This is a genomic window from Marinobacter sediminum (assembly GCF_016820575.1).
GTDB classification, from domain to species: domain Bacteria; phylum Pseudomonadota; class Gammaproteobacteria; order Pseudomonadales; family Oleiphilaceae; genus Marinobacter; species Marinobacter sediminum.
The window spans coordinates 399,350-514,692 of the sequence record NZ_JAEMQH010000002.1 but is presented as its reverse complement, the minus strand read 5'-3'; the positions used below and the strand labels follow the sequence as shown (position 1 = coordinate 514,692).

Below are 115,343 nucleotides of genomic sequence, written 5' to 3'. Positions count from 1 at the left end.
GAAGGAAATTTCCAAAGAATACTTCAAGAAATCGCCGGGCCAGATCGAAGGCAAGGTCAACATCAAGGACGTGGTCGCCGAAGGCCAGGAAGTGATCGTCCAGGTTGATAAAGAAGAGCGCGGCAACAAAGGCGCGGCCCTGACCACCTTCATCTCGCTCGCAGGTCGCTACCTCGTTCTGATGCCCAACAACGCCCGCGCCGGTGGTATTTCCCGTCGCATCGAAGGCGAAGAGCGAGCTCAGCTCAAGGAAGCCATGAACGACGTTCAGGTGCCCAAGTCCATGGGCATCATCGTGCGTACCGCCGGTATTGGCCGCAATTCCGAAGAACTCCAGTGGGATCTGGACTACCTGGTGCAGTTCTGGGAAGCCATTACCCAGGCCGCCGGCGAGCGTAAAGCGCCCTTCCTGATCCACCAGGAAAGCAACGTAATCATCCGCGCCGTGCGCGATTACCTCCGCCAGGACATCGGCGAGGTGCTGATCGACTCCAACGGTGTCTACGAGGACGTCCTGAATTTCGTCCGCGCCGTGATGCCCACGTTCGAGAACAAGATCAAGCTGTACAAGGATGAAATCCCACTGTTCAGCCGTTACCAGATCGAAGGCCAGATCGAGACCGCTTTCCAGCGTGAAGTGAAGCTGCCATCCGGCGGTTCTATCGTCATTGATCCGACCGAAGCCCTGGTATCCATCGACATCAACTCCTCCCGTGCCACCAAGGGTCACGACATTGAGGAGACCGCACTGCAGACCAACCTGGAAGCGGCCGAAGAAATCGCCCGCCAGCTGCGCCTGCGTGACATGGGCGGCCTGATCGTTATCGACTTCATCGACATGACGCCGGCCAAGCACCAGCGTGAAGTGGAACAGAAGATCCGCGAAGCACTGGAAATTGACCGCGCCCGAGTTCAGGTCGGCAAGATCTCCCGCTTCGGACTGCTCGAGATGTCCCGTCAGCGCCTGCGCCCCTCTCTGGGCGAGACCCGCAGCGAAGTCTGCCCGCGCTGTGAAGGCCAGGGCACTATTCGTGGCATCGAGTCGTTGGCACTGAGCATCATGCGCCTGATCTACGAAGAGTCCTCCAAGGAGAAGACCGGCGAAGTTCGTGCCGTTGTTCCTGTCTCCGTGGCGACCTTCCTGCTGAACGAGAAGCGCAAGCAGCTGGCCGACATCGAAGCAGGCCAGGAAGTGAGCGTGGTTGTGGTACCGGTTCCGCACATGGAAACACCGCATTTTGAAATTCTGAGAATGCGTCAGGACGAAACCACGCCCGAGCACGTTGCCAGCCACCAGGTGGCCCAGGAATACAGCGTGCGTGAGGAAGAAGTGTTTGAAGCACCGACTCCCGAGCGCCCGGCTCGCGAACAGGCTGCTGTTAAGGCCATCCGCCCGAGCGCGCCGGCCCCGGCACCTACAGAGAAGGCCGCCGAGACGTCAGAGCAGGAAGAAGGCCTGTTCCGCCGTCTGGGTCGCAAGATCGCTGGCTTCTTCAGTGATGAAGAAACTCAGACCGAAGAGAGCCGCGACAAGAACAAGGCTGCCCGTGAAGATCGCCGGAACCAGGGTCGTCAAGACCGTCGCAAATCCCGCGTAGCCCGTGACGACCAGCGCTCCGGTGGTAACAACCGCAGCGGCAGTGATCGTCGCCAGGGCGGCCAGCAAGGCCGTGGTGACGACAACCGTGGCCGTGGACGCAACCGCGGCGACGACCAGAACCGCAACGCCCAGAAACGCCCTGCAGCCGACAAGAGCGGTGAAAGCAAAGGCGCTGATAACCGCGGCGGCGACAACAAAGGTGGCGATGGCCGTCGGGACAATCAAAACCGTGGTCGTGGCCAGGGTCGCAACAAGCCCCAGCGCGAGCAGAAAGAAGCGCAGGAGCAGAAGGACCAGAAAGCTCAGCAGGATAATGGCAAGAAACCAGCCAACGCTGACAAAGGCGCCTCTGCCGACAAAGGTGGTTCAGCAGAGAAAGGCCGCAAGCCTCGTCGTCAGCGTGGCCGCGATGGTTCACCGTCTGAAACTCCGGCTTCTACTCCAGTCGACCGCAAGGCGTCACGCAGCGAGAAGCACCAGAAGGACACTCAGCCTGAGCAAGCCGCCGATAATGGCAAGCAGGATATGAAAGCTGACGAAGGTCGCCAGAAGCCGCGCGATAAGGCCACACCGGAGAAGGCGGCCGAAAGCCAGCCAGCTCAGGATACCGGCGCACCGAAGCAAGCCAAAGCTGAGCCTAAGGCAGAAACCAAGGCAGAGGCTAAGTCAGAGACTAAGCCAGAAGCCAAGGCCGACACCGCGAAGCCTGCAGCTAAAGCTGAAAACGCCCAGCCGGCCAAGGCTGAAAGCACTCAAGAGCCGAAGGCTGCAGACAAGCCCGAGACCAAGGCGGAAGCCAAGGCCGAGGCAGCCCAGGAAGCTCCGGTGAAGCAGGCCAAGGCAGCCAAGGCAGCCAAGGCTGACGAGCAAACCAGCCCTGCCGCAGACCGCAAAGAAGCGGACAAGCCCGCGGCGAAGGCTGACACAGCCAAGCCGGCGCAAAGTCCGGAAGCCAAACCTGCGGCAGAACAGAAGCCGGCAGCAGAGGCCAAGACCACTGAGCAGAAACCTGCCCCGCAGAAAGCCGCCCAGGAAAAAGGTGCGGACCAGAAAGCGGCAGAGCAGAAGACTTCTGAACAGAAGGCTCCGGAGCAGAAATCGCCCCAGCAAAAAGCGGCCGAAGAGAAAAAGCCTGAGCAAGAGGCCGCCAAGGCAGCCCCGGCAGAGCCAAAGGCGCCCGCTCAGAAGGAAGCAGCTGCCAAGGCACCCGAGCAAAAGACGGCTGAAGCCAAACCCGCAGAGAAGGCTCCTGAGCCGAAGCCTGCGGCAGCAGAGTCCAAGCCGGAAACTGCCAAGCCTGCTCCTTCAGTGGCCGCAGCGGATCAGGAAAAGGCCGCAGCCGCGTCCAAGCCGACCGCTGAGGTTCCGGTGACACCGGGCCGTGCCTACAATGATCCAAGAGAAGTCCGTAAGCGCCAACGCGCCGCGGAAGAGGCCAAGAAAGCCGGGAGTAATTAAAGAATGCTATCCAATTCCGACATTGATGCGCTGGAAGACATCCTGTTTGCCGAGCCCTGGGGCGAAGACGCCCTGGACTTCTTCGGCTTTCACGGTGTCGTCTGCGCCAGCGTGGTCGGCCCGGCAGAACTAAGCGCGGAAGAAATCTTCCGCCTCGCGACTGGCGTCCAGACGGTGCCAGATAGCGGGGTTCCGGAAGTCTTCCGTCGCTGCGTTCAGCAACTGGCTTCGGCCATGGCCCACGCCCTGGATATGGGCCAGGCCCTGGAATTGCCAGAGCCAGAAGACGGCGACCCGATGAACGCACTGGAAAACTGGTGCGCCGGGTTTGTTGACACCTTCCTGGAGCGTGAAGAGGAATGGCTGGAAGCAGCCAGCGAGGAAGAGACCGCAGATTTGCTGGTTCCGATGCTGACGCTGTCCGGGTTATTCGAAGACGAGGATTTCCAGAACGTTCGTAACAGCGAGAAGCTGTCACGGCAAATGGCGGATGCTATTCCGGATTCTCTGACCGACCTGTATCTGCTGTTCCACGCACCGGATTAAACCGGTGCGGGCACGCCCACAGGGGTTTTGAAATAATGCCAGACCGGCTCAAGCCCGTCTGGCATTTTCGTTATACGGCCCAGCTCACACCAGGCAGGCCCTGGGAAGTGGAAGTCGCTGCCCTGGGAGGCTAGTAACTGCTCACGGCGGCACAACTCCACCAGAAAGCCCAGGTCGCCACTGGACTGGCCTGAGGTTGAAACCTCGATAGCCCGCCCACCCGTGCGCCGAAAGTCCGCGGTCAGGTCCCGCAGCTTGGTCGCGGTAAGCTGGTATTTGCGGGGGTGCGCCAGTACCGCAATCCCACCAGCATCATTGATCCACTGCACCACCTCAGACAACTCCGGCCAGTAGGCTTTCACATCACCGGGCTTACCAGCACCCAGATGGCGCTTGAAAGCCTGAGCGGGATTACTGACGACTTCTGCTTCAACCAGAACCTTGGCAAAATGAGGCCGACCCGGCACGTCACCACCTGATGCGGCAGTCGCCCGCTCCAAAAGATCAGGCACCTTCAGCTTGCTCAGACGATCAGCAATCATCCGCGCCCTCGCCCACCGGTTTTCATTCTGTTGCTCAAGCGCTTGCTGAAACACAGGGTTCTCAGAATCGAAATCCAGACCAACCACATGAATAGTGCGGCTCTTCCACAGGCAGGACAGCTCGATACCGGAAATGATCTCGAGCCCTTGCTCGGCGGCGGCGCTACGAGCCTCAGCCAGGCCGGCAATGGTGTCGTGGTCAGTCAGTGCCAGGTGGGTCACGCCTCGCTCCGCTGCCCGGCTCACCAGATCAGTCGGTGACAAGGCGCCGTCAGAGGCGGTGCTGTGGCAGTGCAGATCAATGCACAAATCAAGGTCTTGCGGTATAGTCACTAAAAATCCTGAATCAGGTGGTTGGCAAAGGCGCCAGTTCGCTTACCAGTGTACCAGCCATGCCCTGATCGTGTGTCAGATCTTGTTGCCAGTTGGACTGGCGACCAACCGGAGAGTGGAATGTATTACGCCATCATCAGCGAAGACGTTGAAAACAGCCTACCCATGCGCCAATCTGCCCGACCTGCGCACCTTGAGCGTCTGCACGCCCTGAAAGCCGAGGGTCGCCTGCTGGTCGCTGGCCCCCACCCCGCCATCGACACTCCCGATCCCGGCGATGCCGGTTTCAGCGGTAGTCTGGTGGTTGCCGAATTCGATTCGCTGGAGGCCGCTCAAGCCTGGGCCGACGCCGACCCGTACATCGAAGCCGGGGTCTATGAGAAAGTCGTTGTTAAACCGTTCAAGGCCGTGCTGCCGTAGGTGCCGGAAGCCAGTCCATGAGTTTATTGTAATGCTGGCCCGCTTGAACGACCGACCATCTATGACAAAATTGCGCCTTTGAACAATGACCGCTTTTTAATCGTCTAACTCAGGGATCGTATCCAGTGACGCCTTTCCGCCTGCTTATCAGTGTACTTTTCGTTGTGTCCTCTGTGGCCGTGGCCCAGGCCAAAACCGTCTGGGTTGACGACCAGCTTTACCTGCCGGTTCGAGCCGGTGCCGGTACGCAGTTTCGAATCATCGAAAACGCGGTTCCCAGCGGCACCCCACTGGAGGTGCTGGAAACCACCGATTCAGGTTACACCCGGGTTCGCACTCCGAAAGGCACGGAAGGCTGGGTTTCCAGCCAGTACCTGAGCGACGCCCCCATCGCCGCCGATCGCCTGAAGCGCGCCAACCGCGAACTGGAGCAGGCCCGCAGCGAGCTGTCCACATTGAAGCAGGAACTGTCCGAAACCACTGAGCAGCGCAATGCCTTGGAAAACGCTGAAGCATCCCTGTCTGAACGTTCAGAAACGCTTCAGGAAGAACTTCAGCGCATCAAGAGCATTGCCGCAGACTCCATCAACCTGGAGCGCCGCAACCGCGAACTGCGGGAAGAAAACCAGAAGATCCGCAACGATCTCGAAGTACTGACCGCTGAAAACGAGCGGTTGGAAGCCAGCAAGGAATCTGATTTCATGCTCCTGGGCGCCGGACTGGTGCTCGGTGGCGTGCTGTTGGCGCTGATCATTCCGATGCTGAAACCAACAAGAAAAACCGACAACTGGGCCTGATGTCATGAAGGATTATTCAGAGAAGCGTGACTTTCACCGCATGCAGGTGAATTCGGAAATTGAGATTACCGACAGCCGTGGCAACCGCTTTAAGGGCGTCTGCCGTGACCTGAGCGCCGCGGGCATGCAGATCTACGTTGAGCAGGAGGTCGAGGCCGGTGAAGAGCTGCAGACCGTGTTGCACCCCAGCAGTGATCAGTTTCCACCACTGGAAACCGTGTGCGAGGTGATTCGGTGCGAGCCGGATGGCAACGGCTTCCTGCTGGGCACGAATATCAGCGAAGTGACGCGCTAAAAAGTCACGCGTAAAAAAGCATCAGAACGAAAAGCGGCGGCCAATGGCCGCCGTTTTTCTTTGTCCCTGCCCCACGAATGAGTCGAGTGAAGCAGGAAGGCAAAGCCTCAGACCAGAGGCTTCTTGGAGACGATAATACCGTTGTTATCCGCGTAGACGTAGTCGCCCGGACGGAAGGTCACCCCACCGAAGGTCACCGGCACATTCAAGTCACCCAGGCCGCGCTTCTCGCTCTTGCGCGGGTGCGTGCCCAGCGCCTGAACACCCAGGGCGGTGTTACCAATCTCATCAACATCGCGCACACAGCCGTAGATGATCAGACCGGCCCAGCCGTTACTCGCGGCTTTCTCCGCCAACATGTCACCCAGCAGCGCGTGGCGTTTTGAAGCACCACCGTCCACGACCATAACCCGGCCATTGCCTGGCAGGCCCACCTGCTCCTTGACCACAGAGTTGTCCTCGAAGCATTTCACGGTGACGATTTCGCCACCGAATGCCCTGTTGCCGCCGTAGTTGTTGAAACCCGGCTCGACGACTTCAACGTCCGGGAACTCGTCACAGAGGTCCGGGGTAATGATATCTGCCACTGTTTGCTCTCCTTTTCCTGAAATGAAACTCAGTCGATTTTTTCGTCAGCCAGGAAGAACCAGGTATCCAGAACCGAATCCGGGTTCAGGGACACAGTGTCGATGCCCTCGTCCATCAGCCACTTGGCCAGATCCGGATGATCCGATGGCCCCTGGCCACAGATACCGATGTACTTGCCGGCTTTCTTACAGGCCTGGATAGCATTCGAGAGCAGTGCCTTCACTGCATCGTTACGCTCATCAAACAGGTGCGCAATGATGCCGGAATCGCGGTCAAGGCCCAGGGTCAGCTGAGTCAGGTCGTTGGAGCCAATGGAGAAGCCATCGAAGTGCTCGAGGAACTGCTCCGCCAGCAGCGCGTTGGCCGGCAGCTCGCACATCATGATGACGCGCAGGCCGTTCTCGCCGCGCTTGAGGCCATTTTCCGCCAGCAGGTTAACGACCTGCTCGGCTTCGCCCACGGTGCGCACAAACGGCACCATGACTTCCACGTTGGTGAGACCCATTTCGTTACGCACTTTCTTCAGCGCGCGGCATTCCAGTTCAAAACAGTCCCGGAAGGTTTCGGAAATGTAGCGGGATGCACCCCGGAAGCCGAGCATCGGGTTTTCTTCATCCGGCTCATAGAGCGTGCCGCCAATCAGGTTGGCGTACTCATTGGATTTGAAGTCGGACAGACGAACGATCACTTTCTTGGGTGCAAACGCCGCCGCCAGGGTGGAAATACCCTCTACCAGCTTGTCGACGTAGAAATCGACCGGCGAGCTGTAGCCGGAAATGCGCTTTTCAACAGTCTGCTTGATGTCGCGCGGCAGGCCGTCAAAGTTCAGCAGGGCCTTGGGATGCACACCAATCATGCGGTTGATGATGAACTCCAGCCGGGCCAGGCCAACGCCTTCGTTCGGCAGCGCCTGGAAATCAAAGGCACGGTCCGGGTTGCCCACGTTCATCATGATCTTGAACGGGATATTAGGCATGGAATCCACGGTGTTCTCGCGCAGTTCAAAGTCCAACGCGCCCTCGTAGATCATACCGGTGTCACCTTCGGCGCAGGACACGGTCACTTCCTGACCTTCCTTAAGAAGCTCGGTGGCATCGCCACAACCCACCACGGCAGGGATACCCAGCTCCCGGGCAATGATGGCTGCGTGGCAGGTACGGCCACCACGATCGGTAACGATAGCCGACGCGCGCTTCATGACCGGCTCCCAGTCCGGATCGGTCATGTCGGTGACCAGAACGTCACCGTCCTGCACACGGTCCATCTCTTTAATGCTGGTAATAACCTTCACCGGGCCGCTGCCAATCTTGTGACCGATACTGCGGCCTTCCACCAGCACCTTGCCAGTTTCGTTCAGCAGGTAGCGTTCCATGACGTTAGCGGAGGCGCGGCTCTTTACCGTTTCAGGGCGCGCCTGCACGATGTAGATTCGGCCGTCGTCGCCGTCTTTGGCCCACTCGATGTCCATCGGGCGCTGGTAGTGCTTCTCGATGATCATGGCCTGCTTGGCCAGCTCTTCAACTTCTGCATCGGTAATGCAGAAGCGATTGCGATCTTCCTGCTCTACCTTAACGGTCTCGACGAACTCGCTGGCGTCCGCAGCGGTGTTGTAGACCATCTTGATGGCCTTGCTGCCGAGGTTGCGGCGCAGTACCGCCGGCCGGCCGTTTTCCAGGGTCGGCTTGTGAACGTAGAACTCATCCGGGTTAACAGCACCCTGAACCACGGTCTCGCCCAGGCCATAGGAGGCGGTCACAAAAACTACATCGCGGAAGCCGGATTCGGTATCCAGGGTGAACATGACGCCACTGGAAGCAGTCTCGCTGCGCACCATCTTCTGAATACCGGCCGACAGCGCCACCAGCTTGTGATCGAAGCCGTGATGCACGCGATAGGAAATGGCACGGTCGTTAAACAGGGAAGCAAACACTTCCTTCACGGAGGTGCGCACCTGTTGCAGGCCGACTACGTTCAGGAACGTTTCCTGTTGGCCGGCAAACGAGGCATCGGGCAGGTCTTCGGCAGTGGCGGACGAACGCACGGCAACCGCCATGTTGTCATTACCGGCCTGAAGGGTGGCAAAAGATTCTTTCAATGCGTTCTCAAGCGCATCTGGAAAATCGGTGTCGATGATCCACTGACGAATCTGGGCACCCACGCGGGCCAGTTCGTTCACATCGTTCACGTCCAACGCATCCAGGGCGCTGTCTATCTTGTCTTTCAGGCCATCGGTGGCCAGGAATTCACGGTAGGCGTGGGCGGTTGTGGCGAAACCACCTGGAACGGTCACGCCTGCGTTGGCTAGATTACTGATCATTTCACCGAGAGAGGCGTTTTTACCACCTACCCGGTCAACATCCGACATTCCCAGGTGATCAAACCAGATAATGTAATCTTCCAAAGCACGTCTCCCTTGAGTCTGTAAAGCAAAGAGCATAACCGGGCCAGCGGTATCTAGCGGTAAAAGCAGGCAATATCCACTGCGGAGTCTCGAACTTGGCGTGTATGATACTGTAACCTGCGGCAATTACCTAGGGAACCCGCCAAATACGGAACCGGACGAGACCTCATGAAACGTACTGCTTTCTTTATTTCCGATGGCACCGGCCTCACCGCCGAGGCACTCGGCCACAGCCTTTTGGCCCAGTTTGAGAAAATCGATATCGAGCGCGTGACTGTGCCTTACATCGACGATGAGGAAAAGGCCACCGAGATGGTGAGTCGCATTAACAAAGCGTCAGAAATCGACGGTGCCCGACCGCTGGTGTTCGACACCATCGTTAATAGCGACATCCGGGAGATCATCGCCACCGCTGACGGCTTCATGATCGACATCTTCGGCACCTTCCTGAACCCATTGGAGCAGGAACTGCAGTCCTCGTCGTCGTACACCGTGGGCAAGTCGCACTCCATCAACAACGAAGGCAGTTACGAGCGTCGCATCAACGCGGTGAACTTTGCCCTCGACAACGACGATGGCGCGCGCACCCGGCATTATGATGAGGCTGACCTCATTCTGGTAGGCGCGTCCCGAAGCGGAAAAACCCCAACCTGCCTCTATTTGGCACTGCAGTACGGGGTCAAAGCGGCTAACTACCCGATCACTGAAGAGGATCTGTCAGATCAGCTGATGCCTGCGGCCCTGAAGCCCCACAAGGAGAAAATTTTCGGCCTGACCATCGAGCCGGAGCGGCTGGCGACCATCCGTAACGAGCGCCGCCCGAACTCCCGTTACTCGTCCATAAAACAGTGCATGCACGAGATCGAGGAAATCGAGCTGATGTACCGGCGCGAGCGCATCCCCTACCTCAACACCACCGCCTATTCGGTGGAAGAGATTTCGACCCGGATCATGGTAACCACGGGGCTGAAACGGAACCGCTGAGCCAGACCGACACAAAGTCGATGCCTAAAAAAAGAGGGCCAGATGGCCCTCTTTTTTCGTTGTGGGTTCTTAACACACCCGCAGCGGCTTACATTTCTTCTATCGCCAATCCCAGCTGTTCCGCTACGTCGCGGTTGTCCGGATTGGTGACCACGGCCGTGCTGGCATTTTCCGGCACCAGCCAGGTGGCTGCCACACGCTTGATGTCGTCCAGCGTTACCGCCAGCACACGTTCACGGAACCGGGCGCGCTGTTCCGGGCTACGACCAAACAGCTTGTTGTGGAAAGCATGACGCGCCGCACCCGCCGGAGAGCGTGGGCGATCAAGCTGACCAATAACACCAAGGATAGACTCCTCCAGCTCCTGTTCGTCGTGCTCCGCTTCCTGCAGCCACTCCAGGGACTTGTCGAAGTCCTCCAGGGTTTCCGCCAGACGCGGATCCCGGTATGAGAAGAATCGGAAGGTGCCGTTTACGCTGTCCTGACCGGCACCACCACCGTAGGCGCCGCCCTTCTCGCGAATGGCGCGGTGCAGGTATCCGTTGCGCAAGAAACCGCCGAGTACCGTCAGCGCGGCCGCATCGGGATGATCTACCGGCACAGTGCGGTAGGCTTTGGCACAGAAGTTCACTTGGGTAGAGGTCAGCCACGCTTCACGGGTAGTGTAGTCCACCGGCTCCATGGTCCAGTTGGACGTTTCAGTGCCCGCCTCGCCCTGCCAGCAGGACTTCAGATCGTCGACCATGGCCGGTAACTCGGCTTCCTCTCCAATCAACAGGAACTCACGGTTCTGATTGCGAATCTTGTCGTGCAGTGCCGCCAGCTTATCGCAGAACGCAGCCAGCTCTTTCGGATCCTTCAAGGCTTGATCCAGCTGCTTGGTTCCGCGAATACCGGCAAGGCCACCCAGCCGGAACGACAGCCAGGACCCCGGACCCATGCCCTGCGACGCTGCGCCCATTGCCAGGGCATGACCGCTGCCCGTGACTGCCTGCTCACGACGGGCGCGAATCTGGGCAATGATTTCGCGCACCCGGTCGGTTTCATCAAACCGGGCACTGGTGTACACATCCCGCAGCAGACGGGTGAGTTCACTGCGGTTACGAGCCAGGGCCTTGCCGTTGAAGACCAGGTAACCGGTCAGGTCCTGAACGTCGTCGACACGGCCCTTGGCCGTGAACGAGGCGCCAATACCGCCGGATTCGGCCGAAATACGGTCCTGCATCTGCAGGTAATCCAGATCACCACACCCCACTTCTGAAATCAGCGTTGTGTAATACGGCACCAGCAACAGCTCTTCTTCGGTCAGTTCCGGGACCGGCACCACCACCTGCTCGTACACCAGGCCATTGGTGCCCCGGGCGAAAACAGTGGCGGCGATGTCGCCATCGTACTGGGATTCCGGCTCCGGCATCTGCAGCGGCACATCGGTGAGGTCTACCTTGGGCAAAATGGAGTCGTCGTCCTTGCGCATCTGGCGATCTTCCAGCGCCTGGGCACGATCAACGATCTGCTTCACTTCGTCGTCGGTCAGCTCGGCCTTGCGGCGAGCCAGGGCTTCGGTAATGGCCTGCTGGCGATGCCCTTCAAGCCTCTCATCCGGGCGCAGCGTCAGGGTGACCCGGTGCGGGTTTTCCAGCAGTTTCTTGCGAATCAGGCTGGGTACGTACTGCGGATCGCGGATTTTCTCACGCAGGGTGGCCAGCACCGGCTCCAGATCCAGCAGCTCCACCGGATCGCCGCCGTGCACCATCGGTGAAATGGCGGTCATGATCAGTTGCAGACCGTACGGGAACTGATCACCCGCAATCTCGCGCTGGTGCAGTTCCAACTGATGCAGGATAGCTTCCAGACGTTCTTCACTGACGCCCTCTTCCGCCACTTGCAGTAGCGTGCTTTCAATCAGCGCCTCAAGATCCTTGTGCTTCTCAGGCTCACTGCCCTCGATACCGCAGACAAAGGTCATTTCGCGGTTGGAATCTTCCAGCCCGCACATGGGCGACGGGGCGTGGCCCAGATCAGTGGTTTCCAGCGCTCGCATCAACGGCGAGGCACTATTCTCCAGCAACACGGCCGACAGCAACTGCCCTTCCAGGTTTTCCTGCAGATCAAAGCTGTGGCCCAGCAACCAGCCCATCACAATGTGGGTCTTGTTGTCGGTACCCTCACCTTCGTTAACGGCGTAACCCTGCTCGACCCGAACCGGCGAGAACATGCGCTTCTCATCCCGCACCGGCAGCTCAATATCCAGCCGATCGAAGCGCTTCAGTGCCAGCTCTTCAAAGCGCTCATGATGCTCATGAGCCGGAATGTTGCCGTAGGTGGCAAAGATGGCGTTGCTCGGGTGGTAATGGTGACGGTAGAACTTCACCAGGTCGTCATAGCTCAGATCCACAATATGGTCTGGCTCGCCGCCACTGTTGTAGTGGTAGGTGGTGGTCTGGAACAGGTGGCTGCTCAGGTTCTGCCACAACTGCGAGGTGGGCGAACTCATGGCGCCTTTCATTTCGTTGTAGACCACGCCCCGGTAGACCAGATCGGTGTTGGGGTCGTTCGGGGTATCAAACTCCAGCCGGTGACCTTCCTGAGCAAAGTCCAGCGGATCCAGTTTGGAGAAGAACACGGAATCCAGGTACACCGACAACAGGTTGTCGAAGTCCTTCCGGTTCATGCTGGCAAACGGGTATGCGGTCCAGTCGCTGCTGGTGAACGCGTTCATAAAGGTGTTCAGGGAGCGACGGATCATCATGAAGAACGGATCGCGAACAGGATAGCGCTCACTGCCACACAGGGCGGTATGTTCCAGAACGTGGGCGACACCGGTGGAATCCATCGGGAAAGTCCGCAGGGCAACGAAAAACACGTTCTCGTCGTTGTCTGCCGCCAGATGCAGGTGACGGGCGCCGGTTTTCTTATGGCGATACTCTTCGATGTCGAGATTGAGGGTGGCAATCCGGTGACTGCGAAGCTTTTCAAAGGCCGGATGAGTTGCGTTGTCGATCACTGCAGCCATTCAAACTATCCTGTCTTTAACGATTTGAGAATTGTAGGGTAACACGTAGTATCGATTATCATGCACAGTCCAGAAGCGACAAGGTAACCGGCCATTCATGACAACTTATTCCCCCCACACCCGCGCGGTGGATGCACCTGAAGTCGCGGCCTACTGGGCCGAGCGCCGTCGATACCTCGAGCGTGTGCGCAAAGTACCCGAGATCAGACAGCGTTTCTGGCGGGAAGTTGCCATTTACCTGCTGCGTCGGTTGCTTTGGTCGTTCGGATTCTTCCCGATTTTCATTGCCTTCTGGATTCCGCTTGTCCTGTCGAGCTTCAATCCGGTGGTAATGGCCTCCGACCTGATTCCACTGCTGCAGGAGTTCGTCGACGCTAACCCCGAAGTTCAGGCCACCACCTTAAGCACCCTCGCCCTTGCCTGGGCGTCCATCGGCTTTATCTTCCTGGTCTTCGACTTCGTACTGACCCCGTTTCGCTCGCCTTATGAATACGAAGCCGATGTCTACATGAGGTCATGGGAACAACTCAATGTTGACCAGCTTCCGGACAAAATGTGATTTGTCCTGCATTCTAAAAAACTACAAACACTTTGTGTTACATAAGTTTGCACGCACTGGGTAAGATGCAGAGAGGTAATAAGAATTCTAAAACTGCTGGTTCAAGAGGTTCCCCATGGTCGATTTCAGACCGCTCCTGTTCATCAATGCCCTCGCCCTGATGCTCCTGGTTACGGCCGGATTCGCATCGGTACATGATGAGATAAACAGCGGCACCGCCCTGACACCACCGACCGTTTCCCAGACCCTCGCTGCCAACGCACCGCCAGCCAGACCCAAGACGAAGACCGAATCGAAAACGCCGGCCAAGACCGCCCGTACCGCCAAACCGGCGACGGCATTGCCACCCGAACCGAACGTCGAAGCAGAGACCTTCCAGGTGCCCGACATGCCGGAAGAGCCAACTCTGCTTGCCCTGGCTGAGCCCGCGGCGGCGCTTACCACTCGCCCTGACTTCAACCCGGATCAACCAGAGACAGCTCCGGCAGCCCCGGCAACCGGCGCGCTGGTATTGCGCTCAAACGTGGTTGGTGATCGTGTCACCATCAATGGCAAGGACTACGGAGCAACCCGGCTGGACCTGGAACTCAGGCCCGGCACTTACGACGTCTCCATCACCAAGCCCGGTTACCAGGCCTGGAGCCGAAAAGTGGAACTGGAGGCCGGCAGTGAAATGACCCTTGTCGGCCAACTGATCGCCTACACCACCGTGAACTTTAACAACGGAACCTGGATTAACGGCGTTAAAACCGGCGATGGCACCTACCAGGATAAAGACGGCCTGCGCTACGAAGGCCACTTCGTGAACGGCAAGTTTGATGGCCAAGGCATCGCCTGGCACCCGGATGGCAGTCGCTACGACGGCGACTGGAAGAATGGCCAGCACCATGGCCAGGGCACCTGGCGCAGCGCCGAGGGCGCGCGTTATGCCGGTGAGTTCCGCGCCAATCAGTTCAGTGGTAAGGGCACCCTCACCATAGCCAACGGCGACATCCTCACCGGCCACTGGAGAGATGGCCAATTGAATGGCCACGGCTCACTGACCACCGCAGACGGCATGCTCTACGTCGGCGCGTTCCGGGATAACGAATTTCACGGACGCGGCTCCCTCACCTATCCCAACGGCCGCCACTACGAGGGCGACTTTTCCAACGGTGCGTTCCACGGTTCCGGTGCCGAAGTGTTTTCGGATGGAAAAAAATACGAAGGTGAATATATTGAAGGTAAGTTTCATGGCCAAGGCCTGCTGCTGAACCCGAACGGCAGCTCCATCGAGGCCACCTTCCGGCACGGCAAGCCCTACGGACAGGTTCGACTGACAACCGCTGCCGGTGAGATCTTCACCGCCCGCACCACCGAGCCCGGTGTCTGTTATCGGGACAAGAGTTACCGGGCCACGCAATGCCCGACACTGGACGGCTGGTAATAAGCCTAAGCCCGACAACACACGCGTTTGCAGTAAATGATTGAGGTAGTGAGATGGCGATCAAAAACGCTCTGCTGGTGGACGACTCCAAGGTAGCCCGATTTGCCTTGAGCAAGCTGCTGGAAAGTCGCGACATGGAAGTAAACATGGCGGGCTCGGCCGAAGAAGCACTGGATTTTTTGAACAATGACAATCGGCCCGACGTCATCTTCATGGATCACCTGATGCCGGGCATGAATGGCGTCGAGGCGATCAAGGCCATCAAGGGCAACCCGGATACCGCCTCTATCCCGATCATCATGTGCACGTCGAAGAAGTCTTCCAGTTTTATGGAAGAGGCGAAGAACTTTGGGGTCTACAACATTCTGACCAAACCACCGCACACCGAAGGCCTGTACCTGGTACTGGATCAACTCGACCGTGACGTCACCGAAGGCACCCTGCCCGAGCCGCCAGAGCCCGGCAGCATTGACCTGTTCGAGCTTGACGATGACGAGCTCCTGAACATTCCCGGCGACGGCTCCGTGGAGATGTCGATGAAGGCCGACAATGACTCACCGGCCCCGGCCAATGGCACCTCAACCTCAAGCGTGGTGCCACTGACCAGCGACCTGATTGAGCAGATTTCCCGCTCGGCGGTGAAAACCCACATCAACAATCGCCTGCACGAACTGCTCAGTTCTCTGTTCGATGAGCAGTTTGATCATCTAAAACGAGCGCTGGACGAATCCCGCAGCAAGCAGGAAAAGACCCTGGAAGAACGGCTGGACAAGATGACCAGCCTGATTGAGGAGCGCACCAAGCACCTGCGGGACGAAGTGGCGGCGGAAGTGAACCTCAACCTGGCCCGGGAACTGGCGGACCTGAAGAAATCGCTGCAGCGCAATTCCGGGTTCACCACCGAGCACATGGCGGAGCTGAAGGACCACATCACCAGCGTGCAGACTATCGACACTGAGTTCTGGCAAACCCTGCAATCCGAGGCCATTCAGCAGGCCCACGAAATTTCCCGGGAAACCGCCGAAGACATCGCCCAGCGCACCATCGATCTGTTCGTGGCCCAGCAGCGCTCAGCCTCGTCCCGGGTCTACACCATTGGCCTGGCGGTTAGCCTGAGCATTTTCAGCGTTGGGATTGCCTGGTTGTCCGGCCTGTTTGGCTGAGCCGCTGCCGAACTCTCTGCCAATCCTCCGGGGTGTCGACGTCGTCGTCGACCCCCGGAATATCCACCCTGGTTGCCCGTACGCTGGCCAGTAACTGGCCCGCGCCTTTATCCCCTTCCAGCGCCATCACTTCCGGCCATAACCACCTGGGCAGATAAGCCGGTACTCCGGGCCAGCCGTCATAATCGGCAGCCATTGGCTGATGCGGGACAAAGCGCGCCGCCCTGCCAAAAGCCTGCAAGGCCCCCTCATCTAGCAGCGGCTGATCGGCCACCAGCACAAACACCCCTTTCACCTTCGGCCCCATACTGGCCAGACCCGTTGCCAGCGACGCCGACAGCCCTTCCTGCCAATCCGGCACCTGCAACCACGCCGAGGGCTGCGCAGTCGTGCGGAAGCGAATCAGTGGATACCAGGCGCCGCACAACACCCGCACATCTCGGCTCAGAATCCTTCCGTTGTGAATGGCCTGGTCCAGCAGCGTCTTGCCACTGCCGGGTATGGACAGCAGCGTTTTGGGACGGCCAAGGCGGGATGAGGCGCCCGCCGCCAGAATAAGTGCCGGGAATTCCTGATCGTTGGGGGAAGCGGAGAGGTTTATGATAAAAACTCCAAAAGCGAAGCGCATGAAGCCTGGTCCAACGCCAGACTGCCGATGTCGATGATTTTTGCTAGAATTCGGCCATCAATCAACCATACCCACCCGGACGCTTAATGAACCACCTCTTTGTAGACAACCTGACCGTCATTGATTTCGCCTACCTCGATCCCACAAGGGGCCTGGTTGGTGAGAGCTGGATTGCGGATGTCGTCTTGGGAGGCGAGCTCGACGACCAGGGCATGGTGTTCGATTTCAGTAACGTGAAGCGAACCATTAAGCGCGTTATCGACGAGCGGGTGGACCACCGGCTGGTGATTCCGCGCGGCTACGAAGGGCTGAGCTGGGACGAGAACGAGCCAGACACTTTTCAGTGGGCCCTCACCGACGGTAGTGAAATCATTCACCGCTCTCCGGATGAAGCCGTGGTCTGGCTGTCCTCGGAGCGCGTGGTGCCGTCTGCGGTTGCCCGGTTGCTGGAACACGAACTGCAAGCGGTGCTGCCTGCTAACGTCACCTCCATCGAGATCAATCTGCGCGAAGAGGTGATCGAGGGCGCTTACTACCATTACGTCCACGGTCTGAAGAAACATCTGGGTAACTGCCAGCGCATTGCCCACGGCCACCGCTCACCCATTCGCATTGATCGCAATGGCTACCGGGATTACGAGCTGGAGCGCAAATGGGCATCACGCTGGCGCGACATCTATGTCGGCTCTGAGGAAGACGTGGTGCGTCGTCACGTTGGCGAGGACGGCGTTCGCTACGTCACCTTCGAGTACGAGGCTAACCAGGGCGAGTTTGCACTGGTCATGCCAGAGGAGCGGGTCTACATGCTGGACACCGACACCACGGTGGAGCTGATTGCCGCTCACATCGCCGACAAGCTCAAGGTGGATTACCCCAAGGACACCATCCGGGTGAAGGCGTTTGAAGGGGTTGGCAAGGGCGCCATCGCCTCCCGTTAAACCGGGGGCCGCACTTTCTTACGGACACAAAAAAACCGCCCGAAGGCGGTTTTTTTGTGGCTTTCCGGTGGACTAAACCGTCAAGCCGTATTGGCGTCCCCTAGGGGGTTCGAACCCCTGTTGCCGCCGTGAAAGGGCGGAGTCCTAGGCCACTAGACGAAGGGGACTAGAAATTGGTGGAGCCAGGCGGGATCGAACCGCCGACCTCAACACTGCCAGTGTTGCGCTCTCCCAGCTGAGCTATGGCCCCTCAACGGATGCGTATATTAAGGATCCGCCCTGGGGCCGTCAACCGCAAAAACCCACTTTTTTTCAGTTTTCTGAACATCCCTGTTCACGTCGTTTATTTATTCACCAAAGCGGTTATTAAGCACCCAACGCGGCGTACTCTTTCTCCACTTTCTTGGTTTCTTTCTTGGAAAACCCACCCAGCACTTCCAGTGCATGACGCAAACGCGACCGGGTCATGTCTGGACCCAGCAATGCCATGGAGTCCATCACCGACCAGGAATTGGGTGTACCGGCTACTGCCACAAAGATGGAGAACATGAAATCGCCCATCTTGATGTCCATAGCCTTGGCCATGGCTTTCACGTCGGCAAAAATATTTTCCTTGCTCCAGTGGCGCTGGGCCTCAAGCTTCCACAGGGTGAACTGCAGCACGCGCTTGATCTGCGCCTCGTCCAGCTTGTTGTGGGCGAAGTCTTCCGGCTTCAGGTTCAGCATGCCCGAGAACATGAACTGGGCCATGGGCGCCACATCAGAGAACACCTCTGCCCTGCCCTTGATGTGCGGCACCAGGTCAGCCAGCGCATCCTCGTTGAACCACCACTGACGCATACGCGCCATAAACTGCTCGTCGGTCAGCTCGTCACGCAGCCACTGGCCGTTAAGCCAGCGCAGCTTTTCCACATCGAATACCGGGCCACCCAGGGATACACGCTGGATGTCGAAGTTCTCGATCATCTCGTCCAGGGTAAACTTTTCACGCTCGTCAGGCATTGACCAGCCCATGCGGCCCAGGTAGTTGGTCACGGCTTCCGGCAGGAAGCCCATGCGCTCGTAGAAGTTGATGCTGGTGGGGTTCTTGCGCTTCGACAGCTTGCTCTTGTCCGGGTTACGCAGCAGCGGTAAATGGCACAGCTCCGGCATGTCCCAGCCGAAGTACTGGTACAGCAGCTTGTGCTTGGGCGCCGAGTTAATCCACTCCTCACCGCGCAACACGTGGGTGATGCCCATCTTGTAGTCATCTACCACGTTGGCCAGGTGGTAGGTGGGCATACCGTCCGATTTCAGCAGGATCTGGCAATCCACCTGGGCCCAGTCGATCTCGATGGTGCCACGGAGCATGTCCTGGATTTCACAGACGCCTTCATCGGGCACCTTCATGCGAATAACGTAAGACTCACCGGCATCCAGCCGACGCTTCACTTCTTCATCAGACAGCTCGAGGTTGCCCTTGATACCCGGGTTCTGCCCCTTGGCCTTGCGCTCTTCACGAATGGCTTCCAGCTCTTCGGGAGTACGGAAGCAATAGAAGGCGTGGCCGGCAGTAACCAGATCCTCGGCGTACTGCTTGTACGAATCCTTGCGCTCCGACTGACGGTAAGGGCCATGGGGACCGCCAACATCGGGGCCCTCGTCCCAATTCAGGCCAAGCCAGCGCAGCGCCTGCAGAATGTCGCGCTCAGATTCCGCAGTGCTGCGGGCCTGATCGGTATCTTCAATACGCAGAATGAACTGGCCGCCGTGCTGGCGGGCGAAGCACAGGTTGAACAGGGCCACGTAGGCGGTACCAACGTGCGGGTCTCCGGTTGGGGATGGAGCAATTCGGGTACGTACTGTCATGAAACCTTCCTGAAAAGTCGGTGGCCGTTGAATAAACCCGGCATTATACCGGCCCTCTAACTGTTTCGCATGGGCGTGGAAGCTTATCCGTAGGCGCGGTAGGTATAAAACACCAGGAATTTTTGCGCTGACCACATCATTTTCGTTATATTATAACGTTTCATAACCAGCCAATCAGGAACCCACCTTCCATGCCCATGTTCAAACCGGCACGCCTTCTGGCCGCCGCCCTCTGCCTTATTGCCGCCCCTGCCCTGGCGGAAACCCGCGTTGTTACCTCGCTCAAACCCCTGACGCTGCTGGCCCAGAGCATCGCCACCCCCGACACCACCATCACCACTCTGGTGCCGCCTGGCTCAAGCCCGCACAACTACAACATGAAGCCGTCCCAGCGCCGCGCCCTGGACGAAGCCGATGTGATCTTCTGGATAGGCCCGGACATGGAAACCTTCCTGAGCCGACTATTAGCCGGTGCCGATTTCCGGCAACGCACCATTAGCCTGGCAGCAGGTAAGGCCACGATGCGGGAGCCGGAAGAATCCGAGGAGCATGCGGAACACGGCCATGACGACCATGCCGAGCACGGCCACGATGAACACGCTCATCACGACCACGGTGAAGGCGAAGACCCGCACATCTGGCTGGACCCGGCACTGGCCGAGGACATGGTGGAAACGATGTACAACTCGTTGGCCCAACAGCCAAATGCAGACACCGACACCCTGGCCCGGAACCTGGAGCAGTTTAAAACCCGACTGGCCGAAACCGAGGCCGAGATTCGGACCAAGCTTGATCCGGCCCAGGACGTCAGCCTGTTCGCCTACCACAGCGCCTTTGTCCGCTTTGCCGAGCACTATGACCTGAATCTGGAGGGTATCCTGACCCTGAACCCGGAACTGACGCCCGGCGCTCGCCACATCGCGAAGATTCAAGACCAGCTGGGCCACCGCCATCACCCTTGCCTGCTGACCGAGCCGCAGTTTAATCCGGGAATCTGGGAGGTGATTACTGAAGATCTGAATGTCACCTTCAGTACCTGGGACCCGCTTGCTACCGATGTGGAAGCAGGCCCTGAAGGCTATTTCGACTTCCAACACAGCATCGCCGATGCGGTACTGAAATGCCTACCAGAGCAGGCTAAGCATTAACGGAATTGAGGCAATGGCCAGCAAGGTCTGGCCACTGATGATGCCAGCCATCAACGGCGCGTCGCCACCGAGCTGACGCGCCAGGATGTAAGCCGACGTGGCGGTGGGCAACGCCGCCAGCAGAACCACCACCTGCACCAGCAAGCCATCCACACCCAGTAGCAGAGCCAACCCCGCAGCCATCAGCGGAAACGCCAACAGCTTCAGCACCGTCGACACCAGGAACGGCATGGAAGCGCCCCGCAATGCCTTCAGCTGCAGGCCAGCACCCACACACATCAGGCCCATGGGCAGCGCTAGGTCACTCAAGGGTTTGAGGATAGCGGCAAACAGCGGGTGAAAGCCGATTTCGAAGAAGCTCCAGACCACCCCGATCACCGAGCCGACAATCAGCGGATTGGTGGCAATGGCCTTCATCACCGGCTTCAGCCGCACCGGCTCGTGACTGGCCACCAGCGAAAACATCAATATGCACAACAGGTTCAGCAGCGGCACCATGATGGCCACGGCTATGGCCGTTAGTGAAAGCCCCTCATCGCCCAGCAGCATGCCCCCGGCCGCCAGCCCGACGTAGGAATTGAACCGGATTGCCCCCTGGAACACCGATGAGAACACCGGCCCGGACCAGCGCCAGATTCGCTGCGCCACAACCAGCACCAGTGTCATGGCCACCAGCATGGCCACGATCAGCAATGCGATGTCGCCGTAGGCCGACGCCGGCAGGCGGGCCTGCCCGAGCTTGAACACCAGCATGGCCGGGAACAACACGTAATAGGTGAAGCGTTCGGCCTGAGGCCAGAAATCGCCGCCGGGAAAATTCCAGCGCCGGAAAACATGCCCCAGCATGATCAACACAAACACCGGAACCAGCGCCTGAACCATCACCGGCATAACATCTGCTCCAAAGACGGCGGGCACCGCCAGCGGTATATAGGAAGCTAATAAGGATAGCAGATGCCGTAACCCACTCCTAGTTGCTACTCCTGGCACCGAAATCGATTATAATATAACCATTGCTAGCTGGGGCTCCGGCTCCCGGCCGCTGTGGAGAGCATTTAAACGGATAGAACTCCACACGGGTCATAACTAGTGGGCTGAAGAAAATGATGCCTGCCAAAAACAGGCATTTACGTTACATTTATTCAAGTGTAACGTGTCCAATGAAGAGAAAGTTACCGGTAAACCGCAGATTGTTCTTGGCTCTTGAGTGTTGTGATATGAATACATCGGAGTTGAAACTTTGTCGGCTTGTCTATTTCAGCAGCGCTTGCGCCCATCTCACGGACAATGATGTGGATGCCATTCTCGACGAAGCGATACCGCGTAACGGGAAATGCGGCATCACCGGCTTACTGGCCTATGATGCGTTCCACTTCATGCAGGTCCTGGAAGGCGACGAAGAAGCAGTGAACAAGCTCTATATGGGCATTGCTGCAGACCCTCGCCACCACGATGTTCGGCTTATTCTTTACCAGCGAATTGAAGAGCGCCGCTTTGACGAGTGGTCAATGGCCCTCGCCAAACTGCCAGATGTGCCGGGCAAATACATCGACAAGCTTTACGGGGGGTTCAAACCGCAACTGTTCTCGCCCGAAGACGCAATCAAGTACTTTGATATGCTCCGGCACTACCTGCAGCGGGCAGCCTGATCACCCTCACCTATTCATCCTGCGCTTTCTCGTATTCTCGCTGGTACTCGCTGTACTCCCGCCGATACTGATCCCTGCTCGCCGAATCCTGGCAATGGTTAACACCCTGGGTACTGCGCGCCGTCTCGTGCTCACAGCGATTTTCAACATACTGTTCACGCGCGCTCGGCGCCGGTGAAAGCGGATCTCCGCCACGAACAATAGTGGGCGTGGAACAGGCGGAGAGTGCAATCACCTCCGCGACGATCATCAATCTCAACGGCAATCTTTGAAGCATAGAGTTAGCTCTTTAGTACAAATTGGTCCAAGACCCGTTGGCCAGACAGTTTACCGCAGCAATTTGGTAGTATTTCCTGCTTTGCCCAATGCTTGCCCCTGACGCCACATTGAACTAGTTATAAATTATTGCAGATGGAATTGCAGGGTGACACATGCCGCTAATGACACCCTTTCGGCGCGGCTATCTTGCGCGCTGGGGCTCGCCGGCTTGGCTTCCAGTTCCTGAACAAGGAGTGACGAAAGAGCGGCTGAGATGCGGGAACCGCTACTCCACCGAAGGGAGGTTGCCCCCCAACATGTTCTCTACCACGGCTGCATTGTAGAAGGTTTCTACCTTCTGGATCTTGTTATCCCGGACCACAAACCACACCGCCAGCCGCACATCTCCGATCGGCTCGAAGTTGGTCCTGAAATCCAGGATCGCAAATACATGCTCGCCGTCAGCACTGAGCTGACGCACGATCAGATCCTTCTGAATGGCAGCCATCCCGAACTGGTAGTACAACATGTCATCGGGGCTGAGGAACCGCATATTCGGCCCCACATATTCAAACCCCTCCGACACCAGCAAGGCCTTGGCCTCATCGAATCGCTGGGCACGGGTATCGTCGATAAATTGCGCCACGATGTCCTTTGGCTGCATGGGAACCATTACACCTCAGAAAAAGGAAGTTTGAATATCTGGATTAGCGCAATTTTTTCAAAGTTGCACTCATTCCCTCCTGTATAACAGAAAAATACGCAGTAACAAGCAAACCTGCAATCACCAGCAGAGGGTGCTCGATCCTCAGAAGTAAAAGATCGCGGGCAATCTGTTCAAGCATCAAAACGTGAGTACTTCTAAGTGTCTCGGTGACAAAACGACTCGCACCAAAGCGTCGACAATTTATACAGCTGAACTCGTACCAGAAGCCATAGACTTGCTAACCACCTGCTTTTAGATGACTTTATTTTTGTGGCCTTTTTTTTGCGTCCATGATTATCCGTAACGTTTTAGTTACGCACCTCAAACCGTCCGACCTATCGCAAGACAGGGAAGAAAGGCCTTAAGACGCCTCCAAAAGGTGACAAGGCCGCACACAGCATAGGGGTTTAATCATGATGAAAAGCTATTTGAAAGGAGCTCTTGCCGCAATGGCGCTCAGCTTCAGCGCGAGCAGCATGGCGGGACTTATCTTTGACCCAACCAATACCGGCTCATCCGTCTCACCGGCGCTTGGCTCGGGACTTTGTATCGGGTGCTCTATTTCGGCCTCGCTAAAAGACCTTGATTCTCAGTCAGCGATGCTTGAGGTCGGAGAAACCACGTCCTTTGACTTCTTCGATATCAGCGTTGGAGGCTTTGGAGGAAAATCGTTTGATATCTCCGCCACACTCGCTTTCCTATCTCCGGGCGGTTCTGCCTCCGGAACTGGAGGCGGCATTTTCGCAACGCTTTTTGGCGCTGTCAGTGGCGGGTTCCTGACATGGGACGGTCCAGTTTCAGTCGACCTTGGCAACGGTACCGTCTACAGCGTGGCCTTTGAAAACATTCTTGAAGGCGGCTTGGGTAACACCACTACCGTAGAGGCTTATGTAACGCTCAACAAAGTTCCGGAGCCCGGCACATTGGCGCTTCTTGGCCTGGGCCTGGCTGGTGCCGGCCTCGCTCGTCGCAGACGCGCTGCCTAGCCGAATCTTCATGACGATAAAAAGCCGAGCGCCCTGCTCGGCTTTTTTGCCTAACGTCCCTGAACCCGAAATATCATTACTTGGCAACGCCCCGCACCAGGCAGGATTTTACCCTTATCGCGGAACGCAGCCCGCCAATCGTAAAAACTTGTGTTTTCTGCACATGATTTAACCGCACCCCTCTCAGGTTCCGATATACTCCGCTTGGCCTTAACCTGAAAACTGGTTCATTCTTTGATGAAGACTTACTTAGCGCAGCTTCTTACCCTGATTTTGCTGGCGGCACTGGCGAGCAGTACTCTTGCCAGCAGCTCTAGCATTCGCCTATCGGAATTGGCTGACGAACAGGCTTCATTGGGCCAGCGACTCGCCTATCTTGAGGATGCCAGCCAGAAGCTGACGTTTACCGAGATCACTGGTGTACCGGCACAGAGCTGGCAGCACAGCGAGGCCCGGGTCCCCAATTTTGGTTTCAGCCGAAGCAGCTTCTGGTTCCGCGTTGAAATCATCAACGACACCACCGCGCCCGGCAGCCACCTGATCGAAGTGGCCAACCCGGCGCTCGACTATCTGGATCTCTATATAGTGGCGAACGGCCAGATTGAGGAGGAGGTATTCACCGGCGACCAGCGGCCCCTGGCCCAGCGCCCGATCAAGCACCGCAACGTGCTGCTGCCGCTGGATATCCCCGCGGGTGAAGCCCGCACTCTCTACCTCCGGGCTACCAGCGAGGGCGCCGTACAGTTGCCAGTGGACCTTTGGAACGCGCAAAGCTTCTACGAACAAGACCAGTACAGCCTCGCAGTGCAGATCCTGTTCGCCGGCATCATGCTGGCGCTGGCCGTCTATAACCTCTTCGTTCTCCTGGTAGTGCGCGAAGCCAGCTACCTCTGGTACGTACTGAACGTGGTTACCATCACCATGGTGCAACTGGCCCTGCACGGGGTAACGTTCCAGTTTCTCTGGCCAGAACTGCCGAGCCTGAACAACCTGATACTGGCCGCCGCCATCACCTCCAACGTCGGCTTCGTGCTGCTGTTCACCTACAGTTTCCTGAATCTGCACAAGCAGGGCCGCTTCCTGCGCTGGTTTACCTTGGGTGGCGCCGGTGTCGCGTTTGCACTGTGTGCGTTTTCGGCGGTGGTCAGTTATGGCATGGCCATGCGCCTGGCGGCTCTGATGATCATGGTTGTGGCGCCGGCCGCCCTGGCGATCGGCATTTACCTCTGGGCCAAGGGCGATGTGCTGGCCCGTCTTTACACCCTCGCTTGGAGCGTACTGCTGTTGGGCCACGCCGTGCTGGTGCTCAACAAAATGGGCGTACTGCCACGCAATGTGCTGTTCGAATACGCCCCGCAATTCGGTGCCGCCCTGGAAGTATTGTTGTTCTCCTTTGCCCTCGCCTACCGGATCAACCTGGAGCGCCAGCGGCGCTATGAGGCGCAGAGCAACGCCCTGGCCTCCGAACGGCTTGCCCGCTCCGCCAAGGAGCAGGCTCTGCAGGTGCAGAAAGAAGCCAATGAGCATCTGGAAGCCAGGGTAGCCGAGCGAACCCAAGAACTGGAGAGCGCCAACCAACGCTTGGAGGAAATGACCGCCATCGACGGCCTGACCCAAGTGAAAAACCGCGCTTTCTTTGACCGCCAACTGGCCGACGAATGGCGTCGCAACGCCCGGGAACGCCACGACATGTCCCTGCTGTTGCTGGACGTGGACCATTTCAAGAAAGTGAACGACACATACGGCCACCTGGCCGGCGATGCCTGCCTCAAGCACATGGCGCAGCTTTGCCGGGAATGCCTGAAGCGGCCGGGAGATTTCGTGGCCCGATACGGCGGCGAGGAATTTGCCATCCTGCTCTGCCATACCCACCTTGAAGGCGCCAGCATTGTAGCCGAACGCATGCGCGAGAAAGTGGAATCCACACCGCTGAACTGGGAGGGCAAGACCATCACCCTCACCGTGAGCATCGGCGTGTCCTCCATCCTCCCCAAAGCGCATGAGGACATGACCCGGCTCATCCGGTGTGCAGACGACGCGCTCTATGCGGCCAAACACGCCGGCCGCAACCAATCCAAGGCGTCCAACGGCAGTCCTAAGGTCTTTTCGGCTTAAAGGCCGAAGCCGAAAAAGACACGCCCTGAACGAAAAAGAGCGGGCCGGATAACCCGGACCGCTCTCCTCGTTTTCGCCAACCTCAGCGACTACCCTCTACTCCTCGGGCATCACCATCTGGAAATAGGCAGTTTTTGGCGTCACCCCCGGTTCCAGCGCAGCCGGGGCTGGCGCGCCCGCCACCGGCAAGGACCGGATGTACGCGTAGAGCGCCCGAACATCCGGCTCTTCCATTTCGTTCAACACCCACCAGGGCATGGGCGGCCTCGCCTTCATGGTTTTCACCACAGACACCCACTCATCCTCACTCATCTCGCTGGCATACAGCCGCAGGTTGATGGCGTAAGTGGTGCCCCAGGGGCCTTGCCAGCCCAGGGTATCGCCCATTAGCCACTGACTTTCAGGCACTGTGCCCTCGCTCGGCATGTAACCGGCGGTATGGCAATCGTTGCAGCCGGACATCTTGACCAGGTAACGGCCCCGGTCGATCTCGGCCTGATCCCTGCTGGCGCTGTCAGCAAGGGCGGTGGAGGGAAGCGTCGCGCACAAAAACAACGTTGCTACCAATAACAGGGAACCTTTCATAGGAACCTCCACTATCAGAACGGAACATCGTTAAAGAGATACCGACGACACCTTTAGACAACAACCTTGACAACACCCTCAGACAACCACCGTACACAAGGCATCAAAAGGCACGCGCCGACACGCCTTCAAGAGTGGATGAACGGGTTCTTAGCGCCTGGAGAGGCCCCGGAGCGGGCGCCCCTCGCTGGGGATCAAGCCTTTCTGTCCCTGGCTGGAAGGTAACTCTGAAATTAGCACCACGGCCGAGGTTCGACAATAGCCTGAGAGCACCTCCCGCACCCCATTATTCCACCGTAATAGTGATCTTTTCAGACATCACCGGATCGCTGTGCGGTACGTGGGCGTAGTTGCCCAGCAACAGCTGCAGGGTGTGCTCGCCCGGCGGCAGCATGATCTCGGTTTCCGTCTGGCCGCCCCCAAAATGCTTGACCTGATCGGTGGCCGGCAACGGCTTGCTCAAATCCGACGGCATGTCGGTATCAATCAACAAATGGTGATGCCCGGTGCCTTCCTTATCCGTACCGGCCGGTGCTACGCCCATGTTGCGCAGGCCGAACACCACCTTCACAGGGCTTTGCACGGTGTCGCCATCGCTGGGCGTCACAAAATACACCTCGGCGTTGGCGGGGGCTGCCGACATATGGCCATCGGCCAGCGCGCCCACGGGGGCAAATAACACGGCGGATAACAGAGTGATTGCGATCCTGTTCATTTCACGTCCTCCTTGGTTAGCTCTGATCTCAGTTTAGTTGAGGTTCGCAACCTCAGCATTCTGTGATGCTGACCGCGAGCCCACCCAGGGAGGTTTCTTGTACTTGTGGGACATTTCCAGCCCGGTTTGCCGCATCGCCTCAATGCAGTTATCCAGCGGTATGAAGTGCTTACCATACCCCCCGCAGTGCCAGCGATGCAGCCGAATACGCCTTGATGGCGCCAAAGCCGTTGCGCTCAATAATCCGGTCAACGAAATCATGGGCGGCACCCATCGGCCCAACGGTATGGGAACTCGACTGCCCGACACCTATTCTGAACAGATCCAACACACTGATGAACATGGCAGCCTTGCAGTCGCGGAGTGTAAAAAAAGTCTAGCACGACCCCGAAAACCGTAGGCTGCCTGCCCTGTTTACTAAATGCCCTCTGTTATAGACCGGTGATATCCCTTAGCACCTGCTGGTAGGTTTCCAACGGAAGCGTTTCTGGCGCTTCACTGGTGCCGTCAATAAGCGCCTGCTGCATTCGGGCGTTGAACTCGGTAATGGTTTCATTGACCAGCAGCGGTGAGGCTACAAGGCTTGGAGGAGCACGATGCAGCGTCGCCTGCTCATAGTCATAGGCGATACCCAGGCCGGTGCCCTCGTCGTACTGACGCACGAAAATTTCCATCCCGCGCGGCACGCCGACGGATTCATCGAAGCCGACCGGCACCACAATAGAGCCCATTTGTGTGGTTGAACCAAAGTCACAGGTACGGCCACCGGTGGGTCCGGGGCTCAACACAAGGGCATCCAGCCGTATCTGATTCAGGTTGCTGTCCAGCACCGGATCCCCGTTTTCATCCACCAGAGCGTCCATAACCGAGGTCGTGTAATCGCGTTCCTCGACAATACCCTGCAGTTCCTCTTCGGTGGGCGCCTGGTTCGGATCGGCAGCAGCAACCAGCCCAAATAGCGCGGCCGTGCGAGGGCCTACCCGGCCAGTTTCTACAATACCCTCGATATCCGTGCATTCAGACCGGCCATGGGCCACGGAATTCCGATCAGCCAACAGATCAATGGCTGCGCTGCTCACGCAGGCGCGTTCGCTGACGCCGCCCTCGGCTTCAAACGTTTTGAAATATTCGTTGATATCGTAGTGTCTGGAACCCGCCCCTCTGTTATCAAAATCAGGCAGGTAGACGTCATAGATAGTGGCACCCATGCTCTCAAGCTTTTCCACCGCTTGCGCGATCAATTCGCCCTGCCGACCTGTTCCGGCTGCACTGGTGTTGGTGCCCAGTTGCCTTACCACGCCGATGTTGCGACCAGCCACGCCGTGAACGTCTCTATCCAGAAAATCGACATAGCTATCAGGACGGATCTCGTCTGGGTAAAGAAGCGTTTTGGGGTCGCGGGGGTCAACACCGGCCATGGCCTGCAGCATCAGCGCCGCATCTTTCACGGTCCGCGTCATGGGCCCACCGGTGTCTCGGGTATGACTCAGCGGAAATATACCGTGCTGCGATATAACGCCTAAACTGGGGCGAATACCCACCAAGCCATTGACAGAAGAGGGGTGACGAATCGACTGACAAGTATCGCTGCCGGTGCCCCCTAGGGCGAAGTTCGACGCAATTGATGCACCGGTACCCGAGGACGAGCCTGCAGGACTTTCGCTCGTGTTATAGGGATTGCTCACCTGAATGGCGCGATTGGAAAAGCCCGTGGTGAAAAACGCAAACTCATCCTGATTGGCCTTCCCCAGGATCAGTGCCCCGGCCGCACGCAACTGTGCTACTGAGTGAGCGTCAACGCCAGCCTGGTGGCCCAGCATGCTGTACGAGCCCTGAGTGCTCGGATAGTCCACGGTGTCGTAGTTGTCCTTCAGAAGCACCGGCATGCAATGCAGAAAACGCTCGCCGATGCCGTCATCGCTGGCATACAGGGCATCCAGCGCCCTCGCCTGCTCAAGCGCCAGTGGATTGATCGCAAGCACGCCACGCACGGGCAAACCATTAGCTGGTTGAGGAGCGTCATTGAAGGCATAGATGCGGTCAATATACATCTGAGCCAGTGATTCGCAGGTGATCGGGCTACCGTCCTCAAGTACCCGCCTGCCCGCCAGGGCCTCGTGCACCTGATCCATCGTGGTTTCTTCCAGCGTGAAAAGACCGACTTCAAAAGGTTCTTCGATGGGCGGCTCCTCCTCTGGCGGTTCACCAGGAGAGTTGTCCGTAATGTCGTTCGTTGACGAAGAGCCGCTCGAACTACCGGAACCGGGACAGCCGCTCAGCATCAGCAGGCTGATTAACAGAAGCAAAATAGATATTTTATGACTCATACAACCGATACCCCATAAGGCATGTTGAGAGAATATAGAAAATGCTTCCGTGCGGTGTCGTAACCCTTGGAGAGCTTGCTTTGCAAGTAGCGGGCCAGAATGAGTCAAAGAAGTATCGGGTGTGCAGAAATACTATATGTAGCAGAGATATACGCGTATTTGTCGGAACTCTTGCGCTGAACCGCGATTCACTTTGCGCGCTCTCTATTGGTGCAGCAACCCCCAAACTCTTTTCCAGCAGCTCGTTCACTCCCGGAATTCCCCTGCATGAAGCCGAAGGAGACGGTTGAAAAAAGCGGTCAGGCCATCACCTAGATCGTCATACAGGCAATGAAATACTCAGGTTTGTTTCGAACGAAAGGATACTCACGATGGAAGATCGCAAAGTTCGCTGGGGAATCCTCGGCACCGCCGAAATTGCCACCAAGGTGGTGGCAGGCATGCACGATGCGGAAAACGCCGAGGTAGTCGCGGTGGCAAGCCGCGACCTGGGCCGCGCACAAGCCTGGGCAGATGAGCAAAATGTTCCGCAGGCTTTCGGCTCCTACGATGAACTGCTCGCAGATGACAGCATCGACGCTGTTTACCTGCCCGTGCCCACCGCGCATCGCAACGACTGGATCAAGAAAGCAGCCCGCGCCGGCAAGCACGTGTACGCCGAAAAACCGCTGGCTGACGGCGTCGAAGACGCCATTGAAGTGTGCAAAGAAAACGGCGGGCAGTTCATGGACGGCACCATGTGGCTGCACAGCAACCGCACCCATGAAATTGAGCAGCGCATTGCCAACGGCGACATTGGCGAGGTACGGCGTGTCACCAGTGCCTTCACCTTCAAGGCCCCCAACAAGGAGTGGTACGAAGGCGGCAACGGCCGCACCGACAAAACCCGCGAGCCCATGGGCTGCTTTGGCGATCAGGGCTGGTACCCGATCAGTGCCACCCTATGGAGCTTCAACTACGAACTACCCGAAAAGGTGCAGATGACCCACGTCTCCAAGAACTCCATCGACACCATCGTCGCCTGTGGCGGTACGCTCTGGTTCTCCGGCGGCCGCATGGCCACCTTCGATGCCGGTTGTGAACTCGCCCACCGCTCGCAAGTAGAAACAGTCGGCGATGCTGGACTCATCAAAATCGAAGACCTGGTTGGTGGCCAGGGACGAAGCGGTTTCTTTGGGGCCTATGGCGAGCCCTTCACCGGTAGCTCCTACTACATACTCGGTGATGTTGATGGCAAAGACACTGAGCAACAGGTAGAGCCGTGTGACCACGTAGTGAAACTGGTCGAGAAGTTCTCGAGCATCGTTCTCAGTGGCGAGCTAGAGTCGCAGTGGCCTGAGCGCAGCATGGCCTGTCATAAAGTCATGTCGGCGCTGTTTGAATCGGCGGAATCGGATGGGGCTGTTGTCGCTCTGTAAGGCCCATTGAAAGCACAAGATTCATGCACGCCGAACTACATGCGGCCCAGCATTGCGGTGGAACCATCATTAAAAGAAGCTCGCGAGTGATGGTTGCCTGCTGGGCCCGTATCATCATGGGGCTTTAGCTCTCATTTGGAATTAGCTTGGCGTAGCGTCTCAGTCAACAGACGCTTCAGCGGTCTGCTGCACTGGCTTGTTAACTGATTCCGACCGGGTAGATTTAATAACTTCCTTATGAATTCCCTGAGAAGAAACGAACAAGACAGCGACTCCTCCAATGACAATGTAAATATCAATGCCGCCAATCATCGCTTTTACTGCCGGAAAGAAGGGACTAGCAGCAAGAGCTAAACCACAAACAATACCGCTAGAGTTAAGAAGCGAGCTAACCACAACAGAGTTACTCGCCTCTATACCAGCCTGCCAGCAGCGATACAGATAAACCCCGATCAGAAAAATAGCCAAGATAACAGAGGGTATCAGAACAGTCTTATCCACGAGGGCCTCCCTCATTGTTCTTTGAATCATTGGCCATCTCGCCGAACACAGCTCCAAAAATACCGCCGATAACTGCACCTACCGGCCCGCCAACGGAAGCACCAAAAATAGCTCCACCAATTGCTGCTCCTGCGGTTCTGTTATTTTCTTCCTCTGTACGAGGTTTGTTTTCGTTGTTTTTGTCCAATTCAAATCCCTTTTTGGGGTTAACGCTGGCATAACGGGCCGGTTTTTGGAGTACCAGCGGAACAAACCGGTCCCGTTGACGCACTGGTTAAGCATGATTACTGCTTCTCGATCTGATACTTAATGGCACCAGCTGTCTTTTCGAGGACTTTAATAACATAGCCCTCCATGACTAAGACTCTTTCGTCAGGTTTGAGGCGGATTGCCATCTGTTCCGGAGACAATACCGCATGATAATCATCGGAAGGCGACACTGTGGAAGACGAATAGGAAGTCGTTGCGTTTGCAGTCACTGTGCCTTGATTTGAGTTGCCGTAGTAGCTACCAGAAGCGTTTGTTGTTGCGGAGCCGGTAGAAGTGGTAACCGGTGTTCGACTCATGGTTGTTTCATTGGAGAGTATTTTCACGTCCTTCCTGTGAAAAATGACCTCGCCCGAATCTTTGATCGCGACAAGTTTCAGTTCGCTAAAGCCTTCGTTAGTTTTCCTGCCGAAAATGTCAGATTTCCCGAAAGCGTTCTTTAGATCGCGTTGCTTATTTACGTGAAGAATCACATCGCCAATCCCGGCCCAAAGCTCCTTTCCAATCGGTTGCTGCGTTTTTTGGGAGTGCTGTATCGGAGCACAGCCGACTATCGTCAATGCCAATAGACAAAATAATGATCGCAACTTCTTCGCAACATCCATAATTTCAGCACTGCATATTTTGATACTTGATGCTTAACGCCTCAAGCAGAGGCGCCAGCTTCGCTGGCGTCCTGCTGGCTTGATTTATTAGGCTCTGCCTCAGTTTCATCTGGCCTATTCAGTTCTTCGATCTCTGCTTCCCAATCAGTTTTTTCATCAGGATAAAATTGGTTTACGATTTCATCGTATAGGCCATCAACCTCACGAATATATTCGCCGTCCGGATTGTAGAGTTCTAATACTTCTCGGCGAATCGCCCAAGATCCGCCAGGGTACCTCCGGGATTCAACCTTCAATTTTGCCTGAAGATGGTCTTTAACAATTTTAGTAGCGCCAAGGCGCACACTCTCCCTGTCATCAATATATCTTTCAGTCGTAACCTGCATAATTCCTAGCGTTTTAGCAAAACCAAAATAGAAGAGCACATTTTCTATTAGTCGATATAGCTTAGGTCGGTTGAAAGCTTCGACAATCAACACAGCATAAATTAGAGCTTCTTGTCTTTTAGTTTCAGCAATTCCTTCTATTAGCTTCCCGTACAGGCTCTTGTAGGTTAAATAACGACCATTCAAATAATTCGCTTTACGAGCCTTGGTTCTTTCATCCGATAGCTTCACACTGTTGAATGTATGGTATGCATAAGCCACAATAGCCAACCATACGGCGCTGCCAAGTTCCTTTGCAGTGGGAAATAGAAACTCTTTCTGTGTGATCAAAGTGTCGTATACATAATATGACGCTGGTATTGATACAAGAACATAGGCGCACTGTGTTACCCAATTAAGTAACCGCGCTCTACCAGTTGCTAGATTGAACACCAGTCGAAACACAAAGTAGTACACAACAACCAGGTATATATCTTTCACCAACCAATCTTGCTGTAGCTTATATAATATTGCAGATACGACAGTGATATAGGCAACCGGAGAAAAAGCTCTATACATAAAGTTAAACGCTGGAGCCTCATCTGCCTTAGCTAAAACAGACATCCTGATGTATCCAGCATGAATAGAATGACTACCAATCCAGTTAAGGATAAAAAATAAGCCAACTGCCATTAAGAAATGTGCAAATATTAAATTCAAATCCGTTCTCTCTACTAAAGCCTAACGCTTTGCGCAGCGGCCGGTTTGTGGAGTGGAGCGCAGCGGAACAAGCCGGTCCGACTGACGCTACTGGTTATGTGGTAATTTCAGTCTGTCTTGGCTGAAACCGTACACAAAACCGCCAAAACACACTGATGTGTAAACGACTCCTACCATTTGCCACAGGAAAGTTTCTTTGAATTCTTCATATATGCCAAGCCCTATGCCTATACCGATAGCACCAACAATAATTAGCAATACTGAATATAGGGGCTAAAGACTAAACTGCTGGTAAGGTACTGAGTAAAGTCTGTCTAAATAGCAGAGACCAACTCCACCGATTATTACAGATACCGCTGTTTTGACCCACTCCTCCCACGCAGTTGGATTTTCCCCTCCTAAATAGGAGAAAAACCAAACATAAGTGCAGATTACTAAGCTCCAAATGGCGATAGCGAAGAATTTAGCCCAGTATCGAAAGTGTTTTAGCGCGCAAAATCCTTGCATGAAACGACTCCATTTTTTACACATAACTCCAACCAGCATGCGCGGCTGCGGAATGTAGGCGAAGCCGCAATGTAGTAGCCGTCGCCGTACCTGGCCTTGTTAAACAAAGGTTAGGAATCCTCATCGTTATCACTAACCGCGTGAATGAATGCCTTTCCTGTAAGCGTAAGCTCCCAAGCACCGGACTGTCTCTGAATAAGACCAAGAGACCTTAAATGCTCATGGTTAAAGCTACCGTCCTGCTTTAGCTCAAGGCTAATGCCCAGCACACTGATACTTGCCATAAAGCTGTTTGCAGCCTTCTTAAAAGCCACACTTCTATCAGCCTCTTGTTCTGCGATATCTGCGAGAATTTGGGCATCCTGCCCACTTAGACGCCCAAGAATTCTTCCGAATTCAGGGTGCGCATTGCCTTCAGAGAGTTCCTCAGCTAATAGATTCGACCACAACTCTCGAATTATCGGGTCTGTCTCAGTTGCTGACTGCTCTATGGCGTCAATCATCAAACTTGCATTAAGCGGGCGCCGCGATTGATTCGTTTTCTTACGCTTTTTGGCCTTTTTATCGGCACTGCTCATCATTTCTGCCGCGAGGACTTTTTCAGCATCGACTAGCCGATCAAACTTTGACTCAATAAGGCGACCAACCCCACTAGTTAAACTCGTTAGTGGGGCTAAAACATCCTTGAAGGTCGTACATGCCGTATCTACAAACTGTACCCAAGCAGAATCAGGTATTGCCTCCGCAATCTTACCGGCACCCGTCAGGTCAAGAGACTTATCATCAGACACTAGAGACTCACTTTATTGTTTAACGCTGAGCTTAGCGGCGGCCTTGTAATGGAGGCGTAGCCGCAATGAAAAGGCCGTCCGGCGGCCATCGGCCGCGTACTACAGCGGCTTGTTAATGGCCGGTTACCCGGCAGTTTCTCCCTGGCACCCAAACCCGAATGCCCTTTACCAAATAGCTTGCACTGACCCTAGCCCATGGCGCGAGGAACCAGAACACGAAACTCGCGGATTTTGCAGTGTTTTGCGGGGAGAAGAGTTGAACTGAAGTGAACATTTGAAAGCAACTCCCTGCTCTACTGCCTGAATCCCTCGAAAGCCTTGGCCATTAACGTTGAACGAAGCGGCGCGTCTCACGCGTCCGCCTTGCGTGACTGGTTAGTTGGTTCCAATGGATTCTGCAAAGTGAGAGCAAGCTCAATCGCCATTTGCAGGTACCTGCGTGTCTGTTTACTCGTCGGCACAAAATAGGGAGCATGAGCAGCTTCGTTGCGCAATCCTCTAAGATCCTCAAAAAACGGAAGCAATGTTTTCGCATAACCTCCGGTATTGATTAGCTCAAGAACAACCTTACGAGGGGAAATCCTGCGAGAGCTTTGGATACCGTTTCTCTCTGCGGCTTCGGAAAGAGATGCCTCCACCTCAACCCATGCTTCGAGCAAAGCCGCGCGGGGCGACTCATCGGCAATGCGAAGCAAACGCTCATATCGCTCATCATAAGGGGGAGGATAAACGGGTTCCTCGTCTGCTAGAGATGATGGCTTCTCCTTCTTCGGTAACGCCTTTCTTGCCTCTTCCTCTGCAGCAGCGAGCTCTTTTTCAAAGCTTGCTTCGACATCCTTGTATTTCAGAGATGTCACGCGACCAAGCAGCTTTCGAAGGTCCGAGCGAAACAAGTAACCTAGCCAGATAACTGCCGCTGGCCACGCTACTGAATCAATGATGTTAACGACATACTCCATGTGCACTACCAACTAACAGCTAATTCAGTGACAAATGACACCTATCACGTCGCGCTTATTTCCAACTTTTAAGTCCGCCATGCACACAGTAAGCTCTTGATACTGAGGCACTAACTGACTAAGGCAACGTCCCAAGCTTCCCCAAATAAGCGCACTTTGTCCCAAAACTACAGAATCGCGAGTTCGCTTGTTTCCACTAATGCTTCCGAACTATTCCATATTTTTCAAAAGGTTGTAATAACGGGCCTGATATTTTGCGACATTTGACGTATATCTCCGCCTACCCTGACTCCCACGAAGCGTAGCAGACTAATCACCGAACGCACTTCCCCTTCGCCAAAGCCCTACGGCAGCCCGGTTTCCATTCCTGTTACAATGGGCGTCACATTTGAACACCGAACTTGTACCCCAGAGTGATTCATGACTGAGAACACCCCGCTCCAAAGCGCTTCTAACTCCACCACCGTGCAAGGTTTCCACGGCGAGAACTTCTCCCGCCGCTTCAGCGTCGCGCCTATGATGGATTGGACGACGAGTCATTTCCGCTACCTGGCTCGCCAGTTGAGCCGCCATGCGCTGCTGTATACCGAAATGGTCACTACCGGCGCCCTGATTCATGGCGACACCTCGCGATTCCTGCGCCATGAGCCGGCGGAGTATCCGCTGGCGTTGCAACTGGGTGGAAGTGATGCCGGTGAGCTGGCGCACTGCGCCAAACTGGCGGAGCAGTTTGGGTTTGATGAGGTGAACCTGAATGTGGGCTGCCCCAGTGATCGGGTGCAGAACAACATGATTGGCGCCTGCCTGATGGGCCACCCGGACAAGGTGGCCGAAGGGGTTCGGGCAATGATTGAGGCCACCAGCCTGCCGGTTACGGTGAAGCACCGGATTGGTATTGATGGCCGGGAATCCTGGGATGATCTGTGCGAGTTCATTGAGAAGGTTTCGGCGGCTGGCTGCCGCACGTTCATCGTGCATGCCCGCATCGCCATCCTTGAGGGCCTGAGCCCGAAGGAAAACCGCGATGTGCCGCCATTGAAGTACGATTGGGTGTATGCCCTTAAGCAGAAATACCCGCACCTTGAGATCATCATCAACGGCGGCATCAAAACCTTTGACGAGTGCCACGAGCACCTGCAACACACCGATGGCGTAATGCTGGGCCGGGAGGCGTATAACAACCCCTGGCTGCTGGCCAGTGTGGACAGTGAGTTCTTCGGTGCACCGGCCTCTACCCTCACCCGCCATGACGCACTGCGGGCCATGTACCCGTTTATCCAGAGCGAGCTCGAGCGTGGTGTGTACCTCACCCACATATCGCGGCATCTGTTGGGCCTGTTTCACGGCCAGCCGGGCGGGCGTCAGTTCCGCCGTTATATCAGCGAGAATGCCCATAAGTCCGGGGCCGGGCTTGAGGTGATTCAGACTGCCCTGGGGAAAGTCCGGGAGCCGGAACCGGCGGTTATTGCAGAAGCTTAATTGGCCCCGAGGCTTTGGTTGTCTTGTCCCTGTCAAACCAGCCCGTTATTGTAGGTGAATCACCAGCATCTGGGAGTCGGATGCCTCAATAACAGATCAATCGGGACGACAGCACGAATGACCAACAAGCTTGAACAACTGAAGACCATGACCACCGTGGTGGCCGACACCGGCGACATCGACGCCATTGCCCAATGGCGCCCGCAAGATGCCACCACCAACCCTTCCCTGCTGCTGAAAGCTGCCGCCTCAGACGCCTATCGCCCGATGCTGGATAAAGCCGTTGCCGATGCCCGTCGCCACGGTGGCTCCGACGCCGAACAGCTGACCATTGCGACTGATACCCTGGCGGTGCTGGCCGGGCGGGAAATCCTGAACCTGATTCCCGGCGTAGTCTCCACCGAAGTGGATGCGCGTTTGTCGTTTGATACCGCCGGCACTCTGGAGCGGGCCCGTCGTCTGGTTGATCTGTATGACAAGCAAGGCGTGGACACCAGCCGGGTGCTGATCAAGATTGCCGCCACCTGGGAGGGCATTCGGGCGGCGGAACAGCTGGAAAAAGAAGGCATCCGCTGCAACCTTACTCTGCTGTTCTCGTTCATTCAGGCGGCCGCCTGCGCCCAGGCCGGTGCCTTCCTGATTTCGCCATTTGTCGGCCGGATTCTGGACTGGCACCTGGCCAACAGCGGCCGCGACAGCTACCCGGCGGCGGAAGACCCGGGCGTGCTGTCGGTGTCCAGGATCTATAATTACTTCAAGGCCAATGATTACAACACCGTGGTGATGGGCGCGAGCTTCCGCAACACCGGCGAGATTGAAATGCTGGCAGGCTGCGACCGGCTGACCATCAGCCCGGCCCTGCTGCAGGAGCTGCAGGATGACACCGCACCGCTGAGCCGGAAACTGTCGGCCGAGGGCGTAAGCTCGCCGGATAAGCTGGGCACAGTGAACGAGCGGTTGTTCCGCTGGGAATCCAACGAAGACGCCATGGCCACCGAGAAACTGGCCGATGGCATTCGCCGCTTCACCGCGGATCAGATAGAACTGGAACAGCGGGTGCGCCAATTGGCCAAAGCGGCCTGAAACCAACACTGTTTGCAACGTAACAGGAGTGCGACTGCCCCAACATGTTAGATCAATTGAAAAAGCTGTTTGCCGCACCGGAGTCGGAGAATCAGGAGCCGGACAACCACCAACTGGCCGTGGCAGCCACCGCCCTGATGGTGCAGTTGTCCCGGGCGGACCACAACGAGGACGAGCGCGAGCTGCAAACCATTGTGGACTGCGCAGTTAAGGCGCATCAGGTAACCCGGGACGAGGCCGAGGCGATCCTGCAGGACGCCCTGGACCACGCCGACGACGCCACCTCAATGTACGAGTTTACCGGGCAGATCAACGAGCATCTGGACCAGCACGCCAAGCAGTCGCTGCTGGAAAGTATCTGGCGTGTGGCCTTTGCTGATGGCCGAATCGACAAGTACGAAGAACACCTTATTCGCCGTATGGCGGACCTGCTGCATCTTAATCACCGGGAATACATGCAGGCGCGGCACCGGGCGGAGAATTCAGGATAACGAGTGCCGGGTGACGAGCGTGCCGGCTAACACAAAGGAGACTGTATGCTAGCCATTCTTCATCCCAACACCGGGTTGGACAGCGACGCCTACCGCCAGACCATGCACTACCTGGAGAACCTGCCCGGGGTATCGGTGCGGGTGCACGAGGTACAGGGCACCACCCAGCGGCTCACGGAAATCTACCTGCTTGGCGACACCAAGGGCCTGAACAAGGAAGAAATCGAGGCGCTGCCGGCGGTTGAGCGAGCCATTCGCATTTCCGATGACTACCGCATTCTGGGCCGTCACAAGGATGACCGGCGCCAGAGCGGGTTCACCTACAACGGCGTAGACTTCAATCAGTCCAACTTGAACGTGTTTGCCGGGCTGTGCGCAGTCGACGTGCCGGAACACGTGGACATGATGATGCGGGCCCTGCAGGAGAATGGCGAGGTTTGTACCCGCATGGGCGCCTACAAGCCGCGTACCAACCCCTACTCGTTCCAGGGCCACGGCAAGGGCTGCCTGCCCTGGGTGTTCGAGAAGGCAGGCAAGCATGGCATCAAGGTGATTGCCATGGAGATTACCCACGAGAGCCACATCGAGGAAATCGATACCTGCCTGGAACGCCTGGGCCGCCCGACCGGGGTGATGCTGCAAGTAGGCACCCGGAATACCCAGAACTTTGAGCTGCTGAAAGCGATTGGCCGCCAAAGTGAGTATCCCGTATTGCTCAAGCGCGGTTTTGGTATCACCCTGAACGAATCCCTGAATGCCGCCGAGTACCTGGCCAGCGAAGGTAACGCCAATGTGATCTTCTGCCTGCGGGGCATGAAGACTGAGGCCGGGCAACCGCATCGCAACATGGTTGATTTTGCCCATGTGCCGGCGGTGAAGCGGCTCACCCGGATGCCGGTGTGTGTAGACCCATCCCACTCGGTGGGCAGCCGGGACCGCGCCCCGGACGGCATTCTGGATGTAATGCACGCCACCGCACAGGGCGTGATTGCCGGTGCCAACATGGTGCTGGTGGACTTCCACCCGAAACCCGAACGGGCACTGGTGGACGGCCCCCAGGCTTTGTTGATGAACGAATTACCCGCCTATCTGGAAGATATCCGGCTATGCCACGACACCTGGACCAAACGCCAGGCCATTTACCAACGCCTTCAAGGTGAACCACCAGAATGATTGTTTACGGACACAGAGGCGCCAAAGGCGAGGCGCCGGAAAATACAATGCCGGGATTTATTCATGCCTACCGCCATGGCATCCGGCATTTTGAGTTGGATCTGGTGCTTTCGAAAGACGGCAAGCCCGTGCTGGTGCACGATCTGAGCGTTACTCGCACCACCAGTCATACCGGTGAGGTCAGTAACTTCACGGCCGCCGAACTGGCCGATATGGACGCCCGGCGCAACACCAGCTCCTGGCCCCGCAAGATTGGCATTCCCACCCTGGAAGACCTGCTGGACCAGTTTGACGATCTGGAGCACCTGCAGCTGGAGGTAAAGAAAGACAACCGGCAGCGCCTGAACATTCTGTGCAACCGCCTGACCGAGATCATTCAGCGCCGAGATCTGTACAAGACAGCCACCATTACCTCGTCAGACACCTGGTTTCTGAAGGAAATCCGTCGGCGCAACAAGCACATTCAGATTGGCTTGGTGGCAGAGCGCAAGTTCCCACGGCCGTTGAACGTGGCGACGCGGCTTGGTTGTAGCTACCTGTGTTTAAACTGGAAGCTGTGTTCGAAGGAAATCGTGGCGAACGCGCACCGCCGGGGCATGCACGTGTCTACCTGGACGGTAAACCGCATACACGACATGTTGCAGTTGGAGGAAATGGGGGTGGACAGCATCATTACCGATTATCCGACCAGCACCCGGATGTTCTTCGACAACCGGGCCAGAGCCTTGATGCCCCTGCCCCAATCCAAATCAGAGTCTGTGACGGGCAACGACACGGCGCTGCCCACCAGCGGCTGAAGCCGGATCAGAAGATCCGGTTCAGGCCGTTCAGGGCGGCTACCCGGTAGGCTTCTGCCATGGTCGGGTAGTTAAAGGTGGTGTTGATGAAGTAGTTCAGGGAATTGGCTTCCCCTTCCTGGTTCATGATCGCCTGTCCGATGTGGACGATTTCCGCCGCCTGATCCCCGAAGCAGTGAATGCCCAAAATCTGGCGGGTTTCACGGTGGAACAGGATCTTCAGCATACCCACCGCATCGCCGGTAATCTGCGCCCGGGCCAGGTCTTTGAAGAAGGCCTGGCCTACTTCATACGGCACCTTCGCTTCGGTCAATTCGCGCTCGGTTTTACCCACGGAACTGATCTCGGGGATGGTGTAGATACCGGTCGGCACGTCCGAGACGTAGCGGAAGTACTCATCCTTCACGATGTCGGAGGACGCCGAACGGCCCTGATCGTAGGCGGCACTGGCCAGGCTCGGCCAACCGATGACGTCTCCAGCGGCGTAGATGTTCTCGACTTCCGTCCGGTAGTGCTCATCCACCGACAGCTGGCCACGGCCGTTGGGCACCAGCCCCACGCTATCGAGGTTCAGGGAGTCCGTGTTGCCGGTACGGCCGTTGCACCACAGGAACGCGTCGGCGCGAATCTTCTTGCCGGATACCAGTGACAGCACCACACCGTGGTCGTCGCCTTCCACCTTCTCATACTGCTCGTTGTGGCGTACCAGAACCCCGTTGTTGCGCAGGTGGTAGCTGAGCGCGTCGGAGATCTCGTCATCCAGGAACGACAGCAGGCGACTGGTCGGGTTGATCAGGTCTACCTTCACACCCAGGCCGGCAAAGATCGAAGCGTACTCTGAACCGATAACACCAGCGCCGTAGATGATCAGCGTGCGCGGGGTGTGGGACAGGTTCAGGATGGTATCCGAGTTGTAGATGCGGTGATGACGGAAATCCACATCGGGCGGCAGGTACGGGCGTGAGCCGGTGGCAATGATCGCCTGCTTGAAGTGGATATGTTCAACCGCCTTGCTGCCGCGGATTTCCAGCCGGTTCTTGTCCACGAACGAGGCACGGCCGTTGATCAGGTCTACCCGGTTGCGGGCGTAGAACTGGGTTCTCAGCTTCACCTGCTTGCCGATAACCTTCTGGGCGTTCTGCAGCACCCGGGGAAAGGAGAACCAGCGCGGCTCGCCGATATCGCGGAACATCTGGTTGGTGTTGAACGTGATGATCTGCTTCACCGAATGACGCAGCGCCTTGGAGGGAATGGTCCCCCAGTGGGTGCAGTTACCGCCGACGGTGGCCTTGTCTTCGATGATCGCGACACGTTTACCGTGCTTCGTCGCATTCATCGCCGCGCCTTCACCTGAAGGCCCAGCGCCGATAACGACGACGTCGTAATGATGTTCTGCCATGCGCGCAGTGACTCCTTATCTACGTCGTGAAAATTGGATCTTTGTTATTGATTGCGTGTCAGTGCTTGTCGGCCTTGGTGGCGTCGTAGGTGAGAGCCTCGGCCTGCCCGCTGTCTTGGGCCTGGCGTTCGTTCTCTTCCTCACACTTTTGGGTGCTGCCACCGCAGATATCGCAGGACTGGCTGATACCCAGAGCGCCAATGCCGCCACAGGTACCGCTGATCGGCTTGCGTCCGAGGATCACACCGATGGACATGGCTGCTACAAGCAGAACCACGATAAACAAAACCAGAAGAAAGGTACCCATGCTGCCCTCCTTTTATGAGCAACACTCATGATTGAGCGATGCTACTGAGTAACGTAAGACGAAAACGCCGGCGTTTGATGTGTTTCGAAGCCGTTTTCCGTCCGAATTATAAAATAGGCCGGGATGTTCTCCCGGGTCGCGAGGGCTTGCGCTTGTTCAAAGCCCATCACGTTAAAACCTGTGGCCAGGGCATCCGCCGACATACAGTCTTCGGCAATCACCGTTACCGAGGCCAGATTGTGCTTGATAGGACGCCCGGTTACAGGATCTATGGTATGGGAAAACCGGTGCCCTTCCGATTCGTAATAGTTACGATAGTCGCCAGATGTCGCCATAGCGCTGCTTTCCAGCGCGACGATGCGATTCACCTGGCGGGCATCGGAGGTTGGTTCCTCAATCGCTAAACGCCAGGCATCTCCCCCGGGTTTGCGCCCATTTACACGGACTTCGCCACCAATCTCTACCAAGTATGCCTTAATCCCCTCACTGTCGAGGTATCGGGCAACGGCGTCAACCCCGTAGCCCTTGGCGATAGCAGAGAGATCAATGTACTGCGGCTCCTCGGCCCGCAGCGCCGGTGGCTGTTCGCGGAGCTCCAGCTTGTCGTACCCCGTGACAGCAAGTACCTCCGCCAGTTCCTGATCGGACGGAACCTGCTCCGGGCGTGCCTTGGGGCCAAAGCCCCAGAGGTTAACCACCGGGCCAATGGTGACGTCGAAGGCACCGCGGGTCAGCTCTGAGATCGCCTCAGCCCGCTGCAATACTTCATACAGCGGGTCTGACAGCGGCATCCACTGGGACTGGTCTTCGGCCTGGTTCAGCTGCGACAGCTCGGAATCCGCGCGCCAGGTGGACATGGACGCATCCACTTTCTCCAGCTCGCCCTCAATTCCGGCCGCCAGGGCTTCCAGCCGGGCCTGATCGTCTGGCAGCACCACGTTGATGTGGTATTCAGTGCCAAACACCGGCCCGGAGATTTCCCAGACTTTTTCCTCTGGCTCAAACGAACAACCCGCCAGAGCGAGCCCTGCCAGCGCCAACATGGCGCCAACAAAACCCACCCTGACGGGTTGAAGCATGCGGGATGTCATTGGAGCTAATTAACCCCCAAAGTCATCCAGCATGATGTTTTCATCCTCAACACCCAAATCCTTCAGCATCTTGATGCAGGATGCGTTCATGATTGGGGGCCCACACATGTAGAACTCACAGTCTTCCGGAGCCGGATGATCTTTCAGATACTTCTCATAGAGGACGTTATGGATAAAGCCGGTCTCGCCTGTCCAGTTGTCCTCGGGCAGTGCGTCGGACAGCGCCACGTGCCACTCGAAGTTCTCGTTCTCTTCCTGCAGCATGTCGAAGTCTTCCACGTAGAACATTTCGCGGACGCTTCGAGCACCGTACCAGAAGCTGATCTTACGCTTCGAGTTCAGACGCTTGAGCTGGTCAAAGATGTGCGAGCGCATCGGTGCCATGCCAGCACCACCGCCGATGAATACCATTTCGGCATCGGTCTTCTTGGCGAAGAACTCACCGAACGGCCCCATCACGGTAACCTTGTCACCCGGCTTCATGTTAAACACGTAGCTAGACATGATACCTGGGTTGTGGTCGGTTCCTGGAGGCGGAGTCGCGATCCGGATGTTGAACTTCAGGACGCCCTTCTCTTCAGGGTAGTTCGCCATGGAGTACGCACGGATGGTCTCTTCCTTGTTGATCGCCTTGTAGCGCCAGATGTTGTGCTTGTCCCAGTCTTCGTGGAACTCTTCCTCGATGTCGAAATCCTTGAAATCGATTTCGTACGGAGGGCACTCCAGCTGCACGTAGCCACCAGCGCGGAAGTCTACTTCTTCGCCTTCCGGAAGCTTCAGTACCAGTTCTTTGATGAAGGTGGCCACGTTGTGGTTGGACACCACTTCACATTCCCACTTCTTCACGCCGAAGAACTCTTCAGGTACTTCGATCTTCATGTCCTGCTTCACCGGAACCTGGCAGGACAGGCGCCAGCCTTCCTTTTCTTCCCGGTTGGTGAAGTGGGTCTTCTCGGTCGGCAGCATGGCGCCGCCGCCTTCGAACACCTTACATTTGCACTGGGCACAGGTACCGCCACCGCCGCACGCGGAGGACAGGAAGATACCCTGGTTTGCCAGGGTGCCCAGCAATTTCCCGCCCGCACCGGTTTTCATGGTGTGTTCGGGATCGTCGTTGATCTCAATTGTCACGTCACCGGTGCTTACCAGCCTGGAGCGGGCCGCAAGAATCACTGCGACCAGAGCCAGAACGATAACGGTGAACATGACCACGCCGAGAATAATTTCTGTATTCATGGTCTCGCCTTTTCGTTAAACCGAATCACCGGGTGAGTTACAGAGAGATGCCGGAGAAGGACATAAAGCCCAGGGACATCAGACCCACAGTGATGAAGGTGATACCCAGGCCACGCAGGCCTTCCGGAACGTCACTGTACTTCAGCTTCTCGCGAATGCCGGCCAGCGCAATGATGGCCAGGGCCCAGCCCACGCCGGCACCGAATCCGTACACCACACTCTCACCGAAGGTGTAGTCCCGCTCAACCATGAACAGTGACGCACCCAGGATGGCGCAGTTCACCGTGATCAGTGGCAGGAACACACCGAGGGCCGCATAGAGCGCTGGAATGTACTTGTCGAGTACCATTTCCATGATCTGTACGATCGCCGCGATTACCCCAATGTACGTAAGCAAGCCCAAAAAGCTCAGGTCTACGTTCGGCAGACCGGCCCACTCAAGGGCGCCTTCGCGCAGGATGCTGTTGTACAGCAGGTTGTTCACCGGCACGGTGACGGTCAGAACCACCACGACCGCGATACCCAGACCGGTAGCTGCCTCGATCTTCTTCGAGATCGCCAAAAAGGTACACATACCCAGGAAGAAAGCCAGGGCCATGTTCTCAACGAAAATGGCCTTAACAATCAGGCTGATATAATGTTCCATCAGAAGGCCTCCTTGGCGGTGTGGCGAGACATCTTGTAATCCGCCTCTTCAACCTGCTCCGGCTTCCAGACCCGCAGGCCCCAGATTGCCAGACCGATGATGAAGAACGCGCTCGGCGGCAGCAGCAACAGACCGTTCGGGATGTACCAGCCACCTTCGTTAACCGTCGGCAGCAGTGTTACACCAAACAATGAGCCCGCGCCCAGCAGCTCCCGGAAGAACGCCACGAACAGCAGCAGCACGGAATAACCGAGACCGTTACCGATACCGTCGAGGAAGCTCAGGTAGGGGCCATTCTTCATGGCGAAGCCTTCGGCACGACCCATCACGATGCAGTTGGTGATGATCAAGCCAACGAATACGGACAGCTGCTTGCTGATCTCGTAGGCGTAGGCCTTGAGGATCTGGTCAACCACGATTACCAGGGAGGCAATGATGGTCATCTGCACGATGATACGGATGCTGCCCGGGATTTGAGCCCGAACCAGCGATACCGCCAGGTTAGAGAATGCCGTTACCGCGATTACCGCCAGACACATAACGATAGTCACGTTCATGCTGGTGGTTACCGCCAACGCGGAGCAGATACCGAGGATCTGCAGCGCGATCGGGTTGTTGCTAAAAATCGGTTCGAAGAGAACCTGTTTGGCCGATGCATCTGCCATGATCAGACCTCCCCTTCACGCAGTTTTTGTAGGAATGGTGCGTAGCCGCGCTCGCTCATCCAGTAGTTAACCAGTTGCTCGACACCACGGCTGGTCAGAGTCGCGCCGGACAGGGCATCTACCTTGTGCTCTTTGTCAGCAGCATCGGCACTCACGCCACCTTTAACCAGGCGAATCTTCGGATCGGCGCGCTCGCCGTCGTAGACTTCCTTGCCCACCCACTGTTTTTTCCAGCGCGGGTTGTCGACTTCGCCACCCAGGCCCGGAGTTTCAGCGTGCGCGTAGAAACCAAGCCCTTCAACGGTGTTCAGATCGCCTTCCAGGGAAATGAAGCCGTACAGGGTGGACCACAGACCGTAACCGTGAATCGGCAGCACCACGCGAGTAACTTCACCGTTCTCGCTCATGGTGTAGACCTTGGCAACGTTCGGACGACGCTTGATACCAGCCTTGTCTTCAGACGACGGGATGTTGGTAGACATCTGCGGGTCGGAAGCAGCTTTGTACATGTCGTACTTCATCGGGTCCTGTACACCAACGTCAGACGCTTCAACGTACTGACCGGTGTCCAGGTCTACCAGACGAACTTCGAACTGCTCAAACTGCGATTCGATTTCATCGGCGCTGGCGCCCTTTTCAAGCAGGCCGGCAGCGGACAGGATGTTGGTCTTGATGTCCAGATTCTGGTTCTGGATCTGCGCAGGGCGGAGCATTACCGCGGCACCAGATACCACCACGGAGAACACAATACTCAGGACCAGAGCAACAATCAGCGTTCTGGAGACAGTTTCTTTAGCTTTAGCCACGTGCGAGCCTCCGTTTGATGTTGGCCTGAACCACGTAGTGATCCATCAGCGGCGCGAACAGGTTTGCAAACAGGATGGCCAGCATGATGCCTTCCGGGAACGCCGGGTTGACTACCCGGATCAGCACGGTCATCACACCAACCAGGATACCGAAGGTCCAGCGACCGGTGTCGGTCATCGCCGAGGAGACCGGGTCAGTGGCCATGAACATCATGCCGAACGCGAAGCCGCCCATTACCAGGTGCCAGTGTGCCGGCACGGCGAACATGGGGTTGGTCTCGGAGCCGACTATGTTAAACAGCAGCGACGTGGCAATCATGCCGATCAGCACACCGCCGACAATGCGGAAGTTGGCGATCTTCATGGCCAGCAGAATGATACCGCCGATCAGCACGGCCAGCGTGGAGGTCTCACCCATGGAGCCCTGAATGGTGCCCATGAATGCGCTCATCCAGCCGATCTGCGCTTCCAGTGCTTCCAGGCCACCGCTGGCAGCCCAGCTCAGGGCGGTAGCGCCACTGAAACCGTCAACCGCAGTCCACACGGTGTCGCCGGAAATCTGCGCCGGGTAAGCGAAGTACAGGAACGCACGACCGGTCAGGGCCGGGTTCAGGAAGTTTTTGCCAGTACCGCCGAACACTTCCTTACCGATCACCACACCGAAGGTGATACCCAGAGCCACCTGCCACAGCGGGATGGTGGGCGGGCAGATCAGTGCGAACAGTACGGAGGTAACGAAGAAGCCTTCGTTTACTTCGTGACGACGAACCGTGGCGAACAGTACTTCCCAGAAACCGCCGACAACGAACGTCACCGCGTAGATGGGAATAAAGTAGGCCATGCCGTAGATGAAGTTATCCAGCCAACCTGCACCGGCACCGGTCACTGCCAGCGCGTTGATGAAGGCCGTACGCAGGCCGCCGTCGCCGACCATGGCATCCGGAGTGGTTGCGAGGTAGCTGTTGGCCTGGAAGCCGATGTTCCACATACCGAAGAACATGGCCGGAAAGGTACACATCCATACCGTGATCATGATGCGCTTGAGATCAACGCCGTCACGCACGTGGGCAGTCGTAGAAGTTATCTTGCCCGGTGTGTAGAAGATGGTATCGATGGCCTCATACAGCGCATACCAGCGCTCGTACTTGCCACCTTTTTCAAAGTGATGCTCGATTCCATCGAGAAACTGTCTGATAGCCATCGTTTTAGCCCTCGATCTCGATTCGGGTCAGGTTCTCGCGGAGAATCGGACCGTATTCATATTTGCCCGGGCACACGAACGTGCACAGCGCCAGATCTTCTTCGTCCAGCTCCAGGGCACCGAGTTTCTGTGCCATCTCAGTGTCGCCAACGATGATGGAGCGCAGCAGCTGGGTCGGCAGGATATCCAGCGGCATGATCCGCTCGTACGCGCCTACCGGGACCATGGCCCGCTCACTGCCGTTGGTGGTGGTGGTAAAGTTAAACAACTTGCCACTCGCCAGTTTCGACAGATAGATATTTAGCGTGGAGAACTTGTTGGGACCCGGAGACAACCAGCCCATGAACTCGCGCTTGGTGCCTTCTTCCAGCAGCGAAACCTGGTTGGCAAAACGGCCGAGGTAGGCACAGGGGCCATCGCCACGACGTCCGCCGAACACCGAACCGGAAATGGCGCGCACTTCCGCATCGTCGCTGACTTCGCCTTCAAGCAGTTCCGGCAGGCTGGCACCGATGCGGGTGCGAACCAGACGCGGCTTCAGCGCCTTGGGGCCACCGATCGCTACGATGCGCTCAACCGGCACTTCACCGGTAACGAACAGCTGTGCGATGTCGATGACATCCTGGTAGTTGATCGACCAGACGGTCTTGCTGCCAGACACCGGATCCAGATAGTGGATGTGGGTGCCCACATTGCCGGCCGGGTGCACGCCGTCGAACTGATGCACTTCAACGGCATCGTTCTTGGGCACAGGCACGTTGGAGCCTGGCTTGCCGGTAACAAATACCTTGCCCTGAGTCAGCTTGGTCAGAATCTCCAGGCCTTTCTCGAACGCTGCGCTGTTCTCGCCGATGATGACAGTCGGGTCAGCGGCCAGCGGGTTGGTATCCATTACAGACACGAAAATGGAATGGGGCGCACTGTCGATGGTCGGGACTTTGCTGTAGGGGCGGGTTCTAAACGCCGTCCACAGACCGGACTCCACCAGATTGTCGACAACCTGCTGGCGCTCAAGGCCGGCAAGATCCGCATCGTTGTAACGAGCGTAGGTTTCCGCTTCGTCACCATCGATCTCGATAACGATCGACTGAAAAACGCGACGGTCACCACGGTTGATTTCTTTCACCACGCCCGCGGCGGGTGACGTATAACGAACGCCTTCGGTCTTCTTGTCCGTGAACAGCAGCGTGCCGCGCTTGACGCGGTCCCCTTCTTTCACAGCCATCGTCGGCTTCATGCCGTTGTAGTCAAAACCGATCAACGCCACGTGGCGAACGGGTTTGCCCTCTGTAATGGTCTGTTCGGGAGCGCCGCTGATGGGAAGATCCAGGCCTTTCTTGATCTTGATCATTAGCCTCATCCAGTCATCAGAAACTAGTTTATGGATTATTCACGTCCGGCTTCTGCGGCCCAGGTTTCCTCTCAGGATTACACCAGATGGTTGCCCCAAGTAGCGAAAGCGGATGCCGTTCGAATGCGGCTTATCCTCCGACGCTGGAAATGATGAGAAACTAAAAGCCAGACATACCCAAAATCGCGCCAATTATAGAGATTAAGGAAACCTATTTCCACCAGAAAGCAGAACGGCTTTGTGCCTGATCGTAAACCGAGCGCACCACAAATTTGGCAAAGAAAAACCCCGGCAACTTTCGTTACCGGGGTTTTAAGGGCAGTACACAACCGTTACGGCGTGTTTGGATCAGTCCCGGGCACGTTTCGGGAAGATCGGGTAAGTTACCCCTGCCATCTGGTTCACAACACGAACCACCTGGGCGCTGTAGCCGAACTCGTTGTCGTACCACACGTACAGGATCAGGCGCTTGCCACCAGCGATGGTGGCCTGGGCATCGACAACACCAGCGTGGCGTGAGCCCACGAAGTCGGTGGAAACTACTTCCGGCGAGTTCACGAAGTCGATCTGCTTCTGCAGCTCGGAATGCAGAGCCATGTCGCGCAGGTACTCGTTAACACCCTCGACGTCCACGTCCTTCTTCAGGTTCAGGTTCAGGATCGCCATGGACACGTTCGGGGTCGGCACCCGGATCGCGTTGCCGGTCAGCTTGCCCTTCAGTTCCGGCAGCGCCTTGGCAACGGCTTTGGCAGCACCGGTCTCGGTGATAACCATGTTCAGGGGCGCACTTCGACCACGACGGCTACCCTTGTGGTAGTTGTCGATCAGATTCTGGTCGTTGGTGTACGAGTGAACCGTTTCAACGTGACCGTCTTCAATGCCGTACTCGTCATCAATCGCCTTCAGCACCGGAGTAATGGCGTTGGTGGTACAGGAGGCGGCTGACAGAATCTTGTCGTCTTCGGTGATCCAGTCGTTGTTGATGCCATAAACGATGTTCTTGATGTCGCCCTTGCCTGGTGCGGTCAGGATCACGCGGCTAACGCCCTTGGACTTCAGGTGCAGGCCCAGGCCTTCTTCATCGCGCCACTTACCAGTGTTGTCCACAACAATGGCGTTGTTGATGCCGTACTCGGTGTAATCCACCTTGTCCGGGCCATCGGAATAGATCACCTTGATGAAGTTGCCGTTGGCAACCAGGGCAGAATTCTCTTCGTCCACGGTGATGGTGCCGTCAAACGGACCGTGCACGGAGTCACGACGCAGCAGGCTGGCACGCTTTTCCAGGTCGTTTTCAGCACCGCCGTTGCGGACAACGATAGCGCGCAGGCGCAGGTTGTTACCGCCACCGGCTTTCTCGATCATGATCCGGGCCAGCAGTCGGCCGATACGACCGAAGCCGTAAAGGACAACGTCTTTGGTGTCGTTGTTGGCTTCTTCTTCAGACTGAGCAGCGTACTGGCCAACAATCTGGCCGATTTCGCTGCTCAGGAATTCCTTCAGATCACCGCCTGTTTCCTTAAATTTAACGGCCAGCTTGCCGATATCAACGTGAGCACGGCCCAGCTCCATAGAGTCCATGGCCTGCAGGATCGGCAGGGTGTCATGAACAGACAGCTCGCTGTCTTCCACCTGGCGAACAAACCGGTGGGCACGGATGATGTCGATCACCGACTGGTTGATGATGGCACGGCCGTACACCGACGTAACCACATTGTTCTTGCGGTAGAGACGGCCGATAAGCGGAATCATGGCTTCCGCGGTGGACTCTCTTTCCGTCCAGTTAGACAGGTGCTGATTGATCTGTTCGTGGCTCACAGTTGGGACCTCTGGTTTGCACTGGTAAGAAATAGCGGCGCACATTATCCAATTTAAACTCGCTCACGGCAAATACAGTCGGTTCATGATTTCGTAAACACCCGGCCATAACCATGACACCCGCAGGTGCGAGCGGTAGAATACGCGCCTCGCCGTCTCCCGGTCACCCACAGCAGGAGAACAAGACTGCCCATGAGCCAAGGTGCATCCACACCCCGAACGCCCCATTCGCTGATCGCCCCGGCCTTTCCGGAAAAAAAGGCGGATCACCGTACCTGGGGCCAACTCCATGGCAGCAGCGATGCCCTGGCTATTTGCGAGAGCGCACGAGCCCACCACGGCCTGACCCTGGTGATCACCCGCAGCACCAGTGACGCCATCCGTCTGGAACAGGCCATGCGCTTTTTCCTGGGGTTGCCGGCAGACGAAGACGGCGCGGCGATTTCCGACGACGGCCTGGAGCTGCTGTCGCTGCCGGACTGGGAAACCCTGCCCTACGACTTGTTCTCGCCGCACCAGGACATCACCTCCCGGCGTATCCGCACCCTGCACCGGCTGCCCTCCACCAGCCACGGCGTGCTGGTTGTGCCGGCGCGAACCTTGATGCACCGGTTGCCGCCGGTGGACTACCTGCAGGGCAACACCCTGTTATTGGAAGTGGGCCAATCGCTGGACATCGATACCTGGCGCATGCAGCTGGATTCAGCCGGGTACCGGCACGCGGAGAACGTGTACGAGCATGGCGAGTACGCAGTTCGGGGCGCCATTCTGGATATTTTCCCGATGGGCTCCAACCTGCCCTACCGCATCGACCTGTTTGACGATGAAATAGAAACCCTGCGCACCTTCGATCCGGAAACCCAGCGCTCCATTGACCGGATCGAGCGCATTGAGCTGTTACCCGCGTTCGAATTCCCCTGGCACAAAGAGGCGCGCTCCGGTTTCCGTGGCCGCTGGTTCGAACAATTCCCGGATGCCGACAAAGACGCACCTATTTATAAGGACGTCACTCATGCCATTACACCGCCGGGCATTGAATACTACCTGCCGCTGTTTTTCGATCACACCGCCACCCTGTTCGATTACCTGCCAGGCCAGACCAAAGTCTTTACCGCCGAGGGCCTGAACGAGGCGGTCAGCCTGTTCGATTCGGAAACCCGCAACCGCTATGAGGACCGCCGGCACGACCGGCTGCGCCCTATTCTGCCGCCAACCCGGCTGTTCCTGCAGACCGATGAACTGTTCGGCCACCTGAAAGACTTTCCGCGGGTAACCACCCAAGCCGAAGAAGCCACCGGCTCCGGCGCGGTAAATTGCCCGGCCGAAAGCCTTCCGGACATCGCCATGGACGGCCGCGCTGCCGACCCGGCGGGCCGACTCAAACGGTTCCTGAACGAATTTACCGGCCGCGTACTGATTTGTGCGGAATCCTCCGGCCGCCGGGAAGCCCTGATCGAGAACCTCGGCGAGCAGTCCCTGAAGCTGAAAACCCAGGACGGCTGGCAAGCCTTCCTGGACGATGACAAGTGCACACTCGGTATCACCATCGCACCGATGGAACAGGGCCTGGCCCTGCCGGAGCAACAGATTGCCCTGATTACCGAGACCGCCCTGTTCGGTGAACGGGTGCTGCAGCGCCGGCGCCGCCAGAAGCCAACCGAAACCGACGATGCCGGCTACCGGGATCTTTCGGAGCTGCGCATCGGCGCGCCCGTGGTGCACATTGACCACGGGGTGGGCCGCTACAAAGGCCTGGAGACCATCGACGCCGGGGGCGAATCGAACGAATTCCTGATGCTGGAATACGCCGGCGGCTCCAAGCTCTACGTGCCGGTCTCCAGTCTGCACCTGATCTCGCGCTACGCCGGCAACGACAGCGACCACGCCCCCCTGCACAAACTGGGCACCGAGCGCTGGAGCCAGGCCAAGCAGAAGGCCCTGGAGAAAATCCGGGACACTGCGGCCGAGCTGCTGGATGTCTACGCCCGCCGCGAGGCGCGCAAGGGCTTTATCTTCGACAACCCGAAAGAGGCATACCGGTCCTTTGCGGCGGGCTTCCCGTTTGAGGAAACACCGGACCAGGAAGTGGCCATTCAGGCGGTGATCGAAGACATGACCGGCGAGCGCCCAATGGATCGACTGGTGTGCGGTGATGTCGGCTTCGGTAAAACCGAGGTGGCCATGCGCGCCGCCTTCATGGCGACCTATTCCGGCAAACAGGTAGCGGTACTGGTACCCACTACCCTGCTGGCACAACAGCACTATGAATCTTTCCGGGACCGGTTCTCGGATACCGCGGTTAACGTGGAACTGCTCAGCCGTTTCCGCAGCGGCAGCCAGACCAGCAAAGCTCTGGACGCCATCGAGACCGGTAAGGCCGACATCGTGATCGGCACCCACAAGCTGCTGCAGGGCGATATCAAGTTCAAGAACCTGGGCCTGGTGATCATCGATGAGGAGCACCGGTTCGGTGTTCAGCAGAAGGAGAAGTTCAAAGCCCTGCGCGCAGAAGTCGACATGCTGACCCTGACCGCCACGCCGATCCCGCGAACTTTGAATATGGCCATGGGCCACCTGCGCGACCTGTCGATCATTGCCACACCACCGGCCCGACGGCTGTCGGTAAAAACCTTCGTGCGCCAGCGCGACGACGCCATGGTGAAAGAAGCGATCCTGCGGGAAATCCTCCGGGGTGGCCAGGTGTACTTCCTGCACAACGACGTGGCCAGTATTGAGAAAGCCGCCGAAGATCTGCGCCAGCTCATTCCCGAGGCCCGGGTGGGCGTTGCCCACGGCCAGATGCGTGAGCGCGAGCTGGAACAGATCATGTCGGACTTCTACCACAAGCGCTTCAATGTACTGGTGTGCAGTACCATCATCGAAACCGGTATCGACATCCCCAGCGCCAACACCATTATTATCGAGCGGGCCGACAAGTTTGGCCTGGCCCAGCTGCACCAGCTGCGCGGGCGGGTTGGCCGTTCCCACCACCAGGCTTACGCCTACCTGCTGACACCGCCACCGCGCTCGATCAGCTCAGACGCCAAGAAGCGGCTGGACGCCATCTCCGAATCCCAGGACCTGGGAGCTGGCTTCATGCTCGCCACCCACGATCTGGAGATCCGAGGCGCCGGCGAGCTACTGGGCGAGGAACAGAGCGGCCAGATTGAGAGCATCGGTTTCACCCTGTACATGCAGTTGCTTGATGAAGCGGTGAAAGCCATTCGCGAGGGCCGTACGCCCAACGCCGACCTGCCCTTGAGCCACGGCACCGAAATGAACCTGCGGATTCCGGCGCTGATCCCCGACGATTACCTGCCGGATGTTCATAACCGCCTGATGCTGTACAAGCGCATTGCCAGCGTGAGCAGCAAGGCCGAATTAAAAGAACTTCAGGTTGAGATGATCGATCGCTTCGGATTATTACCGGAGCCGGCAAAGAACCTGGTTCGGCAAACCGAACTACGACTGCACGCGGAAGCCTTGGGCATAGTCCAGATCGACGCTGGCAAGGAATGGACCCGACTGGAATTCGGCAGCTCGACACCGGTTGATCCGCTGGTACTGGTTAAAAAGGTGCAATCCGCGCCGGACCAGTATCGACTCGAGGGTGCCAACAGCTTCCGTTTTCGGCTGAAGGACACGTCGACCGGTGGTAAACTCGACGGCATTTCCAAGATGCTGGGCGAACTGGGGCCGGAAAAAGCGACCGCCAGCGCCTGATGAAAGCCCGATTCACACATGGAGTAATACCCTTGCAGATTGATGGTAATCGTGGCGGCCGATGGACGGCACGCACTGTATGGACGGCGCTGCTGCTGACATTGTCACTGACCACACAGGCACAGGATTCGGGCGCCAATGGCCAGCCCATTCCGGATAACTATTACCGTGCGGAATTGGTAATTCTTGAGCGCATCATTGAACCCGAAGCGGTCAATGAGCAAATGGCGAACCGGAAGGTTGAACCCACGCTGGAGTCAGGTGAGATCCTGAAAACGGTCGACCGGGGCGGCGTAACGGAAACCACTCTCAACCTTGCCCCGCGCGACGAACTGCACCTGAACGGCGCAGTACAGCGACTTGAGCGCAGCGGGCGCTACCGGGTGCTGGTAGCCGCCGGCTGGTACGAGGCTTTCCCTCCGGGCTACGAAGGTGCACCTCTGCGGGTTGCCGTGGGCGACTGGCTTTCCGGTGGCAACACCCGTGAGATTGAAGGCAATATTACAATTGATCGCAAGCGCTACTTGCACGTGGATGTACATCTGAATCACTGGCAGCAAGCAGAAGGTGCAATGGCAGCAGCCGTGCCAGCAGAACAAGGCCAGAGCGAGGCTGCTACTGCCGGCCAGGACAGCGCCGGAAATCCGGACGCCGAGGCCAATGAGCTCACTCCTCAGCCTACTGGCCTTGAGGCCCAGCAGGCCCCGGCGGCGGCACCGCTGGAGCTACTGACCTGGATTCGTGAAAACCGGAGAATGCGCAGCGAGGAGATTCACTTCCTGGACTCGCCGACGATTGGCGTGCTGGTATTCTTCAAGAAGATTGAGGCTTCGGAGTAAGACCGCCGAGGCCGGCCATCGACACTTCCAGCATGCCCTTCACTCCGGACATGCCCTTGTCGATGGCCTCATGGATTTCTTCCATGGAAATGATGTGGTCCGACTTACCCGCAGCCCAGTTCACCACCAGCCCCAGGCAAACATATCGCATGCCCACCTCAGCGGCCAGAACGGCCTCGGGCATGCCGGTCATCCCCACCAGATCACAACCGTCCCGCTCCATGCGAGCGATCTCAGCGGCGGTTTCCAGCCTTGGCCCCTGAGTTGCTCCGTAGACGCCGAAATCGGAACAGGGTGTGCCTTGCGCACGGGCCGCGTCGATCAGAATCTTACGAGCCTCCGCATCGTACGGCCAGGTGAAGTCGATGTGGGTCACTTCATCCAGCTCACCCTCGAAGAAGGTGCTGGGTCGGCCCCAGGTGTAATCGATGATCTGATCGGGCACGACAATGTGCGCAGGCCCCATCTCGGAATGAATGCCACCCACGGCGTTCACCCCAACCACAGTCCGAACACCGGCATCGTAAAGCGCGCGCAAGTTGGCCCGGTAGTTCACCTGATGCGGCGGAATCCGGTGCGGGTTGCCGTGGCGGGATAGGAACACCACTTCCTGCTCACCCAGCCGACCTTCAACCAGTGGCGCAGATGGCGCACCCCAAGCTGTTTCCACCGAACGTTCGCCGGTGATTTCCAGACCTGACAAGGTGGTCAGGCCGGTGCCACCGATGATACCGACAGGGCTGCGCCCAACTGTTGCGCTCACTCGCTTTCTCCTTCGGCTTCTGCATCGCCGTAACGGGTCGATCGACCGGACGTGGTGGATGCAGTTTTGGATTTACGATTGTCTGCAGCTTCAGATTCAGACTCGCCTGACTGGTCTGAATCATCCTTCTTGCCGGCCTTGCCGTTGGCCAACCGAACGCCCTCCGGCAGATGCAACGTGCGAGTCGGGAAGGCAACCTCGGCGCCGTAGCCCTCAATGATACTGCTGATCTGCAACAGCACGTCCTGCTTCACCCCGTGGAACTCGACCCATTTGGTGGTCTTGGTGAAGGTGTACACCATGATGTCCAATGATGAAGCGTTGAAGCCCACGAAGTTCACGATCAGGGTCTGATCCGTATCGATATCCTCATGATTCTCCAGCATGGAGCGAATGTCCGCGACAATCTCGCCCATCTGGCTGACGTCGGCATAACGAATGCCGATGGTTTCACTGATCCGGCGATTACGCATCCGCGATGGATTCTCGACGGCAATGGTGGTGAACGCCGCATTGGGGACATAGAGCGGGCGAAGGTCAAAGGTACGCAGCGTGGTCAGGCGCCAGCCAATGTGCTCGACAACGCCCTCGATATTACGGTCGGGCGAACGCACCCAGTCACCGACCTTGAAAGGACGATCGAGGTGAATGATGAAACCGCCGAAGAAGTTGGCGAGAAGATCCTTGGCGGCAAAACCGACGGCAATGCCACCGACGCCACCAAACGCCAGCACACCGGAAATGCTGTAGCCGAGGGACTGCATGGCAATCAGCACAGCGGTAATAATTACCACAGCCCGGGAGAGCTTACTCACCGCATTCACGGTGGTGTAGTCCATCGGGGTTTTCATCTTCATCGGCGAGACCAGGATCTTCTCGCTCTCCTTGATCAGGCGCAGCAACGACCAGACCAGAATCCAGATAAAGCCCATCTTCAAGACGGTTTCGTTGGCCTCAAAGACAGCGGCATCGGAATACTTGTGGGCGACTTCCGCCGCCCAGTACACGCCTTGCAACCAGACAAAACCAACAACGGGCTTTCGGGCCGCATGCAACAGGGCATCGTCCCAGAGGTTCCGGGTTTTGCTGAATTTGCGCTCAAGCGCACCAATGATATAGCTGGCAACGTAGGCGACCGTCGCGGTGCCGAATACCAGGGCAAAGACGACGAGACCTACTCGCCACTCCTGGGGCAGCAAATCAAAAGTTTCGATCCAGCCATCCACCATGGCAGTTGCTTTTTCGATCATCGATTTCCTCGGGCCAATCGGAGTTAGTAGATAGAGACGGCGATGCCGGTGCTAACCCGGCTGAACAGATCGATCACATCGTCGTTGCGCATGCGGACGCACCCGTGGGAAAGCGGCACTCCCATGGGCTCTGTGTCAGGCGTGCCGTGAATGTATATGAAGCGGCGAAAAGTATCGACCCCGGGGCCCCGGTTTTTACCGGTCTCGCGGCCACAAAGCCAGAGAATGCGGGTTAGTATCCAATCGCGGGCGGGGTACTGCGCGGCAAGTTCAGCGGAATAGATTTCGCCGGTGGGCCGGCGGCCACGGTAAACGGTGTACATGGGCTGGCCATCGCCGATCATGGCGCGGACATAATGACTGCCCCGCGGCGTACAGCCGCTGCTGTCCTGCTCACCGGGACCATTAAGGGCGGTGGAAACAGTGTATTCGGCCAGCACCGAACCGGCGCCATCGACCAGGGTCAGGCACTGACGTTCGAGACTGATGTGGATCTTCTGGTCAGAGCTGCTGTCGTTACTCAAGCCGGTCAAGCTCCCTTGGGGCTAATGCCAAGTGGAAGCCTAACCGAGAGCGCAGATCTCAGGCAACCGGGGTATGGCTGTCCGGGACTGGAATCAGCATCTTGTCTTCCGCCTGCATACCGGCGGCAAGGAAGGGCACCAGGCGAGCGGCGATTTCCTGAATGGTGGTTTCAACGCCCAGTTTGTTCTGAAGGATGTCGCGCAAGGCATCACTGCTGGACATGGTGAACGCGGTCGCCCCCAGCATGAACTGAATGCGCCAATAACGGTCAACCGAGGACAATTGCGGGGTCGCTTCCTTGAGCAGGCGCATGAAACGGCTGAACGGATCGCCGTACTCCTGCTCCAGGAACTTACGCAAGTGGCCCTGGGATTGGGTGTAGGCCAAGCCCAGCAGACGCATGAAGATGGAGATACCCTTCTCGTTACGCTGGGGCATACGTACGGCGCTTTCGGTCAGTGCCCAAAGCGTCTGATTCAGAGTTGGCGGCTGACCGTCACAGCGCTCCTCCAATTCATCAAAGGCAGTTTCCAGAGTGGCGGAGAACGGCGTGAGGAATCGGGCGAACACAGCATGGATCAGCGCGTTCTTAGAACCAAAGTGGTAATTGACAGCGGCCAGATTTACTTTAGCCTTACTGGTAATCATTCGGAGCGAGGTTTCCGAAAAACCACGGTCGGCAAACAGCTCCTCAGCTGCATCAAGAATCCGATCTACCGTATCAGACTGCGCCATCTTATTTCCAAAGCCTCTAGCAAACGTCTGTTTGAAACATACGTTTGAAGCCCTGATCTGTCAAGCTCTTGGCTCTGGTTCCGCTGCTACGCCCTGCCATCCCTGATCGATAGCCCGCCGATTACCCTCAAAGAAAGCTGCCTGCACCCGAGCATAGGCTTTCTCAGCTTCCAACAGATAAATCAGGTACAGCCGCACGTGCTCGCGGCGAGTCAGATGGCGAGGCAGTATCCGCCGCTCTGAAAGCCTGAGCAGCGAACTGAAGCGAGCATTCTTCAAGGCAATATTAAAGTCGGCCATTCGCGCGCACTGCCAGATCAACCCTTCGTTGCCCTCAAGATGGGCGGCGTAAGCGCGAGCCTCGCGCAGCAAACGCTGACGCTTCATGATGACATCGAGGTAGGAAGGACTGGAGGTGTAGAGGCGCCGGACCGCAGGAATCCCCAGCATCAGGATGATCATGAACGCGCCAAAACCGGTACCCGCCACCCAGGCCGGTACAAACCCGGTTAGGCCACTGACAAACACCACCGCCGCGGTAAAGGCACTGAATAACCACAGGTCACGGTTTCGGCGCGCCGTCGCCAGGGTGTAGTCGTCTGGCCAATCGCTCATGGCCAGGCGATTGAAATCCAGCAACAGAACCCGATCACATTGGCGCAGAATCAACCGAAGTTCGCGTTGCTTGAACTGAGCCTGGGCCTGTTCAGATGCGCTAGGGGCTGGCTCCTGCTCTTCGGTTTCTTCCTCTTCCTCAACAGCGGGCGCGGATTCCAGAGCCTCGGCGGCCTCGGAAAGCCCTACGGGCGCATTCGGGTTGCCCGCCAAGTCTGCTCCCTGCGCCGATGCAGGAGCAGAAGGAGCGGACGGAGGAGTAGGCGCTACAGTCCGCCCAGACTGAGGCTGCGCGGCCGAGGGCAGCGGATCGGCAGCACGCCCCTGGCGCAACACGGCTCCTTGGGTAGGGTCGGTCTTCGGGGGCGCTGTCCGCTGATTTTCAGCCATGCTTTAACTTCCAGAACGGGCAGTGAATCGATATGAATCAAGCTACGTAATACATGTATCGACCGGGTAGCGACTATCTTGAGCCTGAGCTATAGAAGCCTGCGCGACCGCCGGGCCAACTTGGCATCGGCCCGCTCCACCGCTATCCTTGGCGCCCTGCCGCAACTGCATCCGAGTCTTTTCAAAGAGGTCTGGCTATGTTCACAGGTATTGTTCAAGGCATTGCAATTGTCGAAGAGGTAACCGCAGCACCCGGGTTAAGCACCTTGGTCATTCGCCTGCCTGACAACAAGGCGGCCGGCATCACTATCGGTGCTTCGGTGGCCGTCAACGGCACCTGCCTGACCGTCACCCGCCAGGACAACAATGACCTGTACTTTGATGCCATGCAGGAGACGCTGCAGTGCACCACCCTTGGCGACCTTCAGCCCGGACACGAGATCAACTTTGAGCGCGCGGCGCGAATTGGTGACGAGATTGGCGGGCACCTGCTGTCTGGTCACATTCACACCACGGCCACCATCGCCGAGATCGTGAAGACCGAAAACAATGTGACGCTGTGGTTTGAAGTGCCAGAGGCCTGGACCAAGTACATCTTCACCAAAGGCTATATCGCCATCAACGGCGCCAGCCTGACTATTGGTGAGGTAGAGGGCAATCGCTTCAACGTGCACCTTATTCCGGAAACCCTGCGGGCAACCACCTTTGGCAGCGCCAGCGAGGGCCAGCGCGTTAACATCGAGATCGACAGCCAGACCCAGACCATCGTGGACACCCTGGCCCGTCTCGGCTACGACCAGCCGCCCAAGGCGCAATAACCGGGCACCACTGCCCTATCCCAAGCGCTCGAATCTCAGCGCTGGCTGGCCTCCAGGACCACAAACTTGGGGTTGGCGTCGAGCTGACGAACGGTGGGAAGGAATTTCCGCAGACTGCGGTGATAGCCAAGGTGGCGATTGCCAACAATTAAAAGCGAACCGCCCGGCGCCAGGTGCTGCGCCGCTGCACGAAACAGCCGCAAAGCAATGTGATCGCCCACCACACCGCCCTCATGGAACGGTGGATTAAGCAAAATCAGATCATACTGCCCGGCCGAATCGCCGATGCCGTCGGCGTGATCAAACCGGGCCTGACTCTCCGGAAACTGCCGGGACACATTGTCCCGGGCGCTCGCCACCGCCTGGCTGGAGACATCCGCAAAGTTCATCTCCAGATCCGGCCGTTGCTCCAGCGCCACCAGCCCAACCACACCATTGCCACAGGCCAGATCCAGAACCCGGGCGTTCGTCGCCAGCGCAGACACAGCTGTTTTCACATGAGGCAAAAACAGGCGGGTGCCGATATCCAGTTTTTCCCGGGCAAACACGGCAGGCAAGGCGCCTACCTGTAGCTGACTCCCGTCTACGTCATAGCTTTTCCAGCTACCGGACCAACTGTCCAAATCGGCAGTACCGCGACTACAGACCACGACCCGGGCTTTCTTTCGTGCCGGCAATACAGCGTCGGTGTGCACGGCCTGGGCAAAAACCTCCACACCACGGTCAGGCAGATGCTTGATCATCCCGCCCGCCAGCAACAGGCCGTCTCCAGCCAGAACACCATTAACCCAGCGCAGCAGCCAGGCCAGGTATTCAGCCTGGCGCGGCACTCTCAGAATAACGACGTCGTACTCGCCCTGCGGCGGATTCAGCCAACTGAATACCGTTGACGGTGCGTCGACGGCAGAATTCAGGCCAGCATTGTGCGCCACCGCCGCGGGCAGGGTTGCACTGTCGGCAACCACCTCCGGGTTGAAGGCGCACAACCCCAGCGTCAATGCTCCGAACTGATCATCAATAATGAGTACTCGAGGAGACGACAGCATGGCCAGGCGCTGATGCGCCTCAGCCAGCAACAGCTCATCGGCCGCATCCCACGCTCGCAGCGAGGCGTCGCCACCACCCGGACGGGATAAGGTCAGGGCACTGTCCGGCGTCTCCATCACTGCAGTGGTCATATTGGGCTTCCAAAAGGGGGATTTATCACAAAAGCGTTATTTTAGGCTGTTTATTCTAGAAATTAAGCCTAAATTGTGGGGTGTTCACGCATTATTCTTTTTCTGGTTGGCTCCGTTGTTGTGGACGCAAACCCTTTGCCCCTCACCCCAGGGGCTTTTTTTTGCCTGGAGTTTACCCTCAGATCGTCGCTGGCACTCAACGACGGGTGGCGCGGTACACCGTGAAGCGGCGATCTTCGGTCAGGCGTTCCACCGGCCCCACAAAACGTTTAATCAAGTTTTCGTACGGCAGGAAGGTGTTGGCAACCAGCCTCAGTTCACCCCGGGTCTTGAGGTGGCGGGCCACCGAGCGCAGGAAATCCTCGGTCATGGAGATGTCTGTTCGAACACCCGCATGGAAGGGTGGGTTGGTGACGATAGCCGGCCAGACACCCTCGACATCAGCCAGGCCATCTGACGCAATGATCTCGCCGGACACCCCTGCCCGCTCATAGGTTGCTCGGGCACACATGACCGCCTGGGATTGCACGTCTACCCCATCCACCGGTGCCACCGGCCGGCCTTGATCCCGTTGCCACACCTGGTGCCAAGAGCCGATAACGCCTGCGCCACAGGCGAAATCGAGAACCCGATTGGCTTTCAGTGGCGTACTGACCAAAGTATCCAGCAACATCGAAGTGCCAGCGTCCAACTCGCCCTGGCTGAAAATACCCGGCAAGCCACAGACCTCAACGGAACTACCGGCGTTGCTTATCGAGTGCCACTCCATCCATTCTGTCACGTCAAAGCGCGCCAGGGGCGCAAAGCCAATGGCCACCCAAACCTGGCAATGCCGGGCACTATCAACCTTGGCCGCATCAGGATCGATGGTCTTAAGCTGCTTCACTGCGCCGGCGATGCCTTCCTTCTTCTCACCTATCAGGATCAAGGCGGCATCCGGTGCAGCTATCCAGCGCGCCAGCGCCAGCCTGAGATCAAGCTCGGCCCGGGCCTTGGGCAGAAACACCACCACTGTGTCGAAGCTGGAGGCCGTGAGTGCAGGATTGTCGTAACCAAAACACACCTGCCAGTTTGGCGGCCCGGCCAGCTCCTCGGCGTAGCCCGCATGCTCGCTCATTGCCAAACCACCGGAAGGCAGCTCTGGCAGCAAGGCGCCGGAACTTGCCCCCAGCAAGGCCACACGACCTTTCAGCAGGGAACGATTTCGAAGCAGGGCTTCATGGGATTTTGGCATTTCGGACATCGGCAGGGGGACCCCGTTACTGGTTCTGGAAACGGGCTACTCTAACTGGAATCGGCCCACAAGTCCCGCCAGAACTGGCGTACCTTGAGGGCCGATAGGGATTACTTGGCGTCGACATCCAGGCTTCGAAACTCAGGCTTCAAACCCAGGCGCCGAAACCTTGGCCTCAGGCCTTTTCCTGGCGCCCAGACCGGACCGGCCTTGCTGCCAACTCTTCGATCGCCCGACGCTTGACCGGCTCGCGCTCGTCGTTGTTGGAAATGGAGAGGCCCATATCCCGCAGAACGCCGTCATGGAGTGCGTAAACAAAGCCATGCACCGTCAGGGGCTGACCGCGTTTCCAGGCATCCTGAACGATGCTGTTCTGGGTCACGTGATCCACTTGTTCAACCACGTTAAGCTCGCACAGCCGGTCCACCCGATCCTTAACGTCAGTGACCTGATCAAGGATAGGCTGGTGGAGGTCACGAACGTCCTGAATATGACGCAGCCAGTTGGTGATCAGACCGGAGCCTTCGTTCAGTAGCGCCGCGCGCACCCCGCCGCAGCCATAATGCCCGACGACCATGATGTGTTTGACCTTCAGCACCTCGACCGCAAACTGTAGCACCGACAAGCAATTGAAATCGGTGTGCACCACCACGTTGGCAACGTTCCGGTGCACAAACAATTCCCCTGGCATCAGATCAACAATCTGGTTCGCCGGCACTCGGCTGTCCGCACAGCCAATCCATAGGTACTCTGGAGCCTGCTGACTGGACAGGCGGTCAAAGAACTGCGGATCCTGCGCTTTTATACCGGCCGCCCAGGCCTGATTTTTCTCTAGTAGACGGTCAAGCTGACCCATCGACACACTCCCTCTTAAGCTTTTGACCCTTCAAATTGAACGGCATCTGTTTGTCCAAAGCAATACTCAAGTGGTCGCATTCGCCGTTTCGCTTTGGGCTACAGTCTGTGTTCCGTTCACGCTGCCGCTTTCGGTCTCACTGTCAGCCTCAAGCTGACCGGAGTGCATGGTGCTCTGGGCCAGATCCAGGAGCTCCCGCAAGGCCACGGAGAACATGGCGTATTCCGGCTCACGCACGCTCTTCAGCTCCGCCAGCATGGCTTTCCAGCGCTTAATCATTCCAACATGGCGCTCAAGCCACCCATCGACACAGGCCGGAACATCTTCCGGCTTGCCAGCCAACCGGAGCACTCCCGTAGTGAGTGCTCGCTGCTGCCATTCCAGATCTTCCCGGAAACTTTCCCGGGCCAGGGCCTGCCAGTGCGACGCCGGCGCCAGCGAGGCAATGGCCCGGGCAAACCAGTTCAGATCCAGTTTGTCGCCCAGCTCATAGTACAGGTTGGCCACGGTTTTCAGTGGCATGCCGGTCGCTTCCTGGGCCTCAATAATGCCCAGTGACGAGTACAGGTAATCCGTACCGGATACCACCGATGCCAGCTCTGCGGGCAATCCGGCCTCAACGAGTGCCTGATGGCGTTTCTGCCAGGCCGTGCGTGCGTGCTCACCGAGGTAGTCCGGCAGACTGGCGGTGATCGCCCAGACACTGTCGGCGAAACGCTCGATGTGGTTCTGGATGCTGAGTTCGGCCCGACGGTTGCGCAGCAGCCACCGAACGGAGCGACGCATCAGCCGCATCAGATCCTGCATCAACTCCATCTGCAGCTGAGCCGGCACGTTGAAGTCCTGATCCTCGATCTTGTCCCACCAGTTATCGATGCGGAACACATCACGGGCAATGATCCAGGCCAGTGCGATGGACGCAGCATCGGCACCGGTGGACTGGTTCAGCCGTTCAACAAAGGTGATCCCCATGTGATTGACCATGTCGTTGGCAATCTGGGTGGCGATGATTTCGCGCCGCAGTTGGTGCTCGCCCAGCTCCTTGGAGAATTTCTGGGTTAGCCCCCGCGGGAACACCTTGTACATCTCACCGGCCAGCAGCGGCTCATCTGGCAACGTGCTGTTGATGAGCGTCTGCTTCAGGTCGCCCTTCACGTAGGAAATCAACACCGACAGCTCCGGACGGGTCAGGCCCTTCTTGTCGAGCTTTCGCTCCGACAGGGTTTCATCGTCGGGCAGGAACTCCAGCGAACGGTTGAGCTTGCCTTCGTTCTCCATGGTGTTCATCAGCCGGCGGTATTCCTCAAGCCGGATAGCGGCGTCCTCGCTGGCGATACTGATGGCCTGGGTCTGCCGATAGTTGTTCTTCAGCACCAGGGCGGCGACGTCATCGGTCATTTCTTCCAGCATGACGTTGCGCTGTTTGCTGGTGAGATCACCCACCGCAACCGCCTGGTTCAACAAGATCTTCATATTGACTTCGTGGTCGGAACAATCGACGCCACCGGAGTTGTCGATGAAGTCGGTGTTCATGCGACCGCCACGAAGCGCGAACTCAATCCGTCCAAGCTGGGTCAGCCCGAGGTTACCGCCCTCACCCACAACCTTGCAGCGCAGTTCCGAACCGTTAACGCGCAGGCCGTCGTTGGCCTTGTCGCCAACGTCACTGTGGGACTCACTCGCAGATTTCACGTAGGTGCCGATGCCGCCAACCCAGAGCAGGTCCACCTGGGCCTTCAGGATGTGGGAAATCAGCATGTTCGGGGGTACCCGGTCCGACTTGATCCCCAGCAGCTTTTTCATTTCGGCGCTGACCGGAATCGATTTGGCGTTACGACTGAACACACCGCCGCCCTTGGAGATCAGTTTGGTGTCGTAATCGGTCCAGGCTGACCGGGGCATTTCAAACAGCCGCTTGCGCTCCTTGAAGCTCTTGTCTGGATCCGGAGTCGGATCAATGAAGATATGAATGTGGTTGAAGGCTGCGACAAGCTTGGTCTTTTCGGAACAGAGCATGCCGTTGCCGAACACATCCCCGCCCATGTCGCCGATGCCAATGGCGGTGAACTCGTCCAGGGCTGGATTGATCTCCATTTCCCGGAAGTGACGCTCAACCGATACCCAGGCACCGCGGGCGGTAATACCCATCTTCTTGTGGTCGTAACCGTTACTGCCACCGGAGGCGAAGGCATCGCCCATCCAGAAGCCGTAGTCCGCAGCCAGGCCGTTGGCGATATCCGAGAAGGTCGCAGTACCCTTGTCGGCCGCCACAACCAGATAGTGATCGTCTTCGTCGTGGCGCACCACCCGCTCGGGCGGCTGGATACCAGCATCCACCAGGTTGTCGGTAATATCCAGCAAGCCACGGATAAAGGTCTTGTAGGCTTCAATACCCTCGGCCTGGAACGCCTCACGGTCAGACGGGTCAGGCAGACGCTTGGCAACAAAACCGCCCTTTGCGCCCACCGGCACAATAACCGCGTTCTTGACCTGCTGCGCCTTTACCAGGCCCAAGATCTCAGTGCGGTAATCCTCAAACCGGTCGGACCAGCGCAGGCCGCCACGGGCAACCTTGCCGCCGCGCAGGTGGACGCCTTCCACCCTTGGTGAATAAACGAAGATCTCAAACATGGGCAACGGCAGCGGCACATCCGGAATGCGCGACGGATCAAACTTGACGCTGATGTAGGGCTTGGGACCACCATTCTCATCGTGCTGGTAGAAGTTGGTGCGCAGGGTCGCCTGCATCAGCTCCATGTAAAGCCGCAGCACCCTGTCTTCACTGAGATTATCGACCCCATCCAGACCAGCGTTAAACTCGATCTCCAGTTTCTGCTGGGCCGCGCGGCTCTTGCCATCACTCTGGAAACGGTCCGGATTGAAGCGCACGTCGAAGTACTCGAGCAGCAACCTGGCCAGATCCATGTGGTTGACCAGGGTGTTGGAAATGAAGGTCTGACTGTTGGAAAAGCGGATCTGGCGCATGTAGCGGGCGAAAGTCCGCAGCAGCGCAATCTCGCGCCAGCTCATGTACGACGTCAGCAGCATCCGGTTGAAGGCGTCGTTTTCGGCGTCGCCGTGCCAAACCCGACGGAACAGGTCCTCGAAGATCGGGCGGATGCGATGAATATCGACCACCCGGCCGGTGTGGGCCTGCAACGTGAAGTCGTGAATCCAAACCGCCTTGCCGTGCCGGTCAATCACCTCGAACGGATGCTCGCCCAACACCCGAAAGCCCAGGTTGTCGAAAATCGGCATCACGTCAGACAAAGGCAGCGGCTGATCCGGATAGAAGAGCTTGAAATGCAGGGTGCTCTCGTCCTCTTCCAGGGCCCGGTAAAAACTCATGGCCAGATCATCATGACTGGCCGCACTGGAGATGTGCTCCAGATCAATGGCGGCCCGACGGGGCGAGAACATATCGGTGTAGCTGGCCGGGAAGCCGCCGGACCACAGTCGCGACAGCTCGTTGCCCTGCTCTTCGCCGTAGGCCTCGCTCAGGGACTCATACAGGCCATCGCGCCAGGATTGGGCCATCTCAATGACTTTTTCACGAATCTCGGAAATGGGCAGTTCCCGGTTTTCAACTTGGGGAACCCGGATAGTGAACTGCACCCGGGCCAGCACCGATTCAGAAAAATGGGTGACAAATTCGATGTCTTCCGCTCCCAGCCGGTCCAGCAGCACCTGCTCGACCTTTTGCCGCAGCTCGGTGTTGTAGATATCACGGGGGAAGAACGCCAGACAGGTAACAAACTGGCCGTATACGTCTTCGCGCATGAACAGCTCGATCCGGCGGCGCTCCTGGATGTACAGGATGTTTTTGGCCACCTTCAACAAGTCTTTGCTTTCGATCTGGAACAGTTCGTCACGGGGATACACGGTGAGAATCTGGTCCAGCTCTTTGCCGGCATAATCGTCCCGAAGGAAACCCGAGCGCTTGATGACGTTCTGGAATTTCCGGCGCAGCAGCGGGATCTCGTCCGGGCGCTCGTTATAGACCCGGGAGGTATAAAGGCCCAGGAAGCGGCGTTCGCCAACCACTTCGCCCTTACTGTTGAACTTCTTGACCGCGATGTAGTCCGGGTAGGCCGGACGGTGCACCCGCGAGCGCTGGGCGGATTTGGCAAAAATAAAGATATCGTCGGTGCGGGTCATTTCATGACGCGTTCGCTGGGGCAGCTCGTTCAGCCGCACCCGATCGGGGCGCTCGTTGTTAACCCGCAGGATGCCCAGCTCCGAGTTCTCGACGCGACGCACCACCATGCCGCTCTTGTCCTTGGCAAAGTCGTACTCGTCGTAGCCCAGGAAGGTGAAGTGGTCCTGCACCAGCCAGTTCAGAAAGGCTCTCGCCTCCTCCTTTTGTTCGTCATCAATGCCGGCGGCGGTGGTGTCCAGTTCATCGAGGATCTCGCACACCTTGCCGGTGACAATCGGGAAATCAGAGACGGCAATGCGCACTTCGTGCAGCACCTTTTGCAAAGCTTCTTCCAGCTCGTTCAGGTCGGCCGGATCACTGTGACGATCGATTTCCAGGACGATAAAGGCTTCGAACTGGGCATTCTTATTGGAGCGTTTATTGGGCAGCAGCTTGCTCAGCTTACCGTCTTCGGTGCGCTCGACCTGCAGGATAGAGTGCTGAATGGAGTGGGTACCGATCTCGCGCTGGTTGATGGCAATGCGCAGAGAATCGATCAGAAACGGGATATTCGGGTGCAGTATAAAAATGACCGTGTGGGTCGACTGCCAGCCATCGCTTTCGAGGTCAGGATTGAACACCGAAACAGGGGTTTCGTCGGCGCTCCGTTTTTGGAGAAACTGCCACGCGGCGAGAACCGCACCGTAGGTGTCCGAAAATCGTCGACTGACCAGCTCTTCAAGCGGAATATGGGCGTAATGCTGCTTGGCAAATTCACTGATCTTTTTTGCCTCTGTCTTGGCAATTTTCTGGGCGAACGCATCAGCCAGTTGTTCAAAAAACTGATCCTTGCTGGCTACTGTCAGCGCATTCATGATCGACCTCGGTTAGTGTGAAGTAAACGTAATCGTCTTATTGTCACATAAGCATAGTCAAACCCTTGATTTTTGCCGGGCAGACACCAAAACTGCGGCAACTACTTACGCATCAAAGACGTTCTAAGATGAACCCTAGAGAATCGGAGCAGTTCCTTTCAATGTCGCTACAGCATACGTTCGGTGAACTCAGATCACAGTTGGCAAAAAGGATAATCGGACAGGCCAAATTGGTGGACCGATTACTCATTGCTCTCCTCGCCGATGGCCACCTTCTGGTGGAGGGTGCTCCCGGTTTGGCCAAGACTACGGCGATCAAGGCTCTGGCCGATCACCTGGACGGCGATTTTCACCGAATTCAGTTCACTCCGGACCTGCTGCCCTCCGATGTCACCGGCAGTGAAATCTACCGGGCTGAAACCGGCACCTTCGAATTCCAGCGCGGGCCTATTTTTCACAATCTGGTGCTCGCCGATGAAATCAACCGGGCGCCGGCCAAGGTCCAGTCCGCCCTGCTCGAAGCCATGGGCGAACGACAGGTCAGTGTCGGCCTGCGCACCTTCCCACTCGATCGTCTGTTCATGGTGATGGCAACCCAAAACCCCATTGAACAGGAGGGCACCTACCCTCTGCCCGAAGCCCAGCTCGACCGTTTCCTGATGCATGTGGTGATTGATTACCCCTCGGCCGAGGCCGAAAAAGCCATCCTGCACCTGGCGCGTAATGACTATCGCCAGGGCCAGGCCGAAGCCAGTGTTCGGGTGACCGCAGATCAGGTGTTCGACGCCCGCAACGAGATCGCCGACATCTACATGGCCGAGCCGGTGGAGCAGTACCTGCTGGCTCTGGTGCTGGCCAGCCGTGATGCCGGCAGCCTGGACCCTGAGCTGGCACGCTGGACCGCCTTTGGTGCCAGCCCTCGCGGCACCATTGCTCTGGACCGCTGCGCCCGGGCCCTGGCCTGGCTTGACGGCCGCGACTATGTGACGCCGGACGATGTCCGGGCCATGGCCTTTGATGTACTCCGGCACCGGATTCTGCTGACCTTTGAAGCCGAAGCCGAGGGCATGACCGCCGACGCGGTTATCGAATGCCTGATTGAGCGAGTACCGGTCACCGCCTGATGATCTTCCCCGATGCGACAGACTGACACTGCTACCATGGCTTACTCCGACGCTCTAACCCACATCAGTCTGCCGGACCTGATCCGCCTGCAGGCGGATGCCCGTGCGTTGAAGCTGCCGTCGGCCCGCCCGGTAAAAACCCGCCAGGCCGGTTTGCAGCAGTCACCGCAGCGGGGGCGGGGCATGGCATTCGCGGAGGTTCGCCAGTACCAGCCCGGTGACGACATCCGCAGTATCGACTGGCGCGTGACCGCACGGCGGCAAGCGCCCCACACCAAGCTGTACGAGGAGGAGCGGGAACGCCCGGTCCTGCTGCTCTGCGATCTGGGCCCTACCCTGTTCTTTGCCAGTACCGGCGCCTACAAACAGGTACGGGCGGCGCAGGTTGCCAGCCTGCTCGCCTGGCTGGCGCTCTGGGCCGGTGATCAGGTCGGCGGCATTGTCTTCAACCAGCGCTCGCTGAGCGTGCTGCGTCCTGCACGGCGCAAGAAATCGGTGCTGCGCCTGCTGGACACCCTGGCTGATCACCAGCAACAGCCGGGCACGCAACCCGAAACTTCATCCGAAGAGGCCACTGCCAATGGCCTCGACCAGGCACTCGCCGAAGCCCGACGGGTAGCCCACACCGGCAGTCGCATTTTCGTGATCAGCGATTTCCTGGGCATTACCGAGGACACCCCAACCCTGCTCGGTGCCCTCGCCCGTCACAACTCGGTCAGTGCCATCCGGATCGTGGACCCGCTTGAGCGGGAGCTGCCCAGTAGCGGTCGCTTTGCGGTTGCCGGTCCTGACGGCCCGGTCTGGTTTGATGCCGCCAACACCCGGTTCCAGGAAGCCTGGCGACGCAAGGTAGGTGCCCATGAGGCCCGCCTGGATCATTGTTTCCGCACCTCGGGCGTGGCCTCCGCCATGGTTTCCACCGGCGAAGAACCCACGGTGGCACTGAAAGCACTGTTAGGGCCGGGAGGCCGGATCGGATGAACCCGCAAGATCCACTTAGCCAACTGAAAGACATTCACCTGCCAGCATCCGGCGGCTTCTGGCCACCGGCACCGGGCTGGTGGTTACTGGCCCTGCTTGTGTTGCTGACGCTTGCCGGACTGTTCTGGCTTTTACATCGCCGTCGTCGTCGTAACCGCTGGCTGCGCCTGGCCAAGGCCGAACTGTCCGGCCTGGAACATCAGGCCAGCCAGGAACCCCAGTGGTTTGCCCAACTGAACAGCCTGCTGAAACGCGCGGCGCGCCAGCGTTATCCGGACAAACATCCAGAATCCCTAAGTGGCGAGGCCTGGGTAGCGTTTTTGCTTTCGACGGCGCCGAACAACCGAATTGCTTCGCGGCCAATCGTTGAAGCGATCGTGCACAGCAGCTGGCAGCCCAAGGCCAGCGCCGATCCCCGACAGGCCACCGAATTTGCCCGCTCCTGGCTGGGGGGTCAGGCATGGTGAGTCTGGCTTATCCCTGGCTGCTGCTGTTGGTACTGGTGCCGCTGCTGTTGCAATGGCGGCGGCCCGCGGGACAGACAGTGGACGCCCCGATGCTGCCAGTTGGTCACTGGTTGTCCGACCTGCCCGGCGTCAGCCGTCATGGCAGCGCCACGCCACTGTGGCAGACACTCCTGCTGTTCGTGATCTGGTGTCTGTTGGTGGTAGCGCTGGCGCGGCCACAACATGTTGGCGAGCAGGTACAACTGCCGGTGTCTGGTCGCGACCTGATGCTGGTGGTGGACATCTCCCCGAGTATGGACGAACAGGACATGGTCATTCAGGGCCGCAGCATCAACCGGCTGCAGGCGGTGAAGGTAGTGCTGGATGATTTCATCAGCCAACGCAAAGGTGATCGCCTCGGGCTTATCCTGTTTGGCACTCAACCCTACGTGCAGGTGCCACTGACCTTTGATCTGGCCACCGTAAAGACCCTGATGCGGGAATCGGTCCTGGGCATGGCGGGTCGCGCCACTGCCATCGGCGACGCGGTGGGCTTGTCAATCAAGCGGCTGCGGGACCGGCCACAGGACCAGCGCGTGGTTATCCTGTTGACCGACGGTGCCAACACCGCCGGCGAAATCACCCCGGACAAAGCCACGGAGATTGCCAAGGCCGCCAGTGTCCGCCTCTACACCATCGGTATCGGAGCCGAATCCATGGTTCAACGCGGCTTTCTGGGCTCGCGGCGGGTGAACCCGTCGCGGGATCTGGACGAGGCGCTCTTGACCCGCATGGCCGAGCAGACGGGCGGCCGCTACTTCCGGGCCCGCAGCCTGCCGGAACTGGAACTGATCTACGAAAGTATCAACCAGCTCGAACCGATTGAACTGGAGGGCAAGTTCTACCGACCGGTCACTGAACTCTTTGCCTGGCCGGCAGGCCTGGCAGCTTTGTTGTGGCTGGTGCTGCTACTGCTCCGCCACGGCTCTTCGCTGGTGACATCCCGCCAGCCGGCAGTAAAGAGGGAAACCGATGGCTGATTTCCATTTTCTCCGTCCGTTCTGGCTGCTGCTGATACTGAGCCTGCCCATGCTGGTGTTCACACTCAGGCACCTGCGTCTTGGCGACAGCGGCTGGGCCCGGATCATTCCTGAACGATTGCTGGCGCCGGTTATCCGCCATGACGGCAGCTCTGGCAAACAGCAGCGATCGCCGATGCTACCGGTGTCCCTGGCGGTGATTGCCCTGTCCATTGCCCTTGCCGGTCCCGCCTGGCGCGAGGCACCCACGCCGCTGAAGCAGCCCGGAGATAGCCTGGTTATTGTGCTGGACCTGTCGCTGTCGATGCTCGCCACCGACCTTGAACCAAATCGGCTGACTCTGGCCAAACGCAAGATCCGCGACATTCTGGACGCCCGTGAGGGCAGCCTGAACGGCCTGATCGTGTTCGCCGCCGACGCCCACGTGGTGGCGCCGCTGACCGACGACGGCAAAACCATCGAAGGCATGCTGGATATCCTGGAACCGGTGATCATGCCGGCCCCGGGCAACCGGGCCGATCTTGCCATTGCCCGCGCCCGCGATCTGCTGCAACAGGGCGCGGCGGGCGAGGGCCGGATCCTGCTGATCACCGACGATGTGCCGACGCGCTACCACGCCGCCATTTCGCAAATCCTGGAAGGCACCGGCCTGTCCCTGGATACCCTGGTGGTGGGCACCGAACAGGGTGGCCCTATTCCCCTGGCCAAGCGCGGTTTTATCCGCGACAACGGCGATATCGTCATCACCCGCGCCAACTCCGAATCCCTGGCCAGCCTGGCCCAGCAGAACGGTGGCGCAAGCGAGCAACTCACCCTGGATGAGGGTGATATCCAGGCCCTTCAACTGGAACCCACGGAGAGTGACGATTGGCAGGAAACCGACTCTGGCCTGACGGTGAACCGCTGGCAGGATGACGGCTACTGGCTGCTCTGGCTGGTGCTGCCACTGTTGCTGCTGGGCTGGCGCCGTGGCGCTTTTACCGTGCTTGCCCTCACCGTGCTGCCACTCACACCACAGCCGGCCCAGGCAATGGGCTGGGGAGAACAGTGGGGAGAACTTTGGCAACGGGAAGACCAGCGGGCGCCGGAGCTGATCCGTGAGAACCCGGCCGACGCCGCCAGCCGCCTGGACGATCCGGAATGGCGTGGAAGCGCCCTGTACCGGTCGGAGCAGTATGAACAGGCCGCCGAGGCCTTTGCCGCCGCCGAGGGCGCACGAGCAGACTACAACCGGGGCAATGCCCTGGCCCGGGCCGGCCAGTTGGAGCAGGCACTGGCTGCCTACGACGAGGCCCTTGAACAAGCCCCGGGCATGGCCGACGCACGGGACAACCGGGAACTGGTCAGGCAACTACTCGATCAACAGCAACAGCAGGGCGAGGGCCAAGACCAGACACAGCCATCCCAACAGCAAGAGAATGGTGATTCGCAGAATGGCTCGTCCGATCAATCACCGGGCGATCAAGGCCAGGAGCAGTCCCAGGAATCTGGCCAATCCGGGAACAGCCAGGACCCGGGCCAGCCGCCGGAGCAATCGTCTAACAACGGCACCAACGAGACCGACAGCAATGCCAGCGAGTCTCAGGGCAGCACCGGGGACCAAGACCCACAGCAGGCGGAATCCCAGGATGGCACGGACGGCAGCGGACAGATTGAAGCACCGGCCCAGATTTCCGAGCAGCCCCTGTCCCAAGGCCAGGAACAATGGCTGCGACGGGTTCCGGATAATCCCGGCGGCCTGCTGAAGCGCAAATTCCTGCAACAGTATCAGGAACGCCAGACACCATCCGATGAGGGCGATACACCATGGTAAACCGGCTAGTGATCTCTGCCATTCGCGTATTGGTTCTGATGGCGATGGCGACCTCTCTCCACGCCGGGGAACTCAAGGTCGAACCAGACCGCACTCGGCTTTACGAAGGCGAGGTGCTGACCCTGACCGTGACTGGGTCACTGAAACTGGACATCAACCTAAGCAATCTCTTCGATCTCGACCTGTCCAACCTGCCCTCGCCCGACATCGAAAAGGTGGAACCGGCGTTCGAAGTACTGGGTAAAAACCAGCGCTACAGCATTCGCACCGTGAACAATGACATGGTGGGTGAGATTACTTGGACCTATCAGCTGGCGCCCCAGCGCAGCGGCAAGCTGACCATTCCGTCACTCAGCTTCAAGGACTCGACCTCGAAACCGGTCAACATCCAGGTCGTGAGCGGAAGCCCACCGGACCAGAAAGTGGCCGCCAGCCGGGACAGTTTCATCGAGTTATCGGCCGATAAGGCGGAGGTCTATGTGCAGGAACAACTGACCATGACCATCCGCCTGTTCTTCAGCGGCAACCTGGTGCGCGGCGAATTGTCGGAACCGGAACACCCGGATGCCATCATTGAGCCCCTGGGCAAACAGCGGGAATACTCCCGCTACCGCGATGGTGTCCGTTACCGGGTGGTGGAACGCCGTTATGCGCTGTTTCCGCAACAACCGGGCGAACTGACCCTGCCTCCGATCGAATTTGAAGGACAGGCCCGCGACGCCAGCGGCAAACTGATTTTCCTGCGCGACAGCGAGCAACTCTACCCGGTTCCGGTGAAGGATGTTCCTGCCAGCTACACCGGTGATACCTGGCTGCCCGCCAGCGGCCTGACCCTGGAAGAATCCGGGCTGCCTGACTCCCTGCGGGTGGAAACCGGCGAGAACCTGACCCGCAACATTACCCTGCGGGCGGAGGGCCTGCCGGCCGAAGCTTTGCCTCCGCTGCCGGAACTTACTCCGGAGGGCCTGCGCAGTTACCCCGAAGCACCGGAACGGAAAACCGACATAACACCGGCCGGGCTTACCTCAAGCCTGAGCCAGACCCGTGCCCTGGTGCCGGTGCAATCCGGCACACTGACCCTGCCCGAAATGCGGATAACCTGGTGGGACACCACCACCGACAGCGAGCAGGTGGCCTTCATTCCCGCCAAGACATTACAGGTCGGTGATGCCTCAGCGCGGGTGACATCACAAGCCACGCCCTCCAGCAACGATAATGAAACAGCTGCCTCGAGAACGTCTGAGCCCAAGACTTCGGACGGTGACGCATCCGGCTGGCAATGGCTGAGCCTCGTTCTGGCTGCACTCTGGCTTGCCACTCTGGTGTTGTGGTGGCGAGCCCGAAACGCGGGTAATTGGGTCGAGTCAGAGCCGGCTGAACCGGACCATCGGGAAAACAAGCTGTTTGAGCAACTGATCCAAGCCGCCCGCAAGGGGTCGGCCTCCACTCCGGCGCTGCTGGTGCAGTGGGCGAATCAACGCTTTGCAGGGAAAAACTTCAAAACGGCGTCGGAGGCGATGGCCGGATTGAACAATGCCACCCTGAGCGCCGAACTGCGGCGCCTGCAGGCTCGGCTGTTCGCACCGGCCGGTGATACTGCAGAGAATTGGGACGGCCGCGCTCTGGCGAAGGCGTTGGAACAGGTGCGTGAGCAGGGTAGGTTGGAAGAGCCCCAGGGTTCCGAACTGCCGCCACTGTATCCCGACAACCTGTCGGCGTAGGTGTGGCGGAGCCGGTTCCGGCTATCCGGGGCTCCTTTTAGAGAGGCTCTAGAGAGAGACTCGCCGTTACTGAGTGAGCTGCTGGTCGATCACTAACTCGACCGGCTCGCCCTCCTCTTCAGTGACCACGGCCGGCACTTCCAGGCTACCCTGCCAGTCTCCGGGCTGGGCGATGGCGTTGCCTGAGCGGCTCAGCCGGGCCGTCACCATGACCGCTTCGGCGCTGGAGATTTTCGCCTCCGGCGACATCGACTTGCTATCATCTAACCGCACTTCGGCCGGCAGCGCACCGGCAGTCAGACGGGTGATCGCCAGGGGCGGGCCACCGGCGCCACCTTGACCACGGGCGAACACGAACAACACGGTGTCCGCCGGAACCTGATCCCGAAACGCCTCAGACAAACTCACCCGTACGGTCACACTTGGGCCCTCGGCCTCGGCCGTCTCGAAACTGGGTGGCGTTTCACCCAGACGGCCGTAGGCTTCCTGAATACCACCCTGAATCGAAGCCAACTGAGGATGATCTGGCGCCACCGCGACAATGCGCTCCCAGTACTTGATCGCTTCCCGGTAGTTTTCCTGGCTGAAGGCGTGAATCCCCAGCAGGCCCAGAGCGTTCACCTCGTCGGGATTCAGTTCGCGGGCCGCCTCAATGGCCGCCCTCACCTCAGCGGTCAGAGCCCCCCGGCTGTCGAAGAACTGGGCCTGCGCAGCCAGACCAAGCGCAACGGCGCGGGCGTTTTCATTGGGCGCGTATTCCGAAAGACGACGAAAGGCCGAGGCCGCCGCCGGATACTGCTCCAGACGCATGTAACTCTGTCCCAGCATGGCCCATCCATCGGGATTGTCGGGGCTGGCCTCGAGCTTTTCCCTCAGCTGTTCGGCCAATTCGGCCATCTGGTTCTGGCGGGCGCTATCAGTCTGCCCCATGGCCTGCATGGTGATGAGCTGTTCCACGTCATCCATGGCGCCCCACTCCTGGTAAAGGTAATAGGTCGCAGCAGGCACCAGCAGAATAGCTATCAAACCCACGGCAATGGCACTTTTGCGGCCACTCAGGGCGGGCCCCATTACCGTCTCATCCGGGACATCGTCGAGCATGGAGCCCGCGAGTTCTTCTTTCAGCTGCCGGTAGTTGTCGTCGTCCAGCACTCCCGCCTCGTATTCGGCGTCCAGCTCCTTCATCCGGCTGCGATAAGCCATCAGGTTCTGGTTTCTAAAGTCAGCTCGCTCTCTCGCCGCTGAGCTGTGAAAAAGCACCGGATACAACACAAACGCAAGGGCCAGGATGATGAGTACCGTTGCGGCAATCCAGAAGGTTTCAGTCATGGAGATATCGTCACAGGTTCAATCATGAGTGCAGCAGAGAGGCAAGTATCAGGCCCGTTTGTCCTGATCGTCCTCTGCAAGAATCTTGGCCACGCGGGCTTTCTCTTCGGCCGTCAGTTCCGGTGTCTCGTTAGTCTGGCGCCGGGAGCGCACGATGACACCGATCACCACCAGCAGACCGCCCAGTACGGCAATAGCCGGCGTTGCCCACAGCAGAATGGTGCGTTTTTCGACCTGGGGCCGGTACAGAATGAATTCGCCAAAGCGATCTACCAAGGCACCGACGATTTGATCATTGCTCTCGCCCGCGCGCATGCGGCGATAAACCTCGGCGCGCATGTCCTTGGAGATGGGCGAGTTGGAGTCGGCAATGTTCTGGTTCTGACACTTTGGACAACGCAATTCCTCAATCAGGTCCTGGAAGCGCTGCTCTTGCTGTGTGGTCTCAAAGTTGTAGACATCGGTCACCTGCGCGCTGGCCATGGGGGCCAGCAACAGCAGTAAGGCAACGAGGGCAAAGCGGGCCATCAGCCATTCTCCCGGATATCGTTGATTACCGGCAGCAGGGTCTCCCGCCAGACCTTCTCGTTGACCACACCAACATGGCGGTAGCGCACCACACCCTGCTCATCAATGACGAAGGTCTCCGGCGCGCCATAGACGCCCAGATCGAACCCCAGGGTACCCCGGGGATCGTAAATTGATGTGCTGTAGGGATTGCCGAGACGGTCCAGCCAGACCAGGGCATCGTCCCGGTTGTCCTTATAGTTCAGACCAACAATGGACACGCCCTCGTCCTCGGCCAGCCACATCAGGTCGTCGTGTTCGTCGCGACAGGCAGGACACCAGGTGCCCCAAACGTTCAGCAGCTGCACCTTGCCCTTGAACAGGGTTTCGTTGAGCTGAGTCTCTGGAGTGTTCAGATCCTTCAGACTAAATGCCGGCACAGGCTTGCCGATCAGCGCCGATTCCAGTTTGGTGGGATCCTTGCCAATACCCGCGAAAAGCACTACACCCAACACCACGGCGATCAGCAACGGCAGGAACAGAAAAAAACGCTTCATGATACTACTCCTGCGGAATTCGCTGCGGTGCCGACACTGGTTCCGGTGGTGGCCTTCTGGGTCGAACGCTCACGAACCCGGTAACGACGATCTGCGATGGCGAGGAAACCACCGACAGCCATAAATATGGAGCCCAACCACAGCCAGCGCACCAGGGGCTTGTATTGCAGTCGAATGGCCCAGGCATCGTCCGAAATCCGCTCGCCGACAGCAACGAAGATGTCACGGAACAGACCGGCGTCAATGTCGGCCTCGGTCATCACGCTCATGCCCACAGAATACTGGCGCTTCTCCGGGCGCAGGCTAGCAATTATCTCACCGTCCTGCAGCACATCGAAGTTGCCGTATTGAGCCGTAAAATTGGCACCTCTGCGCTCACCGATGTCCCGGAATACAAACTGGTAATCGCCCACAGTGGCCACATCACCCGGCACCATACGAACATCTCGCTCGATGCCATAATTGGACACAACAGTGGCACCGGCCATGACGATGGCCAGGCCCAAATGACCCAACACCATTCCGTAGTAGCTGCGCGACTGGCGTTTCAGGCCATGCAGGCGCCCTTTGCGTGACGCGGACTTTTCCCAGAGGTCCCAGAAGGTCGCCACGGCGACCCACATGGCGGTGAAAATCCCGGCAAAAGCCCAAGGCGTAAAGCCTCCGTAACCAATCAGTACCGCAGCAGTGGCCACCAGGCTAATGGCCAACGGCCACAGCAATTTGCGAGCAAGCCAGCCACCATCGGTTTTCTTCCAGCGGGAGAAGATACCCGCGCCCATCAACAAGCCGGTTGCGACCGCCAGCGGGCTGAAGGTGATGTTGAAGAACGGCTCACCAATAGACAGCTTGCCCATCTCCAGGTAATCGAGCACCAGCGGATACAGGGTGCCAATAGCCACCAACAGCGTGGCGGAAACCAACATCACATTGTTCAGCAGCAGGAAGATTTCCCGGGACAAGGATCCGTACCTGGCACGAACGTGCACGACCGGGGCACGGAACGCATAGAGCGTCAGGCTGGCGATCACCGTGACCGCCAACAACGCCAGCAGAAAAACTCCGCGCTCCGGATCAGACGCGAAGGCATGGACCGAGGTCAGCACACCGGAACGCACCAAGAACGTTCCCAGCAGGCTAAGTGCGAAAGTGACAATGGCCAGCAGAACGGTCCAGCTCTTGAAGACACCGCGTTTTTCAGTCACCGCCAGGGAATGCATCAGTGCGGTACCGGACAACCAGGGTAGCAGCGAAGCATTCTCGACCGGATCCCAAAACCACCAGCCACCCCAGCCCAATTCGTAGTAGGCCCACCAACTACCCAGCGCAATTCCGAGTGACAAAAATGACCAGGCCACAGTCGTCCAAGGCCTTGTCCAGCGAGCCCAGGCAGCATCCAAACGACCATTGATCAGTGCGGCAATGGCAAACGCGAAGGCGACAGCAAAACCAACGTACCCCATGTAGAGCATCGGTGGGTGTACGATCAGGCCGAAATCCTGCAGCAGCGGATTCAGGTCGGCACCGTCTGCAGGCACATTGGGCAGCAGGCGATCAAAAGGGTTGGAGGTAATTAAAGTAAACAGCATGAAACCGACGGTGACCATGCCGAGGACCGAAAGGACCTGGGCCACCACCACCGAGGGCAACCGGCGGCTAAACACCGCCACCGCCAATGTCCAGCCCGCCAGCATTAGAATCCACAACAGCAGCGAGCCCTCGTGGCCGCCCCAGACCGCACTGAATTTATAGTACCAAGGCAACAGACTGTTACTGTTATTGGCCACGTAGGCCACTGAGAAGTCGTCTGTGAGAAAGGCGTGGGTGAGCACCGCGAACGCCAGAGCGACAAAAACAAACATGCCGGTCGCCAGCGGGCGACCGAACCCCTGCAGGTTATCCCGTCCGGCAATCGATCCCACCAGGGGAACTACCGAGAGAAGCACTGCCAACAACAGCGAAAGAATCAGTGCGAGCTGTCCGAGTTCCGGATACATCAAAGCCCTCCGGCCACATGGCCGTTTGTAGTTTAACAATCAATACGTGGATGGCGCCCCGGTGCCCTCACCGTTCTCACCCCGCGCCTTGGCGGATTTCGCCAACGCCTCCGCCACTTCCGGTGGCATGTAATTCTCATCGTGTTTGGCCAAGACCTGATCGGCAACAAATCGACCCTTGCCATTCAGCTTACCCATGGCAACAACACCCTGCCCTTCGGCAAACAGGTCCGGCAGGATACCGACATAAACCACCGGTACTGAGGCACTGAAATCGGTCACCCGGAACTCCACCTCGAGGCTCTCCGGATCACGCACCACCGAGCCTTCCTCGACCATACCACCGGCGCGAATGCGAACATCCACCGGTGCTTCTCCGGCAGAAATCTGACTCGGGTCGTAGAACAGGTTGATATTCTGACGCAATGCATAGGTGGTCAGGCCCACCGCCACCGCGACACCTGCAATCAGAAACAGAACGATGGTCAGTCGTTTTTTACGGATAGGATGCATTCAGTATCTGCCATTCAGTCTTGAGAAACTTTTACCCGGGTAAACGTCGCCGGTGTCGGTTGCGCCGAGCCGCGTCCGCTGCCGTCTGCGGCTTCGTGAACCCGGCGGCAAGATTTCAGCTCCGCCTGGTGTCGACGCCATGACCAGACCATCATCGCCGCCACGAGCAGAAAAAAGACGCCATAACAGGTCCAAACGTAGGGACCGTGGCCTTCCATTGCGATGAACGCGGTAAACGAGTCGAATGCCATTTAACCAGCCCTCCGCGCCAGAACATGTTCTTTAACCCAGCGCGTACGCTGCTCACGAACCAGGATTTCTGTCTGCATGCGCAGGCAGGCAAGCCAGCCGAACATCAGGTACAGGCCCAGGACCGACAGCAACAGAGGCACCCACATTTCCGCCGGCATGGACGGCTTTTCGGTCAGCTTGAACGTCGCAGGCTGGTGCAGGGTATTCCACCATTCCACGGAGTATTTGATGATAGGGATATTTACCACCCCGACCAATACCAGTACCGCGACCGCACGAGCCGCCGACTTCTCATCATTGATGGCCCGGTCCAGGGCGATCGCTCCGCCATAGAGAAACAGCAGAATCAGCATTGAGGTAAGCCGGGCATCCCAGATCCACCAGGTACCCCAGGTCGGTTTGCCCCAAACCGCGCCCGTGAAAAGGGCCAGGAAGGTCAGCACCAGGCCAACCGGAGCAACCGCCTTGACGAAGACATCGGCCAGCTTCATCCGCCAGACCAGCGTCACGACCGCGGCCGACGCCATCATGATATACACCGACTGCGCCAGGAACGCCGAGGGTACGTGAATGAAGATAATCCGGTAACTGTTGCCCTGAAGGTAATCCTTGGGTGCAAAGGCCAGGCCCCAGACCAGGCCCACGGCCAGCAAGGCCAATGCGCCCGCCAGCAACCACGGCATCAACCGGGTTGCGATCCCGAAAAACCATTTGGGCGAACCCAGTTTATGAAAAATCTGCCACATCAGACGGATACCCTAAACATCATCAATAATTCCTAGCTGTTCGACAGGCTGATTCTCAGCGCTGCGGCGGCTGCAAATGGTGCCAGTGTTATCGCCAGGACCAGAAAAGCTCCCATCAAGGCCACGTATGCCCCGACCGGAGCGCCCTCCGTTGCTGCGGCCACTGTGCCGGTGCCAAAGATCAGCACCGGAATGTACAGCGGGATAATCAGCAGAGACAAGAGCACACCGGCTGAGCGCAGGCCCAGGGTCAGTGCCGCGCCAATGGAGCCGATCAGGCTCAGCACCGGTGTTCCGATCAGCAGCGTTAGACACAAAACCGCGATGGAGTTCCCTTCCAGGTGCACCATCACCCCTAAAACCGGCGCCAACAATACCAATGGCAAACCAGTCAGCACCCAGTGCGCCAGGGTTTTCGCCAACACCAGTAGAAACAGTGGCTGCGGCTGCAATACCAGTTGCTCGAGGGTACCGTCATCAAAATCGTGGCGAAACAGGTGGTCCAGCGACAGCAGCACGGACAACAGCGCTGCCACCCATAGAATGCCCGCACCCGCCTCGCGCAGAAATGACACTTCCGGGCTTACCCCCAGTGGGAACAGGGTGACCACCATGACAAAAAACAGCAGGGGATTGAGCAGATCCTGGCGCTGCCGGAAGGCCACTTTCATATCCCGGCTGAAGACCGCCCTCATGGCAGCAACAGTACTTACGCCCGATTCCTGTGGTTTGATCAGTGGACGGGTTTCCGCATTCATTGCGCAGCCACCTCACCCAACTTGATGCTCCGCATTCCCGGCAACTGCAACTCATGGTGCGTGGTCACTACCACGGCCCCACCCTCAGCGGCACGCTGCTGTAGCAATGCCTCAATGGCGCTGACACCCTTGGCATCGATGGCGGTGAACACTTCATCAAGCAACCACAGGGGTTCGTCGGCGATCAGCAAACGAGCCAGGGCGACACGGCGCTGCTGGCCAGCGGACAGGCGGCGGCAGGGTACGTCGTGAAAGCCATCCAGTCCGGTTCCAGACAGCGCCTGGCGCAAAACGGTATCGGCGACTGGGCGACGGGCGGCTACCAGGGCACGCAGGTTCTCCATCGGAGTCAGCAGCGCCTTGATGCCCGGGCGGTGCCCAAGGTACAGCACGTTGCGCAAGAATTCCTCGCGGTGCCAATTGCGGGACTTACCGCACCACAATAGCTCGCCGGACCAGGCATCGTTGAGGCCAGCCAGAATTCTCAGCAAGGTGGTTTTGCCGGTTCCATTTGCCCCCTCGACACGGGTAACCGTACCGGGCAGTATGGAAAATGAAAGGTCACGGAACAGCATCCGCTCATCTCGCTCACACTGCAGATTGGTCGCCTGTAGGATCGGCTCAGACATCAGGGCCCCGTAACCAGGACGATGCGCACACGCGACATCGGATGCATTCAACACGGACATGGCGGGTGCAGACATTTTTTCACGGCAAGACCCACCGGCGCGGCGTATTATAACGAAACCCCGGGCGGATTACTCTTGCCCGATACCAAATCGCCCGACACCAAACCAATTGCGATGAAACTACCGACTGGCCCACAGCCGCCCCAGCCTACTGTGCCCTCCTCCAGCTCGCAGCCTTCCAGCGCAGCAGCGAGCCAGAAGGCCGTTGCCGATCTCCCGGCTTCCGCCCGTCAGCAACTCGATGCGCTGCAGCTCGCCAACCGGCAAACCACACTGGCCAGGGTCGCCGAAGTGATCAACCGCCAGGCCGGGGATCGAGCGGAACTGTTGCTCGATGTGCGCGGCAAATCCCTGACGGTGGACGCAGCCATTGGCAAGACCTCGCTGGAGCCGGGCGACTGGGTAAAGATTATGCGGGCCGGCAACGAACTGCAGCTAATGGGCAAGCTGGCTCCAGCCCAGGCCGCCGTGGTTGCCAAGGCATTGGCCCAACACCTGCCCTGGCAACAAAACCTGGAAAGCGGCCTGAGCCGGATGCTGGCCAGCTTGAGCCAGGGCCTGAAGCCAGACCCGAGCCCCGGCCAGCTGCCATCTGCTCGCGTGGCACAACCGCTGCCGGAAGCTGCCCGCCAGAGCATTCAGCAGGTGTTGGCGAATCTGCCCACGGCCACCAGCCTGAAGCCAGGCAGCGGAGGCCAGGAGCAGCCACTGCAGCAGGTGAAACAGTGGATCGCCGAGAGCGGCGTGTTTGCCGAGTCCCGGCTGGCCCAGAACCCCTCGGCCACCATGCCAGACCTGAAACTGGCCATCGGCCGGGTCATTACCGCCCTGCTGGCCCAACAGGGCCAGGGTCCGGAACAGTTCACCCGCATCACCCCTCTGGCCAGCCCCGAGCTGGTTCAGGCTCCACTGCAATTTCCGCAGGCCATGACACCCTCGCCTGCGCCGGCTACCAGCGAACCCACCACGGTGGGCCAGATGCTGCGGCTGCTGGCCGGCATGCTCAACCGGATTACCGTTAATCAGTTACACAGCCAGGTACTGGCGGCCCGAGGTGGTGGTGACGCGCCGGCGCCACTGACCACCGTGCTGCTGGAACTGCCCTGGGTCACCCCCCAGAACGAACCCAAAGTGGCACAGTTGCGCATCGACCAACACCCGGACGAACGCAGCGACAAGCGGGATCCACAGAAAGCCGCAACCAGCGAGTGGCGACTGGCGCTGGCCATGGACCTGGACGAAGCCGGCCCCCTGCACTTCGACGTGGCGTTGCGTCAGCAATCGGTCAGTGCCCGGGTCTGGGCGGAGAAACAAAGCACTCTGCGCCAGGTGAACGAGGAACTACCCTTGTTAAGACAGAGCCTGACCAACCTCGGCCTGGAAGTGACGGACCTGGAATGCCGGCGCGGCAGCCCCGAAGCCTCCGTCACCCGGCTTGAGCATAGATTGGTGGATACCCGAGCATGAGTGAACGTTCGTCAAACCAGCCCACTCACGCGGCTGTGGCATTGAAATACGATGGTGAGCAGGCGCCCACGATCGCGGCTACCGGTACCGAGGAACTGGCGCAGGAGATTGTCAGGATAGCGCGGGAGCACGGCGTACCCCTGTACGAAAATGCAGAATTGGCCAGCATCCTGGCCCGGCTCTCGCTAAATGAGGAGATTCCGGAGAGCCTGTATCGGGTGATTGCCGAAATTCTGGCGTTTGCTTTTCACATCCGCGGCCGCACGCCCGAAGACGCCGGTCGTAAAGACGATCCCGCCGCCACTTAACCGGCGACGGGACCTCCGTCCGTTCGAGGCTTACGCCGCCTGCCGCTTCTTCAGAGCGGAGACCAGCTCCGCTTCCGGGCGTGAGATACCACAGGTGTTCATCAGGTCCTCGATGTCGGCCCCCAGATCCACCAGGCGCGAGGCCTCGTCGTAGGAGATACGCAGCGGGTCGTTCTGGCGCATTTCATCAAGTGTAGTGCGGAGTTCGTGCAACTGGCGCTCACAGCCCACCAGCCGTTGGCCGATGCCCACGCTGCCACTTGTGGTGGCATGCAGCTCTCGACCCAGAGTATCGCAGCGATCCTTGAGTGACGCTTTCAGTTGCCGGATCTGGCGACCGTGAACAAAGCCCTGGATAACCAACAACGCACCAACACCAACGGTAAGTACCCAAGGAAGGTAGGAAGGAATTTCTGCAAACATGACGGACGTCTCCCGTGATTTAACTCGAAAGGCGTCCATCTTTGGCACTGTGGACCCGGAAGCCCTCTTTTACAGTGCGGCGATTTCCGCCCATTCGTTCTCTGACAGCATTTTGTCGAACTCAACCAGGATGATCAGCTCACCATCCTTGTTGCACACGCCCTGGATAAACTTGGCACTTTCCTCGTTACCCACGTTCGGTGCAGTTTCAATCTCGCTGGACTTCAGGTAGACCACTTCAGCCACTGAATCCACCAGAATTCCCATGACCTGATTGGCCGATTCCATCACCACAATCCGCGTTGCGTCGGTCACTTCGGCATCCGCCAGACCAAACCGGCGACGGGTGTCGATAACCGTAACCACGTTACCCCGCAGATTGATGATGCCGAGCACGTAATCGGGCGCACCGGGAACCGGAGCAATTTCCGTGTACCTCAGCACCTCCTGAATCTGCATGACGTCCAGACCGTAGGTCTCGTCATCCAATCGGAAGGTCACGTACTGCAGTACCTGATCGTCCTGGACCTGATTGTGTTGTCCGCTCGGGGATGCCATAGCACTGTATCTCCTCTGTGGCTGCCCGGCGGGCAACCTGATCGTCAAAAAATCATCATCAGTGCCCAATACTATAGTTAAGGGCACAAACCGTGCCAGCGTGGCACGGTTTCAATCGGTAACCGACGTTTTCGTCAGCTCAGATCCAGATGTTGTTCGCGTTCGGCCCGCACCAGAAGGTCGGCCATGGTGCGCACATCAATGAGCGCACACATATGATCAATCACAGTTCCGGCCAACCAGGGCCGCTTGCTGCGCGCGCTGCGCCAGCGCACTTCGTCGGGCCTCAGCGTGAACGACTGGGCTACGTCGTCGCAGGCCAGGCCCCACTCGCTGTTATCCAGACGAATCACAAACCGGTAGTTGTCCCGGGCATTCTCCGGGACTCGTCCGGCCATAATCCATTCCGCGGTGTCCACCACCCTCAGGTTCTGATCGCGGTCCGGGCGCATACCCATGTACCAGCGCGGACTGCCCGGAATCGGCCGGATCTCGCTGGCGTCCTCAACCCTATGAATGGCGCCCAACAAAATCAGTGGCACCGCCAGCTGAAGTCCGGCAACGGTAAAAATCAGGCACTCGAAGGGCGTCTCTGACCAATCTGGCCGAGCCACCGGCGCCTGCTCCGCCGGCTTTGGATCCGGTGCATGACGGACTTCCACCTCGGGCTCAGCCGTTACAGGCTCCGGAGGTGCGGGCTCTGCCACTACCGTCGGCGCGGGCGGCTCAGGTTCAGGCTCCGGCTCCAGAACCGGTGCTGCCACCCCCTGCTCGATCGGCTGGGCATCCACCTGCGGCTCCGGTGCCGGCACCTCGACAGTGACCTCTTCGCGCAGCGCCGAGTCCGTCGCCGTGTGCAGCAGATCGTCCAGGTAACTGGCGATGGCGCTGGCCGGATCCGCCAGCTTTGTCATTTTTTCGTCAGCCATGCTGACGCTCCTTAACCGACCCTGCCCGCGTCAAAAGATCGTCAAGCAGTTTACTGTAGGCTCGCACGCCGTGGGTAGTGGCATCCACCGCCGAGGGAACCAAGCCAGCCTGGCTGGCGTCCCGGAATTTGGTGTCAACCGGTATCGCAAAGCGCCACAGCGTATCCGGGTAGGTTTTACGCAACAGGTTCAGACTCTTCACCGACGCCTGGGTACGGCGATCGTACAGAGTGGGAACAATGGTGTAGGTCAATTCGTTCTTCTGGGACCGCATGATCATCTTCAGGGTGTGCAACATGCGCTCCAGACCCTTGATGGCGAGAAACTCGGTCTGTACAGGAATGACCAGGTGTTGAGCCGCAGCCAGGGCGTTGACCATCAGCACGCCCAGCGACGGGGTGTTGTCGAGAATGACGTAATCAAAATCGTCCCACAACTGGGCCAGGGCACGGGAGATAATTAGCCCCATGCCTTCAACGCCGACCATACGACGCTCCAGCGTCGCCAGCGCGGTACTCGCGGGCAACAACGACAGGCCCCGGCAACTGGTTTCGGTGATGAGCTGGGCCGGCAGTCCCTCGGGCACCTTGCCCTGATGCTGGAACAGATCAAACACGCTGTGCGCAATGGTATCGGGATCGTAACCAAACCAGCTCGTCAGAGACCCGTGCGGATCCAGATCCACCACCAGCACCCGCTTTCCGCGCTCGGCCAGCATGCCGCCCAACGCCACCACGGATGTGGTTTTGCCAACACCACCTTTCTGATTGGCTACTGCCCAGATTCGCACGTATTTTTCTCCAAAGAAAACGCCATGACAGCGGCGGTGAACGCTGCTGCATTCCTGCTTATCGGCCACTTGCCCGGCAACTTGAACACCGATGACGCACCGTAAACAGACTGCGGCGGCAATCGATTGCCGGGAAAGATTACTGCCATGAGTAAATACAGGAACCGTGCCAACGCTGCCATACGCATGTGCCGCCGATCCGCGCTGTCAGCGCATGACACCGCGAACACTGGCGTCACGGGAAATCAAAAGGACGACCCGGCGATTACGGCGACGCCCCTCGTCGGTGTCGTTGCGAGCAACCGGCTGGAACCGACCGTAACCCACTGCGGCCAATCGTTCAGGCTCAATGCCCTCCATCGACAACATCCGCACCACCGCCGCGGCCCGCGCTGCCGACAGCTCCCAGTTGGAGGGAAAACGCGGGCTGCTGATGGGCCGGTCATCGGTGAACCCTTCGACCTTTACCGCGTTATCACGATTGCGCAGCACCGTGGCGATTTTCTTGATCACGGCGAAGGCATCGTAGTGCGGCTCGGCATCGCCGCTGCCAAACAACAGGCTATTGGGAAGATTCAGTTCCAGCCAGCGATCACTGGATTCCAGGGTGATAACGCCCTGGCTAATCAACTCTTCAAATTCCAGGGTCAGCTGATCGGCCATGGCACTGAGCGCCCTGCTGCGCACCTCGGCCTCACGCTCGGGGTTTCGGGGCGCCTCGGTGACGGGCGGAGGAATGACGACATCGCTGGCCGGCTGCGGGGGCTGATCGCCGACCGCGATAGGCTGAAAGGAACGCTGAGGCGCATTGAACACCCCGGTCAAGGTTTCCGAGAGCACCTTGTACTTACCCTGGTTCACCGAGGACACCGAATACATCACCACAAAAAAAGCGAACAGCAGGGTGATGAAATCCGCATAGGAAATCAGCCACCGCTCCTTGTTGTGAAGATCTTGCTGGGACTGCCTACGGCGTCGCATACGATGCCCCGACCATGACTACTGCAGGAAGCCCCGCAGTCGCATTTCAATGGATTTGGGGTTTTCCCCCTCGGCGATGGCAATGATGCCGTCGATCATCATGTCCTGGTAACGGGTTCGCTCCCGGACGATGCCGCGAAGCTTGTTGGCAACCGGGAAGAACAGAAGGTTAGCCAGAGCCACCCCGTAAATGGTGGCAACAAAGGCGGTGGCAATACCGCTACCCAGGGATTGCGGGTCTTCCAGATTGGTCATCACCTGAATCAGGCCCATGACCGCGCCGATGATTCCGATGGTCGGTGAATACCCACCCATGGCCTCGAAAACCTGGGCGGACTCCAGATCACGCTGTTCCCGTGATTCCAGGTCCACCTCCATGATGCCGCGAATTGTCTCGGTTTCAGCGCCGTCCACCAACAGCTGCAGGCCCTTGCGGGCAAACAGTTCGGGCTCACGCTCGGCCAGGCCTTCAAGCCCGAGCAGACCCTGCTTGCGGGCCTTTACGCTCCAATCAATGACTTTGCCGATGCCGTCTTCCATGCTGATGAACGGCGGCACCAGCACCCAGCGCACCTGCTGAAAGGCCCGCTTCAGAATCGGCCAGGAGGTTTGCAGGATGGTTGCCGCAAGAGTTCCGCCCACCACGATCAGGGCAGCCGGGGCATTGAACAGCGAACTGAGCGCCCCACCCTCGAGCAGGTTGCCGCCCAGGATGGCGGCAAAGGCCAGTACTATGCCGAGGAGACTGAGAATATCCATCAGGAAACGCCTTCCACCAGCCGCGGCCCGATTTCGTCGAGCGCCAGAATTTCATCGCTGAGCCCGGCTTTCGCCACCGCCATGGGCATGCCATAGATGACCGAGGATTTTTCGTCCTGGGACCAGACGTCGGAACCGCTCTGCTTCATCATCCGGCAGCCATCCTTACCGTCCGCACCCATGCCCGTGAGGATTACGCCCAGAGTCTTGCCGGGAAAACTACGCGCCAGTGAGCCAAAGGTGACGTCGACACAGGGCTTGTAGTTCAGGCGTTCATCGCCAGGCAGAATACGAACCCGACCCTGGCCACCACGGTTTTCAATCATCATCTGCTTGCCGCCGGGCGCCAGCAAAGCCAGACCAGGCTTGAGCATGTCGCCGTCTTCGGCCTGGCGAACTTCAATCCGGCACAACTTATTGAGGCGCTCGGCAAAGGCCGGGGTAAAACTGGCGGGCATGTGCTGAACCAGCACTATCGGTGCCGGGAAAGATGCCGGCAAAGCCGTCAACACCCGCTGCAGGGCCACCGGGCCGCCGGTGGAAGTCCCAATGCCAACGGCGGTGTAGTGCTTGGCAGGCCCACGCCGGTAAGAACGCCGGCTGACTTCTGTCTCGACGGCAGCCTCTGGTCGACGCTGAGCCGGTGCTGGGCGGGGTGCCGCAGGTGACGGTGTAGGAGTGCGCGCAGCGGTGTTGTTTCGAGCGGTTTGATCCGCGGGCCTGGTGACCGGGGCGGAGTTCGGCCGGGCGCCAGGTTGGCTACGGGCAACGTCGAGAATACGATCAATCAGGATACGCTGGAGCTGACCGCCATCACGGGCGATTTCCTCAAAATTTTTCGGCAGGAAATCCACCGCCCCGGCTTCCAGCGCGTCCAGGGTTACCCGGGCGCCTTCGTAGGTGAGCGACGAGAACATGAGCACCGGTGTCGGGTGCTTTTTCATGATTTCCCGGACGGCCGAGATACCATCCATGACCGGCATCTCGTAATCCATGGTGATGACATCAGGCCGCAATTTCGCCGCCAGTTCGACACCCTCGCGGCCATTGGTGGCCGCGCCTAATACCTTGATCTGGCCGGAGCCTGTCAGAATTTCCGTCAGCCGTTTGCGAAAGAAACCTGAATCATCCACGACCAGGACAGAAACTGTCATCCATTTCTCCTAACGAAGTCCGCTTCCACGTCCAAGCCGGACCAGCGTCAACTGTAGTGTTGCAGCAGGCTGGGAACGTCAATAATCAGGGCAATACGGCCGTCACCAGTGATGGTCGCTCCCGCCATACCCGGGGTACCCTGAAGCGCTCTGCCCAGCGGCTTGATGACCACTTCTTCCTGGCCCACCAACTGATCCACCACAAAGCCCACTTGCTTGGTACCCATGGCAACGATGACCACATGGGCGTTGGCGGGTTCTTCTTGGCCTTTACCCTTACCCACCAACCAGCGCTTGATGTGGAACAGCGGGAACACCTTGTCTCGTACGACGATGCATTCACGCCCGTCGACGATGTTGGTCTTGGTAAGATCCAGGTGGAAGATTTCCACCACGTTGACCAGCGGCAGCGCGAATGACTGGTCGCCAAGCATGATCATCAGAGTCGGCATGATCGCGAGGGTCAACGGCACCTTGATGATGATCCGGGAGCCCTTGCCCAATTCCGAGACAATGCTGATCTGGCCGTTGAGCTGACCAATTTTGGTCTTGACCACGTCCATGCCAACACCACGACCGGAGACATCCGAGATCTGCTCCTTGGTGGAAAAGCCTGCGGCGAAGATCAGATTGAAACACTCGTTATCGGTCAGGCGATCGGCGGCATCCTGCTCGTAAACACCCTTCTCGACGGCTTTGCGACGCAGTACCTCGGGGTCCATACCAGCACCATCGTCCTCGATGACCAGCAGGATATGGTCACCCTCCTGCTCAGCGGACAGGGTAACGGTACCCTGGCGCGGCTTGCCGGCTTTTTCCCGAACGTCGGGCGCTTCGATACCGTGATCCACAGAGTTCCGTACCAGGTGGACCAGCGGATCGGACAATGCTTCCACCAGGTTCTTGTCCAGATCGGTGTCTTCCCCGTGCATCACGAGGTTCACTTCTTTTTTCAAGCTGCGAGCCAGGTCCCGAACCACGCGCGGGAACCGGCCAAATACTTTCTTGATCGGCTGCATGCGGGTTTGCATGACCGCCGCCTGCAGATCGGTGGTGACGACATCGAGATTGGAGACGGCTTTGTGCATATGCTCGTCTTCACTGGACGCACCCAGGCGCTGCAACCGATTGCGCACCAGCACCAGCTCGCCCACCATGTTCATGATGTCGTCCAGGCGCTTGGTGTCTACGCGCACGGTGGTCTCAGCGGCCGGGGACGTATCTCGGCCTGACGCAGGGGCTGTTGAGGCCGCTGGCTTGGCTTCGGCCTTCTTGGGCTCAGCTTTCTTGGGTTCGGTTTTCTTTGGCTCACTCTTCGGAGCAACCGGCTTTGCCTTGGCAGACTCCGCGGCTGGTTTTCCGGTCTCGCCAGTGCCCGCTGCGGTTGGCGCACCGCCTTTGCCATGCAGCTCGTCCAGCAGCTTTTCGAACTCATCGTCAGTAATCAGATCATCACCCGCAGCCGCCGATTCGCTGGCGCTGGCCGCAGCGCTGGTATCAGCTGCCGGCGCCGGCTCATCTGCGGAGACAGCACCGGCAAACTGGCCTTTGCCATGGAGCTGGTCCAGCAGGGCTTCGAATTCATCGTCGGTGATGTCGTCATCGCCGGATCCACCGCCCGCAACCGGCTCAGCCTTGACCGGGTCAGCAGCCGTCGCTGGAGAATCCGGAGCGGCACTGCCGTCCTGCAGGGCGTCCAGCAACTGCTCGAATTCTTCATCGGTAATATCGCCACCGTCTTCCGCCGATTGCGGTGCGACAGCGGAAGCTTCCTCCTGGTCAGGTGCTTCGCCTGCGGGTTCAGCAAAAGCGTCGAGGGAAGCAATGAGCTGATCCGGGGCCGGCGTCAGTTCTTCGCCATTTCTGACCTGATCAAACATCGAGTTAACGTGGTCGAGGGTTTCAAGCACCACGTCCATGAGTTCGGAATCCACCTTGCGCTTGTGGTTACGCAAGATGTCGAAAACGTTCTCAGCCGAGTGGCAGCAGTTGACCAGCGCCTCAAGCTGCAGAAAGCCGGCACCACCCTTTACCGTGTGAAAACCACGGAATATGGCGTTGAGCAAGTCACTGTCATCAGGATTTCGCTCAAGATCTACCAACTGCTCTGACAGTTTCTCGAGAATCTCACCGGCTTCCACCAGGAAGTCCTGGAGAATCTCATCATCGGCATCAAACGCCATGGGCAACCCTCATTAGTTCAGAAACCGAGACTGGACAGCAGATCATCAACGTCGTCCTGTCCCGACACTACATCTTCACGTTCTTCGGCCTTGATCTGCGGCCCTACACCCTGCTCTGCCGAAACCTCAGCTTCATCAATCTTGTGCACGGTGCCAGTGAGCTGATCCACATGGCTCGCCATCACCACGAGGCTCAGCATCTGTTCTTCGACTTCTTTCACCAGGGCGGTGACCTTCTGAATCACCTGGCCGGTCAAGTCCTGGAAATCCTGGGCCAGCAGGATTTCAGACAAGCTGTTATACATGCTGTCGGCGTCGGCAGTCAGGCTGACGAAGAAGCGGTCAATCCGGCCGTACAGCTCGCGGAATTCCGCCGGCTGCATCTCACGCCGACGCAGGCGCTGCCATTCGTCTCGGAGTTCCGTCGCTTCGTTGCGGACGGCGCTTGCCACCGGCATGGTCTCTTCAACCAGGTCCATGGTGCGATTAGCGGCCTGGCTGGTCATCTGCACAACGTATTCCAGGCGATCGGAGGCGTCGGTCATCTTCGACAGCGCTTCCTGCTGCTCCGCACTGCGCGGATCTATCTGGAAATTCCGAATGGCCTCGTGAAGACTCCGGGTGAGGCGTCCAACCTCACGGTACAGGCTTTGATCCCTGACCTCGCTCAGCTCGTTAATCACCGTCATTGCTTGAGCAAAGTCGCCGGCCTGCACACTCTTGACCAACTCCTCACTCTGACGCTGGAGCTTTTCAGTCACCTCCGGATCGAGGCTCCGATGGTTCGTATTGCTATCGCTCATGAGAGCCATCCGACCTCTGGTTACTGAATACGTTCGAAGATTTTCTCAATCTTTTCTTTAAGCACCGCAGCCGTGAAAGGCTTGACTACGTAACCGTTCACGCCAGCCTGCGCAGCAGCGACAATCTGGTCGCGTTTGGCTTCCGCGGTCACCATCAGCACCGGCAGAGTCTTCAGGTTCTCGTCCGCGCGCACGGCTTTCAGCAGGTCAAAACCAGACATGCCCGGCATGTTCCAGTCCGTCACCAGGAAGTCGTACTTGCCACTTTTCAGCATCGGCAGTGCGGAATTGCCGTCGTCGGCTTCGTCGGTGTTGCTGAACCCAAGATCGCGCAGCAGGTTCTTGATGATCCGTCGCATCGTGGAAAAGTCATCCACGATCAGGATTTTCATGTTCTTGTCCAAAGGGACCTCCAGTTAGTCACACCCGGAATTCGTTTGACCGTTGAGCTCGAAACCTAACGGGCCGTGTTTTTAACCACGTATTGTCTGATCTTTGATGACCATGTAAAGCGCCGGTTACCAAAAACTACACAGCGCCATGAACCGGACACACGTCATTCGTTATCAATCGTTGGCGTCCCGCTGCCAGTCGGACAGCCGCCCGCGCAATCGCAGTGCGGCCTGGCTGTGAATCTGACTGACCCTACTTTCGCTTACCCCAAGGACTGCGCCGATCTCTTTCAGGTTCAGCTCTTCCTGGTAATACAGGCTCAGAACCAGCTTCTCGCGCTCCGGTAACTCCTCAATGGCATGCGCCAGGTTGCGTCGAAAAGAGTCGGAAGCCAAGCCATCCAGAGGATTATCACTGGTCTCTGCTTCTTCTATCGGCAGCTCACCGGATTCATTGAGCTCATCAAGGCTAAAAAGTCGTCCGCTGTTAGCGTCCGATAGCGAGGCGTGATATTCCGACAGCTCCATTCCCAGCTCTTCAGCGACCTCAAGGTCCTGAGCTTCTCGGCCTTCGCGGTCTTCCACGGCCTTGATCGCTTGAGAGATGCGGCGGGCGTTGCGGTGAACGGACCGAGGCACCCAGTCGCCCTTGCGGATTTCATCCACCATGGCGCCGCGGATGCGGATACCGGCATAGGTTTCGAAGGTAGCGCCTTTTGCGGAACTGTAGCGCTGGGCAGCCTCAAGCAGGCCAATCATGCCGGCCTGCATAAGGTCTTCCAACTGCACCGAGGCCGGTAGTCGGGCCATCAGGTGCAGCGCTATTTTCTTGACCAGCGGGGCCTGCTCTTCAATGAGACGGGCTTGACCCGAGGCGCCGGCCTGCTGGTAGATTCCCAGGTTATTCGTCAATGTCATGCATCCGGTGTTGTTTTGACTGGATCAGATTCAGACTTCGACGAGCCGCTCCACAAAAAACTCGAGATGTCCCCGAGGAGAGGAAGGTAACGGCCAGTTGTCCACTTTGTCCGCCAGGGCCTTGATTGCCAGTGAGGCCTTGGCGCGGGGGTAGGCGTCCAGCACGGCGCGCTGGCGCTGAACCGATTTCTTGACGGCCTCGTCGTAAGGCACCATGCCCACATACTGCAGCGCAACATCAAGGAAACGTTCGGTGACCCGGGTCAGTTTATCGAACAGATGACGTCCTTCCTGTTCGTTGCGTACCTGGTTGGCCAGGATGCGAAAACGGTTGGTGCCGTACTCCCGGTTCATCAGTTTGATGAGAGCGTAGGCATCCGTAATAGAGGTAGGTTCGTCGACCACCACGAACAGCAGTTCCTGGGACGCGCGGAGGAAGCTGACCACTGACTCGGAAATACCGGCGGCAGTATCAACAATCAATACGTCAATCTGATCACTCAGCTCACTGAAGGCGTTGATCAGGCCAGCGTGCTCCATGGGGCTCAGGTGGGTCATACGCTGGGTGCCGGATGAGGCCGGAACGATTTTAATGCCACCGGGGCCGTTCACCAGCACGTCCTTCAGGTCACATTCGCCTGAGAGCACATCCGAGATATTGCGATTGGAGGTAATACCGAGCAGCACGTCGATGTTGGCCAAACCCAGGTCGGCATCCAGGATCACCACGCGACGGCCTTTCTGTGCGAGGGCGATACCGAGGTTGACCGACACGTTACTCTTGCCGACCCCACCCTTTCCACCAGATACCGCAATCACCTGTACCGGATTTGCTCTGCTCATGTTGAATCTTGTCTCTCGCCAGTTTCGTCGAAGGCTCGTCTTACTAAACAGCGCCCGCTTTGCACGCCGGATACTCCATCATCCGATACAGGTGTCACAATACTCAAGCCCCTTCAGCCACCGATTGCTCTTGCTGAATGCTTTTTAACCGCTCCACACCTAATCGAACCAGCGGAACGGCCTCTGCATGATGCAGGTCTTCGGGGATTTTTTGACCATCCGTGTAATAGGCCACCGGCAACCCGGTTTCCATGACAAACCCCAGAGACTCGCCCAGGGTAAGGGCTTCGTCAATCTTGGTCATCACGCAGCCCGCAAGGTTTGCCATCTTATAGCAATGCCAAACGGATTTCATGATGCGCGGCTGACTGGTGGCGGACACCACCAGATGAGTGCGAATGTTGTGATGACTTTGCGCCAACTCCGATAACTGCTCTTCATAGCCTTTGTCTGAACTGGTCAGGCCCGCGGTATCGATCAGCACCATGTGGCGGTCGGACAATTCATCGAGGATAGAATCCAGCGAGTGGCTTTCGTCAACGACCCGCACCGGTACGTTGAGGATGCGCCCGAACACGAACAGCTGCTCGTGGGCGGCCACCCGGTAACGATCGGTGGTCACCAGCGCCAGCGAATCCGCGCCGTGACGAAGCACGTAGCGCGCTGCCAGCTTACCGATGGTGGTGGTCTTGCCGGAGCCGGTGGGACCAACCAGAGCGTAGACGCCGCCTTCGTCCAGCCATTCCTCACGGGCCGTGCGCACTCCGGTGGCAAGCATCTTCAGGGACTGCTTCCAGCCCTCATCGAGCCGGCCGCTTTTATGCCGGCGTGACAGAGACGCCGCCAGATCGCTGCTCACCCCGAACTCCTGCAAACGCTCCGCCAATCGCTGCTGCACGGCGTTGCTGGCAGGTTTGGCCGGCTCAGCCGCCCGACCATGCATCAAATCCCGCAAGGAGCTGATTTCCGCTCGCATCTGGGCCAATTCATCTGAATAGCCGGAAGTGCCGCCGGTTGACCGGGCAATCGGCTCTTCGGCATCGGCCATGGCCGCGTCGCTGAGCTCGGCGAACGAGGCGCCGGCATAGCCGGCACCCGCCTGCGCCCGCTTCTCGCGGACGTCACGAATGCGATCCCGGGACCGGCCCAGTTCGTCTTCCAGGCGACGGTGCTGGTCGGCCTGCATTTCCGCCAGCCGCGATCCGTTGGTGGCGGTTTCAGCCTGCTCGCCCAGGCGCTGGCGCGCCATATTCTCGTCGTAGTCCAGCGCCGTCACGATTTCGACGCCGCCATCGACACGGCGATTGGAAAGAATCACGGCATCCGGGCCCATCTGTTCACTGACCTGCTTCAGCGCCTCTGACATGCTCTGAGCAAAAAACCGTTTTACTTTCATGCTGCCTCATCCTCCACCGGCACCGCCGCCTGGGCGTTGTCCGTACTGGGGTCCGTGTGCTTATTGGCCAACGGACGCCACGATAGTGATCTGTTTGTTATCCGGAATTTCCTGGTACGAGAGCACGTGCAAACGCTCGACTCCGTAACTCGCAAACCGCGCCAGCACCGGCCGAAGCGGCCCTGAGACCAGCAGGATGGCGGGCTTCCCAAGCATTTCCTGGCGCTGCACACTTTCCTGAAGGGAGCGCTGCAGTTTTTCCACCATGTTCGGCTCGAGAACCAACCCAATGTCATCCTGACCGCCGGATTGTTGACTCTGTTGAACAGACTTCAGCAATAACTGTTCCAGATCTGGATCCAGGGTGATAACCGGTATCTCGGCCTCGTTGCCGCAGATGCTTTGAACGATCATCCGGCGCAAGGATTGGCGGGCTGCTGTAGTCAGCAATTTCGGGTCCTGACTCTTCGGATGCACGTTAACCACGGCCTCGGCAATGGAGCGCATATCCCGGATTGGCACCTCTTCTTTCAGCAGGTTCTGCAGCACTTTCAGCAATAGACTAATGGACACGGTAGTCGGCACCAGTTCCTCAGCCAGCTTTGGTGAAACCTTCTCCAGCTGGTCCAGCCACTTTTGAACTTCCTCGTGACCCAGCAGTTCATGGGCGTGTTTCTGCAGCACCTGATTAAGATGGGTTGCTACGACAGTGCTGGCATCCACCACGGTATAACCCAGAGTCTGGGCCTGGTCCTTCTTGTCCGGCTCAATCCAGCTGGCATCCAGGCCAAAGGCGGGATCCTTGCCCTCAATGCCTTCAATCTTGCCGAACACCTGACCCGGGTCGATAGCCAGCTCCCGCTCCGGGTGGATTTCAGCCTCGGCAATGGTGACGCCCATCAGGGTGATGCGATAGACGTTGGGCATCAGGTCCAGGTTGTCGCGAATGTGAACCGACGGCATCAGGAAGCCCAGATCCTGGGACAGCTTCTTGCGCACGCCCTTGATCCGGCTCAACAGCTGACCACCCTGGGATTTGTCGACCAGGGGGATCAGCCGGTAGCCGACCTCCAGACCCACGATGTCGACGGTGGCCACGTCGTCCCAACCCAGTTCCTTGGTCTCACTCGGCGCTGGCAACTCACGGCCATGATCGCCATCACCGCCCGGGGGCAGTTCGCCACCGGCCGGCCGGGGCATACCACCGGAACCACCACGCACAGGGAAGGCTCCGTCTTCCTCGACGGTTTGGCGATCGTGTTTCCAGATATACCAGGCCGCGCCGGCGGCAAGACTGCCGAGACCCAGGAAAGCCACATGGGGCATACCCGGAATCAGGCCCAGGATAATCAGGATCCCGGCAGCAATGGCCAGGGCCTTGGGGGCACTGAACATCTGGCTCAGGATTTGCCCACCCATGTCCTGGCTGGACGTTACCCGGGTCACCATGATGGCGGCGGAGGTAGAGAGCAGCAGCGACGGGATCTGGGCGACCAGGCCATCACCAATGGTTAGCAGAGCGTAACGCTGCATAGCCAGCCCAAAGGTCAAGTCGTGTTGCAGCATACCGATGGCAACACCGCCGATGATGTTAATGGCCAGGATCAACAGACCGGCAACGGCATCGCCTTTAACGAATTTGGAGGCACCGTCCATGGAACCGTAGAAGTCGGCTTCCTGAGCGATTTCAGAGCGGCGGTGCTTGGCCTCATCCTGATTGATCAGGCCGGCGTTCAGGTCAGCATCGATCGCCATCTGCTTGCCAGGCATGGCGTCCAGGGTAAAGCGGGCGCTGACTTCCGAGACCCGGCCGGCACCTTTGGTCACCACCAGGAAGTTGATGATCATCAGGATGGCAAACACCACCAGACCGACCGCGTAGTTGCCGCCGATCAGCACTTCACCAAAGGACTCGATGACCTTACCGGCAGCGTCGCCACCCTCATGCCCTTCTAACAGTACGATCCGGGTTGAGGCCACGTTCAGGGCCAGCCGCAACAGTGTTGCCACCAGCAGTACGGTCGGGAACGACGCAAACTCCATCGGACGCATGGCGTAGACACACACCAGCAGGATGACAATGGACAGAGTGATATTGAAGGTAAAGAAGACGTCCAACAGGAAGGCCGGCATGGGCAGGATCATCATGCCCAGCAGCCCCATCAGCATGACCGGGACACCCAGGTTTCCCCGCGTCAGGGATTTGACGTTATGAAGGACTAAAGCTCTGTCCATGCCGGATACTTCTCCGATTAGCTGTGCGTGACCGCGTGCTCAGGGTCGAAAACCTGACGCAAAGGCGTCGTTTCAGACTGGTGTCGCAAGATCCGTACCACTCCTTACTCAATTTCCATGGGCTTTCGGAGAGTGTCGCCTGACGTACCCGTCCAGATGCGGTATCCTTGCGCCATTTGAACGCGCTGCAAAATCCATTTAAGACGAACCAGACTCACAGGTGACCCATGCCAATTCACGAGGTTAAACATCCCCTGATCCAGCACAAACTCGGCCTTATGCGCCGGTCGGACATCAGCACCAAGAATTTCCGTGAGCTGGCTCAAGAAGTTGGCGCCCTGCTGACTTACGAAGCGACAAAAGATTTCAACCTGCAGGAAAAGACCATCGAAGGCTGGGCCGGACCGGTCAACGTTGAGCAGATCCACGGCAAGAAGATCACCATTGTTCCTATCCTGCGTGCTGGCCTCGGCATGCTGGACGGCGTTCTGAGCCTGATCCCGGTAGCTCGGGTAAGTGTTGTCGGCCAGATCCGTAACGAAGAAACCCTGGAAGCCAGCACCTACCTGGAGAAGCTGGTGGGCGAACTGGACCAGCGCATGGCCCTGATCGTGGACCCGATGCTCGCCACCGGTGGCTCAATGATTTCGACCATCGACCTGCTGAAGAAAGCCGGCAGCACCGAAATCCGTGCCCTGATCCTGGTTGCGGCACCTGAGGGTGTTGAGAAGGTACTGGAAGCGCACCCGGACGTATCCATCTACACCGCATCTGTCGATGAGCGCCTGAACGAAAAAGGCTACATCCTGCCTGGTCTGGGCGATGCCGGTGACAAGATCTTCGGCACCAAGCAGAAGGACGTCTAAGCATGCAGGAACACGCTAACGAACCAGTTTGGAAGCAGGCACTAGCCGGTTCCCAGATGCTGCTGGTGGCCTTCGGCGCCCTGGTGCTGATGCCACTGATCACAGGGCTGGACCCGAACGTCGCCCTGTTCACCGCCGGCATGGGCACCATCGTGTTTCACATTGTCACTGGCGGCCAGATCCCGATCTTCCTGGCGTCGTCCTTTGCCTTCATTGCCCCGGTTATTGCCTCCAAGGGCCGCTTCGGCATGGAAGAGACCCTGGGCGGTTTGATGGCAGCCGGCGTGCTCTACATTTTCCTGAGTGGCCTGGTTCGCCTGCGCGGCACCGGGTTTGTACGCGCTTTGCTGCCGCCCGTGGTCATTGGCCCAGTAATCATGACCATCGGCCTTGGCCTGGCGCCGGTTGCGGTACACATGGCCTCCGGCCGGACCGGCGACGGTTCTACCCAGCTGATCCCTTACGATACCGCTATCTGGATCGCGATGATTTCCCTGGCCGTGACCATCATCATGTCGGTGTGGGCGAAGGGCATCTTCCGCCTGATCCCGATCATGTTTGGTGTCATCACCGGCTACGTGCTGTCCGCTTTTGCTGGCATCGTCGACACCACCCCCATCCAGGAAGCTCCCTGGCTGGCGGTACCAAACTTCGTCGCGCCTGAGTTCAGCTGGGGCGCTATCCTGTTCATGATTCCGGTGGCCATCGCCCCGGCCATTGAACACATCGGCGACGTTCTGGCCATCGGCAACGTCACCCGCAAGAACTTCCTGGAAAAGCCCGGCCTGCATCGCACGCTTCTGGGCGACGGCCTGGCCACCAGCGCCGCCGCAGCACTGGGTGGACCACCCAACACCACCTACTCGGAAGTGACCGGTGCAGTCATGCTCACCAAGAACTTCAACCCGCGGGTTATGTGGTGGGCCGCCGTGGTTGCCATCGTGCTGGCGTTCGTTGGCAAGTTTGGCGCAGCCCTGCAAACCATTCCGGTTCCGGTCATGGGCGGCATCCTGTGCCTGCTGTTCGGCTCCATCGCGGTGGTCGGTCTGAACACCCTGATTCGCCACCAGGTGGATCTATCCCAGTCCCGTAACCTGGTCATCGTGGGTGTAACCCTGGTATTCGGTATTGGCGGCATGGTACTGGGCCACCTCGAAGGCATTGCCCTTTGTGCGGTCGCAGCCATTGTCCTGAACCTGATCCTGCCCGGCAGCCGCGAGGCCTGGGGCAAGGCGGTGTATGAGCAGAAAACCGACTGACAGCTCCGGCATCAGTTTCACTGCCCTCTATACCGGTGCCGTCTGGCACCGGTATGGTCTCTCCGACAACATCCTCGCCACTGAACAGGGCCGCTGGCTCTACCACCTGATGACCCCGTTCGAATCCGCCAGCAAGGCGATCATCGGTGGCAATATCCGGACCTTCCTGCTGCAACGCCATTTGATCATGGACCACCTGATTGATCAGGCGATTCACGACACCGGCACAACCCAGGTTCTGGAAATAGCCTGCGGCATGTCCCCCAGAGGACTCCGCCTGCGGCAACAACACCCCCTGGTACATATGGTTGAAGCCGATCTTCCCGACATGGCCGGTCGCAAGGCGATGCGACTTCTGGCGGCGGGCCGCCTGGCAAAGGTAATGGCCCAGCGCCCCGGCTCGCTCTACCTCACCGAAAGCTACTACCGCCCCAGGCAACCCTTGCTGAACGGCACTCTCAAGGCCCTCGGCGCTCTGCTCGGCACTGCGACCCGCAGTCAGGTATCGTTCCACTTTCAAACTGATGACGAGGCCCAGCGCCATTTCCTGGCGTGTGGCTTCGACTCAGCCACCGTCCACGATCCGCGGGCCTGGTACGGCACACTGCCGATACCCGAGAGCCGTGGAGAGCCTATGGTTCGGGTTATTGCCTGTAGCAGTTAGGTAGCCTCTAGCAACGCTCCCAGCCTGGAAGGCTTGGCGTCTGTGGCCGGACGGTAAGGCTTTCCAAAACCCGCTCAAGCACATCCCTGTGGCGCTTGAGCTCCGCCATCCATGGCTCCGCACAGTTTTGGAAAGCCTTACCGCCCAGCCACTTGCTGGCTTCAGAGAAATACCATGCTTAAACGAATTTCGGGAAATTACGCGGAGTTTGTCGGAAGAAAGCTGGAATATCGAGGAACTACAAGGTGTTTGTGGGTGGCCCTCCCAAAAATGTTGGAGGCCAAGGATGGCCGGAAACAAGCGCACATGGACGTGCTTGTAGCGGTTTTTGGGAGGGCCACCCACAAACACCCATCACCAAAACTCGAAGGCTAGGCGCTCAAGAGTCAGACATCGCGCCGCAAGTCCGAAGGAATCGGGAAATCAGGCATTCCGGGCTTATCCCCACGCCCCTTGCGGAACTGTCGGAGCTGGAACACGTAAGCCAGTACCTGGGCGATGGCCATGTAGAGACCGTCCGGGATCTCGTCGCCGATGTCGGCGTTATGGTAGGTCGCCCGGGTAAGCGGAGGCGTACGCAGCACTTCCACTTTGTGCTCGCGGGCAATCTCCATGATCTTGAAGGCCACCTCGTCGGCACCCTTGGCCACCACTATCGGCGCCGCCATGGATTTCTGATCGTACTTCAGCGCCACCGCATAGTGAGTCGGGTTGGTGATCACCACGTCGGCGGTCGGTACATCCTGCATCATGCGGCGCTGGGCCATCTCGCGCTGGAGCTGCCGGATCTTGCCTTTGACTTCCGGCTTGCCCTCGGTGTCCTTGTACTCGTCCTTCACCTCCTGCTTGGTCATTCGCAGTTTTTTCTGGTGGTCGTAGATCTGGAACGGTACGTCGATCAGCGCAATGATGATGGTGGCGCAGGACAACAGGAAGAAACTCCAGCCCAGAGTCCACAGAACGTGCTCCATGGCCGGAACAGCCGGCTCCTCGGCGATGCTGAGCAGGTCCTCGGTTCTGAGGTTAAGGATGAGAACGGCCACCGACATCACCAAACCGACTTTGGCGATGGCCTTTACCAACTCGATCAAAGAACGGGCGGAGAACATGCGGCCCAGACCCTTGATGGGGTTCATCCGATTCAGCTTGGGCGCAATCGCCTTACCGCTGAACAGCAGGCCGCCAATGCCAATGGAACCGAAGATGGCGGCAATCAGCAAGACCACAAGAATTGGTGATAAAGCCCAGGCGGCCTCCTTCGCGGAGGCAATGAGCTGAACGCTCATGTGACGGGTATCGAAGATCGCCGAGCGCTCGAGCACAAAACTGTCGCGCATGATGGCTTCCAGGCTGGCACCCAGGCTGGAGCCGAACATCAGCAGGCCGCCGGCGCCCGCCATCAGCACAGCCATGGTGGCCAACTCACGGGAACGGGCCGTCTGGCCCTCCTCCTTGGCCTTTTCAAGCCTTCGGGGCGTGGCCTCTTCCGTTTTTTCCTGACTGTTGTCGTTCTCTTCGGCCATGGTTCAGCGTCTTCGGAAGCTAAAGGAGAGCAGGCCTTTACGGCCGCCCCTGCAACTGCCTCATGAATTCAAAGGTCTCCCGCGTGTACTGATCGAAGTGCGGCAGAAAGTTGGCGTGCAGTACCCAGATGGAAAATAATCCAAAAATCAGGCCAATCGGGAAACCCAGGGCGAAGATGTTCATCTGGGGCGCGGCGCGGGTCATCACGCCGAAGGAGATACTGACGATGAGTACGGCGGTAACCGCTGGCAATGCCAGCAGCATGGCGGAGGCGAACATCCAGCTGATGCGGTGAGCCAGATCCCACACTCCGCCCTGCCCCAAGCCTTCCAGGCCAATCGGCAAGGTCCGGAAGCTCTCGATGAAAACCTCGAACACGGCCAGGTGACCGTTCATGGCCAGGAACAAAAGCGTAATGGTGATGGTGTAAATCTGCGACAGCACCGGGACATTGACGCCGTTGGCCGGATCCACCATGGACGCAAAACCAAGGCCCATCTGCATGGCGATCATCTGGCCGGCAACGACAAATAACTGCCACAGGGCCGTTAAGGCGAAACCCAGGCCGACACCGATCAGGATCTGCTGTAGCGTAATCACCACGGCATCGGCGCTGAGCGCTTCAACCTGGGGGACCGGCGGAATCAGCGGAACAATCAGGATGGTCATCAGCAGCGCCAGGCCCAGACGAACCCGGGCCGGTACCAGCTGGGTGCCGAAAATGGGAATCACCATCAGGAAACTGGCCAGCCGGAATAGCGGCCACAGGTGCTGGCCTACCCACTGCCCCAGCAGATCCGCACTGAATTCCGCTGGTATCATCCGTCAGCCAATCAGGTAGGGAATGCTGGAGATCAGCCGGTTGGCGTGGTCCAGCAACTTAGTCAGCATCCAGGGCCCGGCCACGATGATGACAATAAGGGTTACTAACAAACGCGGCAGGAAACTCAGCGTCTGTTCGTTGATCTGGGTTGCGGCCTGGAAGGTACTCACCACCAGACCAATGAGCAACCCCGGCACGATAATGACCGACGCCAGCAGCACGATCATCCACAGTGCCTCACGAAGAATATCGATAACGGTTTCCGGAGTCATGGCGCCCCCTATATTCCGTAACTGGCGGCCAGCGTGCCCATGATCAGGGCCCAGCCATCCACCAGCACAAACAGCATGATCTTGAACGGCAGCGAAATGATGATCGGTGACAGCATCATCATACCCATCGCCATCAGGACACTGGCGACCACCATGTCGATGATCAGGAACGGGATAAACAGGATAAACCCGATCTGGAACGCGGTCTTCAGCTCACTGGTGACGAAGGCCGGCATCAATACCCAGAACGACACGTCGTCGGGGGTCTGATACTGCTCATCGGCCATCCGCATGAACAGCGCCAGATCGCTTTCCCGGGTCTGCTCGAGCATGAATTTCTTAAACGGGACGCTGGCCAGTTCCACCGCCTCCAGGGAGGTTACCTCCTCCTGCAGGTAGGGTTGCAAGCCTACGCGATTGGCCTCTTCCAATACCGGCTTCATGATAAAGATACTCAGGAACAGCGCCAGCCCGAGCAGAATCTGGTTGGACGGCGTTGCCTGTAGGCCAAGGGCCTGGCGCAGGATGGCGAACACCACGATGATCCGGGTGAAAGAGGTCATCATCATCAGCATCGCCGGCAGGAAGGTCAGCGCCGTCATCAGCGCCAGTATCTGCAGCGTTACCGAGTATTCCTGAACGCCCTCACCTTCACCAGGTTCAACCGTAAAGGCCGGAATGCCGGGAATACCGCCGGACTCCTGGGCCATGGACAAAGGCGCCCAGATAACGCCGAGCAACAGCACCAGTACCGGAACAAACCGTTTGAGAAGCAAAGCAGGCATGGGGTCAGTCTTTCCTTGCGGGCGAAGTCCAGGATTTACCAATCATGCCCTGGAGCCGGCGAGCGAACTCACCGGAAGGCGGATTGCTGGCATCAACCACCGGCTCATCAAACACATGGAGTGTCCGGATGGCAGACGGCGTGATGCCCAACAGGATCTGCTGGCCACCCACTTCAATCAGGGCCAAGCGTTCGCGGGCGCCGAGGGCCATGACCGACACCACCTTGATGGCGTTGTTGTTCATCCCGGTCATGCCATTCATCCGTCGGATAATCCAGGCGCAGCCGTAGATGAGCGCGATCACCGCGATCAAACCCAGGCCCAGGCTGACCATGGTGCCCATGGTATCCGGAGCGCGGGTCGGCATTTCCTGGGCCGCTTTTCCGGCCTCTTCTGCCCACAGTGGACTCGCCAGCGTGAACGCAGTCAGACCGACCAGCTTCGACCACATGTTATTTCTGCAACCGCTTGATGCGCTCGCCCGGACTGATGACGTCAGTCAGGCGAATACCGAATTTTTCGTTCACCATGACCACCTCACCGTGGGCAATCAGGGTACCGTTCACCAGCACGTCCAGCGGTTCGCCCGCCAGCCGGTCCAGCTCAATCACCGAGCCCTGGTTGAGTTGCAGCAGGTTGCGGATCGGAATCTGGGTGTTGCCGACTTCCATGGAGATGGTGACCGGAATGTCCAGAATCACGTCCATGTCCGGGGCCGGTCCGTTGCCCTGGGACGGCTGCTGACTCACGTGATCAAACTCCTCCATCGGCGCGGCCTGCACATCGTCGTCCTTTCCGGTTTCGCCAGCTTCGGCCATGGCCGCCGCCCACTCGTCCTCGCCAGAATCAGCCTCGTCACCGGACTCTTCCATGGCCGCTTCCCACTCGGCGGCCAGCTTTTCGTCTTCGCTGAGCTGCTGCTCGTCTTTGCTGTCGTCAGCCATTGCGTCCCACCTTCAGTTGTTTCTTGACCTTGGGCAGCGATGCCCTCTCTTGAATTCGAAGGGCCAGCTTGCCGTCCCTCGTGCCCATGGTGGCCTTGTAAATCGGAATACCGTTCGCGGTCACCGTCAGATGGTCGGGGATCTCCACCGGGATAATGTCGCCCGCCTTCATCTTGGCAATGTCCCGCAGTGAAATCCGGCGCCGGCACACGGTGGTGTTCACCGGCACGTTTACCTCCTGGATATCTTCCTGCAAGGCATTGACCCAACGTTCGTCCACGTCGTCGATGTCGCTTTGCACACCGGCATCCAGCACATCACGGATGGGTTCGATCATGGAATATGGCAGCGCAAAATGCAGCTCACCACCGCCACCGTCCAGCTCGATGTGGAAGGTGCTGACCACCACCACTTCGCTGGGGCTGACGATGTTGGCCATGGCCGGATTCACTTCTGAACTGAGGTACTCGAAATCGACTTTAAGGACCGCCTGCCAGGCCTCTTTCATGTCGGTGAAGACCTGATCCAGTACCATCTGCACAATTCGGGTTTCGGTCGGGGTAAATTCCCGGCCTTCGATCTTGGCGTGCCGGCCTTCACCGCCAAAGAAGTTGTCGACCAGCTTGAACACCAGCTTGGCGTCCAGTACGAACAGTCCGGCGCCACGCAGCGGACGAACCTTGACCAGGTTGAGACTGGTGGGCACGTACAGAGTATGAATGTACTCACCAAACTTCATGATCTGCACGCCACCGGTTGAGACATCGGCGTTGCGGCGCATGAGATTGAACAGGCTGATCCGGGTATACCGGGCGAAACGCTCGTTGATCATCTCCAGGGTCGGCATCCGGCCACGGACGATGCGATCCTGGCTGGCAAGGTCGTAGGACTTTACGCCGGTATCATCGGTCTCTTCATAGGTATCAATATCCCCATCGTCCACACCATGGAGAAGGGCATCGATTTCATCCTGTGACAACAAGTCCTGCATACGTAGTCCTGCCCCTGAAATGCCTTACCCGCTTGGGGTCCTATTGCACCACAAAATTTCTGAACAATACCCGCTTGATGGCAGGCTCGCCTTCCTGTTCCAGCACCTGGTTAACCGTTGTCGACATCCGCTCGGCCAGGCCCTGACGCCCTTCCGGCGTCTGTAAATCCTCAAACTTACTGCTGCCCAGAACCGTCACCAGCTGGCTCCGGATCAACGGCATGTGCAATTCCGCTGCGGCCAGGGCTTGCGGGTCCTTTGCCTCCAGGGCCAGGTACACCTGGGCATACCGCTGGCGGCCCCCGCCGGCCTGCACGGTGGTCACCACTGCCTTTTTAAGTTCAACATAAATGCTGGGCACGAAGGTCTCTTCCACTGTCTCTTCGGTGGCCTCGCCCTCATCGCTGGCCATACCTGGCAGACTGCCGCCGAGGAACCAGAGCGTGCCCACGATGGACAGCGCAATAGCCAGGACAACAATGATCACCAGCATGATGATCATTTTCAGTTTGCCTTTCTGAGCCGGTTCCGCTGCAGGTTCGTTATTTTCAGCCATAGTTTTCGCTTTGCCAGAAATCCGTCAGACGGAGGATTTTTCCGCGACTTTTATGAATCCGATGCAAAGGGTGGGCCAGAAAACCCACTCCTCCCGCTAAGAACAGCAGTTTAGCGTTGCGCGGGAGGATGGGCAAAACAGATTGGAGAGAATTCTTAAAAGAAGGAACCACTTACAGAGCAGGACGGAAAGCGACCCCTTCGCCATCAGGCGAAGACGTCGACTTCGCCTTTCCAACTCAGGTCCAGACTACCGGTTTGAAGATCAGCCTCATCGGCGTCGGCCAACACGGAATCACCCGAGTTGCCACTCGTGCCACTGCCCTTCTCCTCACCCGAGGACTGTTCACCACTGCGCTGCTGCGGCGAATCGGAGACGTCGAACCGGGCCAGGTTCAGACCCTGCTCACCCAGCATGTCGCGGAGTCGATGGGATTGCTGTTCGAGTTGCTCCCGGACAATAGGGTTGGCTGAGTGCACGGTGATGTTGGCCTGCTCGTTCTGCACCCGAACTCTCACTTCCATCGGCCCCAGGTCCGCCGGCGTCAGGTGGATTTCCGCCACTGACATATTTCTGGCGGTCAACCAGCTGAGCTTACCCACCAGCTTGTCACCCCAGTCGGCTTGGCCAACGGGCGTGTCGATGGAGGTGGCGTAGCTTCTCAATGGCACGGCAGCCTCCGCCGGAACCTTGGCCGCAGCAGCATTCGCAACCTGCTGGCCAGCTACTTCCAGACTGGACTGGAAACGGCCAGAGGCAATCAGACTGGCAGGGTCAGCAGGCCGGCTGGTTTCGGAGCCAACGGTAGCAGCCAGCGCCTCTGTCAGCTGCAACCCGGCGGTCAGTCCAGGGGAACTCTGTCCCGCCTGACCGATCTGTCCCGGTTTGCCTCCCGAACCGGCGTTCATGGCACCGGCGACCGGCATCAGGGCGGGCAGCGACTCCATGGTGCCACTCACCCCTGCGGTCTTGCCGGCGGAGCCCGATGCCGGGGTCAGCAGCGCCTGGAGCTCGGCAAACGTTGGAGGGACCACAGTCTCTTCCAGACCTTCAAGGGCCTCACCCGCCGCCTTACCGGACTCTTCACTGACCTCAACTTTACCGGTGGAGCCAGAAGCAGATTCGTCCGGAGCGCGATTATCGGCGCTGGCTTTGTCAGCATTGTCTGTTGGCTTGCGATCGGCCGCCGCCTGCTGCTCAGCCGGCTTCGCAGATCGATCATTGTCGGCCTTGCGGGCATCGTTTGCAGCCCGCTCCGATCGCCGATCAGATTCCTGCCGGTCCAGGCGCTTTTGTTCCGCGCGGGATACCGATTCGTAGCGGCTTTCGCCATCCGGCTCCCTCGCGGAACCGGACTTCGCGGGGTTAACGTCAGTTTTCATCCCGGGTGCGGGAGTCTGGGGAAGAACCATCTGGGGCATGGCAACCTCTTGCCGCTTTCATCTTTCGGACACCCAAACCTTGCCGGCTTAGCGCTCGCTTGGGGGCTGTTTCCTTGAGATCTGCAAAAGCGATGCCAAACAAACAATCGCTTCTCAGCGAACCATGAACTCCTGGAGCAGTTCGGTCACAATGCGAAATTCCGCCTCAATGGCCTCGATGATGGCGGGCACGCCAGCCAACTGCTGCTCTTTGCCGGCGCTTTCAGCTGCCCGGCACAACTCGCCCAAGTGCGGAGCGCCAATGTTAATGCAGCTGCCTTTGAAGCTGTGGGCCACGTGCGCCAAAGCCTCGGCATCCTGCTCACTGACCGCCAGTTTCAAGCTGGCGATTCGCTCACGGGAATCGTTCAAGAACGTGCGCATCAGCACGTCAAATTCATCTTCCATGACATCCTGAAGCTCAGCCAGTGCCTCGTCGTCAAGGTGCGGTTTTTCAGCCATACCTACCCCCTGTTCGTAAACCGGTTACTGCCGGTGCGATGACGCCGGATTCGATGAACTTCCGGCGACCTCCCAATCAAAAATGATTTCAACCTGATTTCCTTGCTGGTGAAACGTGACGGATTCAGCCAGCCGTTTCAATAACAAAAGACCGCGACCAGCGTAGCGGCCGGCCCTTCCAGGTCTCTGATCTTCGTTGAGGATGGGATGATTGTGGAAATCGAAGCCCGAACCACTGTCCTCACAGACAATGCGCAGCCGGCCGCCCGATGAAGTCATGGAGTGACTGAGACTGAACCGGATAAAATGGCCCTCAACCCGGCTCAACCGGCGACGACGCTCTTCGTAGTATTGGTCAAAACCCTCGGCCGACTGTTTCCAATGCGATGACAGCTCCAACACACCGTGCTCCAGTGCATTGCTGTAGAGCTCCGCCAGCAAAGTGTAGATCTCGCCGCTCTTGCGCCTCAAACCCGGCACTTCCATGCAGATGTGCAGCAGCAACGGCAAGGGGCTGAAATCCCCCAGGGTGCGTTCGCGGATTTCGTACTCGCAATGCCACTCCATCGGCCCGGGCAGTGGCGACGGCTCGGTGCGATCCTGGATGATAGAGATGCCAACCTCGTCGACCATCTCGACACTGCACATGGTCAGATCGTCAGTGTCGGCGGCGCTCGCGGAAAACTGCTTCACAGCCTCCAGCACAGCATCAAATGGATGCTGACTCACCGTCCGTGATTCCAGCGCCCAACGAATGCCCGAGTCCCCAAACAACCGGCCCTCGGTGTTTCGGGACTCCAGAAAGCCATCGGTCAGCATTAATAAGCGGTCGCCTGGCTCAGTGGGCAAAGTATCCATGCTGTCGTCAAAACGGTCTGATGACAGAATGCCGAGCGGCAAATGCCGGGAGGGCACAAGCTCAAGGTCGCCGTTGGCCCGCACCAGCCAACCATCAGGCAGACCACCATTCCAGACCTGCAATTGGTTGTGCTTGAAATCGGCCTCGATCATGCCACCGCAGCAGAACATGCCCGGCGGCAGGATCTGTTTGAGCTTTTGATTAAACTCCCGAAGCACATCTGCGCCCTTGAATCCCTTGGTCACCATGCCATAGAAAATCTCTGCCAAGGGCATGGCACCGACGGCCGCCGGCAGGCCATGACCGGTAAAGTCACCGATAAAGACCAGCATGCCCCCGGCCGGAAACGGTGCCGCAAACAAGACATCGCCGTTGAACAGGGCCAGGGGTGAGGCGTGGTGACGAATATTGAAGGCGTCCAGGCAACCGGTGTGGGCCACGTTATCGAAGACCCTTTTCGCGACCTCCTGCTCCTGCAACAACTGCTCGTTGCGCTCCCGGATCAGATCCCGCTGACGGGACAGGGCCCGGTGCATCAACCGCATGCGATTGAAAGCATTGATCTTGGCCTCAAGAATGACCCGGTTGTAGGGCTTGCTCAGAAAATCATCACCACCGGCATCCAGGCACTTGGCGAGATCCTCTGCCTCAGACAGCGACGTCAGGAAAATCAGCGGAACCATCCGTTCGCCTGCCAAAATCTTGATTTGCCGGGCCGCCTCCATGCCGTCCATGACTGGCATCAGGGCATCCAGCAACACGATATCGGGATCACAATCCTGGAACAGCTGGACCGCTTCCTGGCCATTCTTCGCCTCGAGAACGCGATGCCCCAACCGGCGCACCAGCGCTGCCAAAATCAGGCGGTCGGTGTCGCTGTCATCGGCAATCAGGATGGTGAGCGGTTTGGGTTCCGCAATGGATTCTTCCACGATGGACTCCGGGCAGTGCGCATGAATCAGCGGATGGCGAACAACTGCTCGAAATTGGAGATGGACAGGATCCGACGGACGTCGTTATTGCAGTTTTCGATGGAAATGCTTGCGCTATCACCGCCGGCGTAATCCCGAAGCAGGAGCAACATACCAAGCGCGGAACTGTCCAGATAGGTGGTATCCGACAAGTCAACGATGTAGTAGCGAATGCTTTCATCACCGTGCTCGTAGGCGTCACGGAAGGCCTGATGGGTGCTAAAGTCGAACCGACCCACAATACTGATGATCAGAGTCTGGCTGTTTTCACCACGACGTGTCTGAATCGGCATTCCCGAACCTCCGAAGATATTCTTTGTCGCATGGACCACCCGCTACCGGGCGAACCTCATTGGGATAAGGATAGCCCAACACGATTAAATTGCACTGGTCAGAACCCGGCACTGTGCCGCCTCTATCGACGCCGACGAACAAAGGCCCGGCCGGCCGCTTCATCGGCCAGTTTCTGCTCATTCAGGTCCTGTTCTCGCTGCTCCTGCTGGCGACAGGTTTCAATGTACTTCTCCATTCCCCGCTTGCGCTCGTAGGCTTGCTGCCATTCGGCACGCCGGGCGTCGAAGACTTTCTCAGCCTGGCCGAGCTGTTTCTGCTGCTGGGCAATGACCTGATCGAGCTGGGCGATAAAAGCCTGCCAGGACTGCAGCCGGCGCACGTCAACGACACCCTGCTGGCTGTTACGAATCTGATCCCGATATTCCTGCTGATACTGGTTCAGGTTATTGACCTGCTCCCGCTGCTGCTCTACCAGCTTTCGGGCCTCACCCATGCGTTCGAGCGCCTCCTGCTCCTTGCGCTCCTCCAGGGTTAACACGACTTCCAGGCGGCGTGAGCGAAGCATCAGCCTCTAGCCCCAGAGCCGCCGGGCGGGGCATTCACCGCCGCCGACTTGATGCGATCGGGTGACCGGCGCTCCGGCACCACCGCCAGCAACTGTTCAATGCTGTCTTTCAGCTGAGCACTCTCATTTAGCCCTTGCTGAAGGAACTGGCGCATATTGGCGATGTGGGCGATGGCAAAATCCGTTTCCGGATCCGATCCCTTCACGTAGGCCCCCACACTGATCAGATCCCGGGCCTGCTGATAGCGGGAATAAACCTGCTTGAACCGTTGGGCACGGGCAAAGTGTTCGGTTTCGGTAACCTGAGGCATAACTCGACTGATAGAGGCCTCGACATCAATGGCTGGATAATGGCCTTCTTCCGCAAGGCGACGCGACAACACAATGTGGCCATCCAGGATCGCCCGGGCGGCATCGGCAATGGGGTCCTGCTGGTCATCCCCCTCAGTCAGCACGGTGTAGAAGGCAGTGATTGAACCACCACCGGGCCGGCCATTACCGGTTCGCTCAACCAGCTGGGGTAATTTTGCGAAGACCGAGGGCGGATAGCCCTTGGTTGCAGGCGGCTCGCCGACTGCCAGGGCGATTTCACGCTGGGCCTGGGCGTAACGGGTGAGTGAATCCATCAACAGCAACACCCGCTTGCCCTGATCCCGGTAATACTCAGCGATTCGTGTGGTCAACATGGCCGCACGCAAGCGCATGAGCGGGGAATCGTCGGCGGGCGATGCTACCACCACGGATCGGGAAAGACCTTCGTCACCCAGGATGTCCTCGATGAACTCCTTGACCTCCCGGCCCCGCTCGCCGATCAGGCCAACCACGGTAATATCGGCGTCGGTGAACCGGGTCATCATGCCCAGCAGCATACTTTTACCAACACCACTACCGGCAAACAGGCCCAGGCGCTGGCCCTGTCCGACGGTCAGCAAGGAGTTGATGGCACGAATACCAACATCCATGGATTGCCGCACCGGCGCACGATTCAGGGGGTTAATGATATCGCCGGTGAGCGCCACCCGGGCTTCAGCCTGCAGCGGCCCTTTGCCATCCAGCGGCTCCCCACTGCCGTCCACCACACGCCCAAGCATCTGCGGCCCGACCGGAACACGACTGGCGGCCGACACTGGCACCACCCGGGCACCTGGCTTGAGGCCGTCAATGGCAGTGAGTGGCATCAGGTAAACCCGGTCGTCCTCGAAGCCCACCACTTCCGCTTCAATCGTGCCGGCACCCTGGCTCTCAATCACACACCGATCGCCGACCACCATGGGGCAACCAACACATTCCAGGGTCAGTCCCACCATGCGGGTCAGCCGGCCGGACAACTCTGGAGTTGGTTCGTCACCCAGAAAATCCTGAAACTTATTCAGACGATCAGCCAGACGTGAGGTCATCGCCTTCGTCCTTGTCGTCGCCTGATTCATCCTGCGGCTCGTCTTGCGGAGACAGGTCTTGCGGTTCGGGGGTGCTCAGCACATCCCGCTGGAAATCGGTCAGATCGCCCATCAGGGCATCCAGCTCTTCCACGTCGCCAGCCTCGCTCTCGTCGGCCTGCTGGGCCAGCATGCTCTGAACAGCGCGCTGGAAACGCTTTTCAACGGTGAAATCCACCAGGCTGTGGCGGGTCTGGACGGTGCAGCCACCAGGCAGGATGGTGTCGTCGGCAATGATCGAGGCGGACGAATCCAGCCGAGCGGTCACTTCGCGCACAAAGGTTTCGTCGTCGGGATGGATATGAATGCGCAGGTTTTCCGCGGTTGATGGCAAGGCCGCCAGGGCCTGCCGGACAACATTCTTAATCTGGGACGAATCCAGGGACAGCTCCCGGA

At 58.3% G+C, this 115,343-nt stretch carries 108 protein-coding genes, 2 tRNA genes and 2 pseudogenes (2 of these 112 running past the window's edge); 34 read left to right on the top strand and 78 right to left on the bottom strand.

Features of this window, described 5'->3' with window-relative positions:
• A protein-coding gene (rne, locus tag FGO67_RS09220) for a ribonuclease E (protein WP_203300432.1) crosses the window boundary here: on the top strand, positions 1 to 3,058 show its 3' portion. Its footprint begins 209 nt before the window's first position; 3,058 of the gene's 3,267 nt are visible here — the last part of the coding sequence; its start codon lies off the left edge, out of view; it ends in the stop codon at positions 3,056 to 3,058.
• Between the two features lie 3 nt (positions 3,059 to 3,061).
• A complete protein-coding gene (locus FGO67_RS09215) occupies positions 3,062 to 3,604 on the top strand; it encodes a YecA/YgfB family protein (RefSeq protein WP_203300431.1) in 543 nt (180 codons plus the stop codon).
• Here FGO67_RS09215 and FGO67_RS09210 read toward each other — a convergent pair.
• Positions 3,601 to 4,479, bottom strand: coding sequence for a PHP domain-containing protein (locus FGO67_RS09210; RefSeq protein WP_203300430.1), 879 nt, complete (start codon positions 4,477 to 4,479; stop codon positions 3,601 to 3,603). The genes FGO67_RS09215 and FGO67_RS09210 overlap by 4 nt on opposite strands.
• 120 nt (positions 4,480 to 4,599) lie before the next feature.
• Here FGO67_RS09210 and FGO67_RS09205 point away from each other — a divergent pair, with 120 nt between their 5' ends.
• From FGO67_RS09205 to FGO67_RS09195, 3 genes are all read left to right on the top strand, one after another.
• Entirely contained in the window at positions 4,600 to 4,899 is a 300-nt protein-coding gene (locus FGO67_RS09205) for a YciI family protein (protein ID WP_203300429.1), read from the top strand.
• 125 nt (positions 4,900 to 5,024) lie between these two features.
• Positions 5,025 to 5,696, top strand: coding sequence for a TIGR04211 family SH3 domain-containing protein (locus tag FGO67_RS09200; RefSeq protein WP_203300428.1), 672 nt, complete (start codon positions 5,025 to 5,027; stop codon positions 5,694 to 5,696).
• A gap of 4 nt (positions 5,697 to 5,700) precedes the next feature.
• A complete protein-coding gene (locus FGO67_RS09195; protein ID WP_203300427.1) occupies positions 5,701 to 5,991 on the top strand; it encodes a PilZ domain-containing protein in 291 nt (96 codons plus the stop codon).
• Positions 5,992 to 6,098: 107 nt separating this feature from the next.
• Here the strand turns inward: FGO67_RS09195 and rraA are convergent, their stop codons facing one another.
• Complete coding sequence (gene rraA / locus FGO67_RS09190) at positions 6,099 to 6,578, bottom strand: ribonuclease E activity regulator RraA (protein WP_203300426.1); 480 nt, start codon at positions 6,576 to 6,578, stop codon at positions 6,099 to 6,101.
• Between the two features lie 29 nt (positions 6,579 to 6,607).
• Positions 6,608 to 9,016, bottom strand: coding sequence for a phosphoenolpyruvate synthase (gene ppsA / locus FGO67_RS09185; RefSeq protein ID WP_420844502.1), 2,409 nt, complete (start codon positions 9,014 to 9,016; stop codon positions 6,608 to 6,610).
• Between the two features lie 132 nt (positions 9,017 to 9,148).
• Between ppsA and ppsR the strand changes: the two genes are divergently transcribed.
• Entirely contained in the window at positions 9,149 to 9,964 is an 816-nt protein-coding gene (gene ppsR, locus FGO67_RS09180) for a posphoenolpyruvate synthetase regulatory kinase/phosphorylase PpsR (RefSeq protein ID WP_203300424.1), read from the top strand.
• A gap of 88 nt (positions 9,965 to 10,052) precedes the next feature.
• Here the strand turns inward: ppsR and FGO67_RS09175 are convergent, their stop codons facing one another.
• On the bottom strand, positions 10,053 to 12,977 hold the full coding sequence (locus tag FGO67_RS09175) for an insulinase family protein (RefSeq protein WP_203300423.1): 2,925 nt from the start codon (positions 12,975 to 12,977) through the stop codon (positions 10,053 to 10,055).
• Between the two features lie 97 nt (positions 12,978 to 13,074).
• Here FGO67_RS09175 and FGO67_RS09170 point away from each other — a divergent pair, with 97 nt between their 5' ends.
• The 3 genes from FGO67_RS09170 (at position 13,075) to FGO67_RS09160 (ending at position 16,125) form a co-directional block, all read left to right on the top strand.
• Positions 13,075 to 13,536 (top strand): hypothetical protein, encoded by a 462-nt coding sequence (locus FGO67_RS09170; RefSeq protein ID WP_203300422.1) that lies wholly within the window; start codon positions 13,075 to 13,077, stop codon positions 13,534 to 13,536.
• Between the two features lie 115 nt (positions 13,537 to 13,651).
• The gene (locus tag FGO67_RS09165; RefSeq protein ID WP_203300421.1) at positions 13,652 to 14,962 is read left to right on the top strand and encodes a PEGA domain-containing protein; all 1,311 of its coding nucleotides are present in this window, start codon (positions 13,652 to 13,654) and stop codon (positions 14,960 to 14,962) included.
• A gap of 53 nt (positions 14,963 to 15,015) precedes the next feature.
• Positions 15,016 to 16,125 (top strand): response regulator, encoded by a 1,110-nt coding sequence (locus FGO67_RS09160; protein ID WP_203300420.1) that lies wholly within the window; start codon positions 15,016 to 15,018, stop codon positions 16,123 to 16,125.
• Here the strand turns inward: FGO67_RS09160 and FGO67_RS09155 are convergent.
• The gene (locus FGO67_RS09155; protein WP_203300419.1) at positions 16,085 to 16,753 is read right to left on the bottom strand and encodes a nucleotidyltransferase family protein; all 669 of its coding nucleotides are present in this window, start codon (positions 16,751 to 16,753) and stop codon (positions 16,085 to 16,087) included. The two genes, FGO67_RS09160 and FGO67_RS09155, sit on opposite strands and share 41 nt — an antisense overlap.
• Positions 16,754 to 16,839: 86 nt before the next feature.
• Here FGO67_RS09155 and FGO67_RS09150 point away from each other — a divergent pair, with 86 nt between their 5' ends.
• Positions 16,840 to 17,691, top strand: coding sequence for a 6-pyruvoyl trahydropterin synthase family protein (locus FGO67_RS09150; protein ID WP_203300418.1), 852 nt, complete (start codon positions 16,840 to 16,842; stop codon positions 17,689 to 17,691).
• 91 nt (positions 17,692 to 17,782) lie between these two features.
• Here FGO67_RS09150 and FGO67_RS09145 read toward each other — a convergent pair.
• The 3 genes from FGO67_RS09145 to gltX form a co-directional block, all read right to left on the bottom strand.
• Positions 17,783 to 17,858, bottom strand: a tRNA-Glu gene (locus tag FGO67_RS09145).
• A gap of 7 nt (positions 17,859 to 17,865) precedes the next feature.
• Positions 17,866 to 17,941: transfer RNA gene (locus FGO67_RS09140), tRNA-Ala, on the bottom strand.
• Positions 17,942 to 18,057: 116 nt separating this feature from the next.
• Complete coding sequence (gene gltX / locus FGO67_RS09135; protein ID WP_203300417.1) at positions 18,058 to 19,539, bottom strand: glutamate--tRNA ligase; 1,482 nt, start codon at positions 19,537 to 19,539, stop codon at positions 18,058 to 18,060.
• Positions 19,540 to 19,730: 191 nt separating this feature from the next.
• Here gltX and FGO67_RS09130 point away from each other — a divergent pair, with 191 nt between their 5' ends.
• Positions 19,731 to 20,687, top strand: a complete 957-nt coding sequence (locus FGO67_RS09130; protein ID WP_203300416.1) for a zinc ABC transporter substrate-binding protein — start codon at positions 19,731 to 19,733, stop codon at positions 20,685 to 20,687.
• Here FGO67_RS09130 and FGO67_RS09125 read toward each other — a convergent pair.
• Positions 20,664 to 21,578, bottom strand: a complete 915-nt coding sequence (locus FGO67_RS09125) for an AEC family transporter (protein WP_203300415.1) — start codon at positions 21,576 to 21,578, stop codon at positions 20,664 to 20,666. The two genes, FGO67_RS09130 and FGO67_RS09125, sit on opposite strands and share 24 nt — an antisense overlap.
• A 269-nt stretch (positions 21,579 to 21,847) precedes the next feature.
• On the opposite strand from FGO67_RS09125, the gene FGO67_RS09120 reads away from it, so the two are divergent.
• Complete coding sequence (locus FGO67_RS09120; RefSeq protein WP_338039547.1) at positions 21,848 to 22,336, top strand: BLUF domain-containing protein; 489 nt, start codon at positions 21,848 to 21,850, stop codon at positions 22,334 to 22,336.
• Positions 22,337 to 22,346: 10 nt separating this feature from the next.
• Here the strand turns inward: FGO67_RS09120 and FGO67_RS09115 are convergent, their stop codons facing one another.
• Positions 22,347 to 22,613: a hypothetical protein gene (locus FGO67_RS09115; RefSeq protein WP_203300413.1), complete on the bottom strand. Its 267-nt coding sequence runs from the start codon at positions 22,611 to 22,613 to the stop codon at positions 22,347 to 22,349.
• Between the two features lie 267 nt (positions 22,614 to 22,880).
• Entirely contained in the window at positions 22,881 to 23,258 is a 378-nt protein-coding gene (locus FGO67_RS09110; protein WP_203300412.1) for a nuclear transport factor 2-like protein, read from the bottom strand.
• 944 nt (positions 23,259 to 24,202) lie between these two features.
• On the opposite strand from FGO67_RS09110, the pseudogene FGO67_RS17370 reads away from it, so the two are divergent.
• Both FGO67_RS17370 and FGO67_RS09100 read left to right on the top strand, forming a co-directional pair.
• Positions 24,203 to 24,286: pseudogene (locus FGO67_RS17370) on the top strand (PEP-CTERM sorting domain-containing protein); the annotation flags it as partial.
• 237 nt (positions 24,287 to 24,523) lie between these two features.
• Positions 24,524 to 26,401 (top strand): sensor domain-containing diguanylate cyclase, encoded by a 1,878-nt coding sequence (locus FGO67_RS09100; RefSeq protein ID WP_203300411.1) that lies wholly within the window; start codon positions 24,524 to 24,526, stop codon positions 26,399 to 26,401.
• A gap of 96 nt (positions 26,402 to 26,497) precedes the next feature.
• Here FGO67_RS09100 and FGO67_RS09095 read toward each other — a convergent pair whose 3' ends face one another.
• The 4 genes and pseudogenes from FGO67_RS09095 to FGO67_RS09080 form a co-directional block, all read right to left on the bottom strand.
• Positions 26,498 to 26,986, bottom strand: coding sequence for a c-type cytochrome (locus FGO67_RS09095; RefSeq protein WP_203300410.1), 489 nt, complete (start codon positions 26,984 to 26,986; stop codon positions 26,498 to 26,500).
• Between the two features lie 286 nt (positions 26,987 to 27,272).
• On the bottom strand, positions 27,273 to 27,701 hold the full coding sequence (locus FGO67_RS09090) for a DUF4399 domain-containing protein (protein WP_203300409.1): 429 nt from the start codon (positions 27,699 to 27,701) through the stop codon (positions 27,273 to 27,275).
• 241 nt (positions 27,702 to 27,942) lie between these two features.
• Positions 27,943 to 28,044, bottom strand: a pseudogene (locus FGO67_RS17365) (serine dehydratase beta chain); the annotation flags it as partial.
• Positions 28,045 to 28,132: 88 nt separating this feature from the next.
• Positions 28,133 to 30,028, bottom strand: coding sequence for an amidase (locus FGO67_RS09080; protein WP_203300408.1), 1,896 nt, complete (start codon positions 30,026 to 30,028; stop codon positions 28,133 to 28,135).
• Between the two features lie 371 nt (positions 30,029 to 30,399).
• On the opposite strand from FGO67_RS09080, the gene FGO67_RS09075 reads away from it, so the two are divergent.
• Positions 30,400 to 31,446 carry a Gfo/Idh/MocA family protein gene (locus FGO67_RS09075; protein ID WP_203300407.1) on the top strand — a complete coding sequence of 349 codons (1,047 nt, stop codon included), beginning with the start codon at positions 30,400 to 30,402 and terminating at the stop codon, positions 31,444 to 31,446.
• A 159-nt stretch (positions 31,447 to 31,605) separates the two neighbouring features.
• Here the strand turns inward: FGO67_RS09075 and FGO67_RS09070 are convergent, their stop codons facing one another.
• From FGO67_RS09070 to FGO67_RS09045, 6 genes are all read right to left on the bottom strand, one after another.
• Positions 31,606 to 31,947 carry a hypothetical protein gene (locus FGO67_RS09070; RefSeq protein WP_203300406.1) on the bottom strand — a complete coding sequence of 114 codons (342 nt, stop codon included), beginning with the start codon at positions 31,945 to 31,947 and terminating at the stop codon, positions 31,606 to 31,608.
• A complete protein-coding gene (locus FGO67_RS09065) occupies positions 31,940 to 32,134 on the bottom strand; it encodes a glycine zipper domain-containing protein (protein ID WP_203300405.1) in 195 nt (64 codons plus the stop codon). The genes FGO67_RS09070 and FGO67_RS09065 overlap by 8 nt, the downstream gene beginning before the upstream one ends.
• A gap of 97 nt (positions 32,135 to 32,231) precedes the next feature.
• A complete protein-coding gene (locus FGO67_RS09060) occupies positions 32,232 to 32,819 on the bottom strand; it encodes a hypothetical protein (RefSeq protein ID WP_203300404.1) in 588 nt (195 codons plus the stop codon).
• A 41-nt stretch (positions 32,820 to 32,860) separates the two neighbouring features.
• Complete coding sequence (locus tag FGO67_RS09055) at positions 32,861 to 33,904, bottom strand: hypothetical protein (RefSeq protein ID WP_238942314.1); 1,044 nt, start codon at positions 33,902 to 33,904, stop codon at positions 32,861 to 32,863.
• A 617-nt stretch (positions 33,905 to 34,521) separates the two neighbouring features.
• Complete coding sequence (locus FGO67_RS17085) at positions 34,522 to 35,202, bottom strand: Abi-alpha family protein (RefSeq protein WP_203300403.1); 681 nt, start codon at positions 35,200 to 35,202, stop codon at positions 34,522 to 34,524.
• Between the two features lie 350 nt (positions 35,203 to 35,552).
• Positions 35,553 to 36,161, bottom strand: coding sequence for a hypothetical protein (locus tag FGO67_RS09045; protein WP_203300402.1), 609 nt, complete (start codon positions 36,159 to 36,161; stop codon positions 35,553 to 35,555).
• 420 nt (positions 36,162 to 36,581) lie between these two features.
• Here FGO67_RS09045 and dusA point away from each other — a divergent pair, with 420 nt between their 5' ends.
• The 5 genes from dusA to FGO67_RS09020 all read left to right on the top strand — a co-directional run bounded on the left by dusA (position 36,582) and on the right by FGO67_RS09020 (position 41,184).
• Positions 36,582 to 37,640 carry a tRNA dihydrouridine(20/20a) synthase DusA gene (dusA, locus tag FGO67_RS09040; protein ID WP_203300401.1) on the top strand — a complete coding sequence of 353 codons (1,059 nt, stop codon included), beginning with the start codon at positions 36,582 to 36,584 and terminating at the stop codon, positions 37,638 to 37,640.
• 117 nt (positions 37,641 to 37,757) lie between these two features.
• Entirely contained in the window at positions 37,758 to 38,723 is a 966-nt protein-coding gene (gene tal, locus FGO67_RS09035) for a transaldolase (protein ID WP_203300400.1), read from the top strand.
• Positions 38,724 to 38,767: 44 nt separating this feature from the next.
• Positions 38,768 to 39,214, top strand: coding sequence for a tellurite resistance TerB family protein (locus FGO67_RS09030; RefSeq protein ID WP_203300399.1), 447 nt, complete (start codon positions 38,768 to 38,770; stop codon positions 39,212 to 39,214).
• A gap of 45 nt (positions 39,215 to 39,259) precedes the next feature.
• Entirely contained in the window at positions 39,260 to 40,387 is a 1,128-nt protein-coding gene (locus FGO67_RS09025) for a 3-deoxy-7-phosphoheptulonate synthase (protein WP_203300398.1), read from the top strand.
• Positions 40,384 to 41,184: a glycerophosphodiester phosphodiesterase gene (locus tag FGO67_RS09020; RefSeq protein ID WP_203300397.1), complete on the top strand. Its 801-nt coding sequence runs from the start codon at positions 40,384 to 40,386 to the stop codon at positions 41,182 to 41,184. The genes FGO67_RS09025 and FGO67_RS09020 overlap by 4 nt, the downstream gene beginning before the upstream one ends.
• Positions 41,185 to 41,191: 7 nt before the next feature.
• Here FGO67_RS09020 and sthA read toward each other — a convergent pair whose 3' ends face one another.
• The 10 genes from sthA to FGO67_RS08970 all read right to left on the bottom strand — a co-directional run bounded on the left by sthA (position 41,192) and on the right by FGO67_RS08970 (position 51,638).
• Positions 41,192 to 42,583: a Si-specific NAD(P)(+) transhydrogenase gene (sthA, locus tag FGO67_RS09015; protein WP_203300396.1), complete on the bottom strand. Its 1,392-nt coding sequence runs from the start codon at positions 42,581 to 42,583 to the stop codon at positions 41,192 to 41,194.
• A 58-nt stretch (positions 42,584 to 42,641) separates the two neighbouring features.
• Entirely contained in the window at positions 42,642 to 42,890 is a 249-nt protein-coding gene (gene nqrM / locus FGO67_RS09010) for a (Na+)-NQR maturation NqrM (protein ID WP_203300395.1), read from the bottom strand.
• A 41-nt stretch (positions 42,891 to 42,931) separates the two neighbouring features.
• Positions 42,932 to 43,981, bottom strand: a complete 1,050-nt coding sequence (locus tag FGO67_RS09005) for an FAD:protein FMN transferase (RefSeq protein WP_203300394.1) — start codon at positions 43,979 to 43,981, stop codon at positions 42,932 to 42,934.
• 9 nt (positions 43,982 to 43,990) lie between these two features.
• Complete coding sequence (gene nqrF, locus FGO67_RS09000; protein ID WP_203300393.1) at positions 43,991 to 45,217, bottom strand: NADH:ubiquinone reductase (Na(+)-transporting) subunit F; 1,227 nt, start codon at positions 45,215 to 45,217, stop codon at positions 43,991 to 43,993.
• 37 nt (positions 45,218 to 45,254) lie between these two features.
• Positions 45,255 to 45,863, bottom strand: coding sequence for an NADH:ubiquinone reductase (Na(+)-transporting) subunit E (gene nqrE / locus FGO67_RS08995; protein ID WP_041341886.1), 609 nt, complete (start codon positions 45,861 to 45,863; stop codon positions 45,255 to 45,257).
• On the bottom strand, positions 45,863 to 46,528 hold the full coding sequence (locus FGO67_RS08990; RefSeq protein WP_041341889.1) for an NADH:ubiquinone reductase (Na(+)-transporting) subunit D: 666 nt from the start codon (positions 46,526 to 46,528) through the stop codon (positions 45,863 to 45,865). The genes nqrE and FGO67_RS08990 overlap by 1 nt, the downstream gene beginning before the upstream one ends.
• 2 nt (positions 46,529 to 46,530) lie before the next feature.
• Positions 46,531 to 47,334 (bottom strand): Na(+)-translocating NADH-quinone reductase subunit C, encoded by an 804-nt coding sequence (locus FGO67_RS08985; protein WP_203300392.1) that lies wholly within the window; start codon positions 47,332 to 47,334, stop codon positions 46,531 to 46,533.
• The gene (locus FGO67_RS08980; protein WP_203300391.1) at positions 47,327 to 48,535 is read right to left on the bottom strand and encodes an NADH:ubiquinone reductase (Na(+)-transporting) subunit B; all 1,209 of its coding nucleotides are present in this window, start codon (positions 48,533 to 48,535) and stop codon (positions 47,327 to 47,329) included. The genes FGO67_RS08985 and FGO67_RS08980 overlap by 8 nt, the downstream gene beginning before the upstream one ends.
• 4 nt (positions 48,536 to 48,539) lie before the next feature.
• A complete protein-coding gene (locus FGO67_RS08975; protein ID WP_203300390.1) occupies positions 48,540 to 49,886 on the bottom strand; it encodes a Na(+)-translocating NADH-quinone reductase subunit A in 1,347 nt (448 codons plus the stop codon).
• A 348-nt stretch (positions 49,887 to 50,234) separates the two neighbouring features.
• The gene (locus tag FGO67_RS08970) at positions 50,235 to 51,638 is read right to left on the bottom strand and encodes a glyceraldehyde-3-phosphate dehydrogenase (RefSeq protein ID WP_420844514.1); all 1,404 of its coding nucleotides are present in this window, start codon (positions 51,636 to 51,638) and stop codon (positions 50,235 to 50,237) included.
• Between the two features lie 258 nt (positions 51,639 to 51,896).
• On the opposite strand from FGO67_RS08970, the gene mfd reads away from it, so the two are divergent.
• Positions 51,897 to 55,427, top strand: a complete 3,531-nt coding sequence (gene mfd / locus FGO67_RS08965; protein WP_203300388.1) for a transcription-repair coupling factor — start codon at positions 51,897 to 51,899, stop codon at positions 55,425 to 55,427.
• Between the two features lie 32 nt (positions 55,428 to 55,459).
• Positions 55,460 to 56,266, top strand: a complete 807-nt coding sequence (locus FGO67_RS08960) for a CsiV family protein (RefSeq protein WP_203300387.1) — start codon at positions 55,460 to 55,462, stop codon at positions 56,264 to 56,266.
• Here FGO67_RS08960 and FGO67_RS08955 read toward each other — a convergent pair.
• The 5 genes from FGO67_RS08955 to FGO67_RS08935 are packed head-to-tail and all read right to left on the bottom strand — an operon-like array spanning position 56,241 to position 60,367.
• The gene (locus tag FGO67_RS08955; protein WP_203300386.1) at positions 56,241 to 57,029 is read right to left on the bottom strand and encodes an S-methyl-5'-thioinosine phosphorylase; all 789 of its coding nucleotides are present in this window, start codon (positions 57,027 to 57,029) and stop codon (positions 56,241 to 56,243) included. The two genes, FGO67_RS08960 and FGO67_RS08955, sit on opposite strands and share 26 nt — an antisense overlap.
• A complete protein-coding gene (locus tag FGO67_RS08950) occupies positions 57,026 to 58,279 on the bottom strand; it encodes a mechanosensitive ion channel family protein (protein WP_203300385.1) in 1,254 nt (417 codons plus the stop codon). Before FGO67_RS08950 ends, FGO67_RS08955 begins: the two co-directional genes overlap by 4 nt.
• A 23-nt stretch (positions 58,280 to 58,302) precedes the next feature.
• The gene (locus FGO67_RS08945; protein WP_203300384.1) at positions 58,303 to 58,803 is read right to left on the bottom strand and encodes a L,D-transpeptidase; all 501 of its coding nucleotides are present in this window, start codon (positions 58,801 to 58,803) and stop codon (positions 58,303 to 58,305) included.
• A 58-nt stretch (positions 58,804 to 58,861) separates the two neighbouring features.
• A complete protein-coding gene (locus FGO67_RS08940) occupies positions 58,862 to 59,539 on the bottom strand; it encodes a TetR/AcrR family transcriptional regulator (protein ID WP_203300383.1) in 678 nt (225 codons plus the stop codon).
• 60 nt (positions 59,540 to 59,599) lie between these two features.
• Positions 59,600 to 60,367 carry a hypothetical protein gene (locus FGO67_RS08935; RefSeq protein ID WP_238942311.1) on the bottom strand — a complete coding sequence of 256 codons (768 nt, stop codon included), beginning with the start codon at positions 60,365 to 60,367 and terminating at the stop codon, positions 59,600 to 59,602.
• A gap of 374 nt (positions 60,368 to 60,741) precedes the next feature.
• Between FGO67_RS08935 and FGO67_RS08930 the strand changes: the two genes are divergently transcribed.
• Positions 60,742 to 61,362, top strand: coding sequence for a riboflavin synthase subunit alpha (locus FGO67_RS08930; RefSeq protein WP_203300381.1), 621 nt, complete (start codon positions 60,742 to 60,744; stop codon positions 61,360 to 61,362).
• Between the two features lie 35 nt (positions 61,363 to 61,397).
• Here FGO67_RS08930 and FGO67_RS08925 read toward each other — a convergent pair whose 3' ends face one another.
• The 4 genes from FGO67_RS08925 to FGO67_RS08910 form a co-directional block, all read right to left on the bottom strand.
• Entirely contained in the window at positions 61,398 to 62,540 is a 1,143-nt protein-coding gene (locus FGO67_RS08925) for a class I SAM-dependent methyltransferase (protein WP_203300380.1), read from the bottom strand.
• Between the two features lie 196 nt (positions 62,541 to 62,736).
• A complete protein-coding gene (locus FGO67_RS08920) occupies positions 62,737 to 63,783 on the bottom strand; it encodes a class I SAM-dependent methyltransferase (protein WP_203300379.1) in 1,047 nt (348 codons plus the stop codon).
• Positions 63,784 to 63,949: 166 nt separating this feature from the next.
• On the bottom strand, positions 63,950 to 64,630 hold the full coding sequence (gene can, locus FGO67_RS08915) for a carbonate dehydratase (RefSeq protein WP_203300378.1): 681 nt from the start codon (positions 64,628 to 64,630) through the stop codon (positions 63,950 to 63,952).
• 66 nt (positions 64,631 to 64,696) lie between these two features.
• Positions 64,697 to 69,643: an NAD-glutamate dehydrogenase gene (locus FGO67_RS08910; protein WP_203300377.1), complete on the bottom strand. Its 4,947-nt coding sequence runs from the start codon at positions 69,641 to 69,643 to the stop codon at positions 64,697 to 64,699.
• Between the two features lie 161 nt (positions 69,644 to 69,804).
• Here FGO67_RS08910 and FGO67_RS08905 point away from each other — a divergent pair, with 161 nt between their 5' ends.
• Genes FGO67_RS08905 through FGO67_RS08880 form a run of 6 tightly spaced genes read left to right on the top strand, consistent with a single transcriptional unit; the run spans position 69,805 to position 76,768 of the window.
• Positions 69,805 to 70,767 (top strand): AAA family ATPase, encoded by a 963-nt coding sequence (locus FGO67_RS08905; protein ID WP_203300376.1) that lies wholly within the window; start codon positions 69,805 to 69,807, stop codon positions 70,765 to 70,767.
• Positions 70,768 to 70,803: 36 nt separating this feature from the next.
• A complete protein-coding gene (locus FGO67_RS08900) occupies positions 70,804 to 71,748 on the top strand; it encodes a DUF58 domain-containing protein (RefSeq protein WP_203301158.1) in 945 nt (314 codons plus the stop codon).
• Complete coding sequence (locus FGO67_RS08895; protein ID WP_203300375.1) at positions 71,745 to 72,215, top strand: DUF4381 domain-containing protein; 471 nt, start codon at positions 71,745 to 71,747, stop codon at positions 72,213 to 72,215. Before FGO67_RS08900 ends, FGO67_RS08895 begins: the two co-directional genes overlap by 4 nt.
• A complete protein-coding gene (locus tag FGO67_RS08890) occupies positions 72,209 to 73,234 on the top strand; it encodes a vWA domain-containing protein (protein WP_203300374.1) in 1,026 nt (341 codons plus the stop codon). Before FGO67_RS08895 ends, FGO67_RS08890 begins: the two co-directional genes overlap by 7 nt.
• Positions 73,227 to 75,047, top strand: a complete 1,821-nt coding sequence (locus tag FGO67_RS08885; protein ID WP_203300373.1) for a VWA domain-containing protein — start codon at positions 73,227 to 73,229, stop codon at positions 75,045 to 75,047. Before FGO67_RS08890 ends, FGO67_RS08885 begins: the two co-directional genes overlap by 8 nt.
• On the top strand, positions 75,041 to 76,768 hold the full coding sequence (locus FGO67_RS08880; RefSeq protein ID WP_203300372.1) for a BatD family protein: 1,728 nt from the start codon (positions 75,041 to 75,043) through the stop codon (positions 76,766 to 76,768). Before FGO67_RS08885 ends, FGO67_RS08880 begins: the two co-directional genes overlap by 7 nt.
• Before the next feature lie 66 nt (positions 76,769 to 76,834).
• On the opposite strand, the gene ccmI is transcribed toward FGO67_RS08880, so the two are convergent.
• Genes ccmI through ccmA form a run of 9 tightly spaced genes read right to left on the bottom strand, consistent with a single transcriptional unit; the run spans position 76,835 to position 84,056 of the window.
• Positions 76,835 to 78,097: a c-type cytochrome biogenesis protein CcmI gene (gene ccmI / locus FGO67_RS08875; protein WP_203300371.1), complete on the bottom strand. Its 1,263-nt coding sequence runs from the start codon at positions 78,095 to 78,097 to the stop codon at positions 76,835 to 76,837.
• A 48-nt stretch (positions 78,098 to 78,145) separates the two neighbouring features.
• The gene (locus tag FGO67_RS08870; RefSeq protein ID WP_203300370.1) at positions 78,146 to 78,625 is read right to left on the bottom strand and encodes a cytochrome c-type biogenesis protein; all 480 of its coding nucleotides are present in this window, start codon (positions 78,623 to 78,625) and stop codon (positions 78,146 to 78,148) included.
• Positions 78,625 to 79,161 carry a DsbE family thiol:disulfide interchange protein gene (locus FGO67_RS08865; protein WP_203300369.1) on the bottom strand — a complete coding sequence of 179 codons (537 nt, stop codon included), beginning with the start codon at positions 79,159 to 79,161 and terminating at the stop codon, positions 78,625 to 78,627. Before FGO67_RS08865 ends, FGO67_RS08870 begins: the two co-directional genes overlap by 1 nt.
• Positions 79,158 to 81,158 carry a heme lyase CcmF/NrfE family subunit gene (locus tag FGO67_RS08860; RefSeq protein ID WP_203300368.1) on the bottom strand — a complete coding sequence of 667 codons (2,001 nt, stop codon included), beginning with the start codon at positions 81,156 to 81,158 and terminating at the stop codon, positions 79,158 to 79,160. Before FGO67_RS08860 ends, FGO67_RS08865 begins: the two co-directional genes overlap by 4 nt.
• A gap of 39 nt (positions 81,159 to 81,197) precedes the next feature.
• A complete protein-coding gene (gene ccmE / locus FGO67_RS08855) occupies positions 81,198 to 81,671 on the bottom strand; it encodes a cytochrome c maturation protein CcmE (protein WP_203300367.1) in 474 nt (157 codons plus the stop codon).
• Between the two features lie 14 nt (positions 81,672 to 81,685).
• Entirely contained in the window at positions 81,686 to 81,922 is a 237-nt protein-coding gene (gene ccmD / locus FGO67_RS08850) for a heme exporter protein CcmD (protein WP_203300366.1), read from the bottom strand.
• Entirely contained in the window at positions 81,923 to 82,669 is a 747-nt protein-coding gene (ccmC, locus tag FGO67_RS08845) for a heme ABC transporter permease CcmC (protein WP_203300365.1), read from the bottom strand.
• A 32-nt stretch (positions 82,670 to 82,701) separates the two neighbouring features.
• Complete coding sequence (gene ccmB, locus FGO67_RS08840) at positions 82,702 to 83,427, bottom strand: heme exporter protein CcmB (RefSeq protein WP_203300364.1); 726 nt, start codon at positions 83,425 to 83,427, stop codon at positions 82,702 to 82,704.
• Entirely contained in the window at positions 83,424 to 84,056 is a 633-nt protein-coding gene (gene ccmA / locus FGO67_RS08835) for a cytochrome c biogenesis heme-transporting ATPase CcmA (RefSeq protein WP_203300363.1), read from the bottom strand. The genes ccmB and ccmA overlap by 4 nt, the downstream gene beginning before the upstream one ends.
• 135 nt (positions 84,057 to 84,191) lie before the next feature.
• Here ccmA and fliK point away from each other — a divergent pair, with 135 nt between their 5' ends.
• Both fliK and FGO67_RS08825 read left to right on the top strand, forming a co-directional pair.
• Positions 84,192 to 85,583: a flagellar hook-length control protein FliK gene (gene fliK / locus FGO67_RS08830; RefSeq protein ID WP_238942310.1), complete on the top strand. Its 1,392-nt coding sequence runs from the start codon at positions 84,192 to 84,194 to the stop codon at positions 85,581 to 85,583.
• Complete coding sequence (locus FGO67_RS08825; protein WP_203300362.1) at positions 85,580 to 85,891, top strand: EscU/YscU/HrcU family type III secretion system export apparatus switch protein; 312 nt, start codon at positions 85,580 to 85,582, stop codon at positions 85,889 to 85,891. The genes fliK and FGO67_RS08825 overlap by 4 nt, the downstream gene beginning before the upstream one ends.
• Before the next feature lie 30 nt (positions 85,892 to 85,921).
• Here the strand turns inward: FGO67_RS08825 and FGO67_RS08820 are convergent, their stop codons facing one another.
• The 14 genes from FGO67_RS08820 to flhA all read right to left on the bottom strand — a co-directional run bounded on the left by FGO67_RS08820 (position 85,922) and on the right by flhA (position 100,255).
• Complete coding sequence (locus FGO67_RS08820) at positions 85,922 to 86,314, bottom strand: DUF2802 domain-containing protein (protein WP_203300361.1); 393 nt, start codon at positions 86,312 to 86,314, stop codon at positions 85,922 to 85,924.
• Between the two features lie 69 nt (positions 86,315 to 86,383).
• Positions 86,384 to 86,872 carry a chemotaxis protein CheW gene (locus FGO67_RS08815; protein WP_203300360.1) on the bottom strand — a complete coding sequence of 163 codons (489 nt, stop codon included), beginning with the start codon at positions 86,870 to 86,872 and terminating at the stop codon, positions 86,384 to 86,386.
• 134 nt (positions 86,873 to 87,006) lie between these two features.
• Positions 87,007 to 87,801, bottom strand: a complete 795-nt coding sequence (locus tag FGO67_RS08810; protein ID WP_203300359.1) for a chemotaxis protein CheW — start codon at positions 87,799 to 87,801, stop codon at positions 87,007 to 87,009.
• Positions 87,794 to 88,591: an AAA family ATPase gene (locus FGO67_RS08805; RefSeq protein WP_203300358.1), complete on the bottom strand. Its 798-nt coding sequence runs from the start codon at positions 88,589 to 88,591 to the stop codon at positions 87,794 to 87,796. The genes FGO67_RS08810 and FGO67_RS08805 overlap by 8 nt, the downstream gene beginning before the upstream one ends.
• Positions 88,592 to 88,798: 207 nt before the next feature.
• Positions 88,799 to 89,572, bottom strand: coding sequence for a flagellar motor protein MotD (motD, locus tag FGO67_RS08800; RefSeq protein WP_203300357.1), 774 nt, complete (start codon positions 89,570 to 89,572; stop codon positions 88,799 to 88,801).
• Positions 89,573 to 89,590: 18 nt separating this feature from the next.
• A complete protein-coding gene (locus tag FGO67_RS08795; protein WP_138439478.1) occupies positions 89,591 to 90,331 on the bottom strand; it encodes a flagellar motor protein in 741 nt (246 codons plus the stop codon).
• Positions 90,331 to 91,485 carry a protein-glutamate methylesterase/protein-glutamine glutaminase gene (locus FGO67_RS08790; RefSeq protein WP_203300356.1) on the bottom strand — a complete coding sequence of 385 codons (1,155 nt, stop codon included), beginning with the start codon at positions 91,483 to 91,485 and terminating at the stop codon, positions 90,331 to 90,333. Before FGO67_RS08790 ends, FGO67_RS08795 begins: the two co-directional genes overlap by 1 nt.
• A gap of 47 nt (positions 91,486 to 91,532) precedes the next feature.
• A complete protein-coding gene (locus FGO67_RS08785; protein ID WP_203300355.1) occupies positions 91,533 to 93,668 on the bottom strand; it encodes a chemotaxis protein CheA in 2,136 nt (711 codons plus the stop codon).
• A 17-nt stretch (positions 93,669 to 93,685) separates the two neighbouring features.
• A complete protein-coding gene (locus tag FGO67_RS08780; protein WP_203300354.1) occupies positions 93,686 to 94,471 on the bottom strand; it encodes a protein phosphatase CheZ in 786 nt (261 codons plus the stop codon).
• Positions 94,472 to 94,491: 20 nt separating this feature from the next.
• Entirely contained in the window at positions 94,492 to 94,875 is a 384-nt protein-coding gene (gene cheY / locus FGO67_RS08775) for a chemotaxis response regulator CheY (RefSeq protein WP_203300353.1), read from the bottom strand.
• 162 nt (positions 94,876 to 95,037) lie between these two features.
• Positions 95,038 to 95,781, bottom strand: a complete 744-nt coding sequence (locus tag FGO67_RS08770; protein WP_203300352.1) for an RNA polymerase sigma factor FliA — start codon at positions 95,779 to 95,781, stop codon at positions 95,038 to 95,040.
• 30 nt (positions 95,782 to 95,811) lie between these two features.
• Positions 95,812 to 96,624 carry a MinD/ParA family protein gene (locus tag FGO67_RS08765; protein WP_203300351.1) on the bottom strand — a complete coding sequence of 271 codons (813 nt, stop codon included), beginning with the start codon at positions 96,622 to 96,624 and terminating at the stop codon, positions 95,812 to 95,814.
• Positions 96,625 to 96,727: 103 nt separating this feature from the next.
• On the bottom strand, positions 96,728 to 98,020 hold the full coding sequence (gene flhF / locus FGO67_RS08760; protein WP_203300350.1) for a flagellar biosynthesis GTPase FlhF: 1,293 nt from the start codon (positions 98,018 to 98,020) through the stop codon (positions 96,728 to 96,730).
• 60 nt (positions 98,021 to 98,080) lie between these two features.
• A complete protein-coding gene (flhA, locus tag FGO67_RS08755; RefSeq protein ID WP_203300349.1) occupies positions 98,081 to 100,255 on the bottom strand; it encodes a flagellar biosynthesis protein FlhA in 2,175 nt (724 codons plus the stop codon).
• Between the two features lie 227 nt (positions 100,256 to 100,482).
• Here flhA and upp point away from each other — a divergent pair, with 227 nt between their 5' ends.
• Genes upp through FGO67_RS08740 form a run of 3 tightly spaced genes read left to right on the top strand, consistent with a single transcriptional unit; the run spans position 100,483 to position 103,044 of the window.
• Positions 100,483 to 101,121 carry a uracil phosphoribosyltransferase gene (gene upp, locus FGO67_RS08750; RefSeq protein ID WP_203300348.1) on the top strand — a complete coding sequence of 213 codons (639 nt, stop codon included), beginning with the start codon at positions 100,483 to 100,485 and terminating at the stop codon, positions 101,119 to 101,121.
• A gap of 2 nt (positions 101,122 to 101,123) precedes the next feature.
• Positions 101,124 to 102,380, top strand: coding sequence for a uracil-xanthine permease family protein (locus FGO67_RS08745; protein ID WP_203300347.1), 1,257 nt, complete (start codon positions 101,124 to 101,126; stop codon positions 102,378 to 102,380).
• Positions 102,361 to 103,044 carry a class I SAM-dependent methyltransferase gene (locus FGO67_RS08740; protein ID WP_203300346.1) on the top strand — a complete coding sequence of 228 codons (684 nt, stop codon included), beginning with the start codon at positions 102,361 to 102,363 and terminating at the stop codon, positions 103,042 to 103,044. Before FGO67_RS08745 ends, FGO67_RS08740 begins: the two co-directional genes overlap by 20 nt.
• Before the next feature lie 386 nt (positions 103,045 to 103,430).
• On the opposite strand, the gene flhB is transcribed toward FGO67_RS08740, so the two are convergent.
• The 15 genes from flhB to FGO67_RS08665 form a co-directional block, all read right to left on the bottom strand.
• Positions 103,431 to 104,567 carry a flagellar biosynthesis protein FlhB gene (gene flhB, locus FGO67_RS08735; protein WP_203300345.1) on the bottom strand — a complete coding sequence of 379 codons (1,137 nt, stop codon included), beginning with the start codon at positions 104,565 to 104,567 and terminating at the stop codon, positions 103,431 to 103,433.
• A 37-nt stretch (positions 104,568 to 104,604) separates the two neighbouring features.
• Positions 104,605 to 105,390, bottom strand: coding sequence for a flagellar biosynthetic protein FliR (gene fliR / locus FGO67_RS08730; protein WP_041341357.1), 786 nt, complete (start codon positions 105,388 to 105,390; stop codon positions 104,605 to 104,607).
• A 3-nt stretch (positions 105,391 to 105,393) separates the two neighbouring features.
• Positions 105,394 to 105,663 (bottom strand): flagellar biosynthesis protein FliQ, encoded by a 270-nt coding sequence (fliQ, locus tag FGO67_RS08725; protein ID WP_041341354.1) that lies wholly within the window; start codon positions 105,661 to 105,663, stop codon positions 105,394 to 105,396.
• Between the two features lie 8 nt (positions 105,664 to 105,671).
• A complete protein-coding gene (gene fliP / locus FGO67_RS08720) occupies positions 105,672 to 106,448 on the bottom strand; it encodes a flagellar type III secretion system pore protein FliP (RefSeq protein ID WP_203300344.1) in 777 nt (258 codons plus the stop codon).
• Positions 106,449 to 106,452: 4 nt separating this feature from the next.
• Positions 106,453 to 106,899 (bottom strand): flagellar biosynthetic protein FliO, encoded by a 447-nt coding sequence (gene fliO / locus FGO67_RS08715; RefSeq protein WP_203300343.1) that lies wholly within the window; start codon positions 106,897 to 106,899, stop codon positions 106,453 to 106,455.
• Position 106,900: 1 nt separating this feature from the next.
• Positions 106,901 to 107,392 carry a flagellar motor switch protein FliN gene (gene fliN, locus FGO67_RS08710; RefSeq protein ID WP_203300342.1) on the bottom strand — a complete coding sequence of 164 codons (492 nt, stop codon included), beginning with the start codon at positions 107,390 to 107,392 and terminating at the stop codon, positions 106,901 to 106,903.
• Positions 107,385 to 108,383, bottom strand: a complete 999-nt coding sequence (gene fliM, locus FGO67_RS08705) for a flagellar motor switch protein FliM (RefSeq protein WP_203300341.1) — start codon at positions 108,381 to 108,383, stop codon at positions 107,385 to 107,387. The genes fliN and fliM overlap by 8 nt, the downstream gene beginning before the upstream one ends.
• 40 nt (positions 108,384 to 108,423) lie before the next feature.
• A complete protein-coding gene (locus FGO67_RS08700) occupies positions 108,424 to 108,939 on the bottom strand; it encodes a flagellar basal body-associated FliL family protein (protein WP_203300340.1) in 516 nt (171 codons plus the stop codon).
• A 206-nt stretch (positions 108,940 to 109,145) separates the two neighbouring features.
• On the bottom strand, positions 109,146 to 110,360 hold the full coding sequence (locus FGO67_RS08695) for a flagellar hook-length control protein FliK (protein WP_203300339.1): 1,215 nt from the start codon (positions 110,358 to 110,360) through the stop codon (positions 109,146 to 109,148).
• Between the two features lie 114 nt (positions 110,361 to 110,474).
• Entirely contained in the window at positions 110,475 to 110,822 is a 348-nt protein-coding gene (locus FGO67_RS08690; RefSeq protein WP_203300338.1) for an Hpt domain-containing protein, read from the bottom strand.
• Between the two features lie 24 nt (positions 110,823 to 110,846).
• Positions 110,847 to 112,613: a PP2C family protein-serine/threonine phosphatase gene (locus FGO67_RS08685; RefSeq protein WP_203300337.1), complete on the bottom strand. Its 1,767-nt coding sequence runs from the start codon at positions 112,611 to 112,613 to the stop codon at positions 110,847 to 110,849.
• 26 nt (positions 112,614 to 112,639) lie between these two features.
• Positions 112,640 to 112,945 (bottom strand): STAS domain-containing protein, encoded by a 306-nt coding sequence (locus tag FGO67_RS08680; protein ID WP_203300336.1) that lies wholly within the window; start codon positions 112,943 to 112,945, stop codon positions 112,640 to 112,642.
• Positions 112,946 to 113,067: 122 nt separating this feature from the next.
• Positions 113,068 to 113,511 carry a flagellar export protein FliJ gene (gene fliJ / locus FGO67_RS08675; protein ID WP_203300335.1) on the bottom strand — a complete coding sequence of 148 codons (444 nt, stop codon included), beginning with the start codon at positions 113,509 to 113,511 and terminating at the stop codon, positions 113,068 to 113,070.
• Positions 113,511 to 114,908, bottom strand: coding sequence for a flagellar protein export ATPase FliI (gene fliI, locus FGO67_RS08670; RefSeq protein ID WP_203300334.1), 1,398 nt, complete (start codon positions 114,906 to 114,908; stop codon positions 113,511 to 113,513). Before fliI ends, fliJ begins: the two co-directional genes overlap by 1 nt.
• Positions 114,889 to 115,343 carry the 3' portion of a flagellar assembly protein FliH gene (locus FGO67_RS08665; RefSeq protein ID WP_203300333.1) on the bottom strand. 451 nt of this gene lie beyond the right edge of the window, so only the last 455 of its 906 coding nucleotides appear in the window; its start codon lies off the right edge, out of view; the stop codon is at positions 114,889 to 114,891. The genes fliI and FGO67_RS08665 overlap by 20 nt, the downstream gene beginning before the upstream one ends.

Bases quoted from the DNA above. Each gene is read 5' to 3' on its own strand.
- FGO67_RS09120 (WP_338039547.1), top strand. From the start codon at position 21,848: ATGAAGAGAAAGTTACCGGTAAACCGCAGATTGTTCTTGGCTCTTGAG.
- flhA (WP_203300349.1), bottom strand. From the start codon at position 100,255: ATGGACAGAGCTTTAGTCCTTCATAACGTCAAATCCCTGACGCGGGGA.
- FGO67_RS08940 (WP_203300383.1), bottom strand. From the start codon at position 59,539: ATGGCGCAGTCTGATACGGTAGATCGGATTCTTGATGCAGCTGAGGAG.
- FGO67_RS09100 (WP_203300411.1), top strand. From the start codon at position 24,524: ATGAAGACTTACTTAGCGCAGCTTCTTACCCTGATTTTGCTGGCGGCA.
- FGO67_RS09215 (WP_203300431.1), top strand. From the start codon at position 3,062: ATGCTATCCAATTCCGACATTGATGCGCTGGAAGACATCCTGTTTGCC.
- FGO67_RS09195 (WP_203300427.1), top strand. From the start codon at position 5,701: ATGAAGGATTATTCAGAGAAGCGTGACTTTCACCGCATGCAGGTGAAT.
- FGO67_RS08860 (WP_203300368.1), bottom strand. From the start codon at position 81,158: ATGTATCCGGAACTCGGACAGCTCGCACTGATTCTTTCGCTGTTGTTG.
- FGO67_RS08795 (WP_138439478.1), bottom strand. From the start codon at position 90,331: ATGGATATTCTCAGTCTCCTCGGCATAGTACTGGCCTTTGCCGCCATC.
- FGO67_RS08765 (WP_203300351.1), bottom strand. From the start codon at position 96,624: ATGAGCAGAGCAAATCCGGTACAGGTGATTGCGGTATCTGGTGGAAAG.
- FGO67_RS08865 (WP_203300369.1), bottom strand. From the start codon at position 79,161: ATGAAGCGTTTTTTTCTGTTCCTGCCGTTGCTGATCGCCGTGGTGTTG.
- fliO (WP_203300343.1), bottom strand. From the start codon at position 106,899: ATGTGGTCGAAGCTGGTCGGTCTGACTGCGTTCACGCTGGCGAGTCCA.
- nqrM (WP_203300395.1), bottom strand. From the start codon at position 42,890: ATGGGTACCTTTCTTCTGGTTTTGTTTATCGTGGTTCTGCTTGTAGCA.
- FGO67_RS08810 (WP_203300359.1), bottom strand. From the start codon at position 87,801: ATGGCTGACGAAAAAATGACAAAGCTGGCGGATCCGGCCAGCGCCATC.
- flhF (WP_203300350.1), bottom strand. From the start codon at position 98,020: ATGAAAGTAAAACGGTTTTTTGCTCAGAGCATGTCAGAGGCGCTGAAG.
- fliR (WP_041341357.1), bottom strand. From the start codon at position 105,390: ATGATACCAGCGGAATTCAGTGCGGATCTGCTGGGGCAGTGGGTAGGC.
- ppsR (WP_203300424.1), top strand. From the start codon at position 9,149: ATGAAACGTACTGCTTTCTTTATTTCCGATGGCACCGGCCTCACCGCC.
- nqrE (WP_041341886.1), bottom strand. From the start codon at position 45,863: ATGGAACATTATATCAGCCTGATTGTTAAGGCCATTTTCGTTGAGAAC.
- FGO67_RS08815 (WP_203300360.1), bottom strand. From the start codon at position 86,872: ATGGCATCCCCGAGCGGACAACACAATCAGGTCCAGGACGATCAGGTA.
- ccmD (WP_203300366.1), bottom strand. From the start codon at position 81,922: ATGGCATTCGACTCGTTTACCGCGTTCATCGCAATGGAAGGCCACGGT.
- FGO67_RS08885 (WP_203300373.1), top strand. From the start codon at position 73,227: ATGGCTGATTTCCATTTTCTCCGTCCGTTCTGGCTGCTGCTGATACTG.
- FGO67_RS09150 (WP_203300418.1), top strand. From the start codon at position 16,840: ATGAACCACCTCTTTGTAGACAACCTGACCGTCATTGATTTCGCCTAC.
- FGO67_RS08900 (WP_203301158.1), top strand. From the start codon at position 70,804: ATGGCTTACTCCGACGCTCTAACCCACATCAGTCTGCCGGACCTGATC.
- FGO67_RS08925 (WP_203300380.1), bottom strand. From the start codon at position 62,540: ATGACCACTGCAGTGATGGAGACGCCGGACAGTGCCCTGACCTTATCC.
- ccmE (WP_203300367.1), bottom strand. From the start codon at position 81,671: ATGCATCCTATCCGTAAAAAACGACTGACCATCGTTCTGTTTCTGATT.
- FGO67_RS09080 (WP_203300408.1), bottom strand. From the start codon at position 30,028: ATGAGTCATAAAATATCTATTTTGCTTCTGTTAATCAGCCTGCTGATG.
- sthA (WP_203300396.1), bottom strand. From the start codon at position 42,583: ATGGCAGAACATCATTACGACGTCGTCGTTATCGGCGCTGGGCCTTCA.
- FGO67_RS08700 (WP_203300340.1), bottom strand. From the start codon at position 108,939: ATGGCTGAAAATAACGAACCTGCAGCGGAACCGGCTCAGAAAGGCAAA.
- dusA (WP_203300401.1), top strand. From the start codon at position 36,582: ATGACTGAGAACACCCCGCTCCAAAGCGCTTCTAACTCCACCACCGTG.
- FGO67_RS09175 (WP_203300423.1), bottom strand. From the start codon at position 12,977: ATGGCTGCAGTGATCGACAACGCAACTCATCCGGCCTTTGAAAAGCTT.
- ccmI (WP_203300371.1), bottom strand. From the start codon at position 78,097: ATGACTGAAACCTTCTGGATTGCCGCAACGGTACTCATCATCCTGGCC.
- FGO67_RS08770 (WP_203300352.1), bottom strand. From the start codon at position 95,781: ATGACATTGACGAATAACCTGGGAATCTACCAGCAGGCCGGCGCCTCG.
- FGO67_RS08975 (WP_203300390.1), bottom strand. From the start codon at position 49,886: ATGATCAAGATCAAGAAAGGCCTGGATCTTCCCATCAGCGGCGCTCCC.
- FGO67_RS08895 (WP_203300375.1), top strand. From the start codon at position 71,745: ATGAACCCGCAAGATCCACTTAGCCAACTGAAAGACATTCACCTGCCA.
- FGO67_RS09205 (WP_203300429.1), top strand. From the start codon at position 4,600: ATGTATTACGCCATCATCAGCGAAGACGTTGAAAACAGCCTACCCATG.
- gltX (WP_203300417.1), bottom strand. From the start codon at position 19,539: ATGACAGTACGTACCCGAATTGCTCCATCCCCAACCGGAGACCCGCAC.
- FGO67_RS08880 (WP_203300372.1), top strand. From the start codon at position 75,041: ATGGTAAACCGGCTAGTGATCTCTGCCATTCGCGTATTGGTTCTGATG.
- upp (WP_203300348.1), top strand. From the start codon at position 100,483: ATGCCAATTCACGAGGTTAAACATCCCCTGATCCAGCACAAACTCGGC.
- FGO67_RS09170 (WP_203300422.1), top strand. From the start codon at position 13,075: ATGACAACTTATTCCCCCCACACCCGCGCGGTGGATGCACCTGAAGTC.
- FGO67_RS09030 (WP_203300399.1), top strand. From the start codon at position 38,768: ATGTTAGATCAATTGAAAAAGCTGTTTGCCGCACCGGAGTCGGAGAAT.
- ccmB (WP_203300364.1), bottom strand. From the start codon at position 83,427: ATGAATGCGGAAACCCGTCCACTGATCAAACCACAGGAATCGGGCGTA.
- FGO67_RS08790 (WP_203300356.1), bottom strand. From the start codon at position 91,485: ATGACAGTTTCTGTCCTGGTCGTGGATGATTCAGGTTTCTTTCGCAAA.
- ccmC (WP_203300365.1), bottom strand. From the start codon at position 82,669: ATGTGGCAGATTTTTCATAAACTGGGTTCGCCCAAATGGTTTTTCGGG.
- FGO67_RS08870 (WP_203300370.1), bottom strand. From the start codon at position 78,625: ATGGCCCGCTTTGCCCTCGTTGCCTTACTGCTGTTGCTGGCCCCCATG.
- FGO67_RS09095 (WP_203300410.1), bottom strand. From the start codon at position 26,986: ATGAAAGGTTCCCTGTTATTGGTAGCAACGTTGTTTTTGTGCGCGACG.
- fliP (WP_203300344.1), bottom strand. From the start codon at position 106,448: ATGCCTGCTTTGCTTCTCAAACGGTTTGTTCCGGTACTGGTGCTGTTG.
- FGO67_RS08950 (WP_203300385.1), bottom strand. From the start codon at position 58,279: ATGATCGAAAAAGCAACTGCCATGGTGGATGGCTGGATCGAAACTTTT.
- FGO67_RS08740 (WP_203300346.1), top strand. From the start codon at position 102,361: ATGAGCAGAAAACCGACTGACAGCTCCGGCATCAGTTTCACTGCCCTC.
- nqrF (WP_203300393.1), bottom strand. From the start codon at position 45,217: ATGAATACAGAAATTATTCTCGGCGTGGTCATGTTCACCGTTATCGTT.
- FGO67_RS09130 (WP_203300416.1), top strand. From the start codon at position 19,731: ATGCCCATGTTCAAACCGGCACGCCTTCTGGCCGCCGCCCTCTGCCTT.
- FGO67_RS09160 (WP_203300420.1), top strand. From the start codon at position 15,016: ATGGCGATCAAAAACGCTCTGCTGGTGGACGACTCCAAGGTAGCCCGA.
- FGO67_RS08980 (WP_203300391.1), bottom strand. From the start codon at position 48,535: ATGGCTATCAGACAGTTTCTCGATGGAATCGAGCATCACTTTGAAAAA.
- FGO67_RS09090 (WP_203300409.1), bottom strand. From the start codon at position 27,701: ATGAACAGGATCGCAATCACTCTGTTATCCGCCGTGTTATTTGCCCCC.
- fliJ (WP_203300335.1), bottom strand. From the start codon at position 113,511: ATGCTTCGCTCACGCCGCCTGGAAGTCGTGTTAACCCTGGAGGAGCGC.
- ccmA (WP_203300363.1), bottom strand. From the start codon at position 84,056: ATGTCTGAGCCGATCCTACAGGCGACCAATCTGCAGTGTGAGCGAGAT.
- FGO67_RS08905 (WP_203300376.1), top strand. From the start codon at position 69,805: ATGTCGCTACAGCATACGTTCGGTGAACTCAGATCACAGTTGGCAAAA.
- FGO67_RS08990 (WP_041341889.1), bottom strand. From the start codon at position 46,528: ATGGCAGATGCATCGGCCAAACAGGTTCTCTTCGAACCGATTTTTAGC.
- FGO67_RS09115 (WP_203300413.1), bottom strand. From the start codon at position 22,613: ATGCTTCAAAGATTGCCGTTGAGATTGATGATCGTCGCGGAGGTGATT.
- FGO67_RS08920 (WP_203300379.1), bottom strand. From the start codon at position 63,783: ATGTCCGAAATGCCAAAATCCCATGAAGCCCTGCTTCGAAATCGTTCC.
- fliQ (WP_041341354.1), bottom strand. From the start codon at position 105,663: ATGACTCCGGAAACCGTTATCGATATTCTTCGTGAGGCACTGTGGATG.
- mfd (WP_203300388.1), top strand. From the start codon at position 51,897: ATGAGCCAAGGTGCATCCACACCCCGAACGCCCCATTCGCTGATCGCC.
- FGO67_RS08745 (WP_203300347.1), top strand. From the start codon at position 101,124: ATGCAGGAACACGCTAACGAACCAGTTTGGAAGCAGGCACTAGCCGGT.
- FGO67_RS09025 (WP_203300398.1), top strand. From the start codon at position 39,260: ATGCTAGCCATTCTTCATCCCAACACCGGGTTGGACAGCGACGCCTAC.
- FGO67_RS08680 (WP_203300336.1), bottom strand. From the start codon at position 112,945: ATGCCGATTCAGACACGTCGTGGTGAAAACAGCCAGACTCTGATCATC.
- FGO67_RS09075 (WP_203300407.1), top strand. From the start codon at position 30,400: ATGGAAGATCGCAAAGTTCGCTGGGGAATCCTCGGCACCGCCGAAATT.
- FGO67_RS09060 (WP_203300404.1), bottom strand. From the start codon at position 32,819: ATGGATGTTGCGAAGAAGTTGCGATCATTATTTTGTCTATTGGCATTG.
- FGO67_RS09165 (WP_203300421.1), top strand. From the start codon at position 13,652: ATGGTCGATTTCAGACCGCTCCTGTTCATCAATGCCCTCGCCCTGATG.
- FGO67_RS08910 (WP_203300377.1), bottom strand. From the start codon at position 69,643: ATGAATGCGCTGACAGTAGCCAGCAAGGATCAGTTTTTTGAACAACTG.
- FGO67_RS09020 (WP_203300397.1), top strand. From the start codon at position 40,384: ATGATTGTTTACGGACACAGAGGCGCCAAAGGCGAGGCGCCGGAAAAT.
- tal (WP_203300400.1), top strand. From the start codon at position 37,758: ATGACCAACAAGCTTGAACAACTGAAGACCATGACCACCGTGGTGGCC.
- FGO67_RS08825 (WP_203300362.1), top strand. From the start codon at position 85,580: ATGAGTGAACGTTCGTCAAACCAGCCCACTCACGCGGCTGTGGCATTG.
- fliI (WP_203300334.1), bottom strand. From the start codon at position 114,908: ATGACCTCACGTCTGGCTGATCGTCTGAATAAGTTTCAGGATTTTCTG.
- fliM (WP_203300341.1), bottom strand. From the start codon at position 108,383: ATGCAGGACTTGTTGTCACAGGATGAAATCGATGCCCTTCTCCATGGT.
- FGO67_RS08780 (WP_203300354.1), bottom strand. From the start codon at position 94,471: ATGAGCGATAGCAATACGAACCATCGGAGCCTCGATCCGGAGGTGACT.
- FGO67_RS08820 (WP_203300361.1), bottom strand. From the start codon at position 86,314: ATGTTTGCAGAAATTCCTTCCTACCTTCCTTGGGTACTTACCGTTGGT.
- motD (WP_203300357.1), bottom strand. From the start codon at position 89,572: ATGCGACGCCGTAGGCAGTCCCAGCAAGATCTTCACAACAAGGAGCGG.
- FGO67_RS08890 (WP_203300374.1), top strand. From the start codon at position 72,209: ATGGTGAGTCTGGCTTATCCCTGGCTGCTGCTGTTGGTACTGGTGCCG.
- FGO67_RS08690 (WP_203300338.1), bottom strand. From the start codon at position 110,822: ATGGCTGAAAAACCGCACCTTGACGACGAGGCACTGGCTGAGCTTCAG.
- FGO67_RS08785 (WP_203300355.1), bottom strand. From the start codon at position 93,668: ATGGCGTTTGATGCCGATGATGAGATTCTCCAGGACTTCCTGGTGGAA.
- FGO67_RS08695 (WP_203300339.1), bottom strand. From the start codon at position 110,360: ATGCCCCAGATGGTTCTTCCCCAGACTCCCGCACCCGGGATGAAAACT.
- FGO67_RS09125 (WP_203300415.1), bottom strand. From the start codon at position 21,578: ATGCCGGTGATGGTTCAGGCGCTGGTTCCGGTGTTTGTGTTGATCATG.
- FGO67_RS09155 (WP_203300419.1), bottom strand. From the start codon at position 16,753: ATGCGCTTCGCTTTTGGAGTTTTTATCATAAACCTCTCCGCTTCCCCC.
- flhB (WP_203300345.1), bottom strand. From the start codon at position 104,567: ATGGCCGAAGAGAACGACAACAGTCAGGAAAAAACGGAAGAGGCCACG.
- FGO67_RS09005 (WP_203300394.1), bottom strand. From the start codon at position 43,981: ATGACATCCCGCATGCTTCAACCCGTCAGGGTGGGTTTTGTTGGCGCC.
- can (WP_203300378.1), bottom strand. From the start codon at position 64,630: ATGGGTCAGCTTGACCGTCTACTAGAGAAAAATCAGGCCTGGGCGGCC.
- FGO67_RS09110 (WP_203300412.1), bottom strand. From the start codon at position 23,258: ATGCAGCCAAAGGACATCGTGGCGCAATTTATCGACGATACCCGTGCC.
- ppsA (WP_420844502.1), bottom strand. From the start codon at position 9,016: ATGCTCTTTGCTTTACAGACTCAAGGGAGACGTGCTTTGGAAGATTAC.
- FGO67_RS08930 (WP_203300381.1), top strand. From the start codon at position 60,742: ATGTTCACAGGTATTGTTCAAGGCATTGCAATTGTCGAAGAGGTAACC.
- FGO67_RS08970 (WP_420844514.1), bottom strand. From the start codon at position 51,638: ATGATTCCGCTTATCGGCCGTCTCTACCGCAAGAACAATGTGGTTACG.
- FGO67_RS09045 (WP_203300402.1), bottom strand. From the start codon at position 36,161: ATGGAGTATGTCGTTAACATCATTGATTCAGTAGCGTGGCCAGCGGCA.
- fliN (WP_203300342.1), bottom strand. From the start codon at position 107,392: ATGGCTGACGACAGCAAAGACGAGCAGCAGCTCAGCGAAGACGAAAAG.